The sequence below is a fragment of the Anaerosporobacter mobilis DSM 15930 genome, assembly GCF_900142955.1.
Classification (GTDB): Bacteria; Bacillota; Clostridia; order Lachnospirales; family Lachnospiraceae; genus Anaerosporobacter; species Anaerosporobacter mobilis.
The window spans coordinates 1-115343 of sequence record NZ_FRCP01000018.1; the positions used below are offsets into that span (position 1 = coordinate 1).

General features: G+C 34.3%; 106 protein-coding genes and 1 pseudogene (1 of these 107 running past the window's edge). 104 read left to right on the forward strand and 3 right to left on the reverse strand.

What is annotated here, in order from left to right; genetic code table 11:
- Nucleotides 1–208 precede the first annotated feature (208 nt).
- Nucleotides 209–745: a hypothetical protein gene (locus tag BUB90_RS16715; protein ID WP_073289593.1), complete on the forward strand. Its 537-nt coding sequence runs from the start codon at nucleotides 209–211 to the stop codon at nucleotides 743–745.
- A 135-nt stretch (nucleotides 746–880) separates the two neighbouring features.
- On the opposite strand, the gene BUB90_RS16720 is transcribed toward BUB90_RS16715, so the two are convergent.
- On the reverse strand, nucleotides 881–1126 hold the full coding sequence (locus BUB90_RS16720) for a hypothetical protein (protein WP_073289594.1): 246 nt from the start codon (nucleotides 1124–1126) through the stop codon (nucleotides 881–883).
- A 107-nt stretch (nucleotides 1127–1233) separates the two neighbouring features.
- Between BUB90_RS16720 and BUB90_RS16725 the strand changes: the two genes are divergently transcribed.
- From BUB90_RS16725 to BUB90_RS24435, 43 genes and pseudogenes are all read left to right on the forward strand, one after another.
- Nucleotides 1234–1458 carry a hypothetical protein gene (locus BUB90_RS16725; RefSeq protein ID WP_073289595.1) on the forward strand — a complete coding sequence of 75 codons (225 nt, stop codon included), beginning with the start codon at nucleotides 1234–1236 and terminating at the stop codon, nucleotides 1456–1458.
- An 11-nt stretch (nucleotides 1459–1469) separates the two neighbouring features.
- Nucleotides 1470–1952: a sigma factor-like helix-turn-helix DNA-binding protein gene (locus BUB90_RS16730; protein ID WP_084139333.1), complete on the forward strand. Its 483-nt coding sequence runs from the start codon at nucleotides 1470–1472 to the stop codon at nucleotides 1950–1952.
- A gap of 253 nt (nucleotides 1953–2205) precedes the next feature.
- A complete protein-coding gene (locus BUB90_RS16735) occupies nucleotides 2206–2721 on the forward strand; it encodes a DNA-packaging protein (RefSeq protein WP_073289596.1) in 516 nt (171 codons plus the stop codon).
- 17 nt (nucleotides 2722–2738) lie between these two features.
- Nucleotides 2739–4592 (forward strand): terminase gpA endonuclease subunit, encoded by a 1854-nt coding sequence (locus BUB90_RS16740; RefSeq protein WP_084139334.1) that lies wholly within the window; start codon nucleotides 2739–2741, stop codon nucleotides 4590–4592.
- Entirely contained in the window at nucleotides 4592–4810 is a 219-nt protein-coding gene (locus tag BUB90_RS16745) for a peptidylprolyl isomerase (protein WP_073289597.1), read from the forward strand. The genes BUB90_RS16740 and BUB90_RS16745 overlap by 1 nt, the downstream gene beginning before the upstream one ends.
- A 3-nt stretch (nucleotides 4811–4813) precedes the next feature.
- Nucleotides 4814–6286: a phage portal protein gene (locus BUB90_RS16750; RefSeq protein WP_073289598.1), complete on the forward strand. Its 1473-nt coding sequence runs from the start codon at nucleotides 4814–4816 to the stop codon at nucleotides 6284–6286.
- Nucleotides 6252–6860: an HK97 family phage prohead protease gene (locus BUB90_RS16755; protein ID WP_308743586.1), complete on the forward strand. Its 609-nt coding sequence runs from the start codon at nucleotides 6252–6254 to the stop codon at nucleotides 6858–6860. The genes BUB90_RS16750 and BUB90_RS16755 overlap by 35 nt, the downstream gene beginning before the upstream one ends.
- Before the next feature lie 11 nt (nucleotides 6861–6871).
- Nucleotides 6872–8380, forward strand: a complete 1509-nt coding sequence (locus tag BUB90_RS16760) for a phage major capsid protein (protein WP_073289599.1) — start codon at nucleotides 6872–6874, stop codon at nucleotides 8378–8380.
- A gap of 14 nt (nucleotides 8381–8394) precedes the next feature.
- Nucleotides 8395–8730 carry a DUF2190 family protein gene (locus BUB90_RS16765; protein ID WP_073289600.1) on the forward strand — a complete coding sequence of 112 codons (336 nt, stop codon included), beginning with the start codon at nucleotides 8395–8397 and terminating at the stop codon, nucleotides 8728–8730.
- A 9-nt stretch (nucleotides 8731–8739) separates the two neighbouring features.
- Nucleotides 8740–8988, forward strand: a complete 249-nt coding sequence (locus tag BUB90_RS16770; RefSeq protein ID WP_073289601.1) for a hypothetical protein — start codon at nucleotides 8740–8742, stop codon at nucleotides 8986–8988.
- Nucleotides 8960–9319, forward strand: coding sequence for a hypothetical protein (locus BUB90_RS16775; protein WP_242952564.1), 360 nt, complete (start codon nucleotides 8960–8962; stop codon nucleotides 9317–9319). The genes BUB90_RS16770 and BUB90_RS16775 overlap by 29 nt, the downstream gene beginning before the upstream one ends.
- Entirely contained in the window at nucleotides 9316–9948 is a 633-nt protein-coding gene (locus tag BUB90_RS16780; RefSeq protein WP_073289603.1) for a hypothetical protein, read from the forward strand. The genes BUB90_RS16775 and BUB90_RS16780 overlap by 4 nt, the downstream gene beginning before the upstream one ends.
- Nucleotides 9948–10457 (forward strand): hypothetical protein, encoded by a 510-nt coding sequence (locus BUB90_RS16785; protein WP_073289604.1) that lies wholly within the window; start codon nucleotides 9948–9950, stop codon nucleotides 10455–10457. Before BUB90_RS16780 ends, BUB90_RS16785 begins: the two co-directional genes overlap by 1 nt.
- Nucleotides 10454–10768, forward strand: coding sequence for a hypothetical protein (locus BUB90_RS16790; RefSeq protein WP_073289605.1), 315 nt, complete (start codon nucleotides 10454–10456; stop codon nucleotides 10766–10768). The genes BUB90_RS16785 and BUB90_RS16790 overlap by 4 nt, the downstream gene beginning before the upstream one ends.
- A 3-nt stretch (nucleotides 10769–10771) precedes the next feature.
- Entirely contained in the window at nucleotides 10772–12217 is a 1446-nt protein-coding gene (locus tag BUB90_RS16795; protein WP_073289606.1) for a phage tail sheath family protein, read from the forward strand.
- A 2-nt stretch (nucleotides 12218–12219) separates the two neighbouring features.
- Nucleotides 12220–12744, forward strand: coding sequence for a phage major tail tube protein (locus tag BUB90_RS16800; protein WP_073289607.1), 525 nt, complete (start codon nucleotides 12220–12222; stop codon nucleotides 12742–12744).
- A 14-nt stretch (nucleotides 12745–12758) separates the two neighbouring features.
- Entirely contained in the window at nucleotides 12759–13115 is a 357-nt protein-coding gene (locus BUB90_RS16805; RefSeq protein WP_073289608.1) for a phage tail assembly protein, read from the forward strand.
- Between the two features lie 132 nt (nucleotides 13116–13247).
- A complete protein-coding gene (locus BUB90_RS16810; RefSeq protein WP_073289609.1) occupies nucleotides 13248–16730 on the forward strand; it encodes a phage tail tape measure protein in 3483 nt (1160 codons plus the stop codon).
- An 8-nt stretch (nucleotides 16731–16738) separates the two neighbouring features.
- Nucleotides 16739–16930: a tail protein X gene (locus BUB90_RS16815; protein ID WP_073289610.1), complete on the forward strand. Its 192-nt coding sequence runs from the start codon at nucleotides 16739–16741 to the stop codon at nucleotides 16928–16930.
- 1 nt (nucleotide 16931) lies between these two features.
- Nucleotides 16932–18161 carry a LysM peptidoglycan-binding domain-containing protein gene (locus tag BUB90_RS16820; protein WP_073289611.1) on the forward strand — a complete coding sequence of 410 codons (1230 nt, stop codon included), beginning with the start codon at nucleotides 16932–16934 and terminating at the stop codon, nucleotides 18159–18161.
- On the forward strand, nucleotides 18161–18541 hold the full coding sequence (locus BUB90_RS16825) for a hypothetical protein (protein WP_073289612.1): 381 nt from the start codon (nucleotides 18161–18163) through the stop codon (nucleotides 18539–18541). The genes BUB90_RS16820 and BUB90_RS16825 overlap by 1 nt, the downstream gene beginning before the upstream one ends.
- Before the next feature lie 8 nt (nucleotides 18542–18549).
- Complete coding sequence (locus BUB90_RS16830) at nucleotides 18550–18948, forward strand: phage tail protein (RefSeq protein WP_073289613.1); 399 nt, start codon at nucleotides 18550–18552, stop codon at nucleotides 18946–18948.
- A complete protein-coding gene (locus BUB90_RS16835) occupies nucleotides 18945–19250 on the forward strand; it encodes a hypothetical protein (protein WP_084139336.1) in 306 nt (101 codons plus the stop codon). Before BUB90_RS16830 ends, BUB90_RS16835 begins: the two co-directional genes overlap by 4 nt.
- Nucleotides 19250–20401 carry a baseplate assembly protein gene (locus tag BUB90_RS16840; protein ID WP_073289614.1) on the forward strand — a complete coding sequence of 384 codons (1152 nt, stop codon included), beginning with the start codon at nucleotides 19250–19252 and terminating at the stop codon, nucleotides 20399–20401. The genes BUB90_RS16835 and BUB90_RS16840 overlap by 1 nt, the downstream gene beginning before the upstream one ends.
- Nucleotides 20394–20957, forward strand: coding sequence for a phage tail protein I (locus BUB90_RS16845; protein ID WP_073289615.1), 564 nt, complete (start codon nucleotides 20394–20396; stop codon nucleotides 20955–20957). Before BUB90_RS16840 ends, BUB90_RS16845 begins: the two co-directional genes overlap by 8 nt.
- Nucleotides 20948–21790 (forward strand): phage tail-collar fiber domain-containing protein, encoded by an 843-nt coding sequence (locus tag BUB90_RS16850; RefSeq protein ID WP_073289616.1) that lies wholly within the window; start codon nucleotides 20948–20950, stop codon nucleotides 21788–21790. Before BUB90_RS16845 ends, BUB90_RS16850 begins: the two co-directional genes overlap by 10 nt.
- Nucleotides 21791–21800: 10 nt before the next feature.
- Nucleotides 21801–22355 carry a hypothetical protein gene (locus BUB90_RS16855; protein WP_073289617.1) on the forward strand — a complete coding sequence of 185 codons (555 nt, stop codon included), beginning with the start codon at nucleotides 21801–21803 and terminating at the stop codon, nucleotides 22353–22355.
- Nucleotides 22356–22370: 15 nt separating this feature from the next.
- The gene (locus BUB90_RS16860; protein WP_073289618.1) at nucleotides 22371–22751 is read left to right on the forward strand and encodes a hypothetical protein; all 381 of its coding nucleotides are present in this window, start codon (nucleotides 22371–22373) and stop codon (nucleotides 22749–22751) included.
- Nucleotides 22744–22872 carry an XkdX family protein gene (locus BUB90_RS23305; RefSeq protein ID WP_139241791.1) on the forward strand — a complete coding sequence of 43 codons (129 nt, stop codon included), beginning with the start codon at nucleotides 22744–22746 and terminating at the stop codon, nucleotides 22870–22872. Before BUB90_RS16860 ends, BUB90_RS23305 begins: the two co-directional genes overlap by 8 nt.
- Nucleotides 22873–22904: 32 nt before the next feature.
- Nucleotides 22905–23219 (forward strand): hypothetical protein, encoded by a 315-nt coding sequence (locus BUB90_RS16865; protein WP_073289619.1) that lies wholly within the window; start codon nucleotides 22905–22907, stop codon nucleotides 23217–23219.
- Nucleotides 23220–23264: 45 nt separating this feature from the next.
- Nucleotides 23265–23591 carry a hypothetical protein gene (locus BUB90_RS16870; protein ID WP_073289620.1) on the forward strand — a complete coding sequence of 109 codons (327 nt, stop codon included), beginning with the start codon at nucleotides 23265–23267 and terminating at the stop codon, nucleotides 23589–23591.
- Nucleotides 23578–24231, forward strand: a complete 654-nt coding sequence (locus tag BUB90_RS16875) for a glycoside hydrolase family protein (RefSeq protein WP_073289621.1) — start codon at nucleotides 23578–23580, stop codon at nucleotides 24229–24231. The genes BUB90_RS16870 and BUB90_RS16875 overlap by 14 nt, the downstream gene beginning before the upstream one ends.
- A 774-nt stretch (nucleotides 24232–25005) precedes the next feature.
- The gene (locus tag BUB90_RS16880; RefSeq protein WP_170865523.1) at nucleotides 25006–26694 is read left to right on the forward strand and encodes a polymorphic toxin-type HINT domain-containing protein; all 1689 of its coding nucleotides are present in this window, start codon (nucleotides 25006–25008) and stop codon (nucleotides 26692–26694) included.
- A 15-nt stretch (nucleotides 26695–26709) separates the two neighbouring features.
- Nucleotides 26710–27030, forward strand: coding sequence for a DUF6572 domain-containing protein (locus tag BUB90_RS16885; protein WP_073289623.1), 321 nt, complete (start codon nucleotides 26710–26712; stop codon nucleotides 27028–27030).
- Between the two features lie 20 nt (nucleotides 27031–27050).
- Nucleotides 27051–27698, forward strand: a complete 648-nt coding sequence (locus BUB90_RS16890) for a hypothetical protein (RefSeq protein WP_073289624.1) — start codon at nucleotides 27051–27053, stop codon at nucleotides 27696–27698.
- A gap of 764 nt (nucleotides 27699–28462) precedes the next feature.
- Nucleotides 28463–29341, forward strand: coding sequence for a hypothetical protein (locus BUB90_RS24010; protein ID WP_073289625.1), 879 nt, complete (start codon nucleotides 28463–28465; stop codon nucleotides 29339–29341).
- Entirely contained in the window at nucleotides 29232–29537 is a 306-nt protein-coding gene (locus BUB90_RS24015; RefSeq protein ID WP_073289626.1) for a polymorphic toxin-type HINT domain-containing protein, read from the forward strand. The genes BUB90_RS24010 and BUB90_RS24015 overlap by 110 nt, the downstream gene beginning before the upstream one ends.
- A 6-nt stretch (nucleotides 29538–29543) precedes the next feature.
- The gene (locus BUB90_RS24020; RefSeq protein WP_242952565.1) at nucleotides 29544–29984 is read left to right on the forward strand and encodes a hypothetical protein; all 441 of its coding nucleotides are present in this window, start codon (nucleotides 29544–29546) and stop codon (nucleotides 29982–29984) included.
- 2 nt (nucleotides 29985–29986) lie between these two features.
- Nucleotides 29987–30478: an immunity 42 family protein gene (locus BUB90_RS16910; RefSeq protein ID WP_073289627.1), complete on the forward strand. Its 492-nt coding sequence runs from the start codon at nucleotides 29987–29989 to the stop codon at nucleotides 30476–30478.
- Between the two features lie 174 nt (nucleotides 30479–30652).
- Complete coding sequence (locus BUB90_RS16915) at nucleotides 30653–31030, forward strand: hypothetical protein (protein ID WP_073289628.1); 378 nt, start codon at nucleotides 30653–30655, stop codon at nucleotides 31028–31030.
- Between the two features lie 70 nt (nucleotides 31031–31100).
- The gene (locus BUB90_RS16920) at nucleotides 31101–31298 is read left to right on the forward strand and encodes a hypothetical protein (RefSeq protein WP_073289629.1); all 198 of its coding nucleotides are present in this window, start codon (nucleotides 31101–31103) and stop codon (nucleotides 31296–31298) included.
- Nucleotides 31299–31321: 23 nt separating this feature from the next.
- Nucleotides 31322–31405: pseudogene (locus tag BUB90_RS24430) on the forward strand (hypothetical protein); the annotation flags it as partial.
- A 15-nt stretch (nucleotides 31406–31420) separates the two neighbouring features.
- Nucleotides 31421–31678 carry a leucine-rich repeat protein gene (locus tag BUB90_RS24435; protein WP_408605954.1) on the forward strand — a complete coding sequence of 86 codons (258 nt, stop codon included), beginning with the start codon at nucleotides 31421–31423 and terminating at the stop codon, nucleotides 31676–31678.
- A 265-nt stretch (nucleotides 31679–31943) separates the two neighbouring features.
- Here BUB90_RS24435 and BUB90_RS16935 read toward each other — a convergent pair whose 3' ends face one another.
- Nucleotides 31944–32897: a helix-turn-helix transcriptional regulator gene (locus BUB90_RS16935; RefSeq protein WP_073289630.1), complete on the reverse strand. Its 954-nt coding sequence runs from the start codon at nucleotides 32895–32897 to the stop codon at nucleotides 31944–31946.
- Between the two features lie 292 nt (nucleotides 32898–33189).
- Here BUB90_RS16935 and BUB90_RS16940 point away from each other — a divergent pair, with 292 nt between their 5' ends.
- From BUB90_RS16940 to BUB90_RS17120, 38 genes are all read left to right on the forward strand, one after another.
- Nucleotides 33190–33396, forward strand: coding sequence for a hypothetical protein (locus BUB90_RS16940; RefSeq protein ID WP_073289631.1), 207 nt, complete (start codon nucleotides 33190–33192; stop codon nucleotides 33394–33396).
- Between the two features lie 86 nt (nucleotides 33397–33482).
- Entirely contained in the window at nucleotides 33483–35204 is a 1722-nt protein-coding gene (locus tag BUB90_RS16945; RefSeq protein ID WP_073289632.1) for an ABC transporter ATP-binding protein, read from the forward strand.
- A gap of 106 nt (nucleotides 35205–35310) precedes the next feature.
- The gene (locus BUB90_RS16950; RefSeq protein WP_170865524.1) at nucleotides 35311–36615 is read left to right on the forward strand and encodes a radical SAM/SPASM domain-containing protein; all 1305 of its coding nucleotides are present in this window, start codon (nucleotides 35311–35313) and stop codon (nucleotides 36613–36615) included.
- Nucleotides 36612–37649 (forward strand): TIGR04066 family peptide maturation system protein, encoded by a 1038-nt coding sequence (locus BUB90_RS16955; RefSeq protein ID WP_073289634.1) that lies wholly within the window; start codon nucleotides 36612–36614, stop codon nucleotides 37647–37649. Before BUB90_RS16950 ends, BUB90_RS16955 begins: the two co-directional genes overlap by 4 nt.
- Nucleotides 37650–37659: 10 nt before the next feature.
- Nucleotides 37660–37899 (forward strand): hypothetical protein, encoded by a 240-nt coding sequence (locus BUB90_RS16960; RefSeq protein WP_073289635.1) that lies wholly within the window; start codon nucleotides 37660–37662, stop codon nucleotides 37897–37899.
- Nucleotides 37900–38000: 101 nt separating this feature from the next.
- Nucleotides 38001–38147, forward strand: a complete 147-nt coding sequence (locus BUB90_RS23600) for a hypothetical protein (protein ID WP_170865525.1) — start codon at nucleotides 38001–38003, stop codon at nucleotides 38145–38147.
- A 374-nt stretch (nucleotides 38148–38521) separates the two neighbouring features.
- Complete coding sequence (locus BUB90_RS16965; RefSeq protein ID WP_073289636.1) at nucleotides 38522–39010, forward strand: RNA polymerase sigma factor; 489 nt, start codon at nucleotides 38522–38524, stop codon at nucleotides 39008–39010.
- Entirely contained in the window at nucleotides 39004–39306 is a 303-nt protein-coding gene (locus tag BUB90_RS16970) for a zf-HC2 domain-containing protein (RefSeq protein ID WP_073289637.1), read from the forward strand. The genes BUB90_RS16965 and BUB90_RS16970 overlap by 7 nt, the downstream gene beginning before the upstream one ends.
- Before the next feature lie 65 nt (nucleotides 39307–39371).
- Entirely contained in the window at nucleotides 39372–40070 is a 699-nt protein-coding gene (locus BUB90_RS16975) for an ABC transporter ATP-binding protein (RefSeq protein ID WP_073289638.1), read from the forward strand.
- Nucleotides 40071–40140: 70 nt separating this feature from the next.
- Nucleotides 40141–40851 carry an ABC transporter permease gene (locus tag BUB90_RS16980; RefSeq protein WP_139241792.1) on the forward strand — a complete coding sequence of 237 codons (711 nt, stop codon included), beginning with the start codon at nucleotides 40141–40143 and terminating at the stop codon, nucleotides 40849–40851.
- A gap of 25 nt (nucleotides 40852–40876) precedes the next feature.
- A complete protein-coding gene (locus tag BUB90_RS16985; protein WP_073289640.1) occupies nucleotides 40877–41500 on the forward strand; it encodes a sugar O-acetyltransferase in 624 nt (207 codons plus the stop codon).
- The gene (locus BUB90_RS16990) at nucleotides 41497–42612 is read left to right on the forward strand and encodes a peptidogalycan biosysnthesis protein (protein ID WP_073289641.1); all 1116 of its coding nucleotides are present in this window, start codon (nucleotides 41497–41499) and stop codon (nucleotides 42610–42612) included. Before BUB90_RS16985 ends, BUB90_RS16990 begins: the two co-directional genes overlap by 4 nt.
- 82 nt (nucleotides 42613–42694) lie before the next feature.
- Entirely contained in the window at nucleotides 42695–43918 is a 1224-nt protein-coding gene (locus tag BUB90_RS16995) for an aminotransferase class I/II-fold pyridoxal phosphate-dependent enzyme (RefSeq protein ID WP_073289642.1), read from the forward strand.
- Between the two features lie 118 nt (nucleotides 43919–44036).
- Nucleotides 44037–44681: a class I SAM-dependent methyltransferase gene (locus tag BUB90_RS17000; protein ID WP_073289643.1), complete on the forward strand. Its 645-nt coding sequence runs from the start codon at nucleotides 44037–44039 to the stop codon at nucleotides 44679–44681.
- 46 nt (nucleotides 44682–44727) lie between these two features.
- On the forward strand, nucleotides 44728–46650 hold the full coding sequence (locus BUB90_RS17005; RefSeq protein ID WP_073289644.1) for a B12-binding domain-containing radical SAM protein: 1923 nt from the start codon (nucleotides 44728–44730) through the stop codon (nucleotides 46648–46650).
- Nucleotides 46651–46750: 100 nt separating this feature from the next.
- The gene (locus BUB90_RS17010) at nucleotides 46751–47650 is read left to right on the forward strand and encodes a DegV family protein (protein WP_073289645.1); all 900 of its coding nucleotides are present in this window, start codon (nucleotides 46751–46753) and stop codon (nucleotides 47648–47650) included.
- Nucleotides 47643–49433 (forward strand): MutS family DNA mismatch repair protein, encoded by a 1791-nt coding sequence (locus BUB90_RS17015; RefSeq protein WP_073289646.1) that lies wholly within the window; start codon nucleotides 47643–47645, stop codon nucleotides 49431–49433. Before BUB90_RS17010 ends, BUB90_RS17015 begins: the two co-directional genes overlap by 8 nt.
- A gap of 38 nt (nucleotides 49434–49471) precedes the next feature.
- The gene (locus tag BUB90_RS17020; protein WP_073289647.1) at nucleotides 49472–50611 is read left to right on the forward strand and encodes a macrolide family glycosyltransferase; all 1140 of its coding nucleotides are present in this window, start codon (nucleotides 49472–49474) and stop codon (nucleotides 50609–50611) included.
- A 136-nt stretch (nucleotides 50612–50747) separates the two neighbouring features.
- On the forward strand, nucleotides 50748–52046 hold the full coding sequence (locus BUB90_RS17025; RefSeq protein ID WP_073289648.1) for a chloride channel protein: 1299 nt from the start codon (nucleotides 50748–50750) through the stop codon (nucleotides 52044–52046).
- Nucleotides 52047–52171: 125 nt separating this feature from the next.
- Nucleotides 52172–52402 (forward strand): 4Fe-4S binding protein, encoded by a 231-nt coding sequence (locus BUB90_RS17030; RefSeq protein ID WP_073289649.1) that lies wholly within the window; start codon nucleotides 52172–52174, stop codon nucleotides 52400–52402.
- Between the two features lies 1 nt (nucleotide 52403).
- Nucleotides 52404–52997 carry a 4Fe-4S binding protein gene (locus tag BUB90_RS17035; RefSeq protein WP_073289650.1) on the forward strand — a complete coding sequence of 198 codons (594 nt, stop codon included), beginning with the start codon at nucleotides 52404–52406 and terminating at the stop codon, nucleotides 52995–52997.
- Between the two features lie 620 nt (nucleotides 52998–53617).
- The gene (locus BUB90_RS17040; RefSeq protein WP_073289651.1) at nucleotides 53618–53848 is read left to right on the forward strand and encodes a sigma-70 family RNA polymerase sigma factor; all 231 of its coding nucleotides are present in this window, start codon (nucleotides 53618–53620) and stop codon (nucleotides 53846–53848) included.
- Nucleotides 53849–53970: 122 nt separating this feature from the next.
- Nucleotides 53971–54258 carry a sigma factor-like helix-turn-helix DNA-binding protein gene (locus BUB90_RS24440; RefSeq protein WP_073289652.1) on the forward strand — a complete coding sequence of 96 codons (288 nt, stop codon included), beginning with the start codon at nucleotides 53971–53973 and terminating at the stop codon, nucleotides 54256–54258.
- Nucleotides 54259–54849: 591 nt separating this feature from the next.
- A complete protein-coding gene (locus tag BUB90_RS17050; RefSeq protein WP_073289653.1) occupies nucleotides 54850–55173 on the forward strand; it encodes a hypothetical protein in 324 nt (107 codons plus the stop codon).
- Between the two features lie 194 nt (nucleotides 55174–55367).
- Nucleotides 55368–55973, forward strand: a complete 606-nt coding sequence (locus BUB90_RS17055) for a hypothetical protein (protein WP_073289654.1) — start codon at nucleotides 55368–55370, stop codon at nucleotides 55971–55973.
- A gap of 98 nt (nucleotides 55974–56071) precedes the next feature.
- Nucleotides 56072–57064, forward strand: a complete 993-nt coding sequence (locus BUB90_RS17060; RefSeq protein ID WP_073289655.1) for a site-specific integrase — start codon at nucleotides 56072–56074, stop codon at nucleotides 57062–57064.
- A gap of 417 nt (nucleotides 57065–57481) precedes the next feature.
- Nucleotides 57482–58216, forward strand: a complete 735-nt coding sequence (locus BUB90_RS17065) for a hypothetical protein (RefSeq protein WP_073289656.1) — start codon at nucleotides 57482–57484, stop codon at nucleotides 58214–58216.
- 250 nt (nucleotides 58217–58466) lie between these two features.
- Nucleotides 58467–60023 carry a response regulator transcription factor gene (locus tag BUB90_RS17070; protein ID WP_073289657.1) on the forward strand — a complete coding sequence of 519 codons (1557 nt, stop codon included), beginning with the start codon at nucleotides 58467–58469 and terminating at the stop codon, nucleotides 60021–60023.
- Between the two features lie 187 nt (nucleotides 60024–60210).
- Nucleotides 60211–64029, forward strand: a complete 3819-nt coding sequence (locus BUB90_RS17075; protein ID WP_073289658.1) for a discoidin domain-containing protein — start codon at nucleotides 60211–60213, stop codon at nucleotides 64027–64029.
- Nucleotides 64030–64155: 126 nt separating this feature from the next.
- A complete protein-coding gene (locus BUB90_RS17080) occupies nucleotides 64156–68826 on the forward strand; it encodes a discoidin domain-containing protein (protein WP_073289659.1) in 4671 nt (1556 codons plus the stop codon).
- 237 nt (nucleotides 68827–69063) lie between these two features.
- The gene (locus BUB90_RS17085; RefSeq protein ID WP_073289660.1) at nucleotides 69064–70089 is read left to right on the forward strand and encodes a LacI family DNA-binding transcriptional regulator; all 1026 of its coding nucleotides are present in this window, start codon (nucleotides 69064–69066) and stop codon (nucleotides 70087–70089) included.
- 103 nt (nucleotides 70090–70192) lie between these two features.
- Nucleotides 70193–71479, forward strand: coding sequence for a sugar ABC transporter substrate-binding protein (locus tag BUB90_RS17090; protein ID WP_073289661.1), 1287 nt, complete (start codon nucleotides 70193–70195; stop codon nucleotides 71477–71479).
- Nucleotides 71480–71621: 142 nt separating this feature from the next.
- Nucleotides 71622–72944 carry a carbohydrate ABC transporter permease gene (locus tag BUB90_RS17095; RefSeq protein ID WP_073289662.1) on the forward strand — a complete coding sequence of 441 codons (1323 nt, stop codon included), beginning with the start codon at nucleotides 71622–71624 and terminating at the stop codon, nucleotides 72942–72944.
- A gap of 1 nt (nucleotide 72945) precedes the next feature.
- Entirely contained in the window at nucleotides 72946–73785 is an 840-nt protein-coding gene (locus BUB90_RS17100) for a sugar ABC transporter permease (protein ID WP_073289663.1), read from the forward strand.
- A 13-nt stretch (nucleotides 73786–73798) separates the two neighbouring features.
- Complete coding sequence (gene galA / locus BUB90_RS17105) at nucleotides 73799–76573, forward strand: beta-galactosidase GalA (protein WP_073289664.1); 2775 nt, start codon at nucleotides 73799–73801, stop codon at nucleotides 76571–76573.
- Between the two features lie 367 nt (nucleotides 76574–76940).
- Entirely contained in the window at nucleotides 76941–80672 is a 3732-nt protein-coding gene (locus BUB90_RS24145) for a glycosyl hydrolase 53 family protein (RefSeq protein ID WP_073289665.1), read from the forward strand.
- 172 nt (nucleotides 80673–80844) lie between these two features.
- On the forward strand, nucleotides 80845–82119 hold the full coding sequence (locus BUB90_RS17115; protein ID WP_073289666.1) for an extracellular solute-binding protein: 1275 nt from the start codon (nucleotides 80845–80847) through the stop codon (nucleotides 82117–82119).
- A gap of 16 nt (nucleotides 82120–82135) precedes the next feature.
- A complete protein-coding gene (locus BUB90_RS17120; RefSeq protein WP_073289667.1) occupies nucleotides 82136–83875 on the forward strand; it encodes a methyl-accepting chemotaxis protein in 1740 nt (579 codons plus the stop codon).
- A 194-nt stretch (nucleotides 83876–84069) separates the two neighbouring features.
- On the opposite strand, the gene BUB90_RS17130 is transcribed toward BUB90_RS17120, so the two are convergent.
- Nucleotides 84070–85287: an FKBP-type peptidyl-prolyl cis-trans isomerase gene (locus BUB90_RS17130; RefSeq protein ID WP_073289669.1), complete on the reverse strand. Its 1218-nt coding sequence runs from the start codon at nucleotides 85285–85287 to the stop codon at nucleotides 84070–84072.
- A 629-nt stretch (nucleotides 85288–85916) separates the two neighbouring features.
- On the opposite strand from BUB90_RS17130, the gene BUB90_RS17135 reads away from it, so the two are divergent.
- From BUB90_RS17135 to BUB90_RS17240, 22 genes are all read left to right on the forward strand, one after another.
- Nucleotides 85917–86513 (forward strand): HAD family hydrolase, encoded by a 597-nt coding sequence (locus tag BUB90_RS17135; protein ID WP_073289670.1) that lies wholly within the window; start codon nucleotides 85917–85919, stop codon nucleotides 86511–86513.
- A gap of 231 nt (nucleotides 86514–86744) precedes the next feature.
- On the forward strand, nucleotides 86745–88067 hold the full coding sequence (gene glnA / locus BUB90_RS17140; protein ID WP_073289671.1) for a type I glutamate--ammonia ligase: 1323 nt from the start codon (nucleotides 86745–86747) through the stop codon (nucleotides 88065–88067).
- A gap of 65 nt (nucleotides 88068–88132) precedes the next feature.
- Nucleotides 88133–88675 (forward strand): ANTAR domain-containing response regulator, encoded by a 543-nt coding sequence (locus tag BUB90_RS17145; RefSeq protein WP_073289672.1) that lies wholly within the window; start codon nucleotides 88133–88135, stop codon nucleotides 88673–88675.
- A 248-nt stretch (nucleotides 88676–88923) separates the two neighbouring features.
- Complete coding sequence (locus BUB90_RS17150; protein ID WP_084139342.1) at nucleotides 88924–90708, forward strand: methyl-accepting chemotaxis protein; 1785 nt, start codon at nucleotides 88924–88926, stop codon at nucleotides 90706–90708.
- Between the two features lie 123 nt (nucleotides 90709–90831).
- Nucleotides 90832–92046, forward strand: coding sequence for an LL-diaminopimelate aminotransferase (locus BUB90_RS17155; RefSeq protein WP_073289674.1), 1215 nt, complete (start codon nucleotides 90832–90834; stop codon nucleotides 92044–92046).
- A 135-nt stretch (nucleotides 92047–92181) separates the two neighbouring features.
- Nucleotides 92182–92772 (forward strand): GNAT family N-acetyltransferase, encoded by a 591-nt coding sequence (locus BUB90_RS17160; RefSeq protein WP_073289675.1) that lies wholly within the window; start codon nucleotides 92182–92184, stop codon nucleotides 92770–92772.
- A 970-nt stretch (nucleotides 92773–93742) separates the two neighbouring features.
- Complete coding sequence (aspS, locus tag BUB90_RS17165; protein WP_073289676.1) at nucleotides 93743–95113, forward strand: aspartate--tRNA(Asn) ligase; 1371 nt, start codon at nucleotides 93743–93745, stop codon at nucleotides 95111–95113.
- Between the two features lie 553 nt (nucleotides 95114–95666).
- Nucleotides 95667–95954, forward strand: coding sequence for an Asp-tRNA(Asn)/Glu-tRNA(Gln) amidotransferase subunit GatC (gene gatC / locus BUB90_RS17170; RefSeq protein ID WP_073289677.1), 288 nt, complete (start codon nucleotides 95667–95669; stop codon nucleotides 95952–95954).
- 17 nt (nucleotides 95955–95971) lie between these two features.
- Nucleotides 95972–97432, forward strand: coding sequence for an Asp-tRNA(Asn)/Glu-tRNA(Gln) amidotransferase subunit GatA (gene gatA, locus BUB90_RS17175; protein ID WP_073289678.1), 1461 nt, complete (start codon nucleotides 95972–95974; stop codon nucleotides 97430–97432).
- Between the two features lie 378 nt (nucleotides 97433–97810).
- Nucleotides 97811–99247, forward strand: coding sequence for an Asp-tRNA(Asn)/Glu-tRNA(Gln) amidotransferase subunit GatB (gatB, locus tag BUB90_RS17180; RefSeq protein ID WP_073289679.1), 1437 nt, complete (start codon nucleotides 97811–97813; stop codon nucleotides 99245–99247).
- A 453-nt stretch (nucleotides 99248–99700) separates the two neighbouring features.
- A complete protein-coding gene (locus BUB90_RS17185) occupies nucleotides 99701–100606 on the forward strand; it encodes an ABC transporter ATP-binding protein (protein ID WP_073289680.1) in 906 nt (301 codons plus the stop codon).
- 4 nt (nucleotides 100607–100610) lie between these two features.
- Complete coding sequence (locus BUB90_RS17190) at nucleotides 100611–101786, forward strand: ABC transporter permease (protein ID WP_073289681.1); 1176 nt, start codon at nucleotides 100611–100613, stop codon at nucleotides 101784–101786.
- Nucleotides 101783–103351 carry an ABC transporter permease subunit gene (locus tag BUB90_RS17195; RefSeq protein WP_073289682.1) on the forward strand — a complete coding sequence of 523 codons (1569 nt, stop codon included), beginning with the start codon at nucleotides 101783–101785 and terminating at the stop codon, nucleotides 103349–103351. The genes BUB90_RS17190 and BUB90_RS17195 overlap by 4 nt, the downstream gene beginning before the upstream one ends.
- Nucleotides 103352–103389: 38 nt before the next feature.
- Nucleotides 103390–103740: a PilZ domain-containing protein gene (locus BUB90_RS17200; protein WP_073289683.1), complete on the forward strand. Its 351-nt coding sequence runs from the start codon at nucleotides 103390–103392 to the stop codon at nucleotides 103738–103740.
- Complete coding sequence (locus BUB90_RS17205) at nucleotides 103733–104317, forward strand: HD domain-containing protein (RefSeq protein ID WP_330393805.1); 585 nt, start codon at nucleotides 103733–103735, stop codon at nucleotides 104315–104317. The genes BUB90_RS17200 and BUB90_RS17205 overlap by 8 nt, the downstream gene beginning before the upstream one ends.
- Nucleotides 104318–104518: 201 nt before the next feature.
- The gene (locus BUB90_RS17210) at nucleotides 104519–106558 is read left to right on the forward strand and encodes an aminopeptidase (RefSeq protein WP_084139343.1); all 2040 of its coding nucleotides are present in this window, start codon (nucleotides 104519–104521) and stop codon (nucleotides 106556–106558) included.
- Nucleotides 106559–106792: 234 nt separating this feature from the next.
- A complete protein-coding gene (locus BUB90_RS17215) occupies nucleotides 106793–107812 on the forward strand; it encodes a LacI family DNA-binding transcriptional regulator (RefSeq protein ID WP_073289685.1) in 1020 nt (339 codons plus the stop codon).
- Nucleotides 107813–108055: 243 nt separating this feature from the next.
- Nucleotides 108056–109351, forward strand: a complete 1296-nt coding sequence (locus BUB90_RS17220; RefSeq protein WP_073289686.1) for an ABC transporter substrate-binding protein — start codon at nucleotides 108056–108058, stop codon at nucleotides 109349–109351.
- 225 nt (nucleotides 109352–109576) lie between these two features.
- Nucleotides 109577–110506, forward strand: coding sequence for a carbohydrate ABC transporter permease (locus BUB90_RS17225; RefSeq protein ID WP_073289687.1), 930 nt, complete (start codon nucleotides 109577–109579; stop codon nucleotides 110504–110506).
- An 11-nt stretch (nucleotides 110507–110517) separates the two neighbouring features.
- Nucleotides 110518–111363 carry a carbohydrate ABC transporter permease gene (locus BUB90_RS17230; RefSeq protein ID WP_073289688.1) on the forward strand — a complete coding sequence of 282 codons (846 nt, stop codon included), beginning with the start codon at nucleotides 110518–110520 and terminating at the stop codon, nucleotides 111361–111363.
- A gap of 87 nt (nucleotides 111364–111450) precedes the next feature.
- Nucleotides 111451–113679, forward strand: a complete 2229-nt coding sequence (locus tag BUB90_RS17235; RefSeq protein ID WP_073289689.1) for an amylo-alpha-1,6-glucosidase — start codon at nucleotides 111451–111453, stop codon at nucleotides 113677–113679.
- A protein-coding gene (locus BUB90_RS17240) for a glycoside hydrolase family 65 protein (protein WP_073289690.1) crosses the window boundary here: on the forward strand, nucleotides 113679–115343 show its 5' portion. The gene runs 693 nt beyond the window's last position; the window shows 1665 of its 2358 coding nt (coding positions 1–1665); it begins with the start codon at nucleotides 113679–113681; its stop codon lies beyond the right edge, outside the window. The genes BUB90_RS17235 and BUB90_RS17240 overlap by 1 nt, the downstream gene beginning before the upstream one ends.

A 115343-nucleotide genomic window follows, 5' to 3' on the forward strand; every position in this document is an offset into this window, starting at 1 on the left:
AGGTAAACTAAAATTTACAAACTTAAATATGATTTAGGAGTGATAGAGTGAAAAATAAAGTTATTACAGTTTGATGTTAGACGATGCATAAATTATTGAAATAGAGGAACAAACATTAAATAATATAGAAATATTGTACGTTGAGAATTGAATAGTGGTAGTTGGACGAGTATAATTATATATAATAATTTTACAAAGGAGTAGACCTATGGAAAAAACACTATTTAAGTTAGAAGAAGCAAAATTTTTCTTGCATAAGATCAGAGAAGAAAGAACAAATGAACCATTTTGTAGCTATTATTTTAATGCATTTTTAAGTTCTGCACGTTCAGTATTATGGGTCATGAGAGCAGAATATAGTAAAATCGAAGGCTGGGAAGAGTGGTATCAATGCAAAAAAGCAACTGAAGAAGAAGAAAAAATTATGCACAAAATAACTAAATACAGGAATTTATCACAAAAAGAAGGATCGTTACATACCTGTGATATATTGAAAATAGAAGATGATGGGTTTTCGTTTAAAATTGAATGTCCTACGGAGATGTTAGTGGATAATATGCATGGTAATAAAATGTTTTTATCATTTGGAATAGCCGACAAGGAACCTGATATTGAAATAGAAGGATTTGCTTCTTTAACTAAAGGAATAAAAGAAGATGATGAGTTTGATATATTACAATTATCTAACCAATATTATGAATGGCTAGAAAATGTAATACATGAGTGTGCCGAAAAGTTTTCATAATAAAAAACCAACCAACTATCAATATTCGATAGTTGGTTGGCTTTTTTATTGCTCAAAATCAAGAAATTTAATAAAAAGCTAGTTAAGTAAACGATGATTTAGAAAAGAAGAAAGAAATGTGAGATTGAGAGGGGATTAGTCAAGAAAATATTTTATGTAAACATTACAACCGTCACCTTCTGGGGGGTTATCTATTTCAACGAATCGGTATCCTTCAATTGATCTCATAGCATTACAGCAAGAAGGAAGGCGTTTGTAGAGATTTAAGGAGTTATGAATATCACCTGCTCTTAACGTGATTTCAGTCAATCCATTTAGTTTAGCCTCAATCAATAATTGATATATATATTTGCAAATTAAAGGTTTGATAATTTGACTCATATGTTCCACCCTTTTTTATTTAATTATACAAAATATGGGAGAAAAAATCAAGCAAATAGTAGGGTAGTAAGTGTAAAGAAAATAGATTTAGAGGGAGATGCGAATACATGGGAAGTAGAGGAAACAAAAAGAAGAACAGAGTTGAAATAAACAAAAAACAAGTTAATAACACGCTAGCGGTCTTTTCTACGACTGAAATTATTGATACAATGAACTATATGATTAGCGAACTGGGCAGCAGGGGGATACAAGTAAGAGACTTTGATAACAAACATAAGACTGTTAAGATGATTAAGATTATCGGTGGAAAACCGTATTTCTTATCTGAGTAAGGGGTGATACAGTGAGTAACGAAGAAATGGAAATAAGGATTAAGAAGTACTTAGGGAATTACTATAGGTGCAAGAAGAAGAAAGAACAGCTAGAAGAAAGACATAGACACATTAGGACAGATATAGACAGTCCGCTAGGAGGAAGAGCATACAAAGAGATACCGTCAGCTAATACACAGCATAAGAGTGATGGGTCAGCCAGTCTACTGTTACGACTATCGGAGATAGAAGATAGGATTGAGAAAGAGAAGAATAGAATGGCTCAAAGACTTCTAGAGATTATGGACGTACTAGACTATTTACAAGAAGAAAGTGATGAACGAATGATATTAGAACTAAGACATATCGATTGCTACGAATGGAAAGATATAGTGAAAGAGATGCACTTGTCGAGGACAAGCTGCAATACATATTATAACAAAGCAATAGCTAAACTATTAGAGTATAAGCGTGTACGTGTACTAATAGAAGCAGAAGAGATGAATGTAGCATAGTAAAGTCTGTACACCACTGTACATCGACATGTGATATTATGATAGAGTGATGAAAACCTCATAGAAAGAGATGCATTTAGAGATGAATGTGTCTCTTTTTTTGTCGAAAAAGCACACATGGATAATTCAAAGGTACTTCCTAGGGGGTATACGTACTACGGGTCGAGGAACGTCCGATATTTGGCTCTTTTTGAAAAATAAAAAATTAGTACTTCCTTCCTCTTTTGAGGATGACGAAAAGGGGTTAATGTAAATGATTGTTAATCAAAAACAACTAGCAAGTGTTCTTGGAATTTCATCTCGTCAAGTTCGCAATTTACAACATGATTTCGACTTTTTCACTAAGCAAGAAAATGGTCGTGGATATGATCTTGGAAAGTGTGTTCAGGAGTATATCGAGTATAAAGTAAAAGCGGAAATGCCTAAGGGTACATTAGTGAATATTGAGAAGGAAAAGGCGGAACATGAACGCATAAAAAAAACAATGTCTCAATTGAAACTTAGGAAGATGAAAAAAGAATTACATGAAGCTGGTGATATTGAATTGTTTTTAGGAGAAATGCTTTATAACTTTAAGAATAAATTACTGGCTACTCCAAGTAAGATTGCAACTCTGATCGTTGGAGAAAAAGATGTTAATCAAATTATTAATATCTTAACCAAAGAAATGAATGATCTTCTTGACGAACTATCAGATTTTAACCCAGATGAGTTTGCATCTGATGATTTCACAGAAAAAGGGGAAGATGATGAGGAAGATGATGATTAGATAAGTAGGTGTTAAAAGTGGGTAGTGAAAGAGCACGATCTAGAAAAAAGACAGAGAAATTATTCAGAGAAATAATTAAAAAAGCACTATCTAGACCAGAAGAGTTAACTGTAAGCGAGTGGGCGGAGAAGTACAGAATACTTGATGAATCAAGCAGCATACCAGGAAGATGGAGCAACGATGTAACACCGTATTTGGTCGAAATTATGGATTGCTTTAATGATCCTTACATACACAACATCAATTTTGTAAAACCGTCACAGGTTGGTGGTACCGAAGCCCTGATTAATATGCTTGGTTGGATAGTGACACAGAACCCTTCACCTGCAATGATGGTATATCCAAGTGATGATTTAGCAAAAGATATATCAAACGATAAATTAAAACCTGCTTTTCAAAAAAGTAAAGATATAAGAGATAGATTCTATCAAAATTCTTCAAAAGAACTCAAATTAAAGTTTAAAGGAATGACATTATACTTACGTGGTGCTGCATCTCCTTCCAAACTTGCATCAAAAGCTATAAGATATTTGTTCTTTGATGAGATAGATAAGATTGGCGGAGCATCAAAGAAAGAAGCATCACCTTACAATCTAGCATTAGAAAGAACTAAGACATTCAAGTATACAAGAAAGATATATACGTGTTCTACTCCAACACTTAAAACAAATTATGTTTGGTCATTGCACGAGGCAGCAGATGAAGTAAGACATTATGTTATGCCTTGCCCACACTGCGGAGAGTATATTGAGTTTAAATGGAAACAGGTTATATTCGATAAAGATAAAAGTCTTAGTGTTTTAGATAGAGCAAAGACAGCAAAGTATTTTTGCCAGGAATGTGCTTGTGAGATAGAGAATAATCAGAAACCTGCAATGCTAAGAACTGGTAAATGGAAAACGGTAACAAAGCGCAATATAGGAAAACCTGAAAGCGTTTCATTTTGGATAAATTCACTTTATAGTATCTTTGTCAACTGGGAAGATGCAGCAAAAGAATTTCTAGAGTCACAAGATGATCCAGAGAAATTACAAAACTTTGTCAACTCATGGTTAGGTGAACCTTGGGAAGATACTAAACTAAAGACGAGCGAGTCTCTTGTATTAGAGAGGCAAACAGATCATGAACAGTATGTGATACCAGAGTGGACAGAATTGTTAACTGGCGGTGTTGATGTTCAAGAGAATTGTTTGTATTGGACTATACGAGCATGGGGTAAGTATATAACAAGTCAAAATATAGCACATGGACAAGCTTTCACACTAAATGATATTGAAACGATTATGAATCTTCCTTTTAGGTCTCGAGATGGTACCGACTATATAGTAAATCTAACACTTCTTGATAGTGGGTATAACTCAGATGATATCTATGATTTCTGTGCGAATAATAGTGATTGGGCTTTACCTTGTAAGGGCACATCAAACCCTATGTTGTCAAATTATAAGTTATCCAATATCAATAAAGCCACTTCGAGAGCGCATGGTATGAATCTCGTGCTTGTAGATGGTGGTAAATACAAAGATATGATAGCAAGTAGATTGCTGAAAGAAAAAGGTAATGGAAGGTGGCTTGTATATAAAGATTGTGACGAAGAATATGCGAAACAAGTTACAAGTGAACATAAGGTCAATGAAAAAAGTGGTAATCGTACTATTCAGATATGGAAGAAAAAAACATCACATGCAGACAATCATTACCTCGACTGTGAAGTGTATGCATTTGCAGCAGCTGATATCTTAGGAGTAAGAACATTACATCTAACCCAAGAAGATAATAATGTGGTTGCTAATACAAATCAGAATGAGCAGGAGGCTAGCAGTGAAGAGAAGTGGATAAGTGAAAACGAAGGTTGGTTAGGAGGACAATAATGAGTAAAACAAGTGAAATGCTTGATAATGTTGAAAGCGCAATAGCAAATGTTCTTTCAGGAGGACAATCGTATAAAATCGGTTCGAGAACATTAACAAGAGCAGATCTTAACATGCTATATAAGATGCGTAATGATCTAAAAGCAGAGCAGAATCAAGAATTAGGTAATACAGGTCTACTAGATGATGCGTATGTTGTATTCTTTGACGGGAGGTAGATTATGAGCTGGTTAGATAGTGCAATACAATATGTATCTCCCAGATGGGGCTCGTTAAGAGAAGCATGGAGGCAGAATCTAGATGAACAAAAGAATTATGATGCTGCTAATTACAGTAGACTAAACTCTAATTGGAGAGCTGTAAACCAATCAGCAGAAGATACAGATAGAATGTCAAGAGATACAATTCGAGCAAGAGCAAGAGATCTTGAAAGAAATTCTGACATGATGAATTCTGTAACAGGTGCATTTAAACGGAATGTAATTGGTGGCGGATATACCATTCAAGTTAAGACAGATGATGAAAAGTTGAATAAACAGCTTTCGGAACTTTGGAAAGAATGGTGCGAAAAGAAGAATTGTGATGTGACTGAAACACAATCATTCAATCAAATTCTAAGAATGGCAGTTGTAAGAAAGAAGATAGATGGAGGAATCCTATTTGTTAAGAGATACACAGAGGGTGGATTGGTACCATTCAAATTACAGATGATTGAAGTAGATGAACTCGATAACAGTAGAATTATTACTAATCAATCTGGAAATACAATTGCAGGTGGAATTGAGTATAACAGCTATAACAAAGCGGTTGGATACTGGATTAAACAATATTCAATTGATGGTTATACACAATATGAGCCCATATATGTTTATGCTAAAGATGTAATCTTCTACTTTACTAAGCGAAGACCATCACAAGTAAGAGAAATATCAGATACTACGCAGACAATTACAAGAATTCGAGATGTTAACGAATTTATGGTAGCGGTGTCGGTAAAAGAGAGAATAGCAGCATGTTTATCAGTATTTATTAAAAGATGTATGCCAGCTGGTAGCGGTGGAGGTATCGGAAGAGGTACACAAAAGAGCGGGAAAATTGAATATGATGGTAAAACGCTTGCCCCAGGTATGATTAAAGAACTAAATGCAGGAGATGAAATACAGACTGTAGTTCCTAATGGACAGGCGGCAGATGCAACTAGCTACACTAAGTTACAACAACGGTTAATTGGAGCAGGACAAGGAATATCTTACGAAGCAACATCAAGAGATATGTCAGAAACAAATTATTCGTCGGCAAGGCAAGGATTAATTGAAGATGAACAGACATATCAAGAAGAGATTGAACTTCTAACTGATATTATGAGTGAGATTTACGAGACATTCGTTATCTCGTGCGTATTGGCTGGAATAGTAAATATAAAAGACTTTTGGAAAGATAAAAGAAGATACCTTAAGCATGAGTGGATTAAGGCACCACGCAAATGGATTGACCCAGTTAAGGAGGCAAATGCTAACAAAATTGCTATGTACACTGGTCAGAAGACTTACCAGCAAATTGCAGCAGAGAACGGTAAAGACTGGAAAGAGCAAATGAAAGAGATGGCCGATGTTTTAGAATATGGGAAAGAATTAGGAATTGAGATGGGAGGTGTAGTATTTGGGAAAGACTATGAAGAAAGTAAAGGAAACTGACAACCTAATTAGAGAGATTAGTGTAAACGCAATCAGGGCACTAGGGGAAGAAGAATCTTCAAGAAAATTTGAACTATCATTTTCAAGCGAAGAACCTTATGAACGATGGTTCGGTGTTGAAATCTTAGATCATAGTGATGGTTGCATTGATTTAACGAGATTAAGCGAAATTGGCTGTGTCCTATTCAATCATAATCGAGATGTCGTTATTGCTAAAATTAACAAAGTTTGGACTAAGGACAAACGAGGATATGCAGAGATAGAATTTGATACAGACGAGCAATCAGAAGTAATCTATCAAAAAGTTAAGAGCGGTACTCTCAAAGGAGTATCAATCGGATATAGAATATGTTCGACCGAAGAGGTAGCTGTAAATCAGGTATCACAAGATGCTAGATTCAAAGGACCATGTACTATCGCAAAACGATGGTTTCCTTATGAAATTTCAATTGTATCAGTACCAGCTGACTCTACCGTTGGTGTGGGCAGAGATCTGGAAGAAATAGAAGACACTGATAAACGTTCGCTAAGTTATTACGAGGCGATAGTACAAGTAAACAGTAACAGTATATAGGAGGAATGAAAATGAATTTAGAACAATTAAGAGCTGAAAAAGCTCAATTAGTACAACAACAGAAGCAATTAACAACAGCAGCTAAAGATGGTAAAAGAGATTTATCGTCAGAGGAACAGTCTCAATTTGACAATCTACAACGTGAGATTGATGAGGTTGACGGTCAAATTAAAGCACTTTTACCAGATCCAATCAAGCAACCAACAATTGAAGAAGAAAGAACTCGTATTGCAGAAATTACACAGATGTGTAGAGACTTTGATGTAGAAGATAAAGATTTACAGAGATATATCAATGACGGAACCGTTCAAGATCAAGTAAGAGCTGCTATATTAGAAAAAATGAAAGCAAACGGTCAACCACTTAATCAAAGAGGAATTGATGTAACAAAAGATTCAGAAGATAAGTTCAGAGAAGCGGCAGCAGATGCCCTTGTAATGCGTGGTGGTGTTGAAGTTGATAAACCTGCAGAGGGAGCTAGAGAACTTATGGGAATGAGTTTAAGAGATTTAGCAATTGAAACGATGGAAAAGGAAGGAAAGACAGGCCTACTAAGAATGTCTGCTGGAGATATCTTAAATGAATTGACGAGAGCATACTACAATCCTACAGCAGCGTTTCCTTCAATTCTTGATACAGCTATTAACAAATCATATGTTGAAGGACATAGAAAGGCAGCAGTTACTTTTGATCGTTGGACTAAAAAAGGCTCAAAGAAAGATTTCAAAGCAAGTGATAATAACTATATTGTTGGAACAGCAGGAGAATTTCTTGAAGTACCTGAGAATGGTGAAATCAAACATGATGCTCCAACAGATGAGAAACGTCCAACAAGTAAATTAAGAACATATGCAAGACAATTTACTATGACAAGACAGGCATTTATTAATGATGACATTGGATTTTTATCTACAATACCAGCAAGATATGCCGCAGCAGCTAGAAAAACACAGAACAAGCAAGTATATTCAGCATTAATTAACAATCCAGTAATCTATGATGGCACACCATTGTTCTCATCAGCACATAAAAACTTAATCGCGACTGGTACTGGTATAACATCAGATGCTATTCAGAAGATGTTCTTAGCATTACAAATGCAAACAGATACATTCGGAGATGCCATTATTATTAGACCTACATATTTTGTCGTACCAGTTGGTTATTCGTTTGCAGTATATGAAATCTTTAATAGTGCAACAATTAATACAACTTCAAATACTCAATCAGCAAATCCATTATATAGATACAGGGAATCATTAGAGGTTGTTGAAGATCCTACACTCAATGTATTAGCTGGTACAGGAGCAATTCCTTGGTTTATCGTAGGTGATAAATCTGATACAGATTCTATTCAAGTTGATTACTTGAATGGTAATGAAATTCCAACAATTAGACGTTCGGAAGTGGCTGGTACATTAGGTTTTGTATGGGATATTTATTTAGACTGGGCGGTAACTGTTATGGATTACCGAGGTATTGTTAAGAACCCAGGAACAAGTATTACGAGCCCATTCTAAGGAGGTAGAGAATTATGAATAAAGCAATATATTGGCAAAAAGGTGAACAGTTAGACTTAAAGAATGCTACAACAAATGCAATTGAGGCTAACACTGTAGTTGTAATTGGAACTAGAATTGGTATTGCGGGTAATACAATTAATCCAGGCGAAATAGGAAGCTTAGTAATGGAAGGTGTATTCGAACTAGTTAAGACTGGTACAAAAGAAATTACAGCAGGAACAGATGTATATTATGATGCCACCGCAGACGGTATTACGGACACAGCAACAAGTAACACTTTGGTTGGATATGCTGTACAAAAAGCAGCTGCAGCGGACACAACAATTTTTGTTAAATTGAAAGGTTAAGGTGTAACTATGCCAGGAAGAACAATAAATAAATCTAAAGATGAAAAGATAGTTAAAGTAGAAGTACAAGAAGAGCAAGTTCAAGAGGAACAATCCCAAGAAGAGCAGGAGTTAGAAGAAGAGAAAACAAAGAAACTCTTTGCACTCTATCCTATACTCTTTGAATCGCATCAGTACAAGATTGGTGAGCAACTTCCTACTCACAATATGGAGATGGTAGAAGCTTGGATTGAAGCAGAAGCAGCAATATGGAAGTGATGATATGAATACGTTCAAAGATATTATCAAACAAGATATTAAGAATACTTTCATTAATGATGATGAGTTCTCAGACAAGCATTATATCGACGGTAAAGAAATGAGTGTTATCACAGATGGCATTGAACTCTTAGAGCGAGAGAAGAAACTTAAAGATAAGACAGATGGGGTATTCTTGAAACAAAAACTAATCTATGTAGCAGCAGAGGACTTCGGTCCTTTGCCACGCATAGGAAGAATTATAAAATTAGACAAGTCTGATTATAGAGTAATCGATGCAATTGCAGAAAATGGTATGTATTCTTTGACACTGGAGGCATATAAAGGTTGATAAAATTTGAAGTCGATGAAAATGCTTTAAAGATGATTGAACTTAAACTTGATGGTATGAGTGCAAAGGCACCAGATGTATTAAAAAAAGCTATCAATGATACCGCTAAGAAATTAAAAAGTGATCTTAAGATTGAGGTTAAAAAGAATTATACCGCTAAGGTTGGAGGTATTAATAAAGCAATATCAATTAAAAAGGCAACTAATAAGCAGATAGTAGCGGTTGTTACAGCTACAGGAAGACCCATTCCGCTAGTACAATTTAAGAATGTAGCAGATGATTCTGTTAGAGCAAAAGCAATCAAGAAGAATAAACTAAAACCTTTAACATTAGCAGGTGCAGATCATAACGGAAAAGACCTTAAATCTTTCGTAGCAAAAATGAGCAATGGTCATGTCGGTATCTTTCAACGTACTCCAGGTAAGAGTATGAAAGGGAATGGAAGTAGAACGTTAAAAAATGGTAAAAAGACTAAGGGAAAAGATGCAATTAAGCAGTTTTACGGTAACTCCATTGTCAAGATGGTGGGGAATGAACATCTTGTATATCCGACTGTAGAAAGAAAAGCAAATGAATATCTAAAAGAATCTTTAAAAAAGCATATAGCAAAAGTACTGGAGGGTAACTAATGACATCAATTTTCTTGCAAGATGATCTAAAAGAAGAACTAGAAAAGATTTTAGGAGAAATGAGGTTAAAGGACCCAAACAAGCCAAAGGAACATACTAGTATTAAGGTATACGAGCAAGCAATACCTAAAATTAGGATAGACTATGGGAATTGTAATGAAGAAGAGGAAGAGGAAGAGGAAGAGGACCAATCAGAAGAACCATTCCCGTATATAATCATCAAGCTTGATTCAGGTAAAATTATGAATGAAGAGGAAGCTGCAAAGGTAGAGCTACTCATTGCTACATACGATGACGATTTAAAAAACCAAGGGCATAAAGATATACTCAACATAATTAATAAAATTTATGAAAGATTTTATAAGAATCCAATGTTAGCTAACAAATATTATCGTGTGAATGATATCGATTGGGTATTACAGGACGATGATATGTACCCTTATTTCTATGGAGCGATGGGTATGGAATTTAAGGTAAGAATGTTTAAGAAGGAGGATAGGTACGCATGACAGCAAAGAAAAATACAACAACAGAATCTAAAACGTTAGAAGAATCTACAAGTAATGAAAAAGTATCTAAGAAACAACCAAAACAAGTTGTTTATGTAGGTCCAACGATACCAGGAGTAATTAAGACAAATACGATCTTTAACAATGGTATTGATGAAAGAGTAGCAGAAAGAATCATGATCCAGCCAGAGCTTGGAGGACTTTTGATTGATATTAACAATCTGTCAGATGCACAAAGACAGATAGCACTTAAAAAGGGTGCTTACTACTCTCTATATAGCAAAGTAAAAAACAGTTTAAAGGAGGAATAGAGTATGTATCAACATGGAGTTAGAACGAAGGAAAACCCTACTAGTCTTAGTGCACCAATCGTAAGTAAGAATGGTCCACAAATTGTATTTGGTACAGCACCTATTAATTTGATTGTAGATCCATCAAGCGCAGTAAATAAATTAGTTATTGCCAATACGATGGAAGAGGCTAAGGGACAGTTAGGTTATTCTGATGATTTTGATAATTATACATTATGTCAAAGCATGAAAGCTACATTCGAAGTATTTAAAGTAGCACCTATCATATTCTGTAATGTATTAGATCCAGCAATACATAAGAAAGCCAACGAAGAAAAATCTGTACAGGTTAGCAATAACCAAGCTACATACGACGTTAAAGGTGTTTTATTAAGCACAGTTGTAGTTAAGAAAGATAGTACAGCATTAACAGTTAATATAGATTACATCTTAGAATTTGATGATAACGGATATGTTGTTATTACACTAGTAGCTGGAGGAGCAGGAGAATCAGCAACAACTCTTAAGGTAACAAGTGATAGTATTGATCCTAGCAAAGTAACTACAACGGATATTATAGGTGGATATGACTCAGAGACAGGTGTAGAAACAGGACTTGAATTAGTAAGACAAGTATATCCTAAGTTTAATCTTCCTCCTGGTTTAATTATTGCACCAGGTTGGTCTAAGAATAAGACAGTTGCAGCAGCAATGGTAGCAAAATGTACAGAGATTAATGGTGTATTCAATACAGAATGTATCATTGATTTTGATACAACAACAGTAAAAAAGTATACACAACTTGAAACAGCAAAGGAAACATTAGGTGTCGTAAGTAGCCATGCTATTCTTACATGGCCAATGCTTAAGATTGATGATGTGAAGTATAGCTTCTCAGCTTTGCTAGCAGCTTTAATTTATTATACTGATGCAAACAACTCTGATGTACCAAATCTATCACCTTCTAATAAATTGTTAGGTGTGTCAGCTACAGTATTAAACGATGGTACCGAAGTAATGCTAGACCAAGTACAAGCTAATGAAATTAATGCATTAGGAATCGTTACAGCATTGAATTTTGGCGGTTGGAAAAGCTGGGGTAATAACACAGCATGTTATCCAGACATTAAAGATCCTAAGGACCGATGGATTTGTTGCAGAAGATTCTTCTCTTGGTGGGGGAATAACTTCATCATTGATTTTGCAAATAAGGTAGATGAGTTAACTAATTTCCGTTTGATTGAATCAATCGTTGATGCAGAGAACATCAAAGGTAACAGCTATACAGCACAAAATATGTGTGCAGGAGCTAAGATTCAATACTTAACAACAGACAATCCAATTGAGAACATCTTAGACGGTAAGGTTGTATTCAGACAATACTTAGCACCTTATACACCAGCAGAGGATATTCTTAATATCTTAGAATTTGACCCATCAATGATTGAATCAGCGTTAGGAGGCGAATAAAGATGGATAAGAACAAAATACCAGAGGTTATTAATAATTTTAACGTCTATAAACAAGGTAATCAATTCGTAGGTATTTCTGGAGAAGTAACACTACCAGATCTTGAATCAATTACAGCTACTATTGAAGGTGCTGGAGTACTTGGACAGTATGAAACAGCAATTATCGGTATGTTCTCAAGTATGAAGATGGAAATTCCTTTCCGTATGCTTGAAGATGATGTATTTAGTGTGATGGATCCAACAGAGCTATTGGATCTAACATTAAGAGCATCACAGCAATATACAGCTAGAGATACATCAGCACTTGACTACATGGGTATGAGAGTAGTTGTAAGAGGTAAGAACGTATCATCTAAGTTTGGTAAGTTGAAAAAAGGCGAGCAGATGGACCCATCAGTTACAGTTGAAATACTTTATATCTTAATCGAGATTGATGGGGAAACAAAACTTGAACTTGATAAGCTCAACAGTAAATACATTGTTAATGGTAAAGATGTATTACAAAAAGTAAGAAATCAATGCTAGGGAGGGCATAAGACATGAAAAAAGATTTAGAGATTACAGAAAATACACAGGTTGAATCAGTAGAAGCTGAATTAGTAGATGATAACATGGTAATGGAATTAAGAAGACCTTATACGTTTGAAGGTAAAGAGTATAAAGAAATTGATTTATCTGGTCTTGATAACTTAACAGGTAAAGATATGATTGCAGCTCAAAAAGTACTTGATCGTAACGGTTCGTTCAGTTTTCTACCTGAAATGAGTTTGCAATATGCATGTGTACTTGCATCAAGAGCAAGTAAAATGCCAATTGAGTTTTTTGAAGGATTACACCCAAGAGAGGCATTAAGATTGAAAAACAAAGTAACGGGTTTTTTGTACGGTCAGGAATAAATGGTGATACAGGAAACCAAATTAGAAAATTAGTTATAAAGTTAACCAGGTTAACTATGACAAGTTTAGATTTTTATCTAGACTTGTCATTATATGAATTAAATAAAACGTGTGAGGAGGTGATTTCACAATATGGCAAGCAAAGAAAATGAGTTAGCGATTAAAATAGCTGGTAAAATCGAAAAATCCTTTTACAACAGTACTAAGTTAACTAAAAAAGAACTTGATAATATGGTGAAACACTCGAACACAGTATCGAAAGGCTTTAGACAGCAATTCAATGAGGGATTTGACCAAGTCAGTGCTGGATTCGATAGCATGAGCAAAAAGGCAAAGGTAGTCTTTAATGCAGTAGGTAAGGCAGCTAAACTAGCAGGAATAGCAGTAGCAGCAGTAACAGGAGCGTCTATCATGGTTGGTGCTAGCTTTGAAGAACAAATGTCAACTGTAAAGTCGATATCAGGAGCAACAGGTACAGAATTTAAAGCATTAACAGATAAAGCACAAGAGATGGGACAAAAGACTAAATTCAGCGCAACAGAAGCAGGACAAGCAATGGAATATATGGGTATGGCAGGCTGGAAAGCTTCAGATATGATCGATGGTGTTGGAGGTATCATGAATCTAGCAGCCGCTTCGGGTGAAGATTTAGCCATGGTTTCGGATATTGTTACCGATTCACTCACTGCATTCGGATTAAAAGCTAAAGATTCTGCTCATTTTGCTGATATATTAGCATCAGCAGCAACAAATTCTAATACTAACGTTGAGATGATGGGAGAAACATTTAAATATGCTGCACCAGTCGCAGGTGCATTAGGATATTCAGCAGAAGATACAGCTGTTGCAATTGGACTTATGGCTAATTCGGGTATTAAGGCAAGTCAGGCAGGTACATCATTAAGAAAAATTTTTACTGCGACAACAAGTGGTATTGAGGTTGCTGGTAAAGCATTTGCAGAAGCAGGAAAACAGACAGGTAAATTCCATGTAGAGACTGTTAATGCAGATGGAAGCATGAGAGAGTTAAACGAAATAATAGTTGACTTAAGAATAGCATTTTCAGAGTTAACAGAGAGTGAAAAAGCGCAAGAAGCAGAGGCTATAGCGGGTAAAACAGCAATGAGTGGATTGCTTGCCATAGTTAATGCCTCAGATAGTGATTATCAAAAGCTTACAGAATCAATCAATAATTGTACAGGAGCAGCCGAAGAGATGGCAGCAATACGGCTTGATAACTTAAAAGGTGATGCAGAGTTATTAACAAGTAATCTTGAATCAATGGGAATTGAGATCTATAAAGGACTAAATGAGCCATTACGTGAAGTTACTCAGAGCGCATCGGGTTTTATTGAAAAAATGACAACAAATATGCAACGAACAAACGTCGTTTCTGAGTTATCAAATTCTTTTGTGGCCAAATTACCAACAGCAAAAAGATATCTTAAAGAATTCAAAACAGAGTTCTTTGACTTTGCAGATCCATTCATGGATTTTGGTAAATGGTTAATCAAAAACCCTAACGTTGTTATATCAACATTAGCTGGTATTGGTTCAGTTATTGCTACTTATAAAGTTGCTAAAGGTGTTAAGTCAGTAGCTACATCATTCGCATCATTAGCAGGTATATTAACAAATCCATTTGCAGCATCAATTACAGCAGTAGGACTTGCTATAGGCGGAACGGTAGGTATTGCGACATACATTAAGAATCTTAATAATGAGTTAAAGAAAGAGAATCTAGCAGAACACTTTGGATCAATTTCGTTATCGATGGAAGATTTACAAGAGGCAGCAGCACATATCATAAACACAGGTGTACTTAGCAAGATGCAGGAGACACTAAGTGAATTTGATAAGAAAGATACATACTTTAACTCTATGAATGATGCAATTGCGGAGATCAATAAAGCAAATTGGAAAGTATCAATCGGTATGGAACTAACTGATGCAGAAAAAGAAAGTTATTTAGCTAATGTAACACAGTTCATTAGTGATACACAAAATACGCTTCTACAAGACCAATATTCTATGAAATTAGCAATGGATATCTATACACAGGATAATGCTGAGGGAGACAAAGTGAAAACAGCAATGAATGGATATTATTCTAAGCTAATAAATACTGTTCAAGAAGAAGGAAAAAAATTAGCAAAATATTCGGCAACAGCATTTGAAGATGGAATGTTAGATATAGACGAAGCTTCGGTAATCTCGGATTATATGCAAAAAATGGCTGATGTCACTAGTCAATTATCAAAGGCGCAATTTGATGCAAAGTTATCAGCAATACAATTAAATTACAGTGGAGATCTTACCGCAGAAAGTTTTCAGAATTTACAATCAGAAATAGCTAGTCAGGTAGAAGAAATGAAAAAAGTTGCACTTGAAACTTATACATCAACGACAACTAGTTATTTTAATGCGTTTAATGCAGGAGATATGAGCAAGGATTTATTAGATTCAGCAATAAGTCAAGCAAAAGAACAGTATCTTAATGATTTGAAAGATATAGAACTAAAGGCTACTGACTTTCAAACGGATACTATTGTACAACAATATGGTGAAGAGTTATCGGGTAAAATACCAGAGTTCCAAAAGCTTGTTGAAGATACAATGAATAGCGCACTTGAACGTGCTGAATTAACAGGTGAATCACTCGATGTTGCTTGGGACACGATTATAACAGATAGTTTGATGGCAGACTATGACGGTTTAGATAAATCGACACAAGCTGCAATATCGCAGCTATTCAATTTAATGAAGCCATCTGTAGAAAGTCTTGAGGCATTGAAGAATCAATACAGAGATGCAGGATTAGCTATACCAGATGAAATTAATAAAGCCTTATCAGATAGTACAATTCTCGGTGCTATTTCTAAGAATGAAGAAGGATTATGGGGATATATCGCAACTCAGGCAACAAAAAATCCAGAATATGCAAGAGTTATTACAACAATGCAACAAGGTGGAAGTGAAATACCTAAGAGTGTTGCTGATGCGGTTGAAAATAGTACTTATTTAACTACTAATGCGGTTAATGAGTTATATAAATCAGTTCAAAAGAATGCAAGCAGTATATTTAGTAAAGGAATTAATGTAAATTTACCATTGCAAATAAATGCAAATGTTACTGGTAATACACAGAATACTAATAATTCCAAATACGGAGACAAAGTATATGCAAATGCAAAAGGTAGCATTGTAATGAATCCGATACTTACCACTTTTGCAGAAGACGGTCCAGAGGCGGCTATTCCTCTTGATGGTTCACAAAATGCAATTAACCTATGGCAGACAGCTGGAAAAATGTTGGGTGTTTATGACGATAAGGTAAGTGCTTATTCGTTAGCTAATCAAAAATTAAACTCAAAGGATACATTTGGAGATTTATCTAATAACGTTGATCATGTTGCGAATGAAGAATCTAATTACAACAATAGCAATCAGATATTATATAGTCCTAATATGAACTTTAATTTCAATGGTGGAGCACCAAGTAAGGAAGATATTATAGCGGCTACACGTCAATCAGAACAAGATTTTGAGGAAAAGATGGATAGATACTTTGCTCAAAAGTCAAGAAAAGGTTTTAAGGACTTTTCTTTCAGTTAGGAGGAAATATGTATAAGACAGTACAAGGAGATACATGGGATCTAATAGCTAAAAAGGTTTATGATAATGAAATGTTAGCAGGGTTCCTTATGCAAACAAATTATAAGTATATTGACATAGTTGTTTTCTCAGCTGGTACCGAATTGAATACTCCTGAACATGAAGAAAAGGAAGACGACTTGCCAGAGTGGAGGGATTAATATGCAGGGTAGAAAAGCATCGGTAATCATAACGTACAATGGTAAGAATGCATCTACAAAACTGAATGAGTACTTACAGTCATTTACCTATACCGATGTTGCATCAGGAGAAAGTGACAGTATAGACATTGTACTAAGCAATATAGACAAGAAATGGCTGGGTTCTTGGTTCCCAGCCAAAGGAGATAAACTAACAGTATCTACTAAGCTTACAAATTGGTCAAAGACAGGAGATAAGAAATTTAAGTGTGGTGATTTTACATTAGATGAATTCTCTTTATCGGGGAGACCGCTTGAAGCAAATATTGGAGCATTAGCATTACCGGTCAAAGAAAGCTTTAAAACTACAGATCGTAACAAGACTTATAAGAAAGTAACAATTGAAGAGATAGCGAAAGAGATAGCCAAGAGGGCAAATGTAAAGCTTGTATATGATGCAGCACGTATTGATATTGAAACGATAGAACAGTCAGAGAATGATTGCGACTTTCTATTTGATCTATGCGAGAAGTATGGACTAGGAATGAAGGTATATTCATCAAAGATTATAATATTCGATGAAGCAGCATATGAGAAAAAACGATCTGTAGTTACTATTGATGAATCTGATATGAAAAGCTGGAGCTATGATACGACTACAAATAAGACTTATACAGCTGCTAAGATATCTTACACAAATCCTAAGACTAAGAAAGATGTGTCAATCACAGTAGGCGAAGGAAAGCATGTATTAAAGATAAGTGAAAAGGCAGACAGTAAAGCTGATGCAGAGAAGATAGCAAAAGCGAAGATTAATAATGCTAATAAGAAAATGACAACAATGCGAATCGTAATTATGGCAAATCCCAAAATTGTAGCAACATCAAATGTGACTATTACAGGACTTGGAAAACTGAATGGTAAGTATGCAGTAGATAAAGTAGTTCATTCTATCGGAAGTGGCTATACCATGACACTTACTCTCAGACTTATACAAAATAGGATAGGTGAAAAGACAAATAAAGTATATGCAAGTGGTAAGAATGCGAATTACATAGTAAAACAAGGTGATACGTTATGGGCAATTAGCAAAACGTTCTATGGTGCTTCAACCAAGTGGAAAAATATTTATGATGCTAATAAAGAAGTAATCGAAAATGCAGCTAAGAAACATGGTAAAGCAAATTCTAGCAATGGTAATTGGTTATGGCCAGGCATGGAACTTGTTATACCCAATGTGGAGGAGAGCTAATGAAAGACATTATTAGAACTGGAGAAGTATCTAGCATAGATTTTGAAAACGGAATGATTAAAGTAACATATCCTGATCGTGATAATGATGTTACAGATTCTATTCCTTATCTATCGCTAAATGGCGAATATAAAATGCCAAACATAGGCGATATGGTAGTTGTATTGCATCTCTCAAATGGAAGCTCATTTGGAATTGCATTAGGAACGTTTTGGAGTTACGGGAATAAGCCTTTTAAGACTGGAAAAGGTCTGTATAGGAAAGAGTTAAGCAATACACAAAATGAGGCTTATTTAGAGTATGACAGCTCTACAAAGACGTTAATTATTAAAGCTGATAATGTAGTATTTCAATCCAACAAAGGGACTACAAGCTTGTAGGAGGTATTATGGCGAAAGTAGGAAGCTTTGGAAAAGTAATAGTTTTTAAAACGAATGACAAAAGTATATTGACATTTAACGAGTTCAAACAAACTGTATCAGCTAGATGGGCTAAACATGAACGAATAGGAAAAAAGCCTAAGAGCGAATTCTTAGGTGCTGATCTGAGAGAAGTATCTTTTCAAATAGAACTTAATGCTTTGTTAGGTGTTAAACCTAGAAAGCAGTTAGAAAAGATTGAAAAAGCAATTGAAAGTGGTACGGTTGAAAACCTTGTGATTGGTGGTAAAAAAATAGGAAAAAACAAGTGGAAGATAATAAACATGAGCGAATCATGGAACTATATCATGTCTAAAGGTGAATTAGTACAAGCAAGTGGACAGATCACGATGGAGGAATACGTATGATGGAAGAAGCAAAGATTATAATTGAATCATCTAGTAGTGAAGATGATGAAATAATACAAGGGTTAACAACTCTATATACAACTCCAGAAGGTACAATACCACTTGATAGGGAGTTCGGTATTAATCAGGACTTCATAGGATATCCAACAGAATTAGCAAAGAATATGTATGCGTTAGAGATTATTAATAAGACTGAAATTTATGAGCCAAGGGTAGAAGTAGATGTGAGCTTTGAGGATAGCGAAGATGGAATGATTACACCAGTAATTAAGATAAGCAAAGAGGAAGGAGATGAAGAATAGTGCCAGGTACTTTAGATGAGTTAGTTAATCTGCCAGAGGTAAGTTTTATAGATAATATAACTATAGATGAACTGCTAGAAAGCTTCATAGCTGATTTTAACGACATGAATAGTCAGTTAGAAGGTAAGGCTACAGTATTATCGCAAACAAGTCCGTTTCGGTTATTAATCAATGCTACAACGTCTATTCTTTATCAGATTCTTGTAAAAGTAGATGCAACAGGAAAGAGAAATACAATTAAGTATTCATATTCGGAGTTCTTAGATATGTTAGCATCATTTAAGAAGTGTGTAAGAAAAGAAGCACAGAAAGCATATTGTACAGAAAGATTTTATCTTGATGAGAGTAAAGAATTTGCAATAACTATTCCGCAAGGAACAAGAGTAACGCAAGGAAGTATTTTCTTTGAAACAACAGAAGCAGCAGAGATAGCAGCAGGTGATACGTATGTAGATGTAACGGTATATTGTACAGAACCAGGAGAGAATGGAAACAATATATATGCTGGAGAGATAAGCACACTTGTAGATCCAATCCCTTATATAGCAAAGGTTGACAACCAAACAGCTACTAGTGGAGGAAGTGATAAAGAAAGTGATGATAGTTTGGCAGACAGAACATTTATGGCGCCTTCTACATATAGTGTTGCTGGCTCTGTTGATTCGTATGAAGCTAACGCAAAAGCATTCAGTGAAGACGTTATTGATGTTAAAGTAGATACACCAAGTGCTGGTACTGTTGATATTAGAATTCTCCTTAGTGGGGGCGAAATACCAGATACAAATGTCATATCAAAAATGCAAGATTATTTAAGTGCAGATGATAAGAGACCGCTTACTGATAACGTAATTGTAGCAGCACCAGATCAAGTTGAGTATAGCATTGATGTTAAGTATTGGATTAGAAAGAGTGATTCAAACAAAGCAGTTAAGATACAGCAAGATGTTGAAACAGCAGTTGAAAATTTTGTTACATGGCAAAAGTCTAAGATAGGACGGGACATTACAGATTCAGAATTAATCAAGTTAATTATGGCAGCAGGGGCAAAACGATGTGTAATTACGAGTCCAGCCTATAAGGTTATAGAGGATAATCAAATAGCAAAGCTCACTACAAAAAATGTTGTATATGGAGGGCTTGAAAATGATTAAACTTTATGATGTAGAGATTACTGATCTACTCCCCGAAAACTTAAAAAGTAATGAAGTAATTGCTTACAGTTATGCATTTAAAAAAGCTTGTAGATATGTATTAGATAGAGTGGATCGCATTGAACTATATACAAACATAGATAAGCTACCTGAGAACATCTTAGATTACTTAGCACTCGAACTAAGGACACAATACTATGATGAAGACCTTAATATTACAGTTAAGAGAGAGCTAATAAAGAATACTTTACCTTGGTACATGAAAGCTGGTACTGCGGTAGCAGTTAGCGAGTTATTAACAACAGTAATCGGAAGTGGTAGTGTTCAAGAGTGGTTTGAATATGGTGGAGACCCTTATATGTTCAAGATAACTACACGGGAACAATTAACAAGAGAGAATATAGAAAAGTTTGCTGCAATTATAGATAATGTAAAGAATGCAAGATCAAAACTTGATGGTTTTGACAAAGAAGAACTTATAACAATGAATGCTAACATCGGGTGTGGTTTATGTATTAACAAATTTATACGTGTAGGAGGGGAACTATGTTTGTAAAACCAATAATTACAAATAAGGGATTAGCACTGCTTGCAAAAGTAACTACGAATACTTTAACAATATCTAATATGGGATTGGGAGATGGAGATAAAGAAGTCGTTGGAAATGTTACAAGTCTAAGCAATGAAATATTAAAAAAGCAAATTGAATCTATAGAAAAGAATGAAAATTCTATTGTTGCAAGAACCACATTCACAAATGAAAATCTACAAGATGGATTTTATATAAGAGAAATAGGAATATATGCAATAGATCCAGACGAAGGTGAGATTTTGTATGCGTATACAAATGTAAAAGGAACAGATGCGGATTACTTTAGTCCTGGTAATGGCACTGTTATCCTAAGAGAATTTATTGAAATGGTAATCGGTTTCGGAAATGCTAGTAAAGTAGAACTTACTATTGATCCAACTTCTGTACTCGTAACAGCTAGTGAATTAAAAAAGTTAGAAGATGAGGTAGAAAGGAAAGCAAACAAAGAAGATATACCTACTAGCTTACCTGCCAACGGAGGGAATGCTGTCACTGTTGGAGGTAAATTACCAAGTGCCTTTGCTCCTGCAAGTCATACACATTCTAAGTCTGATCTTGGTCTTGGTAATGTGGACAATACGGCTGACTCTAATAAAAGTGTAAAGTATGCGACTAGCGCAGGAAGTGCAGTATCAGCGACAACTGCAGATACCTGTACTGGAAATGCTGCGAGTTCAAATTATGCTACGAGTGCTAACTATGCAAATGGAGCTGGTGTATCTAATACTACAAGTCAATTATCTGTTACAAGTGCTGCTCCTGCTAGTCCGTTTGCTGGGCAGCTATGGATATGGTAGGTGTATAGTTATGATAAAAAGATATGATGGAAGTAATAATATTGATATTGAAAGTCTAAAAAGATTTGACAGCATTAATTATGTTGATGCAGAAAGTGCTAAACGTTTTGACGGCTTAAATTGGGTGGATTGTTGGAAATCAAGTATTTATGTAACATTTATGTATCATGCACCCTATCCTGAAGACACAATGTTTGAAAATCTAATTTGTGAACCCATTAATGATTCAACTCAATTTCAACATTCAATATATTTTAACACAACAGGTAGTATGTATTGTTTGTTTACCTTTAAATCACTATCATTAAATATAGGTGATACTGTAACAGTTACATTTAAAACAACGTTACTAAGTGGAAATAATTCGCAAAATATCTATTGGGGTGAAATCACTGATAATATACGTCCGAATAGTAATGGTACTACTACATTTACTGTAAAAAATGCAGGAGTTCCTTATATTAAAATTTACAGAACAGGGACATCAAACGTTGTATATGAGATTACAAGTTTAATAATTAATTCAAAAACATATAAAGTTAAATTTAATATGAATAAAAATTAATAAGGAGAATAGCGCATGAAAAAAATAATAATCAATGGAACAGATTTAACAGTAGAACAAGTATATCCATACCGATACGATTTTGGAAAAGGAAAAGAAGTATTGCGGGTTGAAATCTTAGAATCTAATCATAATTTTGATGATGTTAAAGTACTAGCAAATATATACAACCAAGCAATTGAGTATTGGGAAGATGAAGAGAAGAAAAATGAATACATAGGGTATTGCAAAGACTTCTCATGTAACTATCAAGACGGTAAGTATTCAATCGAAATTTCAAGAATTTCAGAGTCGGATTTAAAGATTGCTGAGTTAGAAAGAAAGCTTGCAGAGAACACAGAAGTAATTAATGCTATGTTACTATCAGACCTAGAAGGAGGTGTAGCAAATGTATAATAGATTACTTACGTTATACAAAGATGGCTTGTTAAGTGAAGAAGGATTAACTAACGCAGTGAAGAAAGACTTGATCAAGGAAGATCAAAAACAACAGATTATTAGATCTCTTATAGCTTAGCTAGTTTGGCTTTATCGGAAGGAGAACAAATAATGAAGATTGATTTATCAACAACCATTTCCATTTTGGCTATATGTATTTCTTTCGCTTTTGGATATGCGACATTTAAACGTAATAGGTCAACGGATGATAAAACCGATGCAAGCGAAATGACCACAGTCATAGTTAAGTTAGAAAATATTGATATTGGAGTTAGAGAAATTAAGTCGGATATGAGAGCAATCCAGAATGATGTAAAAGCACAAAATGACGCAATTATAAGGTTAGAAGAAAGTCTTAAGTCAGCATGGAAACGCATAACCTTTTTAGAAAGTAGGCGCACTTTAAACAATGAAGAAGATACATAAATAGTAAAAAATATTATTCAATAGTGTAATATAGGAGGAATTATTATGGAAATTAATATAACAACAATACTTATGGCAATAGCACTACTAGCATTTGTAGTGAGCGTATTTACGGAAGTAACAAAGAATATTAGTATATTCAAAAAGATACCAACAGATATGCAAGTACTAACTGTATCAGTCTTGCTTACAGTAATATCTTATTTCGCTTATGTATCATATAGCAGTGCAAAAGTTATTTGGTATTATGTAATTGGTTCAATAATAATTGGACTGTTTGTGGCATTTGTAGCAATGTATGGCTGGGATAAATTTAGTCAATTATGGGACAGGTTCAAATCAACTGGAGGTGGAAATAATGAAAACAAGTGAAAAGGGAATAAATTTAATTAAAGAATTTGAAGGGTGCAGACTTAAAGCTTATAAGTGCCCAGCTGGTGTATGGACTATAGGATATGGTCATACATTAGGAGTTAAACAGGGACAAACTATAACTAATAATCAAGCTATTGATTACCTAAAGAATGATCTTATTAAATTTGAAAAGATTGTTACAAATATGGTAAAAGTACAAATAACACAAAATATGTTTGATGCGCTAGTAAGTTGGGCATATAATGTAGGTAATAGATCAACTAGCACATTAGTAAAACTGTTAAACAAACAGGATTATAAAGGTGCAGCAAGTCAACTTCTGCTATGGAATAAAGCAAATAATAAGGAACTTGCAGGACTTACGAGACGGAGAAAAGAGGAGAAAAAACTTTTCGAAACTGATATGTATATAGTTCCTAGTAAGAAGGTAAATAAAGATTCGTGTAAGTTAGAGATTATGTGGCTACAAAAAAGTTTAAATGAGGTATGTAATGCTAGACTAGTTGTAGATGGTAATTATGGAGAATTAACTAAACAAGCAGTAATAAACTATTGGAAGGCACTAGGTTGGAATAAGGACGGTAAATCGAGCGGTTGGACTGCTGGAGAAAAGACTATTGCAAAGTTAGTCGCATAAATAAATAGCTCCATTTATGGTGTGTTAATAAGTTTAATATAACTATAGAGTGTCACCGATTTGTCACCCGAAAGTAAAAAATCATAAAACATAACACGACACAATAAAACATAATAAGGATTATGTTATCTGTGTTATTGCCCTAATTTAAAGCATTATTTGAAATGATATGGCATGAGAAGAAATCATAAGAAGAGAAATATTAGATTTGGTAACAACCCAATGGTTGGTATGACAGTTGCTGTTGCTGTTTCTATTCAGGAAGCTGCTGACGCAGGTAAGTTCTAAGAAGCTTTAAAATCAAGGGCATGTCAAGTCACGAGATGATTTAACATGCTCTTTTTTTATTCTAAGTAAAGGATATACTTAATATAATAGATGTATAATAAGAAGCACATAATAAGAAACACGTTATATTGCCAAAAGACAGTATGACGTGTTTTTTGACGTGTATTCAGAATAGTTACTAAAACATAGTACATAATGTAAAGCATAATTATAAGCAATGGACATACAATATTGAAATATACAAATTATTATAAAGTAATCTCTTCTGTTAATCTTTCGGTAACTCTCTTGACTTAAACTTAATAATTACATATAATGGCAATAAAAGGCAATATACAAAACATACTAAAACATGACAAAATAAGGGGAAGCGTAATATTCTAAAAGAGGTAACTACTATTCCATTTAAATAGAGAATACAGCAGAGTTTTATTTAATGGATTAGGAGGAATAGAAAGTAAAAAAATGAATAAAAGGAGTGGATATATGGCGACGATTGCGTTATACTCAAATAAAATAGCACAAATGTCGGGGCTACTTGGGGAGACAAAGAAAACAGTTAGTGATTACAAATCAGAATTATTTTCACTAAAAACAAAGGCCTTGGCGATCAAGCAATCCATATGTAATATGGAAGATGTTATAGGCTCCATACAGGCATCTACAAGTGTACAGGAAGAGAAAGTTGACTCTCTAGAACAGGTTAGAGGAAGCAGCGAACAGTTTATAGAGGATACCTATCGCATTGACGGTAATGTAGCGGATCTTGTGAATAAAAGGAAAGATGATTTCTACGATCAATACAAGTATTTAAAACCAGAGTGTGAAAAGAATGGTTGGGAAAAGTTCAAAGATGGCTGCGAGAAAGTTGGAGAATGGTGTAAAGAACATTGGAAAATTATAGTGACTGTTGTTCTAGTGATTGCTGCAATTGTGTTAATTGTGGTGACAGGCGGATTGGTATTAGGACCGATTCTTACAATATTAGTAGAAGCAGCAAAAGGACTAATAGCGGGAGCAATTATCGGCGGTATAATAGGTGGATTATCCAGTGTAGCTGCAGGAGGCTCTTTCTTTGAAGGGTTTGAAGAAGGAGCATTCTCAGGAGCTTGTATAGGGGCATTGTTTGGAGGAATTGGTGGCATAGGACAAGTGCTTGGAAAATCATGCAAAGTGCTGGAACACCTTGGTAAAATAGCAAAGATAGTTCCAACAGTTTCAAAAGTATCTGGTGGAATATCACTTGGAATGGCAGGATTTGACTTACTATCTTTGGGCGTTAGTCTATTTGATCCTAAAAGTCCCTTGGTACAGTTTAATAAAAAGCTTCATTCAAGTAGTTTATACAATGGATTCCAAATAACTGTAAGTACATTGGCAATATTCACGGCGGGTTTTACTAAGGGAATGAAGAACCCAATATGTTTTGTAGCAGGAACGATGGTATTAACCGCGATGGGATTGAAAGCGATTGAAACCATTCAAGCTGGAGATCAAGTAATAGCAACGAATCCAGATACATTCCAGACAGAGGGAAAAAAGGTAGTTGAAACATACATAAATAAGACAACATGTATCGTAAAGATTATCATTCAGAATGAAGAGATATACACAACAATGAATCATCCATTTTATGTGAAAGGACAAGGATTTGTAGCAGCTGGTAAACTTTCAATGGGTGATAAGATTATGAATGCATACGGTGGTAGTTACCCTGTAGAATTTGTTGAACTGGAAGAAAGACAAGAAGTCGTGTATAATTTCCAAGTAGAAGATTATCATACGTATTATGTTGGAGAAGGTAGTGTACTGGTTCATAATGATTGTGATACTTTAGCACATAATAGAGCTCAAGGAAAGGCGTTTGAAGAACAAGAATTCCCCAAATTTGATAATAAAACAGTTAATGCACAAGAACAAATAACTATTAAAACCAGTGATGGAACTAAAATTCGTGTTGATGCTATTGGTGAAGACCCAGTAACTGGTAATGTTGTTATTAATGAATTTAAATCATCACAAACAGCACCGTTAACATCGAATCAAAAAATAGGATTCCCTGAATTGGAAATAGGTGGAGGAACGGTAGTTGGTAAAGGAAAAGGCACATTCACAGGTGGATATGATATTCCTGCAGGAACTAAGGTGGAAATAGTTAGGCCACCATTGGAATGATAGATAGGAGGAAAAATGTCAGTTATTGAAAAAGATAAAATTGATGGGATAGGAAAAAGCAAAAGTAATAAAGAATTGTTATTTTTAATTACAGACCATCTTGATTGGTCTGACGAACGTTACCATTTGGTTACATTGCAGGATAAGATTAATTCCTATGTTTTATATATTGAAACTGAACAGTTCAAGGAAATTTATACTGATGATGAATTTGATTTTTTTACTATTGAAATCCATTTTAAATATCCAATCATAGAGAAATGCTCTCAATTTCTAGATGTAGTTGCTAAGCAGCTTGGACAATATGATATTAAAATATCAGCTCAAACCAATTGATTTATAGAAAGGATTGGACAATGAAGAAGGAGCAAAAAAGTGAAATTAAGATACTTGAGAAAAGTTTAGCTAAAACCTTGCGTATGGTAACATCACAATATAATTATAAAATAGTCGCTAATTGTATTTATAAGGGACTAGGTGAATTCTTTACGCATGCCGTATTTTTTGTACGAGTGGTTGATGGAGACTTTAAGTTAGTTGTCCGGCATTATATTAAGACCTACGAAGAGGATAATTTATTTTGGACTATTTTTAATATGCCAGATAATATAAATCAAAGAGAGAGTTTGAGAGCTAATGGTGCGTTTGTAGTCCAATCAATACAATTAGCTGAAAGTCAATATACGATTATGATAAATAGTGATTTAGAATCAATATCTAAAACTGTATTAGAAGAATTTGAGATAAAAGTAGGAAAATTTCTTGAGTCAATAAACTTGAGTCATGAAGAATATTATCAATATATTCTTCATCAAGCGAACTTTTTAAGTGAAAAGCTCAAAAAAATGTTGGCATATATCCTGCTTAATGAATCAGATAAGGCTTTATGTTTAGCAAAGGCTGAGATCGAAAAAGGGAACCGTGGGGGATATCAAAATGATGGAAAAGATATTTATCAGTATATTGTAGATTATTGTAAAAATCATAGTCTTAAGATGTCCTAATATTTTAAAAAACGCTCTAAGTAATACCCACGTAATACACACCGTGCTTAAATATATAGCAAATTCAGATACTTGCAGCTTCTTTACAAGAAGCTGCTGACGCTGGTAAGTTCTAAGAAAATCAATAAAATCAATAAAATCAATAAAATCAAGGGAAAGTCAAGTCACGAGATGATTTGACTTTCTCTTTTTTTATTCTAAGTAAAAGATCAAAACTTAGTATAATAAATGTATAATAAGAAACACGTTATATTGCCAAAAGACAGTATGACGTGTTTTTTGGCGTGCATTCAGAATAGTTACTAAAACATAGTACATAATGTAAAGCATAATTATAAGCAATGGACATACAATATTGAAATAGTTGTAAATTAATAAGTTATTTACAAAGTAATCTCTTCTGTTAATCTTTCAGTAACTCTCTTGACTTAAACTTAATAATTACATATAGTGGCAATAAAAGGTAATATACAAAACATACTAAAACATGACAAAATAAGGGGAAATGTAATATTCTAAAAGATGTACCTACTATTCCATTTTAATAGAGAATACAGCAGAGTTTTATCTAATGGATTAGGAGGAATAGAAAGTAAAAAAATGAATAAAAGGAGTGGATATATGGCGATGATTGCGTTATACTCAAATAAAATAGCACAAATGTCGGGGCTACTGGGGAGACAAAGAAAACAGTTAGTGATTACAAATCAGAATTATTTTCACTAAAAACAAAGGCATTAGCAATCAAACAATCCATATGTAATATGGAAGAGGTTATAGGCTCCATACAGGCATCTACAAGTTTACAGGAAGAGAAAGTTGACTCTCTAGAACAGGTTAGAGGAAGCAGCGAACAGTTTATAGAGGATACCTATCGCATTGACGGTAATGTAGCGGATCTTGTGAATAAACGGAAAGATGATTTCTACGATCAATACAAGTATTTAAAACCAGAGTGTGAAAAGAATGGTTGGGAAAAGTTCAAAGATGGCTGCAAGAAAGTAGGAGAATGGTGTAAAGAACATTGGAAAATTATAGTGACTGTTGTTCTGTTGATTGCAGCAATTGTGGTAATTGTGTTGACAGCTGGAGCAACATTACCGATTCTTATTATATTAGGTGAAGTTGCAAAAGGACTAGTAATGGGAGCAGTTTTCGGTGGTCTAATCGGTGGATTATCCAGTGTAGCTACAGGAGGCTCTTTCTTTGACGGCTTTGAAGAAGGAGCATTCTCAGGAGCATTAATAGGGGCAGTGTTTGGAGGAATTGGTGGCATAGGACAAGTGCTTGGACAATCATGCAAAGTGCTGCAACATCTTGGTAAAATAGCAAAGATAATTCCAACAGTTTCAAAAATATCTGTTGGAATATCACTTGGAATGGCAGGCTTTGACTTACTATCTTTGGGCGTTAGCCTTTTTGATCCTAAAAGTCCCTTGGTACAGTTTAATAAAAAGCTTCATTCAAGTAGTTTATACAATGGATTCCAAATAACTGTAAGTACAGAACCCAATATGTTTTGTAGCAGGAACGATGATATTAACTACGATGGGATTGAAAGCAATCGAAACCATTCAAGCAGGAGATCAAGTAATAGCAGCGAATCTAGATACATTCCAGACAGAAGAAAAAAAGGTAGTTGAAACATACATAAATAAGACAACATGTATTGTAAAGATTATCATTCAGAATGAAGTGATATACACAACCATGAATCATCCAGTTTATGCGAAAGGACAAGGATTTGTATCAGCAGGGAAACTTTCAATGGGTGATGAGATTATGAATGCATCCGGTGGTAGTTATCCTGTAGAATGTATTGAACTGGAAGAAGGATAAGAAGTCGTGTATAATTTCCAAGTAGAAGATTATCATACGTATTATGTTGGAGAAAATAGTATACTGGTACATAATGATTGTCCGGAGAGTGGCAGTAATGCCCAAGGGAATGGTGTTCCTGTAAAAGAAAAAACTACTGCATCAAATGGACTAGATTATCAATCAAATCCAAAGCATTCACCAGGTCAACCTGGGAATAGACCAAATGCAGGAGTAGAACCGAGAAATTCTTTAGATTTATTTGATAAATCTGTTTCTTCTAAATCAAAACCTAATCAAAGATTTACTTTTGATACAGAAACAAATACGGTACATCGTTTTTATAATGATGGAAATGGTGTTTGGCATTGGAGTGGTTCTACAAACCAAGGAGCAAATTCTTTAACGGGAATCCAAGTTCCTAATGATACAAAAAACATATTAAACCTACCAAAGAAAGGATGGTAATTATGATACTGGGGAATCCATATAATTTTGCAATTTTTACTAAAACAATAAAAGAGTGGAATATGGACAACGAATTTTACAACGGTGTTTTATTCTTTTGTATCGATGGAAAATTTTTTCCAAAAAATATTGTTACTGCAACTCTTAACTATGAAATACAACAGTTAAAAGAAAAACTGAAGAACCTTGTTGACGATGAAGTATTATACAATATGCAAAAGGATAAAGCTTTTAGTATAATATATAATATGACATTTCCGGAGAATACAGATATTGATAATGACTATAGATTTGATATATCGCCAGAATCGTTTGCTGATGTAAACTGTTATATTTTTGCAGTTGGCAACGGCAAACAGATACGTATTATGGCTACTGAATTGTATTATAATAAAGAAGAAGCTAGACATGATCTTAGTGATATTAAGATAAGTGAAACGTTTATTGCAAATAATGATTTAAATGAGATGATTACTAAATTAGATAGCTATTAAGTTATGATTCATTTAAAAATAAGAATATTGTCTGGTTTTGATGAGCTATGTTAATATCTGCCATATTAATAAATCGAAGGAAAATAATTAATACAGAATTAGTCTCATGGCTGAAGATAAAACTTCCCCAATAATATCTATATATGGCGTAGATACTATTAGGAAAGTTTTTAAATGAAAATACTAATCCCCCAGCTATGCTGGGGAGAATGGAATTGGACAATGAAGAAAGAGCAAAAAAGTGAAATTAAGATACTTGAGAAAAGTTTAGCTAAAACCTTGCGTATGGTAACATCACAATATAATTATAAAATAGTCGCTAATTGTATTTATAAGGGACTAGGTGAATTCTTTACGCATGCTGTATTTTTTGTACGAGTGGTTGATGGAGACTTTAAGTTAGTTGTCCGGCATTACATTAAGACCTACGATGAGGATAATTTATTTTGGACTATTTTTAAAATGCCAGATAATATAAAACAAAGAGAGAGTTTGAGAGCTAATGGAATACATATATGGGAGCGAAAGAAAATACGGAGCTTGGAAAACTAGCGATGCAAGTGGATGTAAAAGAAATGAAAGATTTGATGGAATCATGGAAAGCAAAGGAGGAGGGAAAGTAATGCTGAATAGATCTAGTATGCTAAAAAAGATTGTAGTATTTATTGGTTTTATGACAATATCCACGATATTAATGATGAATTACAATATCACAGCGAAATCAAAACCAACCAAAGGAATAGATACTAATGGAAATACGTGGACATATAATAAGTTAGTAGAGCTGCCTTTAGCGAATGTACGAAACTTAAAACGGTAAAGCTTCCGGAGGACCTTAAAGTTGTTAGTGAGCATTTATTTTATCTTTGTATAAACTTAACAGATGTTAAAATACCAGATTCTGTTACAACAATATATGCAGGTGCATTCCAAGAAACGGGAATCAAACAGATTGTAATACCTAAGAATGTAAAATACATAAAAAAAGGAGATCAGGGCAATGGAGTATTTGCAGATTGCAAAAACTTAAAAACAATAGAGATAAAATCTAAGAAAATAGAGAGTTGCTTTAAGGGTGCATTTGATGGAGTGAATACAAATGTCGTTATTAAAGTCCCAAAGTCTAAACTGAAGGAATATAAAGCTATGTTTCAAAAGAGTGGATTGAGTAAGAAGGTGAAGATTAAGGGGGTATCTTAACCGAAAATAGTAAGGCATAGCGTCATCCTGAACACCTATAATTAGCCCTAAGTATTTTCCACGTAATACACAACTGATACATTAACTCAGTTAAGTCGATACCTCACAGCATCTATTCAAGAAGCAGCTGACGCTGGTAAGTTCTAGTATTAATTGGAATATAAGATTTTATGAAAAGGACACGTTATACTGTTAATTGATGTATAGCGTGTCTTTTGTCGTTTACAGTTAATAGATTTTCAAAAAAATAGTATTAAGATTGAAATTAATTAGAACTACTTTCAATGCATTTTAATTTAGGATATTCAGTATCAATAATGGAAATAAAATAATTATAATCTTTCATATTATTTTGCAATAAGTAAAGGTTGACACATAGATTAAATGCAGTTTTAGCTTCAATATAGTCATCTAGCAAATACAATAATTTAAATTTAATTTGAAACAAATCTGCTAAATCAAATAAATAATTATGTTTTAATGAAAATTGAATTCCTTTATTTATGTAGTATAGAGAATCAATATACTGTTTTTCACGTTTTAGGTTCACACTTAAATTATAGGTTGTAATCTGGTAGAGTTTTTTTTCAAAATCGATTGACTGATAGTAGTGTAAATCTTTAAAAATTTTATTATCTATTATTTCTATTAAATTCCTAAAAATACTATTTGCAAGTTGTTTCTTCTCTATTTTATTATAATTACATGCGAGACAATTTAATAAACTCAATCCGACATTCGAAAAGATACTTAAACTTTGGCATGTGATGGAATAATTCTCATCTTCTTCTTTAAGACCTTCTAGACATAATTTAATTGATTGGTTAAAGTCCATTTTATATTTAGAAAAATAGATTGCTTTATAATATAAAATAGTCTGTTTATTTTCACCATTTTGAAATTCATGAAAAGAATCTATCTCTTTAAGTAAAGCATAAAGATTGGTCCAGTCTTTTTGAACGAGATATGTTTCAGCTCTTTCCTTATATAACCAAGCATGTTCAGAAAGATCACAAATAAACATTTTGTAATAAGCCTGGAAATCATAATTAAATCGGTTAGATAATTTATTAATGTTATAAATTGATGGTTCGATTTCATTCTTTTCCCACCGTATATATGTTCTTCTATCACATATACCTTTACATGCTTCTCTTTGAGACAACCCTTTTTTTAATCGTATAGTTTTTATAATATCCCCTAGTTTTTTCTGAATCATTATATCCCCCCATAATAATATAAAGATTGATATCTAAACAAAATATATAAAGCTTATATCTAGTTTAAGTATAGCATACAATGAATATTATTTTAAGTTCAATATGTATAAAGTTGAGCATATATGTTACAATTTGTAATTTTTGTTTTGATTCTATTAGTAAAGACTAATTTTATTAAACATTTATACGAGCTTTTAGATTGAATAAAGCAGTATGTGGCGTAAATGTCACTGGTTTTATAATACAAATAATCCTATAATATAGTAAAAATAGATATTGGAGGACAAATTAATGAAGAAATTGTTTATTACTATGACTGTATTAAGTTTATTTTACCTAGCTAATACTCAATATTTTACCTCGTTAAACACAAAGAACATTAAGGCGCAAAATTTTAATCTTTATGTTGAAGAGGATAAGATGATACTCAGGCCTCGAGCTATTATTATTAAGACTTCCTTAGCTTATATATATGAAAACGGAGATAATTCAATCTAAAGAAATAAAGGTTATAGTCGGTAAGAATTGATTAGTTGTAAGTATATTCTTTTAATACAGCAGTTGTGCATATGAGGAGTAAAAATATGATAAAAAAACATAATATTTATAATATTTTTAATATATTAAGACCATATAAGCGTAATATTACTTGGATCAGTATATTAATGTTGATAACTGCAATAGGTAGTTTTTTAACTCCGTGGTTAACGAAATCTCTTATTGATGAAGGAATAATTAATAAGGAATATAGAAAAGTAATATTCTATGTAGGAGTGATAATTGCAGTATTTTTTATACAACAAATATTTGAGATATTACAGTTTCATCTTTACTCAAAAATATGTATACGAATACCGTATGACTTAAATATAAAAGCATGTAAACAAGTGCTAACAGTAAAAATAAAGTATTTTAAAGAAAGAAATTTTTCAGAGGTTCTATCAGAGATATTTCAAGATATTGCAACTATATCATCGATTGCAGATAGTCAATTTCTAGCTTCCGTAGTTAATTTAATCAAAATTTTAGCTGGAATAATAGCATTATTTTTAATTAGTTGGAAGCTAACCATTTTATTGCTTTTGGTTATACCCATAAGGGTGTTAATAAGTCGTTTTATGTATATATCACAAAGAAATAAGTTCAAAGAGTTAATGGATAATCAATCTAAATTTTCTTCTTGGTTAGGAGACGGAATAAGTGGAATTGTGGAAATTAAACTATGGGGAATGATTAAGGAAAAGATGATTGAAGTTGAGAAAATATTGACAAAATTTAGTATTACAAAAAAACGACTATTATTTTTAGGGCAAATAGACAAAATATCAAATGGATTTTTATCTATAGGGTTTAATTGCCTAATATACTTAGTTGGAGCATCATTAATTATTAAGAATGAAATGACATTAGGGGGATTATTTTCGTTTGTGTCATATTCGGCATTAGTGATGGAACCTATAACAATTATGTCATACATATCAACACAGCTATCGTCTATAATTCCAGCATACGAACGATTTTCTACATTCTTACAGACAGATAAGGAGGAGGATAATGAATTTGCTATTGAGTTCAAAGACACTCAAGTATACAAGATGTCATTTGAGAATATATCATTAGCATATAGTAATGAATACGTCCTTAGTGATATTTCGTTTGATATATTCAAAGGAGAGAAAGTAGCTATTATTGGTGCAAATGGAAGTGGAAAAACTTCTTTGATCAATTTATTATTAAGATTCTATGCACCAACTACAGGAACTATAAAGATAAATGATAAGAAAATAGAAGAGTTTACTTTAGAATCGTATCGCAAACTTTTTAATTTGATGGCACAAAGTAATTACCTTTTTAATGATTCTATATACAACAACATTAATTTAACTGGAGAATTAAGCTGGGAAGAGATTAAGGCTGCGTGCGTGGAAGCGGAAGCTTATGATTTTATTAATAACTTACCTGAGAATTTCAATGCAAGAGTTGGATATAATGGAGCAAAATTATCTGGAGGAGAAAAGCAAAAGATAGCACTTGCACGAACCTTAGCAAAAAGAAATTCAAGGATTTTGATTTTGGATGAGGCTACATCGAATTATGACTATAAATCTGAAGCTGAGTTCAATGACAAGGTTATGCTATCTAAACAATATGATATCATAATAATGATCACACATAGGCCAGAAATTCTAAAGAAAATCAATAAAATAATTTACCTTGATAAGGGTAAGGTTATAGCAGTAGGAAATTATGACTCTTTATATAGAGATTATGAGAGTTTCAGAAATACTATTTTAAAGGAGAATTAAGATGGCATTTATTACATATACAACTAAGCCCGAAAATTATTATGTTTACGACGCTAATTGTAATAGTGTACTTCGAATAAAAAAAGAGCATTATGAAGCACTTAGTATGAAAAATGGCAAGGACACTTATCAGGTAACAGTAGAGGACTTTCAGAAGAAAGGTTTCTTAATGAGTAGTGGCATAAAAAAAATAGAACACCCCGCAATTAACATGTTGAAGTATCAATTAGGTAGTTGTATTAACTCAATCACATTTCAAATGACTCAGAACTGTAATTTGAGGTGCAGCTATTGTCCGTATTCTAACGACCAAATTTATAAGCAAAGGCATCATAATACAGGTATGATAAGTTGGGAGATTATTAAGAAGGGAATTGATTTCTTGAAAGAACACTCCAAAGATGCAGAAACTATTTATGTTGCATTTTATGGAGGAGAGCCATTACTGAATAAAAAACTAATCATTGATGCAATGGATTATACAATGTTAAACATTAAAGAGAAAAAAATTTCCTTTGGCATGACTACTAATGCAACATTACTAAATGATGCGACTCTTAGCGAACTTGATAAGTATGACATATCAATTATGGTAAGTTTAGATGGGGGAAGGAAAGAGCATAATCAGAATAGAAAGTTTGCAAATGGAGAAGGATCTTTTGATATAGTTGAGAGAAATGTAAAAAATATAAAGGAAAACTACCCTAAACTTTTTTCTAAATTAAAGTTTAATACTGTTATTGCACCCGGAAGTAATTATTCTAGTATTTGGGATTTTTTTAAAGATGAAAATAATATATTTGATTTTAATAAAGTTAACTTTAATACTTTATCACGTAACTATACAGACGAAGATATACAATATGATGCTGCATTTTTTGAAGAACGCAATTATGAAACTTTAAAGGCTTATCTCATGCTACTAGGAAAATTTGATAAACAAAACATTTCAGAACATAAAAGTGATATTGAACATATCTTTTCTTTTAAAGAGATGTTTATACCAAGAAAAGAAGTTCCAGAAATTGCACATCCAAGAGGTACTTGTATTCCAGGTGTAAAGAAGTTGTTTGTTGATATTTATGGGAATTTTTATCCATGTGAACGTGTGGATGAGAATTCAGAAATAATGAGAATTGGTAACCTAGAAAATGGTTTTGATATAGAGAGAGTTACTAGGCTTTTAAGTATTGGAACAACAACGGAAAAAATTTGTAAGGAGTGTTGGGCTTTTAACTGTTGTACCATTTGTCCTGCATCGGCAGACGATGGTAAAAGTTTAGAATACTCGGCGGATTTTAAACTAAAAAAATGTCATGGAGTTAAGGAAAATGCATTAGAAAATATTAAGGACTATACTATGTTAAAAGAATTTGGATTTGAATTTCGAATGGAGGAGTTATTAAAGTGAAAGAAAAAATAGCAATATTTCCCTATGATCAAGATGTTTCTTATATTTTAGAATCTTTAAATACGTCGTTGTATGACATTAGACATGTAATTAATTTGGAAAATGATATAAGTAAGCTAGAAAATAGTGACTTATTATGTAGTGAGAATGAGTTTATGGATAATAACTTTATTAATAATATCGATTCAATCATTCTTAATAACTCAAAAAAATTTAGTGATAAACAGATATTTATAGATATCATAAATGTAGCAATAAGTAAGGGAAAAAGTATTAGGCTACTTGAAGATTTAAGTAAAGAATATAATAACCTATCCTATGACTTGTTAGAAGAACAGCAGGCAGTTATACGTGAAAGTTATGAAATAGGAATTCCAGTCATTATGGTTTCTGGTTTAGGTGAAAATTGTGAAAAAATGAATATTCAAGTAGATTTGCAAAAATTCTTCAATAATAAGGGATATAAGACAAGTTGGATAGCTAGTAATAATGCCGGAAGTATTATCGGTGCTAATGTTATTCCTGGTTTTATTTATGACGATGAGTTTGATTTTAATGAAAAAGTATATAAATTTCAGCAATACGCAAAAGAGGTAGTAAAAAAAGGAGAAGCAGATGTATTAATTATTGGAATACCGGGAGCACCGATGATCTTTAATAAGTTTATTCATAACAACTACGGATATTTGCATTATTTATTAACCAGCGCAGTAACTCCGGATATTTGTATACTAAGTCTTTATGCAGGAAAATATAGCAACGAGTACTTACAAGAATTAAAGAAAACATATTACTATAAATTTGGTATGCGAGTTAATTATTTCAACATATGCAAAAAAGTATGTCAATATAGCCCTGAGAGTAAGGGGTTAGAGTTCTACAATGTGGATCGCGAGTTTCTTTTAAATAATTGTGTGGATTACAGTGAAAATGAGGAGGATTCATTTGTTTTTTCTATGGAGGATGCTAGGGGAAAGGACCAAGTATTACATTCAATCTTAAATGAATTACAAAATAATATAGCACTAGTATAGGAGGTTAAAAGTGAAAGATAATAATCAGCTGTATAGTGAAATAAAAAAAATTATGAATAGGTTTGTGGAAGGCGATTTCGGCGATGATGAAAATTTATTGGGTATTACATCCGTAAGAAATATAATTTACATACTAGATAATCTAGAAAGTAGGTATGGCCTTAAAATCAATGAAGATACAGTTGCAAAATTAAAAGAGTTTACGTTATGTAATTTAACAAAAATGATTTATTCTAATTCTAACTTATAGCTAAAATGGTATCGGAATAAGACGATATTCAATGCCTTTATAGAATCTAACAATAATAGAAAGTATACATAAAATTATAAATAAGAAAGGAGGGGATAATTTTGAATAGTTTAAATAAAAGTGCATCTGGTCAGATGGTTCAAAGTATTTCAACATATAGTACTTGTTGGTGTGTATGCGTATGCCTTATCTTTACAGAAAAAAGACACAGTGATTTATTAGATGCAGGACATGCTGTAGCAAAATAATTGATATAAATTAGTTTCTAGTAAAGCATTGAATATTGTCTTATTCCGATAATTGAAGATAGGCAAATGTGTAGAGAAAGCAACAAATTGACTTACTATTCGCTCGAATAAAGCTTGGAAACAAAGTTCCGAATTAATGAAGTTTACAGGTAGGGTGGAACAGAAGATTGTAATATTCTTTTGTTTCACCGAAAAGATACATTGCTTTTCATAATAAAAACTATGAATTAATTTAAATTATTTTTAAGAAATAAATTTATACAAAGAACTTTATTTCTTAAAAATAATTTAAATACCTTTAGTGTGACCAAATAATAAAAAAGAAAAAAATTGTAACAAAATTTAACTAAGATGGTCATATATAAGGAGGTGAAATGGTGGGTAAGTCCATTGATTATAATGACTTTGAAACAATATATAGAAAATACTTTAAAGATGTATATAAGTACTTATTAACATTATGTAGAAATGAGAATGTGGCTGAAGAAATTGCACAAGAAACATTTTTTAAAGCAATGAAAGCAATTAATTTATTTGAGGAAAGGTGTAGCATTTTTGTATGGTTATGCCAAATAGCGAAAAACACTTATTTTAATTACTGTAAAAAGAATCAAAATTATCAATATAAAACGGAAGTTCAAGATGATGATATTGTTATAAAATTAGAAGATCGTGAAGAAGCAAAACAAATACATGTGTTATTACACAAGCTTCAGGAGCCCTATAAAGAAGTTTTTATGTTGAGAATATTTGGAGAATTATCTTTTGCGCAGATAGCTGAATTGTTTGATAAATCGGAAAGTTGGGCTAGAGTAACATTCTATCGAGCGAAAGGAAAATTAAAGGAGGATTTAAGATGTTAGTGGAGTGCGAAGTAATTAGAGATTTGTTACCACTCTATATAGATGGTGTGTGTAGTAATAAAAGTCGTAATCTAATTGAAGAACATCTACAAGGCTGTAACTGCTGTAAAAAGGATTATGAGAACATGATCGTTCCATTAGATTCAATAGAAAAAGAGAATGAAGAGGTTAAAGTATTGAAAGGAATAACCAGAAAATTGAAACAAGATAGGATTAAGAATGTAGTTAAAGGATTTATATTAGCCATGATTCTTGGGCTAATTATATATTGTTTTATTGGGATAAAGCCATTTTAAACAATGTAATGATTAAATTGATCATACTTTAAATTGAGTTTGCTTAATTGAAAGGAATAGTTTCTATGGACAATATGGTTGTTTTGAAGAATATAAGTAAATCATACAAAAAAAATGTAATTCTTAATCATATAAACGTAAATATAAAAAAAGGTTCTATTTATGGGTTAATTGGTGAAAATGGAGCAGGAAAGACTACATTAATTAAAGTATTGACAGGGATTTTGAGTCCCGATGGAGGAACCATAAATTTCGTTGAAGAAAAACGTAATCATTTACCTAGAATTTCGGCTGTTGTAGATGAACCTGCATTTTTTAATAGTTTAACCGTAGAACAAAATCTTATAGAACACTGCAAATTGCTAGGTATTTTAGAAAAAGAGAAAATAGCTGCTATAGTATTAACTTTAGGTTTGGAAAAGCATAAGGATAAATTAGCGAAGAATTTATCGCTGGGGTTAAAACAACGTTTAGCCATTGCATTAGCATTAATAGGTGAACCCGATTTAGTAGTGCTTGATGAACCTTTAAATGGGTTAGATCCAGAAGGAATAATGGACTTACGTAACTTAATTTTTAAATTGCATAAAGAGAAAATTACAGTTTTAGTATCTAGTCATATATTAAGTGAATTAGAGCAAATAGCAACAGACTTTGGAATACTAAAAGACGGACGTATGATAAAAGAATTTTCTAAAGCTGAAATAATAGATTCTGGAATAAAATTAGAAGATTATTATTTGAAAATAAAAGGAGGCAAGTAGCATGCTTACTCTGCTAAACTGCGATTTTTATAGATTTAAAAAGAATAGATCATTTAGGAGTTTATACATTTTGATAAGTTTATTGGGATTAGTATTAGTTTTACTACTAAAAAATGATATAAAGCTTGGAATATCTATTATTGGAAGTCTTACACTATTCACCAGTCCGCAAGAGGTTTTTATGGCTGGGCTTGATTTTAGAAAAGGATTGGGAATGATAGTTGCCATTATGGTTACTTTATTTATTAGTGAAGAATTTAGTTGTAAAACTATGAAATTAAAATTAATTGTTAAAAAGAGTAAGTATAAAATTTATTTCTCTAAATTAATAGAAGCTATTTCTATAGCAATATCGATTGTATTAGTTTATGAAATTGTGGTTATTATAGGGGGATTGTTGGGTTTTTATAATATTGAAGAATTAGTAAATATAGGTAATATTGGAAGATTAATTATAGGAATTCTAATATACGCATCTATTGGAGCTATCATATGCTTTATTAATATGTTTTTTCAAAATATGTTTACTTCTATAATAGTAAGTTTGGCTTATATTATATTGAATGATACTTTTAGTTCAATAATAAAAATTATTTTTACTAGAGTGAATATGGAAAGTTTGGGAATTATGAAATTATTATTAAATACACAGACCAACAATTTATATTTTGAGATAAAAGTTATAAATTGCTTTCAGAGTTTTCTTTCTTTCTTGCTATTAACGTCAGTTATAGTTATTGTGGGTGGTAAAATTTTCGAATCGACAGATATTAATAGCTAAATATATTATAAAAGGAGTTTAATGTATGACTGAAAAAGATTTAATGCTTAGGGGAGAGCTTTATTACTTTTATGATCAAGAACTTAATCAAGAATCTAGGAGATGTAAAAATTTAATAAGAAAATTAAATAATACAACAGAAAATCAGGTAGAAGATCGAGTTCAAATAATAAAAGAATTATTCGGTAATGTAGGAGAATTATGTTGGATAGAACCACCATTTCAGTGTGATTATGGGAGTAACATTCAAGTGGGGAATGTAGTGTTTTTTAACTATGATTGCATAGTATTGGACACATGTAAAGTAAGCATAGGGAATAATGTGATTATAGGACCTAGGGTTTGCATTTATACGGCTAGTCATCCTATCTGTGCTGAGATTAGAGGTGAAGGATTTAATATAGGCAAACCAATAACGATAGGAAATGATGTTTGGATTGGAGGCAATTCTGTAATTAATCCTGGTGTAACAATTGGGAGTAATGTTGTTATAGGTGCAGGTTCCGTTGTAGTAAAAAACATCCCTGATAATGTTATAGCTGTAGGAAACCCCTGTAAAGTATTACGATCTATAACAGCAGAAGATAATGAATATTGGAATAAAATGAAAGAAAAATATGAAATGCAGATGGGAAGTAAGGAAGAATGAAGGTAAATATTTTCAGGACTTTGAAAGACATCGATAAAGAACTGTGGAATTCTATAATTAAAAAAAACAATATATCAAAAAGCTATGATTTTTTGCTAAGTGTTGAGCAGTCTCTAAATATTGAGAATGAATATTGGTATGTGATGTTTTGGAAAAATCAAGAACTAGTTGCCCATACTTGTATATTTACCCATTACACAAAGTTAGAAGAAGTAACCGATGTGTTCATATCAATTGGTCTTCTAAATAAAATAAGGAAATATCATAAAAATTTTTTGAAATTAAAATTGTTGGGATGTGGAACGCCTGTGGCTACTTGCTCAAACGTACTGACGATAAAGGAAGAAGGATTTATAGAAGAAGTTCTATCTGAGCTGAATATGATTTTATTGGACATAGGTAAGAAACAGAAGGTAGCATCTATTATGATTAGGGATTTTATCGGAAATCATCATAAAATCGGTAAACAATTTTTACATTATGGTTATAAGGAAATAGAATCACTACCAACTTCTTTTGTGAAAATTAAGTGGGATAATTTTGAAGATTATATAAATAGCTTTAAAAGTAAAACAAAAGTAAAAATGAGAAGAAATATTAAAAGGTTCCATAGTGATGAGTTAGAAGCTAAATTAATTGAAGATTTTTCTCCTTATGTAGAAGCTATGAATAAATTATATAAGAACGTTTATAAGAAGGCTGAAAATAAATTTGAAAAGTTGAATGAAGATTTTTTCACACAGATTAATAATAATTTAGACAATACGAGTAAGGCAATACTTGTTTTTAAAGGAGAGGAGATTGTTGGAATTGAGTTAATAGTAGAGGACGAGGATTACTTACGTCCGTTATATGTAGGACTTGACTATGATTTTAACGAACAGTATAGATTGTATTTTAATATGATTTATCTGATTGTAAAAACTGGAATCGAGCGAAAGAAAGATTATGTTGAACTAGGTCAGACCTGTTATTTACCGAAGATAAAGGCTGGTGCATATGTGGAAAAAATGTATATGTATATTAGGTTCCGTAACAATTTAGTTAACAAATTATTTGGAAATTCATTTTATAAGATGTTTAAAAACTTTGCCTATGAGAGTGCTGAATAAAGAAGAGATGATGGTTTTGACTTAAATTAAAGAGTCATAATAAATTAATACAAATACAAATAAAGAAAAAGGAGAAATTACAATGGATAAGGATAATATTTATGAAAGCATAGGCGGCGTCAAAGAGTTATGGGAACGTACGTCATTAAATAAGAGCAATGGGGATTATCACTATTTAAAGGAAATTAATAATCTTGAAGGGCCATGGGTATATGTTGAAAATCAAAAAATGCTCATGTTCGCGACATATAATTATTTAGGATTATTAGATGACGAAAGAATAAAACAAGAATCAATAAAAGCAATTGAAAAGTACGGAACGGGGACACATGGAGTTAGGAATTTTGGAGGTTCACTTGATATTCATGGGAAATTAGAAAAAAGAATAGCAGATTTTGTAGGTAGAAAATATTCAATTGCATATAGTACCGGTTATATGACAAATTTATCGACAATCAATGCAATTGTGGGAAGAAAAGATTGGATATTGTCAGATAAATTAAATCATGCAAGTATAGTTGACGGATGTTTGATTTCAGGTGCTGTACATAAGAGATTTCAACATAATGATATGAGTCATCTTGAAAGTCTATTATCAAAGGCTCCAGAGAATGTTACAAAGTTGGTAGTTGCAGATGCAGTTTTCAGTATGGATGGTGATATTTTTAATTTGCCCGATGCGGTTGAGCTATGCAATAAATACAATGCATTACTGATGATTGATGAGGCACATAGTCTTGGTATACTGGGTCAAAACGGTAGAGGAATCGAAGAACATTTTAATATGAAAGACAGCATTGATATAAAAATGGGAACTTTAAGTAAAGCGATACCAGCTATTGGAGGATATATTGCTTGTAATAATGAAAAATTAATTACTTACCTTAAACATTTGTCAAGAGGATTTATCTTTAGTGCAGCTATACCACCGGCTATAGCAGCTGCCGCATACAAAACACTTGAGATTTTAGAAACTGAAGGTGCTGCAAAAAGAGATAAGCTGAAAAATAATGTTGATTTATTACTAAAGTATTTACATAATGCAGGTTTTAACACAGGAAATACTGAAACTCCAATAATCCCTATTATGTTGGGTGCTGATGAAAATGCAATTAAAATGACAACATATTGTCAAAATAACAATATTTTTGTGCTTCCAGTTATATCCCCAGCTGTCCCAGTAGGACAGGCTAGGTTAAGAGTTAATGTAACGGCAGCACATACTAGTGAAGACATAAAAACTGTAGCAGATATAATAATTAAAGGAGGAAAGAAATTTGGTTTTATAGATTACGCGAGTAATTAAAAATATAATGATTTATGGAAAATAGTATTGTGATTACGTATAGTAAGTATATAGAAAGGCTGTATATCATTTCTTCTTCAAAAGAAGTTGATAATAAATAATACAGAATAAAAAATCGATGCAGAAAAAAAATACAAATTATAATAAAATGGCACCTTTTTACAATGTAATAACAAATCTAATATCAGAAGGTGGAAATATAAGATCTCAAAGGTATTTCCTTCCATATATAAATGAGAATGATAAAGTATTAAATATAGGTTGCGGTTCGGTACAATTTAATGTAGATATCGCTAAGAAAAGCAAAAACGTTACGTCAATTGATATTGCATCAAAAATGATTGATATTGCAAAAAAAAATGTGACCAAAAAAAACTTAGATCATAGAGTTAAATTCATTTGTAATGATATTATGAAGCATACCGTTGAGAAAAAGTATGATGTGATATTAGTTAATTTTATGCTTAACACATTTGAATGGGAATATGCAAAGGAAGTATTAGCGTATATATGTGGGTTATTGCAAGAAGAGGGGATTTTATGTATTGCAGATGAACATGTAGCAACGAAACCATTACATAAGTTATTTCAAAACTTATTTAGACCTTCGATTTCATGGATTCATCATATTTGGGCGGGGCATCCAATCCATAATATTTATGATTATTACCCGGTAATGAAAACATATGGTTATGATAGGGTGAAGTATAAGATAGATAAGAGTAATGTAATTAGTTCCTCTATTTTTAAAAAAATAAAATAAATATTATTGTCAATATTACCTTAATAATTATAAAGGAGAAATTGAATTGAGAAAAATAGCGATTATTAATAATTTTGGAATGTTTCCTTCTAATCCACCAAATTCAACCTCAAAAGTATGTAGTTTACTAAAAAGAGAAACTAATATTGATGTAAAACATATTGATTTAAATCTGTTAATATGGAAAAAAATATTAAGCAAAGATTTTTTGAATAAATGTGAAATACATGAAGAAAGGTTAACACATTCTAATGTATCTTTTTGTGAGAAGTTGACTAAAAAAACATTTTCAGCTATAAAAAGTAATGTATTGGAGAATATAGAAGAAGCGATAAATGTTTTTAAGGATAAAAAACTTTTTGCTGATACGAATACACTATCTTGGGCAGTTAACATTGTTACTCAGGCGCAACAGATTATATACAATACATATGGTACATTGATACATAATAAGATGATCTTTTGGCCTGAAATAGGGTCTGATACAAATGATTTAGATAAAGTTTTTAAGTATAGTATGGATAGAGAGCATAATCCTTTAATTGATTTAATGGAGAGTACTATAATGCAATATTTAATCGAATTGAATCCTGAAGTTGTAGGTATTGATATTGTATTTCCATGGGAAATTGTTCAGGTTGTAACTCTTAATAAATTAATTAAAAAACATTTACCAAATACACATATTAACTTTTTAGGATATGGTTTTGATGAATTTTGTTACTCTAGAGTTGTTGATAATCTGATTATAAATGAAAAACTTATGTTAGAATTCGATAGTATATTCTTAGTTAGAAACGACAATTCTTTATCTGAACTGTATAAGAATCCAAATGTAGATTTATCTTCTCTGGAAAGTCTTGCTTATTATACAGAAGATAAAAAAATAGAAGTAAAAGGACCACTTTATGAGAATGTTATTGATCATTCAATAATTCCTGATTATAGTGATTTGAATTTAGAAGAGTATTTCTCTCCAGAAATTGTATTTACGGATAAACTATCTAATAAGTGTTTTTGGAGTAAGTGTACTTTCTGTAATATTAATAAATTTAAATCGCAAAGATATGAATTAAATATAGAATCTTATCTTAATGTTGTAAAACATTATATAGAAAAGTACAATTGTGAGAATTTATTTTTACTTGATGAAGCTGCAAGTCCTATGCTTGTAGAAAAATTTTCAAAAGGGCTTATAAAAAATGAGATACGTATTCATTGGTCAATTAGAACAAGAATAGATTCGGGATTTGATGAAAGATTAATTTCACTAATGCATGAAGCTGGTTGTAGGGAGATGTGGATTGGATTTGAGGCGGCATCACCTAGAATATTAAAGAATATGAATAAAACAAATAATCCAAATGAATATGTCAACATAGCAAACAATGAAATGAAATGGTGCAAAAAGTATGGAATTGGCTTACACTTCTGCCTGATACTGGGGTTCCCTAATGAACTTGAGCTAGATCGAGAAGAATTAAAGAAATTTTTCATTAGTACAGAAGATCATATTTCTAAAGTACCATTTTTCGTTACATTTAATTGCTTTAATTTAAATAGTGAGACATATATTTACGATCACTATAAAGAATTTGGAATAGAAAGGATAGATTACAATGTAAATAGTTTTAATATGATAAATATACCATTTATTAGAGAAGATACAGGTAAATCGCAATCAGAAATGGAACTTGCACTGGAACCATTTTGTGATGAACTAGTTGATATTTTTGTGAAAAATGTATCGAATAAATTGTTGTGGTTTACGATTGCAGATAGTTGTTGGGAAATGTTATTTAAAAAGTATAATAGTAATGGTAATCCATTTCAAGAAAAACCCAATGTAGTTTCCAAGGTAATTATTAAATTATATTTGCATCTATCAAAAAATTCATTTCTATTAAAAATGTTCAATAAACTTTTGAATAATAAAGTTATCAATTCTAAGTCAACCTTATACCATTGATTCTTATGAAAAAAATAGTCAACATGATTGAGTTACCAAATTGAATATTTAAGTAATTAGCTAGGGACTTGATGTTTATTATAAAACTGAGGAGAAAAATATGGGATATGTAATTATAAGTGATGGTGGTTGTGATCTGGAACAGAAATATTTGTTAGATAATAATTTAGTAATAGTACCATGTTATGTTTCTTTCGATGGGAATACATATCTGAGAAATTATGTTGATATTTCTGTAGAGGAGTTTTATAACAAGATAAAGGAAGAAAATATATTTCCTAGGACTTCGTTACCGGCTGTTCATGATTATTATGTTGTGTTTGAACAGTTGGCAAAGACAGGAGATAAGGTACTGTGCATTTGTATGACTTCAAACCTTAGTGGCTCTTATCAAAGTGCAATAAATGCAAAAGATATGATTCTAGAAAAATATCAAGACGCGATTATACACATTATAGATTCAAGGGTAAACACTGTCTTACAAGGATTGCTTATACAAGAATGTGTACGTTTAAAAAAATCAGGAATGGAAATAGAAACATTAATACAATACATCGAAGGTGTAAAGAATACCGGAAGAATATACTTTGCAATAGGAAATATGAAGTTATTATCTAAAGGAGGAAGAACTCAGAATTTAGCAAGATTGGTAAATATTAAAGTAGGCATAAAACCTGTCTTAATGCTGCGTGATGGAGAACACCACTTTGTTGGAATGACAAGAAATAGGCAAAAATCCATTATAAAATTATTGGATGCAGTGTGTGATTATTTCAAAAATACAAAAAAAAGCCCTAAAGAATATTTATGGGTGGTGGGATATGGTTTAGATATTGAAGAAGCCAATATATTGAAGGAAAAGCTCGAAGAAATGTTGGATATTAAATCTATAGTGAAAATACAAAGAATAGGAGTAATCATTGCTTCACATACTGGACCACATCCAATTGGTGTAGCCTTTATGAAAAAGTCAGATATGCTAGGAGGTAACAATGAGTAAATATGAGAAAGATCTTAGAAATATTAATTCAGAATACCACTCGATTAGTAGTAAATGCAACATGCTGTCTAATTTAAGACTGCTCTGTGCCCTTATTGGTATCGTATCTTTTATTGTAAGCGTTGTTGATAAAAGGAAGGATACTTTTTTCGTATTCATTTTTTTGTCCATACTATTTTTTTTATTGTTACTTTTTCATGAAAGTATAAAGGAGAAGAAAGATTATATATTTGCAAAACAAAAAGTGCTCCAAAAAAGAGATAACAGATTACAAGATTTATGGTCTGAATTTGAGGATAAAGGAAATGATTTTATTACGAAAGAGTCAAGTGTTGAAATTGATCTTGATATATTTGGAGAAAACTCGTTATATCAGTATTTATGTGTAGCTAATACATATGAAGGGAGAAAGATCCTTGCCTCTTATTTACAAAATACTAATTTTGATAAGAAAACTTTATGTAAGCGTCAAAAAGCAGTACAGGAATTAATTGAAAGAGAAGATTTGTCACTTGAAATTGAAACATTGAGTACAAAAATTGCATTAAATAGTAGAAGTTATGTAAAAGAATGGTACAATTCGTTTATAAAATATTTAAATAAAAAAGACCGTCTAATTAGCTATTTTATAAGTATAGGAGCTGTTATTCTTACTTGTTTCATGTTAATTTTATTAGCATTACAGATATGTGGATATCAAGTATTGAATATAATAGGAGTTTTAGGAGTGTTTCAATTGATATGTGCGTATTATGTTAGTTATAAAAGTAAGAAGGTAACACAGAATATTTATAATTTTTGTTTAAATATTAATGGTTATTATAATTTGATTAAATGTATCGGAAATGCTAATTTTAAGTCGGAATATCTAAAAGTACTCAACAATAAATTAAAAGGAAAGAATAAGACGGTAGTAGGAATCAAGAAACTCAATTATGTAAATGATGCGTTTTCATTGCAGACAAATCCGTATATTCATATATTCTTACAGCTGTTTTTTTTATATGATATTCATTGTATATCCTATCTTGAACGTTGGAAAAGGAAATTTGGTGAGAATATGACGGATTTATTTGAAATAATTGGTGAAGTAGAAGCATTATTAAGCTTGTCCGTTCTTGCAAATAATCAATCTATTACTTTCCCTGAATTTGTAGAAAGTGGTAATGTAATTTTTGAAGTGGATCTAATTACACATCCATTGATTTCTTTACGAGATGTTGTTTCAAATTCATTTTATACAAAAAAAGGAATTAGCATTATTACTGGTTCCAATATGTCGGGAAAAACAACGTTTATGAGGACAGTAGGTGTTAACGCAATCTTAGCATATGCTGGAGCACCTGTATGTGCTAAAAGTATGCGTATTTCTTTCATGAAAATATTTACGTCTATGAGAGTGCAGGATGATGTTTCTAAAGGTCTATCTTCTTTCTATGCAGAGGTTCTGCGAATTAAGGAAGTGGTTGAAAATCTGGAAAAGAAAACCCCCATGCTTGTCTTAATTGATGAAATATTCAAAGGAACGAATTCTACTGACCGTATAGTAGGTGCAAAAGAAATTATTAAAACTTTGAATAAGGATTATGTAATTACTTTAGTATCAACACATGATTTCGAATTATGTAGTTTGGTTGAGCAACGTGAAATAATGGGCTTAAACTATCATTTCGAGGAGTATTATAAAAATGATAAAATCTATTTTGATTATAAAATAAAAGAAGGTAAATGCAGAACCAAGAATGCAGTACATATATTAAAAATGGCAGGTTTAATGAAATAAGTAAATCTATTATTACTTGACGAAGGAGTGATAGGAAAATGGTGAGAATTCTTATGGCAAATCTTCCGTATGCAGGACATGTAACCCCAACCTTGGGTTTGATTGATGAGTTTATCAAAAGAGGGCATGAAGTAGGGTATGTGTTATCAGGTGAATGGAGAGAAGAAATCGAGAAAAGGGGTGCTAAGTTCATCGAATATCAAGGATACAAAGGGAACCCTATGGTACTTAATAATTGCTATTATGCACTCTACAATACCATAAAATCAGTTGCGGATGAGTATGATTGCATCATATATGAAATGTTTTTTATTCTTGGAAAAAGATTGGCAGATAAACTTAATAAACCATCAATAAGAGTATTTTCAACCTTTGCATTAAACAAGACAGTAATAAATGAACTTATTAGTAAAAAAGGTAGTATGTTGACTATATTCAAAAATAAATTAATACGGAAATTTGAAACTAAGTATCAAGTTCGTAAGTTAGATTTAGAAGTAAAAGATTTTTTTGAAGAAATATCAAATACGAAACAAGATGTAAATATTGTTTATACATCAAAAGCTTTTCAGGTACATAACGAAGATTTTAGCAATAAAAATTTTTTTTTCGTAGGTTCTCCAACAAAATATATATGTGAAGAAAAAATTGTAAGTCAGCACCCTATTATATACATTTCTCTTGGAACTATATTTAATAATAATTTAAAATTTTATAAAAAATGTATTAATGCTTTTCGTAATGAGAACGTTACTATTTATATGTCTATTGGTAAATCAATCGACAAAAAAGTATTCAAAAATGTCAGTGAAAATATACATATTTTTAATTATGCTCCTCAAGTCGAAATACTAAACAATGCCAGTCTATTTTTGACTCATGGAGGCATGAATAGTGTAAATGAGGCTATCAAGTTTGGAGTTCCTATGGTTGTTTTTCCGATGGCAGCAGATCAGCCTTATGTAGGAGCAAGAGTTCAGGAATTAGAAATAGGAAAATGCTGTAGTTTGAAATCGCTTACGGTAGATAAAATTCGAGAAGTATCCTATGAAGTTATGAGTGATCAAACAATAAATGAAAATATCAAGTTCCTAAAGAAAGATATGCTGGAGTATGATGGAAATGAAAAAGCGGTTGAAATAATATTGGAGTACTTAGAATTGGAAAGTAAATTTTAGTATTGGATTCCAATCTAGGTATCTAAAGAATATAGGTTTTGAAATAGGAATAACCGGTTCCGGGTTGAATTATTATGTAGATTCGGTATACTTATTATAACAACATAAATTACATAATAGGTGGCGAATTACTTAAATGAAAGTTTTAGAATGGTGTAAAAAAGAAATCGAACAATTAACTCAAAAGTCAAAAACAGTAGGATTACAATGTATTATGTTTGCAAAATGGATTGTTCTGGCTGTCGTGGTCGGATTATTAGTAGGAGCCTTTGGCTCCTTATTTGGCGTTTGTATGGAGTTTGCAACAGAAACAAGATTCAGGTATGCGTGGTTAATATTCCTGCTGCCAGTTGTTGGTCTTATAATTGTAGCATTATATCGTAGTTGTAGTATTACAAAGGATGGTGGAACAGATATTGTAATAGATACGATACATAATAGCGGGGCGGTACCTTTTCGGGTAGCACCTTTGATCTTTATCGCAACGGTGCTTACCCATCTAGTGGGAGGTTCAGCAGGAAGGGAAGGTGCAGCGCTACAGATAGGTGGAAGTTTCGGTGACAAAATTGGCCGTGTGCTTAAGCTCGATCTGATGGATCGAAAAGTATTGATTATGTGCGGTATGAGTGCTGCCTTTTCAGCATTATTTGGGACACCGATGGCTGCTGCTGTGTTTGCGATGGAAGTAATTACGGTGGGAGTCATGTATTATGCAGCATTTTTACCTTGTGTAGTGGCTTCTTTAGTGGCTGCTCATTTTGCCTCTGAAATTATAGGAATAAGTCCGGAATCCTTTCATATAATCAATGTACCTGATTTAAATCTGGAGATGATTGCTGTCGTAGTTCTAATAAGTATAATTGGTGCGGGGGTAAGCTCTATCTTTTGTCTGATTTTGCATAAAACGTCTAGAGGATTAGAAAAACTAGTTAAAAATTCATATATACGTGTAGCTATAGCAGGTGTGGCAATCATTTGCCTTACCTTTATAGTTGGTAGTCGCGATTACAACGGAGCAGGTATTGATGTGATTAAAAGAGCTTTCCTTGGAGATGTTGTTCCATATGCATTCTTACTTAAGATGCTATTTACCGCAATTACCCTTGGTGGTGGTTTTAAAGGTGGAGAAATTGTTCCTACATTTTTCGTGGGTGCTACGTTAGGTTCGGCAATTGGAATTGCTCTTGGAGTTTCGCCTTCCCTGTGTGCTGGTATCGGTATGGCGGTGCTTTTTTGTGGAGTAACAAATTGTCCGCTTGCCACTTTGTTTATTAGTTTTGAATTGTTTAATTATAAAGCAGTACCGTATTTTCTATTGGCGATTGCGATTAGTTATGTGTTATCGGGATATTCAGGATTATATGGAGAGCAAAAAATCATGTATTCTAAATATAAAGCAAGGTATATTAATAGAAATGTAAAGGATGGGGATTAAAATTTATTGGAATACGTGAGGTATTGCGAATCAGCATGATTATCCTTTAATCCCCTATGTGTGATTTAGTTACAGATATAACCCCTTTCTATTTGTTATACTCTATAAAAAATAGGGAGGTAGTTATGACAGTACGAAGAAGATTTGCTTCTGTGAACGAAGCACAATGTGTGGCTTGTGGTAGTTGTATCAAGGTCTGTCCAAAGGAGGCAATACATGTACCCAATGGCGTCTCTGCCATAGTTGATTTACTAAAATGTGTAGGATGTGGTTTATGTGCGAAAGAATGTCCGGCCTCTGTAATTGAAATTAAGGTTCATCAAGAAGAATCTATGAAAGAGCAGGTGAAAGGATAAGATGAAAAACAAGAAGAAGAGATGGTATGAATACCTTTGGATTATATCTGCTGCATATCTAGTATTAGGTTTCTTTAATATCCTGTTTGCTTGGATAGGCTTGATTTGCTTTGTGGTACCACTACTAATATCCATAGGAAAGGGAAATAAAGCATACTGTAATCGCTACTGTGGAAGAGGACAATTATTTGATCTACTGGGTAATAAGTTGGGCTTATCAAGAAAAAAGGATATCCCTGCATTCATTCGTAGCAGTTGGTTTCGCTATGGATTCTTGCTGTTCTTCTTAACCATGTTTGGAAATATGTTATTCACTACGTATCTTGTGTTTAGCGAAGTTCATGGTTTAAGAGAAATAGTTAAAATCTTATGGACCTTCAAAGTTCCATGGAGTTTTGCGTATCATGGAACAGCGATAGCACCATGGATGGTACAATTCGCATTTGGTTTTTATAGTGTTATGTTGACTTCAACAATATTAGGTTTAATAACTATGATTTTATATAAGCCAAGATCATGGTGTGTATATTGTCCTATGGGGACAATGACACAAGGGATATGTAAATTAAAAAATCCTTGTAAAATCAATAAATAACTGATAATATAAGGACTTTAAAATTGATAATGGTACTAAAATGGTACTATTTATTTCAAACTATTAAGTTGTTCAGCCATTTGACCATGTTTATTAGGGTACAGATGGCTGTATGTGTTTAGGGTAGTTTGTATATCATCATGACCAAGTCTTTCAGATATAGAGGATTAAAGCCTTGTTCAATCAGTAAGCTTGCATGTGAATGGCGAATTTCATGGATCTTTATTTTCTTAAGTCCATATTTAACACTGATACTCTCTATCTGTCTTTTAACTGAAACCTTATTAAACATATACAGTCATTCATTTTGTTAAGGCAAGCGAAGTTATGAAGAGAGCATCAAGCAATTCAGATGGTGAGGAATATCAAAGATATCTTCACTAGGTATCAAGGGGGATGTCAAATGAGTAATGAGGAACTAGTAGCATTAATCTGCAAGGAGATAAATCCTTCAGATAACATGGGTAAACTCTATTAACAGAATAAGGGCATGATCTGTAAGATAGCCAGAAAGTACACTTCACGAGTAGATATAAGCGTATTTCGGCCTGTATGAAGCCGTCAAGTATTATAATAGTGCTGCAGAAGTGAAGTTCATTACTTACGCAATATATTGGATAATGCAGTCTATACAACGGTATGTTGAAAATAACTCTTCATCAATTCGAATACCAGCTTATACACAGCAATTGTACAATAAGTACAGTAAGATTATTAAAAGCTTCGAAGAAGAGTATAAACGTAAGCCAACGGATCGTGAAGCTAGTTGTTTACTTGATACGAGTATTACGGATATTCAGTCTATGAGGAAAGCATTGTATGAAGTGGGTAACATGGATAGCCTGGATTAATCCATTGGTGGCGAGAATGATGATATTCTTCTATCTGATTCTGTAATCGGCTTAAATGGGATTGAAAATGATATACTTGAAAAATAATCGAAAAGGACAAGAAAGGCTCTCTATGGGGCATTGTGGCAGAGAATACAAGCGATTTGGAGAACCAAGTTATAGTTAGTTGGTATAGAAAAGATCTAACGCTTGAAACTACTGGCAAAGAGATTGGAGTATCCAGGGAACGTGTTAGGCAGATGGAAAGTAAAGCACTAAGAAAGCTAAGAACATCAAGAGTTAAGCGAACTATTGCAGAACGATACGAAATAGCTATTGTAGAGGCGTACAGGGGTAGTGTAGGAAGTTTTAATCATACATGGACCAGTGCAACGGAGAGAGCTTCTTTGAAGTTAGGAGAAAAGAGGTAAGGCATCTATTACAAACCCTGAAAGAAGCATATAAAAAGTAAGTATCACCAATAGGTAATAAGGATAGGTGATACTTACTTTTTTATGTACTTTTATAAATGATTTAATTTATAAAATTTTAATAATTAGGGAATTTACTTAGCTAAATTATTATTTAGTGAATCACTATGTTAAACCTTATTCTATATGGAGAATTTTAATGAATAGTAGTTAAAGTGATGCGCCCTATTCCTGGTATATAAGCTAAACCAAAATTTAGTGAACAAAGACTTGGTGGAATGGCTGTTTGAGGGGATTTACAGATTAGAATTTATATGTTAATTTGAATTTAACAAAGCGCTTTGTTAAATTCAAGTAGGTGGAGGTAGACAAAAAATAAATATTGACAATAGTGTACGAATTAAACGATGATTAATTTGTTAACAAAATTACCTTGTGATCTAAACATAGAGGTGGTTAAATAAAATAACGGAATGCCCGTCCGTCGAAAGTTGAGCAATCCGTTATTGGTATAGAAGTTTCCTTCTGTGAAATCATTGTATCATGGTTAGGAACTTCTTTCAAGAATAGGAAAATTGAAAGGAGATTTATATGCAAAACAAAAGTATAAATGAAAAAAATGTAGTATCAGTAGAATGGAATGATAAAAAATTTATCACGACAGCGCATATTAATGTAAAACAGAGGTTAGAGGATACCTTTACATACCAATATCCTATCCCAGCAGCTACATTTGAGAGTGTGGCATCTTTAGGAAGATTAATTGAACGTATTATGAAAGCGGAAGGTGCTTGTCCGTATGAAATAGCCAAAGTACTAAAAGCTATTTTTTTACAGGCAGGAATCAAAGTGCAGGACAGCTTTGTTAAAACACCAGTATATGAGCAATTGACATTGAAGAGTATTCAGAAGTGAGGATGCAATACAGTAGTGCAATGATGATTAGAGTTATTCTTCATCAATGATGAATGGTAAGGAAGATAAGGACATCTATCATAGTGGTAGGTGTCTTTTATTGTTGACATTAATAATAATTAGTAATAATATGTAAAATAAAAAGAATTTACTTGTGTTTATGTATATGAGATGGGGGAGGAGGGAGATGTATTATGAAAAAGAATAATGGGTTAGATTATAAGGAGTTTTGGAAAGATAAAATAGATTATGATTATGAAACTGAAATAGTTATTTATGCGTATGTATGTCGAACAAGTAAAAGCTTACCTAAAAAGTTATATAATATTGATAAAAGCTATCAGTTTGACAGTTATATTGAATGGCAGTACCATGTTAAAGGGCTTATTTCAAATAAACAAGTTGATCTTAAGGAATTTAAGCGATATTTGATAAATGAAGAAAGAAAGAGAAGTTCTTTTTCTGGTATGACCAATAGTATAGTAATACCAATAATTATTTATATATTAGGTCTATTGATAAGTGCTTTTATGGATTTTTATACTGGAACTATTTTGCAGCCTACAGTAGATCGTCAGATTAGTTTATTGCAAAATATACTAACATATTTAGTTGTTATGGTACCAGTAGTTGCAGTATCAATGACTGTATATATAGCACTTTTTTATAAGATATTCAAAATAGTTGGGGGATTTAGCAATAAAGATAAATTAGATAAATCATTTTATGAAGATTACATAGAAATTGTAGAAAGTGAAATTATTAAATCTACTATAATAGAGCGACATGACGGAGACTAATAGATAATATGAAAGGCATCGTATGGATACGGTGTCTTTTTATGTTGTAAGAACAAAATGGTTAGTGTATAATTATGGTAAATAAAAAGGGGGATTTTATGATAAGAGAATTAAAAGATAGATTTTTAAATGAAAATCCAGGATATATTAATGATATAAATAATTTTATTAACTACATTGAAACACAAATAGAACAAGCCTCATTTTATAATGAATTTACTTTACGTGGTATGACGGTAAAAGGAATTTTAAATAGCTTAGAGTATCTAGTAAATATAGAACAAATTCAAAAAAAGGAACCAGCTAAAAAATACATAAGCGCAGTAGGTCAGTTATTTGCTTATATTTTTGATAATTCAGAAATACAGAATATCAGCTTGAAAAGTCAATTGGATTTGCCACAGAAGAGAAAGGGCTCTTACCTTAAGGTGTGCTATGATTTTATAAGTAAAAGCGAAGTATTACAAGACAAAGAATCGTATAAGGCATTAGATGATGCTACAGTGAACAAATTAATTATATGGTGTGATAACAAAATTGATAAAGCAATAGATCAGAATAGCAATAATATTAAAGATATAAATTTTAAACATATGGTGGCTGCACTGTGTATAAAGTTAATATTACTTACTGGTTGTACTTATAGGGTTGTAAGAGCTATAAAAATTTCGGATTTAGATACTGAGCTGAGTTTGATTACAGTAAATGGATATGATATAAGATTACCATTGGGTTTGTCTAGGCAATTTAAATATTATAAACAGATATACATAGATAAGAAATTCAATTATCTTGAAGGCTTCTTATTCGTTGGGACAGATGGAAAGCAATGGGGTTCTGGTACATCTTCATCCGGAATCACTAATTATTTAAAAACAGAAATTGAAAAAACTGATATAACTGGAATCATAAAATACGGGATAACACAGCTTATGTTGCAGGATGTTAATGACAGCGTTATTATTCGATTAACCGGAGCAAATAAAGATATAATAGAAGATTGTTTACCACAGGATAGTAAAAAAGAAATTGAATGGTTTTCTTATATCAATTCAAAAATTGTTAAAACAGGGATATATAAAGAACTATAAAATATATTTGTTAAATTTCATGACTACATTAATAGGGAGTTTTTTGCTGTAAAATTATTGTGAAAAGTGACGTACATACACTAGAATCAATCATGGGGACCATTTGGGGAGTAAAGCACCTATAATAGTCCCTTTTTTTATACACAACGCGGTACTAATTTGGTACTAAAAAAATCAATAACCATTTAGATATGCTATAAAATAATAAAATAAATACAATGATTCAACGATTTTGAGCCATTTATAATACTTAAAATCGTCCTTGCGTCCTATGGGAACAATGACACAAGGGATCTGTAAAGTGAAGAATAATAACACAAATAGAAGAAGTTAGAACATTAACTTATGGAAATATTTAACTTTATTTGATATAATAGTGACTGACTTTATTGATTTAATTAAGAGGTGCGGTGCTTTATGAAGAAAAATTTAGTGTTTTTTATTTGTTTTATTCAAGTGATGTTACTTATCGGATGTTCATTTAACAATCAAAATGAACCTTCCCAAGAAGAAACTGTAAGTAATGAAAATGATACCTTTATCTATAAAGATCCCTCTCAAGATTTAACCAATGGCTCTCAAGGGATAACATATTGCTCAGATTTTAAAGAATATACGCTTCTTGATATGAGCTTAGATAAAAGTTATCATAAAATAATTAAGAAATTTGGAGAACCTCTAGAACAAGGCTATGATGTAGTCGGTACTTTTCATATTACCGACCAGAGCCTATATACCTATATGTACTATTCAAATATGCTTATAATAACGCGTGATTTTTTTGATGAGAACGATACAAAAGAAAATTCTATTATAGAAATAGACATTAATGGCGGTGACTATGAAACACTAAAAGGTGTTAAAATTGGTGATTCGCTTGATACAGTTAGCAAGTTATATGATATTAATTTTATTTTCCCATATGAAAAAGAATCTAGCAATGAAATAGTTAACATGATATATAATAGAATAAATGGAGCAGAATATTATACAAATCGATTTATGTTCTATGATTATGGTACAGTTGATAAAATAGCATATATAATTTCTGACATAAAAGACGAAGAACACAATAGCATTCCTGCACTTATTTTTTTATTCAATAATGATAAAGTTACTCATATCATTTTGTACAACACTTTGGCTTTATAAAAACACTCCCCCTAAATTCACAAATTTAGGGGGAGTGTTTTTGTTTTATTTTATATACAATTAATAAAGAACAGTATAAGGACTAAGCACTTCTAGTAGAAGAAAGTATGTAGTACTTATTGCCTAAGACATTTTTATAGTGCAGAAAAATATTAAAATATTGCATGTTTTATGAAAATAAAGCACCTTAATTACACTTACTTATTTTGTATAATAAAAGAAACAACTAGTGTTTTGGGGGTGGCGTATTTTGAATATTCTGATCGTGGATGATGAAGAAGTTACCATAATGGGAATTAAGAAATTGGTCAAGTGGGAGCAAATAGGGGTTGCAAAAGTTATGGATGCTTCAAGTGGGGAAGAAGCATTGATAAAGAGTGAGACAGAGAGAGTAGACATAATAATTTCTGATATTCGTATGACTGGAATGACAGGGATTGAGTTAGCAAGATGTATTAGAGTACAATATCCGTTTTGCCAGATAATTTTTATCAGCGGATATGTAGAGAACGAGTATTTGAAAGAGGCAATCGATTTAGAAGTAGTAGGTTTTATAGAAAAACCAATTCATGTTAAAGCGATTGAGGGAGCAGTGCAAAAAGCAATAACGAAGTTAGAATCAATACAATTCCATATGGAAGTTAGACATCTAATGAACTTGGAAAATAAGCAATATCTAATGCATAAGCTAGGCAAAGAATTGATAGAACCAGTAGCTAATAGAGAAGAAATTCAAAAGACTATGAATTGGTTAGGAATTGACTGGAAAGATAAAGAATATATATGTGCAGCAATCTTTACTGTGAAAACGGAGGAAAACAAGAATATAGAAAAGGTTTTGCGTTCTTTAGATTATTGTTTTTCGGAGATTGAACATATACATTATTTAAAAGATACTACTCACATCATATTTTTCATTGCCTATCAAAGTTATGAAGAAGAGGCATTAAGAGAAGTCGTGAAAAAAAGTCGAAATTTTGTGAGCACGGAAAAAACATATCAGATTTGTGGTGTGTTCGGGTTAGCTACTAACGATATTTATCAAGCATACAGATCGTATGAATCGGCGGTTATTTATCTTCAAAAATTTTTTTATTTTGGATATCATCAAGTTCGATGTTGTATAAAAGAAGAAGAAAAAAAGTTGGTTTTTGATGAAACACTTATGGAGTCGTTTACAGATTCTTTAAAGGAATTCAAACGAGAACAAACCTATGCTTGTATGGAACAGATTTATAATCAATTGCGTTCACAACACACGGTATTAGTGAGCAGTATTAAGGGGATTTACTTCAAATTATTGGATTATTTATATGAAGAAGTGGATCGTTCTTTTTATTGTGAATATGATTGTGAAAATGTGAGGAGAGGAATATTACTCGAAAAAATTCACTCCATAGACACTCTTACTGAGTGCAGTGAGTACTTATACGAACAAGTAGAAGAATATTATCAGAGTGCAAAGAATCTTGCAGTTAACAACAAAAGTATCATTGAGATTATGGAATTTATCAATAAATCATATGATAATGCGGATCTATCAGTAGGTGAAATAGCAAATCAAGTATTTCTAACGCCAAATTATATGATGATGCTGTTTAAGAAAAAGATGGGAAAGACAGTATTGCAATATTTAACAGAAGTACGTATGGAAGTCGCAAAAGAATTATTAGTAGATGGGCGAGTGAAATTATCGGAAGTAGCTCTTAAGGTGGGATTTCGTGATTCCGGATATTTCTCAAAAGTTTTTCATCGATATGTTGGGGTTTCACCAAGCATATATAGAGAAAAAAACTATTTCAGGTAAAATACTACGCCATTCGAGTTTTTCCATTGCGTAGAAAAAAAGCATATCATAGGATAAGGGTGTAAGACGTATGCAGAGTTATCTGCATGTTAAGTTTTGGTTGAAGGCAAATGCCGACCAGCAAATTTGTGTTTGCACTACGACAGCAAATTTGTACAACAAAAAGTAGTGCAGAAAAGAGGGTAAAATGAGAAGGTTGGGAAAAAGAATTTCATCTGTAGTACTAATGATAGCGATGTTATTGTCGTCTATGTCACTGGATTCATTCGGTGTACAAGCTGCAACTGTCTCAAAGGATTATACAACGGATTTGTTTGGTCCAAATGTATATGTATTTGATGAAAACGATGCAGATAGTGATGTTCAGGCAGTTATTGATGAAGTCTATGGTACACAAGAAACAAATCAGTTCGGAAAAGAGAGATATGCAGTGTTGTTTAAGCCAGGAAGCTATGAGAAGGTTCGTGTAAAGGTAGGTTTTTATACGCAAGTAGCTGGACTTGGCGGTTTACCTACGGATACAGTTGTAAACGAACTTGACTGTAATGCGGATTGGATGGGAGCAAACTCTACTTGTAATTTTTGGAGAAGTGCTACTAATTTTACAGTTAAGCAGACTGCAACGTGGGCAGCAGCTCAAGCAACTTCATTAAGAAGAATGAATTTTGAGCAGTGGCTTGCTCTTGACCAATGGGGACAAGGCTGGGCTAGTGGTGGCTTTGTAGCGGATACCGTAGTAAAAGGTTCCGCAGTGGCATGGTCACAACAACAGTACTTATCTAGAAATAGTGAGTATGGTGCATGGGCTGGTGGTGTATGGAATGCAGTGTTTGTAGGTATGAATAGAGACCTGGCCGTACAAGATTCCGGTGCCAAGGTTGAAAGTAACTGGGAACAGGAACCAGGGTATCAGTATTTCACTAGTGTTGTTAAAGCACCAGTTATTAGAGAAACACCATATCTTACAGTAGATGGAAACAATCAATACAGTGTTTTTGTACCAAGTGTGAAGGAAAATTCTAATGGAGTATCTTGGGCTAATGGTAAAGAAGCCGGAACATCAATTGGTATTGATAAGTTCTATATTGCAAAGCCAGATAGAGATACAGCAGATTCTATTAATGCAGCTTTAGAACAAGGAAAGAATTTGATCTTTACACCAGGTATTTATCGTTTGAATAAAGCGATACAAGTAAAGAAAGCGAATACAGTTGTATTAGGTTTGGGTTATGCAACTTTAACACCAACTGGAAACAATGCTTGTATGGAAGTTGCTGATGTTGATGGTGTGAGTGTATCTGGGTTGCTATTTGATGCAGGTCCTGCGTACACAGAAACACTTCTAAAAGTTGGTGAGGATAATGCGGCAAAAAGACATGTAGATAATCCTACTTTATTAAGTGATTTATTCTTCCGTGTGGGTGGTGCAACCTCTGAAGTTACACAGTCAAAAACTTGTGTTATTATTAACAGCCAAGATGTAATCGGTGATAATTTCTGGGTATGGCGAGCTGACCATGGTGATGGAGTAGCTTGGGATAAGAACAAATCAGAGAATGGAATTATAGTAAATGGTGACTGTGTGACCATGTATGGATTGTTTGTAGAACATTTCCATGAGTATCAAACGATATGGAATGGTAATTATGGCCGCTTGTATTTCTACCAGAGTGAAATTCCATATGACGTTCCAAATCAAGCAAGTTGGAAGAGTCACGATGGAACAGTAAATGGATATGCGTCTTACAAGGTAGCAGATGATGTCACTTCTCATGAAGCATATGGTTTAGGCATCTACTCATTTCATAGAGATGCAACGATTGACCTTGCAAATGCTGCAGAAGTACCAGACGCTGATAATGTGAGTATACATAATATCTGTTCGGTTATGCTTGCTGGTAATCCAGGCATCTCCCATGTTATTAATGGTAAGGGAAATGCAGTGAAGATTGCAGGGGAGAGACAACAAGTCGTATCGTATGGACAAGGTAAAGTGGTGATTCCAGATGATACAGAGAATCAGGGAGAGCCGGAAGTTGCTACTGGTCCATATGCTGATTGGAAAAATACTGCTGTTACCTATCCTAAGATGGGACAGCTTGTGCCAGCTGGTACAATTTCTGTGACTTGGAAGGCATTAGGGGAACAAGTAGATAGTTATGATATTTATGTGGATGAAGTGAAAGTTGGAAGTATGAAAGCGAATGGATCGAATACTTATGAGTATGAACTCTATTCCACCAAAGTTAGCTCTCATAAATTAAAAATAGTTGCTGTATTAAAGGGCGAAGGAAAAACAGTAACTGCTAATATACGAACATTTTTCACATCTAAAAAGGGAATGGGGATATGGCAAAACCGTAGTGATATGATTGATAAAACGAATCTATCTTGGTATTATAATTGGTCACCATTTGAATTAGAGGGAGTAAATGATGCAGTTGAATTCGTACCAATGATTTGGGGGGATGATACGGGAAGCGGTGACCGCGCAAAGGAATGGAATTGGTTACGAACAGGGAAATATAAGGATTACAAAACCTTATTAACATTCAATGAACCTGATTATCCAGATCAATCCAATATGACTGCAAATCGTGCAGCAGAACTTTGGACAACACTAGAAGATACTGGATTACGTCTAAGTTCTCCTGCAACTGGAAACCCAGCATACTTTATGCAAGGTGGCGAAGGAGACTGGTTCGGCCCATTCATGGAGGCATTGGAAGCAAAGGGAGAAAGTTTTGATTTTACTGCTGTACATTATTATCAAGATTATCCATTAGTTGATTTGTTTGTAGAAACCTTAGAAAAAACACATGAAATGACAGGTAAACCAATCTGGATTACAGAGTGGGGTGTTGCACAATGGACTAAGGTACAGGATTTCTACTGGACTGGTGGAGATGATAATTGGCAAAGAGATAGAATTGTTGCATTCATGGAAGAAATCATTCCTATCCTTGATGAACTAGATTATGTAGAGAGATATGCATGGTTCCCATTTGATGGTGCTAATACGGAGAATTTCGGTAATGGTGCAGGTGGTCTTTTCTATGATACTGGTGCGAAAGCTGGTCAGCTTACTACAGTAGGTGAAACCTATAAAGCATTAGGAAATCCTAAGGGATACAATCCGAATCGTCCTGTTTATGATACCGTTGTTAAGGATGAAGAGGTGGGAGAACCAGAAGCAGTGATCACAAACCTTGCAATTGGAAAAACTGCTATAGCTTCTTCAAGTATGGGAAATAACAGTGCTGGTATGGCCATTGATGGTGATGTCAATACACGTTGGGAATCTGAGTTTTCTGATCCTCAATGGATTTATGTTGATTTAGGAAAATCGTATCCTGTAACTGGAGCCAAATTAATCTGGGAAACGGCAGCAGGTAAAGACTATGAGATTCAAATTTCAGAAGATGGGTCAAATTGGACTACCGTATATAAAAAGGTGAACGGGGCAGGTGGAACTGAAGACATTACATTTGATAAAGTATCCGCTCGTTACGTTAGACTGTATGGAACTGCAAGAACGACAGGTTATGGTTTCTCCTTATGGGAGTTTGCAGTGTTGGGAATCGATAACAGCACAGGTCCAGTTATACCAGAAGAGCCAAGTGGCAATGTTAATCTAGCGAAAGGGAAAGTAGTAACCACCTCTTCGTGGGAAGGGCCATTCGTAGGAAGTAATGCTATAGATGGTATAGCAGATACTAGATGGGCTTCAATACAATCTGATGTGGAGTGGTTATGTGTAGATCTTGGAACGGCTCAGAATATCTCCAAAGTGGTGCTTTCGTGGGAAGCAGCTTATGGAAAATCTTATGAAATTCAAGTTTCACAAGATGGAAAAAACTTTACGACTGTTGCAACGAATACGAATGGAAAAGGTGGGACTGAAGAACTTAAATTTAGTAAAATAAATGCTCGTTATATTCGATTTCAAGGAATCAGTAGAGCAACAGGATATGGATATTCTTTGTGGGAGTTTGAAGTTTATTAAGAACCTTACAGAGTGTTAGTACGATTATAATTGAATAAAAACTATGTAGACAAGTTATTGAATGGGCATTAAAAATTGAGGTAAATCAATTTTAATGCCCATTGTCGTACAGAAAGGAAGGTATTTATGAGATATAGTAAAAAGATTCTTGCAGGGATAGTAGCACTATCTATGTTAGGTGGTTTCATACCAGCGAACACAGTAGTGGGCGCAACCACACCATGGCTGTTATCGAAGGGAAGGCCCGCATACGCTTCTTCTGTCAATGGGGGAGATGTTGCTAGTTTTTCAACAGATGGTAAAATCGGAACACAGTGGGGAGCAGAACCAGATAAAGCAGATCAATGGATTGATATAGATTTAGGATCAGAGGCTGATATTTCTAAGGTCGTTATAAGCTGGCAAAATAATGCTAGTTTTGGCGTTAACTATGAAATTCTAGTATCCTCTAATGAAATTAATTGGTCTAGTATCTATCATCAAGAAAACGGTAAGGGTGGAGACGTAGCATATGTATATAAAGCAGACGGTAGTATTGACTATAGCTATTATAGAGAAACTATTGCCGATTTAAAAGGTAAGGGGCGTTATATTAGATTATTAGTTCATTATAGTAAGTCACAAGAAAATGATGGTAACCGTAGAGGATGGGGGCCATCGGTTCGTGAATTTGATGTTTATGGCGTAGGAGGAGTGAATAAACCACAATCAAATGCAGCAGATCTAGCAGCAGGTAAGACGGTATCCACCTCTTCTGTATTGACACCATGGTGGGCATCTACGCCACTAGAAGGTAGCAAAGGTGTAGATGGGGATTATGAATCCTACTGGTTATCCAATCCTACAGATAACGAATGGTTTCAAGTTGATCTTGGGAAAGTCTATACCATTGGACGAGTGGTAATTCAGTGGCAAGTGGAGTTTGGACGCGTGTTTGAAATCCAGACATCAAAGGATGGACAAAACTGGACAACGGTATATCGTGAACTTAAGGGGAATGGAGAAGATGAAGAGGTATCTATGTATCAGGAAGCACGATATGTTAGAATGCAAGGAATTGCCATGGGAAGAGGTTCCGGCTACTCCATTCGTGAGATGAATGTATTGGAATATCAAGAAGGTGATTCAAAAGTAAATCCGGTAGTGCCAGAGCTTCCAAACAAGCAAACCATCGCAGTGGGTTCAGGAAGTTATGCCATTGACGACGTTACTTTTCGTCAACCAAGAGAACCGAAGTATATAACAGCAAACATTAAAACACCAATCCCATCCAATGACTGGTGGACTTCCGTTGTTTATACAAGATTAAGCGACACAATGCCAGCACTTCCTTTCGTTTTAAAATACAAGGAAGTTGGTCTAGGATTATACAATGCGGATGGTATATATACTAGAGAGAATAATGGAGGTATGGGAGCGGAAAGTAAATATTATGATTTAACAATCAATACTTCAGCAATTAAGAATACAGCCGCGGCAAAACTTGATGGGTATGGTGACTGGTCAGTGGATATGGTATTCAGTGATGATGATACGCCAAAGATGAGAACTACGGTAGTGAAAGGTTCTCCATTTATCTATAACACATTTACCGAGCCAGATAAGGTTGAAGTTACGGTAAATGACTTAGTCAAATTCTTTAATGATAAGCAAGAAGAAATCTTATTAAAAGATGGCGAAAGTATTGTAACAGACCATATTGGTGTTAAAGCACACAATATTAGTGAGGCACCAGGTGAAGGGGATAAGAATCAGTATCACTATTATGGAATCTTCTGTCCTGAGAAAACCACTTTTACCCGTGTGGGAAGTAAAATTAAGATTCAATTGGGCAACCAAGATAATTACATGTCGGTTGCAACACTTCCTATGGCAGATTCTTTAGATTACTTCTACTCCTATGCATACGCTTTTGTTACCGATACGGTGGTAGATTATGAGTATAACGATACCACAGCGACAATGAAAACCACCTACAACTGTGTCATTGATAACAAGAGAAGTGGTTTCAGTGGTGAAACTTTAATGTGTATGATGCCACACCAATGGAAATACACGAGCGATAAACTTACCGATTATACCTATGAATCCATTCGTGGTACGTTAAAAGTACAGGAAGGGAATCAGTTTTCCTATACTGTGCCATTCCACGGAATTACGCCAAGCTTTAGTGAACCAGTAGAATCTGATTCTTATGACAGAGAGTTAATGGTGGCATATCTGAAAGAGTTTACAGAGAACACAGTAAAAGATTACTGGGTGGCAGATCCGTATTGGCAAGGGAAGAAGACACATCCGATTACCATGGGTGTATTAAGTGCGCAACAATTAGGGGAATATGAAATCAGGGATCAATTATTATCTGTCTTAAAGAAGATCTTAGTAAACTGGTTAACATATAGTGGTGAAGAGGAATATCCATACTACATGTACTATTCAACAAGTTGGGGCGCTTTAAATGGTGATGGTGGTGATCATGGTATGGCAAATAATTTATCCGATCATCATTTCTTATGGGCGTATTTCATATACCCTGCAGCTGTTTTGGCATCCTATGATTCTTCCTTTGTTACGGAATATGGGGATATGTTAGAGATGTTAATCAGAGATTGTATGAACCCTGACAAAGAGGATGCGTTATTCCCATTCATGAGAAACTTTGATCCATATGAAGGTCATTCCTGGGCCGGTGGATACGGAGATAATAATAGTGGTAATAACCAAGAATCAGCCTCTGAAGCAACATTTGCCTGGGCTGGGTTATATCTATGGGGGTTAGTTACAGAAAATGATGAATACCGTGATGCAGGTATATGGGGCTTTACTTCGGAAGTAAATGCGATTGAACAATACTGGTTTAATTATGATAAGGATAACTGGGATTCTGAATATACCTCCGGCTGTGTAGGAATGGTGTGGGGCTTAGGATATACCAATGGAACTTACTTCTCAGGTAATCCAAGCTGTATATATGGAATTCATATGTTACCAGTAACACCATCGCTAACCTATATGGGGTATAACAAGGAAGCAGCAGCCACCATATATGAAGCCTATGAAAAGGACCAAGTAAAGTACCAAGATAAGGTAGCATCAGAGGGTAATTCTGACCCAGAAGGTTGGTTTCATATTCTATGGCCATATCTGTCTTTGAGTGATCCAAAAAGAGCAGCACAGAAGTGGCAAGACAATGCAGAAGCGTATGGACTTCCAAGGGATGAGATGTTTAATTCTTATTGGTTTATCCAGAATATGAACGCAAAAGGAAATGTAGCAACAGATATTTGGTCTTCTAATTATACAAGTTATCAAGTATTTAAGAAAGATGGAGTTTATACGGCTACGGTATGGAATCCTTCTAATTCTGCGATTATGGTGGAGTTTTGTAATAAGGACGGAAAAATCGGAAGTACTAAAGTAGCGCCACTAGCTACGGTTAGTGTAAATCCATTTGAGAATACCGATTATAGCATGCAAGAGATACCAAAAGCTGCTATCAAGGATAAGGTAACAGAATTACCAGGAAGAATAGCAACACAGGATTATTATACTAACTTTGGTTGTATGTTAGATAATAACGATCAAGAAGGAAAATATATCGGCTGGATTGATGATGGGGATTCCTTAGTTTACAAAGTGAATGTAAAAACGGCAGGAACATACCTGATATCTTACCGCGTACAGGCTATTAATGATAATAAAACAGGCGTCATCGCTTTAAAATCCAATCGTTCTGATGGTTATCTAGCAACTACTACAGTAAAACAGGATAAACAATGGACTACGATTACAGATTCTGTATATCTAAACGAAGGAGAACATACACTTACAGTGCTGTTTAAAGTAGGAGGGTTTAATTTCGGAAGAATGATAGTTGGTGAGGATAATGGTGAGGGACCAACAGAACCATTTCCAGAGGAAAAATATCCTATGAAGTTGACAGAAGCGGATTTAGCTGAATATGATTTAATCTCTAAGGATAAAGCTGTTACAGCTTCAACTGAATTCGGTGGCAACTCGGCGAAAATGGCGGTTGATGGAGCGTATAATAGTAGATGGGAATCTGAACAGGGAATTGATAAGCAATGGTTAGCAGTGGATCTAGGAGATACTAAAAGTATCAAAGGTGTTAAGATACACTGGGAAACTGCAGCAGCTAAGGAGTATCTATTACAGGTATCAGAGGACGGTGACAACTGGACAGATGTATACGCACGAACAAATGGTAACGGAGGAGTAGAAACGCTAGTTGCAAAAGAGAATATCACAGCACGTTATGTGAGAGTTTATGGAACGGCAAGGACAACTGGCTATGGATATTCCATATGGGAATTGGAAGTATATGGAACTACAGCAGAAGCGCCAATAGAAACAAAGGTGATTTCAAGTGGAAAGAACGTGTCTGCATCAAGTGTAATGGGGTGGAATTATGCAACCAATGTAACGGATGGTAACTATAATACAAGATGGGAATCCATACATGGAGTTGACCCTCAATGGATTACAATTGACCTAGAGAATACCAGTACAGTAGTAGGAGTAAATCTATATTGGGAAACGGCTGCAGCAAAAGACTATGAAATCTTGCTTTCTGTTGATGGTAACAGATGGGAAAGTGTATACACTAAGACAAACGGAACTGGTGGATTGGGGAATGGATACGCAGACAGACCAAATGGATTAGAAAGTATTAAATTCAGCCAATCCTATCAAGCAAGGTATGTAAAAATCTATACAACCCAAAGAACAACTGGTTATGGATATTCTTTGTGGGAAGTTGAATTACTAGGTTATTAAAACGATATAGACTTAAATAAATAACTAAAGTAGTCGTCCTAAACTTTATCAGAGAGCAGGACGGCTATTTTTGCGCTTGCTTGAGTGTTGCGCACTGTTGCGCTAAAATAATATAAAACATAGTCTATTTGCACAAAAATTATATATTAAAAAGATAAAAATCGGTGGATTGACTAAAAATATACCTAATGATAAGATATTATTATAAAACAACCGATTGCGCAAAGGGGTGTTATTATGAATGAGAGGAATTGGGGTAAAGAGAATAACAACAAAATAACAATTGATGATATTGCTAAAGAACTTGGGGTATCAAAAACAACGATTTCAAGAGCTATCTCAGGAAAAGGTAGAATTAGTGCAACAACACGCAAAAGAGTATTAAGTTTCTGCGAGGAATGTGGCTATAAGCCTAATATGATAGCAAGAGGATTAGCAGAATCGAAGACCTACAATATTGGAGTTGTATTACCGAATGACTCTGATTTGAATGAGATACCATTCTTTCAGGTTTGTCTGCTAGGAATAATTGAAATGGCAACAAGTTATGAATATGATGTAGTTGTCTCTACTGTGGGAGCAGATGATATTACAAAACTAGTCAGACTTGTAGAAAACCAAAAGGTTGATGGATTCATCTTAACAAGAACGCGAATTCATGATGCACAGGTTGAATATCTAAGTAAGCACAAGGTACCGTTTGTAGTAGTTGGTACGTCTGAAAGTAGTGGAGTAATCCAGATAGATAATCATCATGTGGAAGCATGTAGAGAGATGACATCGCTGCTCATCATGCAGAAGATGAAACGCTTATCATTTATAGGGAATAATTCAACTCACATAGTGAGCCGTATGCGTTATCAAGGTTTCATAGAAGGATGTGAACTGAACCAAATTTCACCGAGAAGTGATTGTATCTACTTAGATTGCAATACGAGGTTGATGGTGGAACAAGCTGTAGATGATATCTTACATAAAAGAATTGATTGCATTGTATGCATGGATGACAAGATCTGTAGCCAAGTGCTATTAAAGCTTGCTACCGAACATGTGAAGATACCAAGGGATATGAAAGTAGCATCATTTTATGGTAGCTTATTCTTAGCAAGTCACAACCCACCAATTACAACATTAGAGTTTGATGTAAAAGCACTAGGCAATGCAGCATGTAAAGTATTAATTGATGCATTATCAGGGGTGGAAGTACAGCAAAAAACATTACTAGGTTACGATATTAATTTTAAAGCTTCGACAAAGAAGTGAAGAAAACAGATTAATTAAAGAAGATAGATTGAAAATTATAGTTTCAATTATTTTTAACTGATTAGTACAAAACATTCAGATGTCGAGAGGAGATCGGTATAGTATGAAAAAAAGAGGAATTGTATCTGTATTATTAGCAACAACAATGGTAGCAAGTTTATTAACTGGTTGTGGAAGTAAGAATGCAGGAAACAAAAACAATGGGGATGATAAAACAACACAAACTACAGAATCACAAGAAACAAGTGAGGAAGAAGCGGGTAACGGTGGTTTGACAACGGATAAGATCACATTAAAAGTGTGGGAGTCTTCAGGACAAACAGAAGACTTTATAAAACAAGCTGGGGAAGCCTTCACAGCAAAATACCCTAATATTACAATCGAATATGAAAACGTAGAAGTTGGTGATGCCAATACACAGATAGCTCTCGATGGCCCTGGTGGGGTTGGAGCAGACGTATTCGCTACACCAAGTAATACAATTGGAGGTTTAGTTTCCGGTGGTCATATCTTACCAGTGGAAAATGAATCGGATATAGTAGGAAAAGTAGCAGCTTCTTGTGAAAGTGCAGTACAATACAACGGAAACTATTATGGTTATCCAGTAGCTGATGAAACTTACGCATTATTTTATAATAAAGACTTAATCCCAGAAGCTAACGTACCAACTACATGGGAAGACGTAGAGAAGTTCTCTCAAGAATTCAACTCACCTGGTAAATACGGAATCATCTGGAATGTTGCAGATGCATATTATTCACCAATCTTTACGGGTAAGGGTGGAAACAAATTATTCGGTGAAGCAGGAACCGATGGATCAAACAGCTATATGAATAGTGCAGAAGCTGTAGAAGGAATGAAATATTTCCAATCCTTCAGACAATATCTTGACGTACCATCAGCAGACGTATCCGATAACTCTGTTTGTTTAGCAGCATTTACAAGTGGTAATGCAGCTATGTATATTACAGGTCCTTGGAATGTAGCTTCTTGTGAAGAATCAGGAATGAACTTTGGTGTAACTGCTTTACCTGCGTTACCAGGAGATGATCACCCAGCAGCTTCTTTCTCAGGTGCACGTACGATGCAAGTATCCGCTTATACGGATTACCCGAAAGAAGCACACGCATTTGCCAAATTCTTAATCTCTGATGAGATGCAACATTTACGTTATGACTTAACTGGAGCTATTCCTTCTACTTCAATAACAGTAGACAGTGAATATATTACTGGCTTCCAAAAACAATTAGAGTATGCTTACCCAATGCCATCCATTCCAGAAATCGATAACTTCTGGGATCCAATGAAGAGTGCATGTTCTAATATCTGGGACGGTGCAGATGTACAAACAGAATTAGAATCTTGTAATACAGCAATATTGGCAAAATAAATCGTAGAATTAATGGGTCGTTTACTGAATAGGGAACGACCCATATTTATAACGAGGAATCGTGTAACTAACTTTAAAAGTTGGAAGAACAAAATAGATAGGTAGGAACAATCTAGCAAGTCAGCAATGGAGGAGATTCGAGATGAATACCACGTTAAAGCCAGATGGCTCATCAAAAGCAAAAGTTTTGATAACATCAATCATATTCATGGGACTTAGCCACATTTTATATTTCAAGCAATACGTAAAGGGCTTACTCTTTAGTTTAGTTGAAATCATTGGAATATGTTTAACCCCATTCTTTATACACAAGATATATAACTTAATAACACTTGGATTTCCACAACCAGATTTACCAGTAAAACAACGTAGTAATTCTATATTCATGTTAATTGACGGTATTATGATATTAGCAGTTATAGCGATTTTTATAGTAATCTACATAGTATCTGTACGTAATGCCATGGACGAGTATAAAGATTTTTGTTTAACAGGTGTGCTCAGAGAAAAAAAGGGTGCAATGAGATCGGTAAAGGGAAAAACATTTCCTTTGCTTGCGCTATCACCAGCAGTACTATTAGTTCTGTTTTTCGTTGTGGTACCACTTGTATTCTCGGCATGTGTAGCATTCACCAATTATGCAGCACCAGATCATATACCACCGAATAATACCGTTGACTGGGTAGGACTTGAGAATTTTACCACAATGTTTGGCGGAGAAACAACCTGGACTAGTGCCTTTGGACGTGTTGCAGTATGGACCATCATCTGGGGGTTCTTAGCTACGATTACCTGTTATGCAGGCGGGCTTATTATGGCTGTAGTTTTACATGAAAGTAAGATTAAGATTAAACCAGTATTTCGCTCTATCTTCATCTTACCATATGCTATTCCAACAGTTGTAAGTATGTTAGTATGGAAGAACTTGTTGAACGGCTCCTTTGGTATTGTAAATCGTACCTTAATGGAATTGGGACTTATTGAGAAAACAATTCCTTGGTTGAGTGATTTGTGGTTGGCTAGATTTGTCTGTGTAATGATTAATCTTTGGGCAGGATTTTCCTACTTCATGTTATTGATTATGGGTAATATGACTGCAATCTCACCTGATATCTATGAAGCAGCTAAGATTGATGGAGCGAACAAATTCTACATGTTTAGAAAGATTACCCTTCCATTGGTATTATTCCAAACAACACCTCTGATCATAATGTCGCTAACACACAACATCAACAACTTTGGTGCAATTTATTTCTTAACAGGTGGTCTTCCAAAAGTAGCAGACAGTACATTGACTTCCGCAGGAGGTACCGATATCTTGGTAACGTGGATTTATCAGTTGACGGTAACGCTTATGAAATACAATTATGCATCTGTATTAGCGGTAGTTATCTTCATCGTACTTGCACCATTAGCAATTTGGAGCTTTAGAAATACTAAGTCATTTAAGGAAGGAGAGGTGTAACATGGCAAAGAAAACGGCACAATTTATTAATAAGTTTGTAGTATGGTTCTTTTTAATTGGTACTAGTTTATTCGTACTCTATCCTTTGGTATATGTAGTAAGTGCAGCATTTTCGAGTCAACAGAATATTGCAGCGTTAAGTGTCGTACCATTTGGTGATGGAATCGCTCTTTCTAATTTTGAGTTCTTGTTTAAGAAGACAGATTATTTGATCTGGTTTAAAAACACATTATTTGTAGCTATATCTACAATGTTACTAACCATCCTTGTATGTGCACTTAACGCATATGTATTCTCAAGATTTACTTTCCGCTTGAAGAAGGGAATGATGATGGCATTATTAATTCTTCAGATATTTCCTTCCTTTGTAGGTATGGTAGCAATCTATGTTATTCTTCTTCGCATCGGCGGATTAGATACCCTTTGGGGACTTGTGCTTGTTTATGTGGCTGGAAACATTCCTTATAATACTTGGTTAGTAAAGAGTTATATGGATACCCTTCCAAAGAGTCTTGATGAAGCGGCAAGGATAGATGGTGCGAGCCACTTTAAGATCTTCTATAAGATTATTCTACCGATTGCTAAGCCAATTGTTATCTTTTTAGGAATCACAAGTTTTACAGCACCATGGATGGATTTCATCTTTCCAAAGATGGTTCTTCGTTCCTCAAAGGTACAAACAGTTGCACTGGGACTATATAGTTTTGTTACTGATAAGAAAAATATGTTTTCAACCTTCGCAGCAGGTTCATTGCTCATTGCAATACCATTTGTTATATTCTTCGTAATTACACAGAAGATGTTAATCACCTCACTAGGTGGTGCGGCGGTTAAGGAATAGACAGGAGTAGACAATGAAGAGATACAAAAAAGGACAGCAAGTCTATAGTTTAAATCATGGTTGGCGTTTTGTGGAGAAAGATATTTCGGTATTACCACCTACGAAACAACATGATGATGTATATGGGTTTTCAAAGGCAGGAGCTTATCGCGGCCCTGCTGATGCAAACTATGATGATGCGGATTGGGAGATCGTTAATTTGCCTCATGACTGGGTTACTAAGCATGATTTTGTAGAAGAGGGTTCTCCGAACCAAGGATATAAAGAACGTGGTATCGGTTGGTATCGCATGCGATTTGAACTATCAGAAGAAGATCGAAACAAGCAAATTCTATTAGAATTTGAGGGAATGTCATGTGATTCTCAGGTTTATGTAAATGGTTCCATCTTAAAACACAATTATTCCGGATATAACAGTTTTTGCGTGGATATGACGGATATGGCCAACTTTGGAGTAATTCCCAATACACTGGCGGTTCGAATTGATGCATCTGCCTGGGAAGGCTGGTGGTATGAAGGAGCTGGAATCTATAGAAATGTATGGTTAGTTAAGAAATCAGAAGTACATCTAGCTCATGATGGGATATTCATAATGCCGGAATTAGAAGATAACACTACTTGGAAAGTTCATGTATCAGCAGAAATCGAAAACAGTTTTGAATACGAGCATATGGTTGAAGTTATTACCTGTTTGTATGATCAAGAAGGTAATTTGGTCGGTGAAGCTGCGTTAACAGGAAAAGATATTGTTTGTGGATATGAAACAGCCACGGTCACTGGTGAAATCTATGTAAATAATCCTATACTTTGGAGTGTGAAACAGCCATATCTATACAAGGCAGTAACTAAGCTATATAAAGGAAACGATTGTATCGATGAAGTTGAAGAGAAGATTGGTTTTCGTACGATTTCTATAGATGCAAAAGATGGATTTTGGCTTAATGGCGAGAATATCAAGTTATTAGGATTTTGTAATCATCAAGACCATGCAGGTATCGGGGTTGCAGTACCATACTCCATCAAAGAATATCGAGTACGTCTATTACAAGAATTAGGAGCCAATGCATATCGATGTGCGCATAATCCAGACCCAGAAATCTTAGATATCTGCGATGAACTGGGAGTAATGGTTATGGTAGAGAATAGAACCTATTCGTCTTCTGAGGAAACACTTAGGGAGGTGGAAGGAATTGTAAGACAATCTAGAAACCATCCTTGTGTAATCCTATATTCTGTATTCAATGAAGAACCGTTACAAGGTACGCATAAAGGTAGACGTATGGCAGGCGCATTACAAGCTGCGGTTAGACGTATCGATGATACAAGACCAGTAATGGGAGCCTTCAATGGTGGTTATATGGAAGAAGAAGGTGCTTCTACAATCCTAGATGTAACTGGAATTAATTATAACCCTGGTAGGTATGATGAATTCCACAAAAAATATCCTGATACACCACTTATAGGAACCGAAACTGCAAGTGCCTTCATGGTACGTGGAGAATATGAAACAGATTATAGTAAAAACTTAATTAACTCGTATGATGATGAATGTGCTTTGTGGGGGAATACCATCAGTGAAGCGTGGAAGATGGTGGTAGAACGACCTTTTGTAGCAGGAGCTTTCGTATGGACTGGGTTTGACTACCGAGGAGAACCAACTCCTTTCACTTGGCCAAGTGTTGGTACGTTCTTTGGAACATATGATAGTTGCGGATTTGAAAAAGATGCTTGTTACTTCTATAAGGCGTATTGGAAACAGGAACCAATCGTACACATTATCTCGCCATGGTCAGAAGGACATGAAACAGGTACACAGATTCGTATTAAGGTAGTAACAAATTGTGAGGAAGTTGCCCTACTAGTTAATGATAGAATAATTGATAGAAAGCCAGCTGACCCGATTAATCATGTAGAATTCACTGCTTCCTATGAAGAGGGAGAGATAAAGGCAATTGGATATCGTAATGGTGAGATTGTAGCGAATGACTATCAATTAACAGCTGGGAAACCAGCAAGTCTTGAAGTAAGTTTGAGCAAAGAAACTCTAGTAACAGATGGTTTTGATGCAGTAGCGGTTAATGTTACTCTTATTGATCAAAACGGTACAGCAATTCCGAACGCGGATCATACACTTACGTTTGAGGTAGGAAATGGAACTATATTAGGAGTGGGAAATGGTGATCCGAACTCTCATGAGGACGATGTAACGAATAAGAGAAAATTATTCCACGGTAAGGCGCAAGCAATTATTGCACCAATTGATAAAGGTTCTGTAGTTGTCAAGGTTAGTGCTAATGAGTTGGATCTACAGACGGAAGTTATGATTCCGGTTAGGGAAGTGGAGTCCTTCTCTTATGTAGAACCAGTAGAAGAGCGAGTGATTGATAATTGGCGTATGTATTATCAATTATTTGATGAGATGCCTAACCCAAATCCTAAGGTTGATAAGAATGATATGAATAGCTTTGAACCAATTGCATTTAATGGAGCACCTCAAACGCAATTAACAGATCAATTACACAAATACGCCTTGTATCGTTGTGTAGCGAACCTTGGAGAAGCAAAGGAAAATCGATATCTATATATTAGTGATATTAAAGGATATGCGTGGATTTATCTGAATGGTGAATTGTTAGCTTCAAGAACAGACTCCTTTGGTGGGCATATGATTATTGATTTGCCAAAGGAAGTGAAGGGAAATCAAGTGTTAACAATCATAATTCATAATGAAAACGAAGAATGGCCACAAGCGGGAATCTGTTCACCGGTGGTAATGAAAGAATTATAATCTCGAACTTCGCACTTGAAGATTTCGAAGAGTAGCTAACTGCTATATTCAACGCAAAACCCGCTCCCACTTAGCCTCACACGTAGCAGTACAGTACTGACGTATTCAGATAGTTTTTTTTATGAATATAGCAATTACCTACTTTAAATGAAGTTTTATGTGCGAAGTTTGAGTTAATATCTAGTTTGTAGAATGCTGGCTAAGTTAGGGAATAGACAAATGATAAAGAACTAGGAGTTACATTATGACTCCTAGTTTTTTCTGAATAGGGGATCAAATCCCTATGTCAGATAATTTTATAGGATCATGCAATATAGAAAAATATAATGCTAATATGGGGTAAAATTAGCAAGAAAGAGGGTATTACATGGGAAAAAAGCAATTATGGAAGAAGATAAGTTTGGTATTGGTAGTGATACTTATGGTAGGACAGATTCTGGGAGTGGATACTTTTAGGTTACAGGCCTGTGCAGAAGAGATAAGTAATAATGTAACCGATTACAACAATCAGCCATATGAAATAACACTACAAAACGGAGGCTTTGAAACTGGAGATCTGACAGGGTGGACACTTAGTATGGCGACCACAGATCAAGCTGGATACATAGTTAAAGCAGATGAATGGAGCAGTAATACAACAAAATTCCTTAACATCTGGAATAATGGAACAGATGCAGTTTCCTTTGATCTAAAGAAAGATATAACAGGGTTAGAAATAGGAGAATATAAGATAAGTTTCAAGGTAGATGGTAAAGAAGGTGCAGATACTATTGGTTATGAGTCTGGATTAGCATTACTGATTAATGGACAACCTACCAATATTACGAATGTAACCACTACTGGTTGGAATCAGTGGAAAACATATGAAACTGAAAGTTTTACATTGGATACAGAGGACAGGGTAACTCTAGAATTACAGGGAGACTTTGCGGGTGAAGGATATTGGTGTGATCTCGATGATTTCAAACTCTATAAACTAGATGGAAAACCATCTAGTGAGGTAGATCCTGTAGATGCAGACATTTTCGTAACAAGAGTAACTGGAATGAATGAGGATTTTATCAAAGGTGTAGATGTTTCTTCTTACCTAAGTGAAATCGAAAGTGGAGTACAGTACAAGGATTTTGAGGGGAATATAGTAGATAAATCGGGTTTCTTTAAACTATTAAAGGAAGCAGGCGTTAATTATGTACGTGTGCGTGTATGGAATGATCCATATCAAACAATTGATGGTCAAAAGTATGGTTATGGTGGTGGTAATAACGATGTTACAAAGGCAGCAGAAATCGGAAAACTTGCAGCAGAGGCAGGTCTAAAGACTTTATTAGACTTCCATTATTCCGATTTTTGGGCAGACCCTGCAAAACAAAAAGCACCAAAGGCATGGACTAGTTATACGTTAGAAGGGAAAAAACAAGCGGTTGAAGAATTTACAACAGCTAGCTTGAATACCATAATTGATGCAGGTGCTGATGTTGGTATGGTACAAGTAGGTAATGAGACCAACAATGGTGTAGCAGGGGAAACTTCCTGGTCAAATATGTGTGAAATCTTCAATGCCGGTAGCAAGGCAGTGCGTGAGGTTAGTAATATAAGATATGGATCTGATGAAAGTATTAAAGTAGCCCTACATTTTACAGATATTCAGAAGGCAGGTAACTATACTAATATTGCAAAGACCTTGAATGAGAATGGAGTAGATTACGATGTATTCGCAAGTTCTTATTATCCATTCTGGCATGGAACAACTTCTAACTTAACAAGTGTGCTATCGAATATTGCTTCTACTTATGGGAAAGAAGTAATGGTAGCAGAAACTTCATACGGATACACCTATGCAGATGGAGATGGGCATGGCAATACATTAGAAGAAGGGAAAGAAAGCCTTGCAATTACATATCCAATTAGTGTACAGGGACAGGCAACGCAGGTTCGTGATGTTATACAAGCGGTAGCGGATATCGGAACTGCAGGAATTGGTGTATTCTATTGGGAACCCGCGTGGATTCCTGTTAACGTATATGATAAAACGGTAGAGAATGCACAATCGGTGTTAGAGTCCAATAAACAAGCGTGGGAAACCAATGGCTCCGGATGGGCTTCAAGTTATGCAGGTGAATACGATCCACAGGATGCAGGTGTATGGTATGGTGGAAGTTCATGGGATAATCAAGCCATGTTTGATTTCTATGGGAATCCATTGTCTTCACTAAATGTGTTTAAATATGTGGATACGGGTGCCACAGCAGGAGAGATCAAGGTTGAAGCTATATCGGATATTAGTGCAGTGTTTGTTCTTGGTGACACCATAGAGCTCCCAAGTGTAGTTTCTGCGGTATATAATGATGGTTCTATTAAAGACGTAGCTGTTACGTGGAGTGAACAAGATATGCAAGCGATAAATGCAGTTGGAAATTATATCATTCATGGTACTGTAACAGAAGGAGATAAGGTACTAACAGTAAAGTGCAAAGTTGAGATAAAGGCCAAATCACTAATCGAGAATGGTGGATTTGAGGACGGTTTATCGGATTGGAATTTCACAGGAAGTGGTTATGATCATGGAAGCTCTGATGTTAAGGAAGGTAATTACTGTTTACATTACTATAATGCTAGTGGTGTAGCGTTCACAGTAGAAAAAGAAGTTACACTAGATGCAGGCATTTATGCATTCTCCGCTTTTGTACAAGGTGGTAATATGGGAGCGAAAGAGAATATTACACTATATGTTAAATCAAATGATAATGAATACTCAAAAGTTTCTGAGTCCCTAAGTGGTTGGAGGGAATGGAAAGAAACTACGATATCGGAAATCAAAGTAGAGGAGAATAATACTAAAGTCACAGTCGGATTATCTGTAAAAGGTGGCGCAGGTAGTTGGGGGACCATTGATGAACTGTATCTAAGAAAGATAAAGGATATCGATACGGATAGTAACTCCGGATCAGGCAATGGTAACAATGGTAGTAATGGAAGTGGATCTTCTAGCAGTGGAACTAGTGGAGAAAGCGCCCACAAAGATCCTTCAATAGTAAATCAAAATGGCGCAACAGGCTGGCAGGCAATTAAAGAAACACTGGAATCAATCGTGAAAGGATTAGATAAAGAAAGCACAGAAGTAAAAGTAGTAGAAATTAATCTAAATGACACTACAACAGTTCCATATAATGTGTTTGAAGTGATAGCAGGTACGCAAATAAAATTAGCCTTTACTATGAATGGCTACAGGTGGAATATTGATGGCAATACAGTGAAGGAAGATATACTAGAAGAACTAAAGAGGTTTGGGACGAATATTAACTTAGGTTTAAATGCGATAACAGAGAGTAAAGAAAAGCAAGAGATTGACAGCTGGATTAAGAATACCTTAGATAATAACAAAGATACACGCACCATCACAGGAGCTACTTACTTTGAATTAGCACATAATGGTGTATTTCCATTCGAGGCGAAATTAACATTCCTTACTGGCAAAGAGTATGCAGGTAAGTCAATTTTCATATGTTATGTGAATGAACAAGATAAACAAGTAGAACCACAATGCTATGTTAGGGTGATGGATAATGGTGAAGTAACACTTACTATGTCCCATGCATCAAAGTATGTTGCTACACTTGAGAATCCAGTATTACCAACCTTAGTTACCAGTAAGACTCTTTATACGGATACTACCTATACATTAGGAAAGAAAGTAAAGAATTCTCTACCGGGTGATGCAGCTACCTATTACTCAAGTAAGAAATCAGTGGTATCCGTTAGTAAGACTGGAAAACTTACGGCTAAAAAGGCTGGTACAGCCACTATTACAACGAGATATGTACAAAACGGTAAAGTATATGTATTCAAAACAAAAGTTACGGTTAAGAAAACTTATATTAAACTAGATGCAGTGCCAAAAAAACTTAAGATTTCGAAATCATTTACATGTAAGGCAACAGCTTACGGAACCAAGACTTCCGTTATATGGTCGGTTTCAGATTCTAAAATTGCAACAATTGATAAGGATACAGGTAAGCTAACGGCTAAGAAGGTTGGGAATGTAGTAGTAACAGCTAAAACTGGGAAGGTAGTAAAGAAATTCACTGTTAAATGTTATTAGGCTTTTATCTAGGAGGCGATATGACTCCACCTCTATTGGTGACGAGTAAGTAACCGTTCGATCTTAGAGAGCGATTTATCTCTCTCTAAGATAAAGCCTCTAGCGGATTGTAAGGACGAATCTGACTTGATTTACGCATACAAGGATAAACAGCGAAAGGAATGATTACATAATGAAAAAAAGATTAGTAAGTTTGCTGTGGTGTATTCTCGCAGTAAGCTTTGCTTTATCAGGCTGCGCCCGTAATGAAGAAAAAACAACACAACCAAGTATTAATAATGAGAAGTCTAGTGAAGAAATACAAACAGATGCAGTAACTTTACTGGTGTGGTGCGGTAGTGAGGAAGAGAAAGTATTGTTAGAAGAAATGTTAGATGCATTTAAAAAACAAAATAACGAAATCAAATTCAACATTACGGTTGCTATTGAAAGTGAAGCATCCTGTAAGGATACTTTACTTGGTGATGTGAAAAATGGTGCAGATGTTTTTGCATTCCCTGACGATCAATTAATGGCTATGATTGCAGCAGGTGTATTAGAACCGTTGGTTGATGGGGATAAGATTAAAGAAGCCAACTTAGAAGGATCCGTAGAAGCAGCATCGTATGATGGGAAGATATATGCGTATCCTATGACAGCGGATAATGGATATTTTATGTATTATAACAAAAAATATTTTACCGATGAGGATGTGAATACTCTTGACCAAATGCTAGGAGTGGCAGCTAAAGCTGGCAAAAAGGTTATGATGGATTGGACCTCCGGTTGGTATATATATTCCTTCTTTGGTGGGGCAGGCCTAGAACTTGGATTAAATGATGATGGTATCACGAACTACTGTAATTGGAATGGGAAAGATGGAAAAACAAAAGGTGTTGATATAGCCAAAGCAATGCTTTCTATAGCCAATAACCCAGGTTTTATTAGTAGCAATGATGATGATTTTATTAAAGGTGTAAAAGAGGGGAGAATTATTGCTGGAATAAATGGTGTATGGAATGCTACTGTATTGCAAGAAGTATGGGGAGAAGATTATGGTGCAGTAAAATTGCCTACGTATACATGTAATGAGAATCAAGTTCAGATGTCCTCTTTTGCCGGTTATAAAATGGTGGGGGTTAATGCATATTCTCAATATAAAGATTGGGCAAATAAATTAGCTGATTGGATAACCAATGAAGAAAATCAAACATTGCGATTTGAAAGAAGGAAACAGGGGCCATCAAATAACAATGCAGCATTATCGGAAGAAGTGGTAAAATCACCTGCAATACAAGCGTTGATACAACAATCGGAATTCGCTAAATTACAAAGAGTTGGCGCAAATTATTGGGATCCAGTAGCGGAGTATGGGCAAGCATTGGCAAAAGGTAATGTAAATCCTAATAAATTGCAATCCTTGCTAGATACTTTGGTTGAAGGGATTACAGCCACCCAAATAAAGTAGCGAAGGAGATAAGAGGATGAAAACTAAGAAAAAAAATCTGTTTAATGTAAAGCTATTAATTTTGTTTCCAATTGTCTTGTTAGGGATTGTAACTATAGTATCGAATTCTGCGGCAATTATGAATCTAAAGAACGTTAATAAGAATGCAGTTACCATTACAGATTATCATATGGAAAGCAAAGATTGTTTGTCGATAATACAAGAAGAGGTACAGATTATACATAAATTAGGATTATCACATATTATAGCAACCGAGTTTAATAAGAAGATAGAAATTGTGGAATCTATAAAACAACATCAGGCGATTACCGAAGATAGGATACAGATATACGAAATGTATGTTGGTGAGTCAGAAAGAGATGCCTATGAATCGTTAGTAAATAATTATTATACCCTAGGTGACACTATAGCCAATCTCTTAGCCTATAGTGCGGCTAATAAAACAATGGAAGCATATGCATATGCCAATACGGAGGTAGCTAGTAGTGGTGAAGCAGTTAAATCAAACATTGAAGAATTATCTGCGGAAACTGATGAGGCGATTGATGCAGCTAGGGTTACACTAGAAAAAGTTTATAACGAATCAATTGCTATCAATAGTATTATTATTGGAATTAGTATGATTACGATTTTGTTTGCTGTTATAGTAGTTATTAGGAGAATTATCAACCCAATTAATGAAATTGAAAAAGAATTAGCTAACATCATCACAGGAATAGAACATAAAGAGGGAGATTTGACACAAAGAGTACCGGTTAAATACAAAGATGAGATAGCATTACTTGGTGATGGGATTAATCTCTTTATGGAAAAATTACAAAATATTTTCCGAATGATAAACAGTAATAGTAATAGGGTGGATACCATCGTAAATGAAGTATTATTGAGTGTTAATGATTCCAATGATAATGTAAATAGCCTATCGGCTTTACTTGAAGAACTTTCTGCTGCCATGTTTGAGATTTCTTCTAATGCAGAGATCATTAATGCGAATGCAAGTGAGGTAAAAGAAGAAGTTAATTTATTTGCAGTGAGATCAAAAGAAATTAATGAATATTCCCAATCGATGAAAGACGAAGCAGACCGCATGGAATCCACTGCGAGAAGAAATGTAGAGAAAACAGATGAAAAAGTCAGTGTTATGTTGGAAGTATTAAATAAAGCAATTGAAGAGAGCAATAATGTTAATCAGATCAATAATTTAACAAATGAAATATTAGATATCTCAAATCAAACAACATTACTTGCACTTAATGCTTCGATTGAGGCGGCTAGAGCGGGAGAGTCTGGTAGAGGATTTGCAGTTGTAGCCAGTGAAATAAGTAACTTGGCTAATTCAAGTCATAACACGGCTAGCCGTATTCAAGATGTTAATACTATAGTAAGAAATTCTGTGCAAAATTTGGCTGAAAATGCAAGAAACCTAATTGAGTTTCTTACTGAGTCTATTCTACCTGATTTTAATGCATTCTTAGAAACTGGTAGCAAATATAATCAAGATGCAACGTATATTCAAGGTACAATGAATGATTTTTCGGCAAAAACGGTAGAAATTAAGAAAGTCACAGAAGATATTGCTAAATCAATAGCCACTATATCGAGTGCAATTGCAGATAGCTTAGAGGGTGTTAATGGTGTTAGTGAAAGTGCCCAGGAGTTAGTGAAAGATATTGATAAAATAACTGGACGCATGAGTGAAAATCAGAAAGTTACAAATGAATTAAAACAAGAAATGAAGGTATTTAAGAGAATATAGATGATAGCAAATGCTATTCTATTGTCAAAAAAATAAGGCTGTTGCAAAAGTTATATTTTCAAATATATTTCGGGTGGAATATTTCCACTCACCAGCAAAAAAACAATCTTCACGTATTATCTGTCTAGGAGTAGACACTACGCGTCTACTCCTGCTAGATAATTTGTTGAAGATTGTTTTTGATGTTGTATTTTTTATTGAATAGTTACAAGTTCCTTAACGATTTCAAGAGCTTTGATTTGTACCATTCTTTGTACTAAGTATCCTGTACCATATTGTTCTAACTGAGTTTTGATTTGATCTTCAGTAGAACCATTATCTAATAGATAAGCTTTACATTCATCAAGTGTAACAGAAACACCTTCATTCTCAAGAATTGCTTGGTAGATAAGGTTAGCTTTCGCATTTTCTTTCGCTGTCGTCTTTAACTTTTTATCGTAGGCTGCTTCAGACATACCCATGTAATCTTCGAAAGAACTGTTAGCATAATCTGCACTGTAGTTAGCAAAATATGCTTTCATTGATTCATAGTAGCTATAATCTGAATTCTTCATAGTAGCTGCTAGATGTGAAGTATATTCTTTTGGATAAGAATTTACTGTAGTTTCTTTTACTAAATAATCAGAAATCCATTTTTCAAGATTTGTGTTGTAGTTTGTATCTTTTAAGTAAGTTCTATATTCATCTGTTGTGCTAGCGTAATCCGATAATTTCTCTTTCACGAATGCATCAGTGAATTCAGGAGTTACATAGATACCATTAACAGTTACTTGGAATACCGCATCTTTACCTGCTAAATCTGGATTTTGTGAGTAGTCTGCAGGGAAAGTAACTTCTACTGTGACATTATCACCAACTTTGTGTCCGATTAATTGTTGTTCAAAGTCATCTATAAAACTACCACTACCAATTTCTAAATCGGAACCTTCACCGTTCGAGTTACCACCTTCGAACTCAACACCGTCTACAGAACCTACATAATCAATATTTACTTTATCACCATCAGCAATAGCAGCTGTAGCTTTTTTATCAAGTGTTTTGTTTTCTTCTAATTTTTTTTGAATATCAGCTTCTACAGATTCGTCTGAGTATTCTATTTCACTTAGTGGAACTGTGATGTTTTTATAATCAGCTAATTTAATTGCTGATGTAGCAGTAACGCCATCGATAAAACCATTATCTGCGATATATTTGCTATAATCATCACTTGCGACGATTTTCGTTGCCTTTCTATACACTTTGTAACCAACATAAGAACCAATACCAACAATAATCGCTACAATTACCAATATACCAATAATTTTATTGATTTTGTCTTGACGTTTTTTCTGTTGGATCTCCTTTTGTCTTTGCAATTTCCTTTGTTTACTTAAGCTCATAGAAGAATCATTTGTTTGTTTCTCTTGTTTCATGTTAACCTCTTTCTGTTCATGATGAACTTATTTGTTTACTATTCTAATGATTGAACTAAATGAACTTGTCCAACTTGGTACTTTGATACAATGTTGATATCAATCAACAATATGTAATCCTAGGACTGAATAGTGTTCTACTTCTATTTTAAATAAGTTACTTAATATTGTAAACAACAATTATGTTTAATTTGTGAAAAATAACGGAATTAATAAAGTAATAGAAGAATAAATTGAAAAAATAGTGTTATAAAGCATACATATTACTATTATGAACTAGTATTTACTTCTATTATTATTTATTAAGAGTTATTGATTGGATTAATGTATTATAGAAATTGAAATACTTAACATATTTTTTAACTTTTCTATGGTTTGAGGAATAGGGATATGCTATAATTTGATTAATATGTTCAAAAATCTTGTTAAAAAAGAAAGTATATTTGTAAAATGTAATAAAGTTTTGTGTAATCTACTCAATGCGAATAGCATTGAGTGATAAATAGAATAACACTAACAGAAGAAATTGAGGTGACATTAGAATGAAGAGTATTTAACTAAAAAATTAATTGTTGCTAGATATATATAATTTCATCATAACATCATAACCAGAAGAAAGGACGAGAAGCATGATACATAACATCATATTTGACATCGGAAACGTGTTGTTATCTTTTTGTTGGGAGAAACATTTTGCAAGTTTTGGATTTAGTGATGAAGTGTTTAGTAGAGTAGCAAAAGCTACTGTATTAAGCCCAACATGGGATGCCTTTGATCAAGGAGTGTTGACTCCAGAGCAGTTACTTGAAGTGTTTATTAAGAATGACCCATCTGTAGAGAATGAGATTCGTCAGATGTATGCGAATATTAGCGGGACAGTTGAGCTTTATCCATATACACTGTCTTGGATAGAAGATTTGAAGAAGAGGGGATTTAACGTCTATGTGCTTTCGAACTTTAGTGAGAAGCTACATAATGAATGTGGGGACAAGGTTGACTTCTTGAAAGACATAGATGGATACATATTATCATACCAAGATAAGCTTATTAAACCAGATGATCGAATCTATCAACTTTTGATACACAGATATGGTTTGGTGCCAGATGATTGTGTGTTTATTGATGATAAGATGATCAACATAGAGGCAGCTAGAAGGAACGGAATGCATGGCATCGTATTTACTTCCTATGAGGAAACCGTTTATTTGTTAGACAAGATGCTATAGATTTGTTCCTAGTAGAATAAGAATCTAATAATTGGGTACTACTACCTATTAACCCATTGACAAATATTTTATCGCTTGTTATTATTAACTTAATCAGGGCAAAGGTGTTCTTATATGAATTCCTATGCCCTATTTTTGTAAGAAAAGAATGGATAACCTGTTGTATAGGTTGTACAGATAACTGATTTGCTGACAGGGATTGATACATAGAATGGAAGAGAGGGTGTTAGAATGAGCAAATATACAAAACATGATATTATTGAATTAGTGGACGAAGAAGATGTAGAGTTTATACGTCTCCAATTTACAGACATCTATGGAACGTTAAAGAACATGGCGGTTACGACTAGCCAGTTAGAGAAGGTCTTGAACAATCAATGTAAGTTCGATGGGGCTGCAATCGAAGGATTTACAAGCAATGATAAATCAGATTTGTTTCTTCATCCGGTACTTGATACATTCGAGATTTTCCCATGGAGACCACAACAAGGAAAAGTAGCTAGATTCTTATGCGATGTCTATCACAAAGATGGCACTCCGTTTGAAGGAGATAGCCGTTATATTCTTAAGGAAACAATTAACCAAGCCGCAGAGATGGGGTATTCCTTTGAGATTGGTTCAGAATGTGAATTTTATCTATTCCAAGCAGATGATAATGGAATTCCGTCTACACAGACAGAGGAAAAAGGTGGTTTCTTCGATATTGGACCAATTGATTTAGGTGAGAATGTACGTAGAGAGATTGTTTTAACCTTAGAGGATATGGGATTTGAGGTAGAAGCCTCGTACCATGAAGCAGGTGCATCACAACACCAAATCGATTTTCAATATGATGAGGCTCTTAATGCCGCAGATAATATCATGACATTTCGTATGGTTGTAAGAATTATTGCGAAACGTCATGGTTTACATGCCACATTTATGCCAAAACCAGTGAATGGTTCAATGGGGTCAGGGATGAATATCTTATTATCTATTTTAAAGGACGGTAAGAATATATTTAGCAATGCGGAAGATAATAATAAATTATGTGATGAAGCAAAATGGTTTATTGCAGGTATATTAAAGCACAATGCTGCAATTACAGCGATAGCAAATCCAATCATTAATTCTTATAAACGTTTGGTACCAAGTTACAATGTACCTGCTTATAACGGTTGGTCTGTTCATAATAGAAATGCAAGCATACGTGTGCCGAATGATATCGATGCCGATAGTAGGATTGAACTTCGTTCACCGGACTCGTCAGCAAATCCATATCTAACAATCGCACTTTATCTTGCTGCTGGATTAGAAGGTATTCGTAACCAAGAAGAGTTACCAGAAGCATTACCTAATGATACGATGAAACAGGAAGAGTATAACCATGAGATTAAGCGTCTTCCTAAGACTTTAATTGATAGTATTGAGGAATTAGAGAAGGATGAATTCATTAGGAGTGTATTAGGGAATCAGTTTGCTAAGAACTTCATTAGTGCTAAGAAGAAAGAATGGAGCGATTATTGTTCCCAAGTAACAGCATGGGAGGTTGAGCAGTATTTATACCGCTTCTAATCATGCAACCGGGTTCTATAGTGGCTATATATACCGGTTGTATAGGGTGGAGGTGAGACAAACAGATGCTTAATATAATAATTGCATTTCCTAAAATAGATGATGCGAAGGTAATAAAGAATGTTTTAGTACGTAATGGATATGAGGTAGATGCAACATGTACAACAGGCGCACAAGTAATCGCGACTGCCAACAATTTAGATGGTGGTATTGTGATTAGTGCGTATCGCTTTACAGATATGTTTTATAGCGATTTACATAATTATCTACCTAAAGGTTTTGAGATGTTATTAGTTGCTTCTCCTACTAAGTTTGAAGATTGCATCAATAATGATATTGTTTGTCTTGGAAAACCGATTAAGACACAGGATTTGTTAAATACCCTTGAGATGATGACGTATAATTATACGAGACGAAGAAGAAAACTAAGAGAGAAACCGAAGCAAAGAACAGAAGAGGAAAAGGAAGTTATTGTGAAAGCAAAACGTATTCTCATGGATAGAAACAATATGACGGAGGAAGAAGCGCATCGTTATATACAAAAGACTAGTATGGACAGTGGAACTAATATAGTGGAAACAGCACAGATGATTTTGTGTTTGATGTAACTATGAATATAGCAATTACCTACACAAATGATGTTTTTATGTGCGAAGTTTAAGTAAAGAATTTAATAGAACTCTAGGTATAAATAGTAGCTTATAAAGCAATATTTATACCTAGAGTTTTCTTATGGTAAATTAGAATGATTGCTATAAATAATGTTAGATGATAAAATTAAATGGTAAGTATTAATACTGTACAACATTAAAAAGTAATTAAGACCAGTACATATTGATAAAGAGGAGGAGTTATTATGAAGAATTTAAAGGTGAGAACAAAAGTTGTCATGCTGGCAGTTGGATTAATCTGTATAGCAATCTTTATGTGTATGTTATCAATAACAAAACTGACAGATGAGATGAATCAATCTCTTGATACTCTGGAAGCTAGATTGAATGAAGATTATGATACGAATATTAAGGAACAAGTAGGTACAACAATTAAGATGATTGAAGCAATCTATCAGAAATCACAACAAGGTGTGTATTCCTTAGAAGAATCAAAGCAGTTAGCAGCAGAAATTGTACGAAGTTTGCGTTATGGTGAAAGCGGTTATTTTTGGGTAGATACATATGAAGGGGATAATGTTGTATTGCTTGGCAGTGAAACAGAGGGAACAAATCGTCTAGACACTGTCGATGTGAATGGGTTTAGAATGGTTGCGAATATTATTGAAGTAGGCAAGCAACCAGATGGTGGATTTACAGAATATTGGTTTCCTAAAGAAGGTGAAGAAGAGGCCTCCCCAAAACGTTCTTATAGTAAAGCATTCGAACCATATCAATGGGTAGTAGGAACTGGAAATTATACAGATTACATAGATAATGAAATTGCGACATTACGAGCAGAAAAAGTAACGGAAGTTAATAAGGTTATTATGGAGATGGCGATAATACTAATTGTTGTTTTGTGTATTAGTATGTTCATAACTGGATTATTCTCAAGACAATTAGGATCCGCATTCAATAGTATTTGTAGTTATTTACGACAAGTAGCAAGTGGTGATTTTACTGCTAAATTACCGAAGAATATTGCAAATCGTAAGGATGATTTCGGAACGCTAATTACGGAACTGGAGAATATGAAGTCTTCCGTAAGCGGTTTGATTAAACAGACCAATATAGAAGCAGATAAGATTCTTGAAGTGGTAAGTCAAGTAACGCTTGGAGTGAACGAGCTGAATAGTAACTTAGAAGACGTATCTGCGACGACGGAAGAACTAGCAGCTGGTATGGAGGAGACCTCTGCTGCATCTCAAGAGATGTTGACGGCATCTCAAGAAATTGATATGGCAACTAAAGTAATTGCAGAGAAATCCTCTCAAGGAGCTGAATTGGCAAGCGAGATTTATAAGAGAGCTGATGTTACGAAATCCGAGGTGGATATGGCACAGCAAGTAGCTGGAGCAATGAGACAAGAGATAGAAGAAAAATTACAAGAAGCGTTAGAGAATGTAAAAATAGTTGAACAGATACACGTTTTGTCGGAATCTATTATGACCATAACAGGGCAGACGAATCTGCTAGCTTTGAATGCGGCTATTGAAGCGGCAAGAGCTGGAGAAGCCGGAAGAGGATTCTCTGTTGTAGCAGATGAGATTCGAGATTTGGCAGAACAATCAAAGAATACGGTTGTGAAGATTCAAGAAGTAACGGAACAAGTAACGGAATCGGTTAACAATCTATCAGATAGTGCAACCAAACTACTAGATTTTGTTTCAACTAAGGTAAATCAAGACTATGATCGATTCGGTGACGTAGCAGAAGAATATCATAAAGATGCAAATTACATTAATGATTTAATACAAGATTTCAGCGAGACAGCAGAAGGATTAAAGAAATCGATAGGTAGTGTCATGACCGCTATTAATGAAGTTTCTCAGGCTTCCGAACAAGGAGCTATTGGAACAAGTGATATAGCAGAAAAGGTTATGGGAGTTACGAATAAATCTATGTATGTAGCGGATCAGGTAAGTATATCAAAAGAAAGTAGTATACATTTGCATGAGGAGATTGGTAAATTCCGATTAGAGGATTAAGAACAATGCGATTTGCGAATGGTAACTATTCATTTTCATAAATAATGTTGCGTAAATGTATGTTATGGGGTAAAATAACACAAAGTTAAAAATATGAATCGATAAAAATAAGGAGGCTTCATAATGTACAAGATTAACGAGAATTATCTAAAATTACCTGGTAGTTATTTGTTTTCAACAATTGGTAAAAAAGTAAACGAATTCACAGCGGCAAATCCAGAGAAGAAGATTATTCGTCTTGGTATTGGTGATGTAACATTACCTTTAGCACCAGCTGTTATTGATAGAATGCACAAAGCAGTTGACGAGATGTCAAGTCCAGAAACTTTCAAAGGTTATGCACCTGACCTTGGCTATGAATTCTTAAGAGAAGCTATCGCAGTGAATGATTTCAAAACTCGTGGAGTTGATATCGCATTAGATGAAATCTTCATCAGTGACGGAGCGAAGAGTGACTCTGGTAATATCGGTGATATCTTCGATATTGATAACAAGATTGCAGTTTGTGATCCTGTATACCCAGTATATGTAGATACGAATGCAATGTCAGGAAGAACAGGAGAGTACTTACCTGAACTTGGTAAATGGAGTAATGTTATCTACATGCCTTGTACAGCAGAGACGAATTTTGCCCCAGAATTACCAAAAGAAAGACCGGACATTATCTATCTTTGTTTTCCAAACAATCCAACTGGTTCTACAATTAACAAAGATGAGTTACAAAAATGGGTTGATTACGCGCTCAAAGTTGGAGCAGTAATAATCTATGATGCTGCTTATGAAGCGTACATCTCTGAAGAAGATGTTCCTCATACAATCTATGAATGTGAAGGCGCAAAAGCTTGTGCAATCGAACTTAGAAGTTTCTCTAAGAACGCTGGTTTTACAGGTACAAGACTTGGTTTCACTGTTATTCCAAAAGAATTAAAATGTGGTGATGTAACACTTAACAGCTTATGGGCAAGACGCCATGGTACCAAGTTCAATGGTGCTCCTTATATTATCCAAGCTGCAGGTGCTGCGGTATATACAGAAGAAGGAAAGAAACAAACACAGGAACAAATTGCTTACTACATGAATAACGCGAAAGTAATTCGCGATGGTCTTGCAAGTGCTGGATACACAGTATCTGGTGGAGTGAATGCACCTTACATCTGGTTAAAGACTCCAGAGAAGATGACTTCATGGGATTTCTTTGATTATTTATTACAAGATGCAAACGTTGTTGGTACTCCAGGTTCAGGTTTTGGGCCAAGTGGAGAAGGATACTTCCGACTCACTGCATTCGGTTCTTATGAGAATACAGTGGAAGCAATTGAAAGAATTAAGAAATTATAAGATAATGATAGAACAGATACGAATGGACTACAATTCGTATCTGTTTTTTGAGTTAATCGGAAAACAGTGATATAATGTTTGTATGATACTGATAGTGAATAATTATGTAAATACAAGACTAAGAAGGATGAGACCATGAGTAATAGAATAAGTGATAAAAACAGTGATATAATAAGTAATAAAATAACGTTGAGAGCTGCTACTACAAAAGATGCTGAAGGGATACTTGCCGTATACATTCCTTATATTCTTAACACAACAATAACCTATGAATATGAGATACCTATAGTTGAAGAATTCCGAGAGAGGATCCGTAAAGTAACCAAATTCTATCCTTATCTTGTATGTGAAGAGGAAGGGGAAATCGTAGGGTATGCATATGCGTCACAGCATTTAGAACGCGCTGCATTTCAGTGGGGGGCAGAGATTTCAATCTATATCAAAGAAAGTTATCATGGAAATGGTATCGCAGCTAGATTATATGATCAAATTATTGATATTCTATATAAACAAGGTGTTTATAAGGTTTATGCATTAATTGATTCGCCCAATGAAAAGAGCGAGAACTTCCATATAAAACGTGGCTTTAAGGAGATCGGCTGCCTACCAAATACGGCATTCAAATTAGGCAAGTGGTGTAATCTGAAATACTACGAGAAAGAATTACGTGAATGTGAAGGAACACCAGTGGAGTTGATAGCTGCCAAGTTTATAGAATTAAGCTGAATTTAATATATTCCATTAATATGTGTGGTACAGTTACCTCAAAAAAGTCGTGTGATCTGGAGGCTTTTAATTGTACCACAGTGTAATCTCATCCGATTGCCTTTAACAGAAGACTACTCGGATTATTACAGAATGATTGGTTCATGCACAAGGATTTGGAACTATGAATGAATCATAGTCAAATTGAACATAATATCAAGATACTTTTGGATGTAAGACAATGTATGAATATGCATAGGTTGTGTTTATATATGTAAGAGAAACATTAGATAACTATCTCCAATATACCAATAAACTTTTTAATATAAAGTTTTTTAAATTTTACTTGCGTTTATAAAAACACTGTGCTAAGATGAAACACAACAAAAGTAACGATATAAAAGTTTGCTAACAATACAGTTACTTTTAGAAATTGTAAAAGCGTTGAAAGAGACTTTGACTTACCGAGAGCATTTATAGACAGGAATATAGTGTCACCGACTGAGAGCACTATTTTGATGATAAGCAAGCCATGGAACACTCTGGAGCTGGTGGATTGAACAAGTATGTGTCATAGGTTTCAAAAAACATTCATGTAGGACTTTCGTACATTTTAGTACGTATGACTAGTTTAGAGAAATTGCAGACATAGAAAAGTAGGTTCACACGTTGCACGCGTTAAGTGTTTAAGCGGAGAAATTACACATTTCTCAATGCGGGTGGTACCGCGGGAAAATAGCTTATCCCGTCCCGGAATATATTCGATTCCAGGGGCTTTTTTTATACCCATTTTTAGGGCTGCTTATAATTATAGCATGCCGATACATTCCGTAACCTTTTTTATTGGTAGGAGATAATCGATGTGGTAAAAGTCCAAAGTTGAATCGAATATGCTGGAGTCGCTCTAATGTAGATATTCATGTTATACATTAGGTTCCAGTCAAAAAGCTTAGATATTACATCAATATTTAATATTTAAGGAGGGATTTCAATGGAATTTATTTCAGGAATCAAAGAAAAGGAAACAGTAAGCATTTATGACATCATCTTAGGTGGTGATGCAGTTGGTAACAGGGAAACAGGTATTGCAATGGAAAGCGAAACGGTCCGTTTGAACGGAGCTATTCATACCATTCGAGATATGAGTGAGTTTGCATTCATTGTCTTACGAAAGCAAGAAGGTGTAGTACAGTGTGTATTCACTGAAGGAAGCGTATCCTTTGACCTAAAATCTTTGAAAGAAGGTGCAACGGTTGAGGTTCAAGGTGTGGTAGCGAAAGAGGATAGAGCACCTAATGGATTCGAGATTCGTTTGACAGACATTAAAGTATTGTCAATGCCATCTTATGATACGATGTTACCAATCCCAATTAGTAAATGGAAGTTAAAGACTTCGCTTGAAACCAAATTATCGCTGCGACCAATTTCTCTTCGTAACATTAGGGAAAGAGCAATCTTTAAGATACAAGAAGGTATCGTTCGTGGTTTTCGTGATTTTATGTTTGAACAAAAGTTCACAGAAGTTCGTACACCAAAAATCGTTGCAGGTAATGCAGAAGGTGGAGCTAACGTATTCAAGCTAGAGTATTTCGGTAAGAAAGCATTCTTAGCACAAAGCCCACAGTTCTACAAACAAACAATGGTTGGTGTTTATGATAGAGTTTTCGAAGTAGCTCCAGTATTTCGTGCGGAGAAGCACAATACTACAAGACATCTGAATGAGTATACAAGTATGGATTTTGAAATGGGATATATCGATGGATTCGAAGATATCATGGAGATGGAACAATCTATGCTTGACCATACATTTAAATTTCTTGAGAAAGAATACAGCAAAGAGTTACAGATATTAGGTGTTAAATTGCCAGATGTTTCAAAAATCCCAACAGTACGTTTTGATGAAGCAAAACAGTTAGTATCAGAGAAATATGATCGTAAAATAAAAAATCCATACGATTTAGAACCAGAAGAAGAAATCTTAATTGGCAAATACTTCAGTGAAGAGTGTGGTAGTGATTTTGTTTTCGTTACACATTACCCATCGAAGAAGAGACCGTTTTATGCAATGGATGATCCTACGGATTCCAAATTCACTTTAAGCTTTGACTTGTTATTCAAAGGTATGGAAATCACCACAGGTGGGCAAAGAATTCATAACTATGATGAGCAAGTAGCAAAGATGGTAGAACGTGGTATGGACCCAGAAGACTTCACAGACTATCTAATGATTCACAAATATGGTATGCCACCTCACGGTGGACTTGGTATTGGTTTAGAACGTTTGACGATGCGTCTTCTTGATGAACAAAACGTAAGGGAGACTACATTATTCCCAAGAGATGTATCTCGTTTAGAGCCTTAGGGGTTTCACTACTTCCGTTGTAAAAGGACGCAAAACTCTCGAAGTTTATATAAAGCTCCTTAGTTACCGTACCATAACACGAAACACGCTGCACACCTTAGTACTTCTAGGTGTGTACGGTGAGTTTGAGTAATGGATACGGAAACGCCTTCGATTCGCCATCCTGGCGAACTCAGGCTGGCTCGGCTTCCTTGCCTCGCCTTCCTAGGTGGTCAAGTACACACCAAGAAGTACTAGAGGTGTTACGCTATCGTTTCTTAGTTATGGTACGGCAGCTAAGAAGCGTATGGAAGGTAATGAGAGTTTTGCTGGTTGTTCAAAGGGGAGTAAGTTAGTGAAAGCTGGTAGTGAGTATTTTAGTATATAAGTGATTTATATGTGGTTGAATAAACACTAATAAGTTTAAGCTTTTGTATAGGTATAGAAGATATGACAAGTATTGAAGAAAAGTTGAAAGAATTAAAATATTATGAAGGGAGCCATGCGTTGCTTTCTTTCAACTTAATTATATAGGCAGTGTCGCAAGTTAGCTTGTGATAGGCATGGATGGAAAATGAAGATTACAGACGAAACAATTACGTATGTTGCGGCCTTAGCGAAGTTGGAGCTTTCCGATGATGAGAAAGATCGTGCCAAGACAGACTTAGAGAATATTATTAGTTACATGGATACGATGAATGAGATTGATACAAGTAATGTGGAACCTATGTCACATGCATTCCCAATGAAGAATGTATTCAGAGAAGATGTTGTAACTAACGGTGATGAACGTGATAATTTATTAAGTAACGCACCAGTTAAGAAGGACGGTTGTTTTATCGTACCTAAGACAGTGGAATAAGAAGGGAGGACATGGCTATGGCAGAGATTAAATTGCAAGATACAACTCCTATGACAGCCCTTGAATTAAGCACTAAGATGAAAGCGGGCGAGGTTTCTGTTGAAGAAGTTGTTAAGAAACAATTAGAGATTATTAAGAGCGAAGATGAGAAATATAATTGTTACATTACGGTATGGGAAGAAGCTGCAATTGCTCGTGCGAAGGAAGTACAGAAGCTAATTGATGAAGGCAAATTAGCAGATTCATCACTTGCAGGTGTGCCAATTGCAATCAAAGATAATATCTGTACGAAAGGTGAGCTGACAACTTGTGCATCTAAGATGTTATCAAACTTCAAGCCACCATACAATGCAGAAGTAATTGAACGATTAGAAGCGGCAGGAGCTATTATAATAGGCAAGGCAAATATGGATGAGTTCGCAATGGGAAGTACAACAGAGACTTCTTACTACGGACCAACTAAAAATCCAAGAGGTGTAGAATATGTACCAGGTGGTTCTAGCGGTGGAGCGGCTGCTGCCGTTGCAGCTAGAGAAGCAGTGATAGCGCTTGGTTCCGATACGGGTGGTTCCGTTCGTCAACCATGTTCTTTCTGTGGTGTGACTGGCATTAAACCGACATACGGCACAGTATCGCGTTACGGTTTGATTGCATACGCTTCCTCTCTAGATCAAATTGGACCAATTGCAAATAACGTAGCAGATTGTGCTAGTGTACTTGAAGTAATAGCAGGACATGATGCCAAAGATTCAACTTCCGTTCCTACACAGAGTTACCAATATACGAAAGCGCTAGTGGATGACGTGAAAGGTAAGAAAATCGGTATACCAAGAGGCTATATTGGCAAAGGACTAGATGAAGAAGTGAAAGCTTCTATCTTGGCAGCGGCGAAAGTATTAGAAGAAAAAGGTGCAACTGTTGAAGAATTTGACCTTGATATCGTGGATTTAGCAATTCCCGCTTACTACGTCTTAGCATCTGCGGAAGCAAGTTCGAACTTATCTCGTTACGATGGTGTGAAGTACGGCTACCGTACTTCAGATTTCGAGGGCCTTGGCGATTTATATAAGAAGACAAGAAGCGAAGGATTTGGCCAAGAAGTAAAGCGTAGAATGATGATCGGTGCATTTGTTCTTAGCTCAGGTTATTATGATGCCTACTACAACAAAGCGTTGCGGGTGAAAGCCTTAATCAAAGAAGGATTTGATAAAGCTTTCGAAAAGTATGATGTAATTCTCGGACCAACAGCACCAACTACAGCATTGAAAATCGGAGAGAACTTGTCTGATCCGCTTAAGATGTATCTAGGTGATATCTACACCGTATCCGTAAACCTAGCAGGCCTACCGGCCATCAGTTTACCATGTGGAGAAGATTCAAAAGGAATGCCAATTGGTTTACAATTAATCGGAAAACCATTCAAAGAAGCAGATATCATTCAGGTAGCATATAGCTATGAACAAGCACGTATTAAATAAATCGATGTTAAATGATAGCTAAATAAGAGAGAGAAGAATAATCGTGTAGGTAGATAGAAAATACGTAGTTATAATTATCAAATAATTCAATCGATATAAATTGTGATTGTCTAATTAGTAACGTTATTTAAGAGTATTGTGACTAAAATTATTGAAACTAATAATAGTAACGACTCAGAATGAATTGTTTACAATAGCTAGCTACCCACAGATGAAAACAGCGAAACTCATCAATACCGAGACAATATGCTCGAAAGAGCACACACAATCTGTAAGAAGCGTATTTCGTCAGATTGTGTGTGAGATATAGAGCATATTCAATGAACCCCACCGAGTTTCGCGTACCTCCACCCATAACCGTAGAAAGGAAGGAACCACATGAAATCATATGAAACTGTCATAGGTCTAGAAGTCCATGTAGAGTTGGCGACAAAGACAAAAATCTTCTGTGGGTGTACAACAGCGTTTGGTGGATCACCAAATACACACTGTTGTCCAGTCTGTACAGGAATGCCTGGAACACTCCCAGTTTTGAATAAACAAGTAGTAGAATTCGCGATAGCAGCAGGTCTTGCAACGAATTGTACAATTACACAGAATTGTAAGTTTGACCGTAAGAATTATTTCTATCCAGATTTACCAAAAGCATACCAAGTATCTCAATTATATTTACCAATCTGTAGAGATGGTGGAATTGAGATTGAAGTTGGTGGTGTGAAGAAAACGATTGGAATCCATGAGATTCATATGGAAGAAGATGCAGGAAAGTTAGTACATGACGAATGGGATGATTGTACATTAGTTGATTACAACCGCTGTGGTGTACCGTTAATAGAAATCGTAAGTGATCCAGATATGCGTTCAGCTGATGAAGTAATTGCGTATCTAGAGAAGCTAAAATTAATCTTACAATACCTTGGGGTATCAGACTGTAAGATGCAAGAAGGTTCACTCCGTGCAGATATTAACTTATCAATTCGCGAGGTGGGTGCACCCGAATTCGGAACGAGAACAGAGATGAAGAACATGAACTCTTTCAAGGCAATTGCTAGAGCAATTGAGGGAGAGAGAAAACGTCAAATCGAAGTACTTGAATATGGTAAGAAAGTAAACCAAGAAACAAGAAGATGGGATGATAACAAAGATACAAGTTTTGCTATGCGTTCCAAAGAGGATGCACAAGATTATCGTTATTTTCCAGAACCTGACCTAGTACCGATTGAAATCAGTGATGAATGGTTAGATACGGTTAAGAAACGACAACCAGAACTTAGAGATGAGAAGATGGTTCGTTATGAAACACAATATGATATTCCAGAATACGATGCCTCATTAATTACAAGCTCTAAGAAACTTGCAGATATCTTCGAAGCAACGGTCGCTATCTGTAACAAACCAAAAGAAGTATCAAACTGGTTAATGGTTGAGACAATGCGTCTATTGAAAGAGCATGAGATGGAGCCAGAGAATATTGCATTTACTCCAGAAAACCTTGCGAAATTAATTGGATTAATTGATGCAGGCTCTATTAACCGTACAGTGGCAAAAGAGGTATTCGAAGTTGTATTTGCTGAGAATGTAGATCCAGAAAGCTATGTTAAGGAAAAGGGCTTACTTATCGTTAATGATGAAGGAGAACTTCGTAAGACAATTGATGAAATTATTGCAAGTAATCCTCAGTCGGTTGAAGATTATCACAATGGTAAGACGAAAGCTATGGGATTCTTAGTTGGTCAGACCATGAAAGCCATGAAAGGGAAAGCTGATCCAGGAATGATTAATACTATTGTACTCGAATTATTACAGAAACAATAAATAGGATTCATATCAATTAATGCGAAAGGGAGAATACTTAAAAGCTAAGTATTCTCTCTTTTGTATATAACAAGGAATCTCTAATTCTATATAATATATATTTTATTAAATTAATCAAGGTCTTAAGGTAAAATAATTATGAAAGCACGAAAATACATATTTAGGGAAAAATAAAGAGAAAATACATTGTTTTCAGATATAAAAGCATTTATAATTTAATAGATTGTCAAAATTTCTTGTTGTAGTAGGAATCCGTAAGCCGAATAGCAACGGAAAAACATTTACAATTTCATAACAACATGATTAGAAGTTGATATTGTTGAAGAAGTAATATCTATCTTAGAAGGGGTGACTTACCTTTCAGGTAAGAAGTCTAAAGCAGACGCGTGGGTTGCATCAAGAACTGCACCCCGTTTTAAGTTAAATGAATTAGATCGAGAAGGAGAAAGTTGAATGAACACGTTAGAAATTAAGAATCTATCAAAGAGTTTTGGAAAAACTCGTATAATTAAAGATGTATCCCTCCACGTTTCAGAAGGTGAAATTGTGGCTTTTGTAGGACCTAACGGTGCAGGTAAGACAACAACCTTGAAGATGATTACTAATTTGATATGGCCAGATAGTGGTAGTATAACAATTGCCGGGTATGATTTATTCAAACAAAGGGAGATGGCACTTGCTAATATGGCAGGTATCATTGAGAACCCAGGTTTGTATACGAATCTTACTGGATTAGAAAACTTACAGTTTATACAGAAGTTAAGAGGTGTATCAAAAGCAAGATTACAAGAAGTCATTGAATTAATTGGCCTTAATGATAAGGAGAAGTTACATCGCAAGGTAAGAAGATATTCTCTTGGTATGAAACAAAGATTAGCACTAGGAATGTGTTTACTTACGAAACCCAAATTTCTTATCTTGGACGAGCCAACCAATGGTCTTGATCCTACAGGCGTAATTGAGCTTCGACAATTAATTGAGAAGATGGTTAAGGAAGAGAATGTATCCGTTTTATTTTCATCTCATATGTTAGGTGAAGTTGAAAAATTAGCCGATCGAATCGTATATATTAAGGAAGGAAGCATAATAACAGAGCGAATTCAACAAAAAGAGGATAGCAATATCTATAACATACATTTAGAAAACCAAGAAGAGAAGGCTGCCCAGATTCTTAGAAAACTTTCTTGTTGCAAACAAGTTGAGTTACAGGTAGATGGAATCTTACATATTGAAGCAGAAGTTGGTAATTTGAATTTGATACTGAAAACGTTAGGTGAGAATGCTATTACAATTATAGATATTGAGAAAGAAAAACAGAGTTTAGAAGATATCTATCGCTCTATATTTACGGAGGACTGATACTATGGGTAAATTATTCCGATTTGAATGGCTGAAAAATCGTAAGAATATCAAGAATATTGTAATGCTAAGTTTATTCCTAATCATTCTTATAGGATATATTATTCTAAATGGAGTATTAGCACAGAAATATAAGATTGACGAGCGTGTTAATTATACAAGTGATAAGTGGTATAGTGTTATGAAGATGAATGAGCTACTGGCTCTATCTGACGAGAAAGATATGTCTAAGGATATGAAAACAGAGATAGATTTTTGGAGGCAAGTATATCAATATGCAGTATCTCAAGATGTCTATAAACATTGGCGCGGAGAAGACAAATGGAGAGATGTTGTAAGAGAAACCATTGAAAAGAATGAGTACTTACTAAAGGGAAAGGAAGAAGGAATCACTTCCTATAATCGTATATCGGATCAGGAATTACGCAATGAAATCAAAAAGAATCAAGTGTTCTTAGAGGAAGATATTAAGCCTCTTGACAGCGAATATCAGATGACATCCTTACATTTCTTATATCGCTTATTAGATCAATTATTCCCTTATCTAATTGTAGTGGTAGTCCTAATAGTTTGTGCAGATACCATGTCCAGTGAATTTGATACTGGTAGTTACAAATTCTTAATGCTACAACCGTATAAGCGAGGAAAGATTATACACATCAAATCAATTGCAACAATCTGCTATGTAATGATTTCAGTACTTGGTATTATTGCAGGGGTATTCTTGGTAAATGGATGTATTAATGGTTTTGGAAATCCAAGTTATCCAGTAGCTATCGATGGGAGCCGATTTAGCAGACTTATATCGGATACGTATAAGACGAGTGCTGTAGAATATATTGGAATCGGTAAATTTCTTCTGTATGTAATACCGATTGCCATCTTGTATCTATTATTTACTGCGGTTTTTGCACTAATCCTCTCCACATTAGCTGCTAATAGCATAGCTTCCTTATCCATGTCAGTAGGAATAATGCTAGCGGCTATCATGTTACAACCTTATGTAGTTAGTTACAAGACATTGTCTTTGGTTTATCCGGTTAGTTACTGTAATCCAGTAGAAGTGCTGTCTGGTGGAACTTATGGAACTGCATTAATGGCTATCCTAGTACTTGCTTTTTTAAGTATTGTAATCTACCTAGTGAATGTATTGATATTTAAGAAGAGGGATCTATTATGAGAAAATTAATATATTTTGAGTGGAAAAAGATTTTCGGAAGCAAAAGAAATATTGCTGTTATCGCTATTGTTTTCCTAGTTCTACTTGTGTTCCTATCATCGAATATAGAGAGGGATAAGCAGGATAGAGAGGATAGCGCAAAACAAGCAGATTTTCTTGCAGATTGGTATAATAAAGAGAATGTCTCCTATGAAAAAAGCTATAGCAAAACAAACATGTACATATGCAAATTATATAGTGATGTGGCAAAAAAACGAAGCGAGTATTTTACGGAAAAGGCTAGAACAATTCGTACCAATGACAAGGAAGCAGAGTTACAAGCGGATAGAAGCTATTATGAAACCCAACTTCGATATTATGTAGAAGGTGCATTATATATAGGAGCTTCTATGGAAGAAACGGCAATACGGAATGCCATCTATTCGAACAAGGAAGTATTTCTTGATATGTTGAATTATCAGTATCAACAAAAGGGAAATATCTCAGAGTTATATGGCGATTATTTGATGATGCCGAGTATGCTATTTGGTACAAGTAATCAAATTGCAGAGACATTGACATATTACCGTGAAAAGCTAGTTTTTACAAACAAGTTATTAGAAGACAATGCTGAAATATTACGTGTAAATGAAATGAAAGGATATAATTTTCTCTTTCTTACATTCAAAGAAATCTTTCCTTATGTAGCTTTGCTAGTGGTGCTTCTAATATTGGCTGATATTATGTCAACGGAAAGAGACTATGGTACTTATAAATTCTTGTTATTGCAACCATTTTCCAGAGGTAAGATAGTATTAGCTAAGGGAATAGCGGCAATTACTAGTGCTTGGGTAGTTATTTTAATACCGATATTCATCTGTTTCTTAGCAGTTGGAGTGATCAATGGTTTTGGATCGCCTAGTTATCCAGTAATAAAAAGTGTAGAAACGTATACAACAACAGAGCCATTAGTAACAGATATTGAATATACAAGAGGTACGGCTTATGTTGGTGACTTCTTTAGTGAATTTAGTGGTAATATAGATAATGGATATCGATTGTATGAATATCGTAATGGTGGCTTATATATGGGTATTAGTGAATACGCGTCGACCTATAATTTCAGCTATTTTGCAGTACCAAATGGGGATTATTTTGAGGAGAACAAAATAGTAGTCTATAATCCAGATTATTATGGAATACCGGATAAAGTGGCTAGTACAATCATGAACCCATATTTTTCATATATCAATATCAGCAGCTTCTTACTACAGATGTTGCCAGGAGTGTTGTTATACCTAATGTTCGGTGCGTTACTTGGACTGTGTATATCAACGACAACGCAACATAGCTTGATATCTTTTGTTTTATGTATCTTAATTGGCGGTGGTGGAAGTCTTCTTTTATCGAATATTAATGGAAAATTAGGAAAATTGCTACCATTCTCCTATGGAAATGTTGTGAATTGTATGCAAGGGTTGTATAATAGAACAATGTTACAAGGGGTGACTGTATTAGTCAGTGTCAACCTGATTTTGTTCATTATAAGTTATATAACTTTTAGGAAACGAGATATTATTTGTTAAATACGTACGAATAACTACGTGAAAGGGGTATTGTAACGTTGGAAAAAAGAAGAAGTAAAAGAATACCGGTTCATCTACATTTAGAGATATCATCTTTGTTTAATCAGGATAATGGTTTAGTTACAATTGCGAATACACCAATTGAAGTGATTAACATATCAAGAACAGGGATTGGTTTTATCACAGAAAGTATGTTACCAACAGGATTTTATTTTAATGCATGTTTACAATTTAATAGTGAAGATTCCAAGTTATACTGTGTTGTTAAGATTTTGAGGTCTGAGTTTGCTGGTGGAAATTCTACTATCTATGGTTGTGAGTTTGTCGGTATAGCACCTGTGTTTTCGTACATATTTGATCAATTAGAAGAGGAGTATGAAGGTGAATAGGTTAGACCAACAGATGAACTTCATTATGGAAGTGGACAAGTTAAAGGAGATAACAAGACAGACATATATATCTAGTGGAAAACGACTTGAAAATGATGCAGAGCATTCTTATAGTTTAGCGCTTATGGTTGCCTTGTTGAGTGAACATGCAGAAGAGAAGATTGATGTTGCGAAGACAATGTTAATGGTATTGATTCATGATATTGTAGAAATTGATGCTGGAGATACCTATGCATATGATGATGTTTTAAATCAAACAAAGAGGGAACGTGAAGTTTTGGCAGCAGATAGAATATTCAATCTATTACCAGAGGATCAGGCCGTATATATACGTTCGTTATGGGAAGAGTTTGAGGAAGGACAGACACCTGAAGCAAAGTTCGCATTAACAGTTGATAAGATTCAACCACTGACTTTGAATGATCATACAAAAGGTAGAGCCTGGAGAGAACATGAGGTTCACCTAGACAAAGTGATGAAGAGAAATGAGCACACACCCGATGGTTCTCAAGTTCTGTGGGAGTTTGCGAAGAGTATCATTGATAAAAACGTTGCAAATGGTAATATTAAAAGCTAGTGGAAGTTAACTAATTGCAAAACTCAATTTGTTTTTTCAAAGTTCTTGGCTAATATATAACACAAAACACGTTACACACAAAGAACTACTATAGGTATTTCACTAGTATTACTTAGTTATACTAAATTAACCAAAAAACAATTGGATTTTGTGAGTTTGCAATTACTATTAAAATTATAGAATATAGAAGGAGAGTAGAATATGGATTATAGAGTAAAATTAAAAGATGAAAACGAATTAATGAGAGAACGATTTGATTTAGCAGCTGAAAGAATTAGTCAAATCCCATCTGAGAGTACAGTAAAGGAGCCATATCTTGATTATTTTCATAAAGTAGCTATGTATATTATTGAGATGAAAGATACGTTCTTGTCGATAGAAGATGGTAGTTATGCGAATAAATCGCTTGAAGAGCTACAAACCATGAATCAAGATCTATATGAGGATATTCTTGAAGAAAATTATGAGACAAGTTACGCAAATCCAGAGTATGCATGTAAGATGTTAGGTGAGGATTATGGTAAGGTATTAACTTGTCTGTATGCTAGATTGCGTTCCTGTTTAGCAGGTGCTTTTGAATATCGTTTATTCGATATGACCATTAATATGGAGTTATTCATTGAAATCTACAATCTTTTTGAAGAGGAAGATGAAACAACATACAAAGAAGTAAAGTCAGCATTATATTACACGGCAACCGATTATAGTGAGGAAGTATGCTATTATCGTACGAGAGAGTTATTAGATCCAGAATTATCTTTCTTAACTGATATTATTATGGACTCTGATCTGACAGATTTACGTTATCTATATCAATATGGGGAACATATTACGGAGAACGAAATTAAAACAGCCGAATACATGAATAGTTTAAGTCAAGAGAAGATTGATGCAATGGCATTTACTTATACAGAAGGGTATCGAATTGGATTTATCTATGCAAACATTGACCTTTCGAAAAAGGGCATCGTTAATATTCGTTATGAAAAAGGATTTGAGCGTATGGTACGTGCCGCAATCAAACAATTTGAAAAGTTAGGTTTGAAACCTTCTATCAGAAGAAGTGGTGCAAACAAATTTAATAAGCAATATGATTATGACCATCGTTTTGATTATGCATTATTCTTCGATAAAGCTTATGTAGAGAAGAGACTAGCGCATCTAAGAAAAGCATATGAAGCATTCAAAAAACAAGCTTCCTTGTTTGCAGGACCAGCAGTAATCGAAACATTTGGTGAGAAGCCATTCACACCAGTAAGTAAATCAGCTAGCAACAAATTAAGTGAAAAACAACAAAAACTTGATGTTGAATTCAGTCGTGACTCTCGTTTACTTATGAATGAGTATATCAAGGGTGATGAAAGAAGCTTTACTATAATTGCATATCCAGTGCCTGAAATCGGCGAGAAATTCGAAGAAATCTTTGATGAAACGGTGAAAGTGAATACACTTGATTATAATCTATACAAAGAGATACAACAAAAGTTAATTGATACCTTAGATCAAGGGGAATATGTTCATATTCTAGGAACCGGAGTAAACAAAACAGATCTTAAAGTGAGTTTACATCAAATTAATGATCCGGCAAAGCAAACAGGCTTTGAGAACTGTCTTGCGGATGTTAATATCCCTGTGGGTGAAGTGTTCACATCACCAAAACTTACTGGAACAGATGGCGTTTTACATGTAAGTGAAGTGTACTTGAATGACTACAAATACATGGATTTAGCATTAACTTTAAAGGATGGTAAGATTGTAGAATATACTTGTAAGAACTTTGAAGAGGAAGAAGAGAATAAGAAATTCATTAAAGAAAACCTTTTATTCAACCATGATACCTTACCAATGGGCGAGTTCGCAATTGGAACCAATACAACGGCTTATGTAATGGGAAGAAAGTATAATATTCAAGATAAATTACCGATTCTTATTGCTGAAAAGACAGGACCTCACTTTGCTATGGGTGATACTTGCTTTAGTATGAGTGAAGAAGTAATTACTCGTAATCCGGATGGGAAAGAGATGATTGCTAAGGATAATGAATGCTCTATTTTACGTAAAACAGATATTACAAAGGCATATTATAATTGCCACACGGATATTACAATTCCTTATGATGAACTAGGGGAGATTGCAGTATATAAAAAAGATGGTGAGAAGATAGTTATTATCGAAAATGGTAGATTTGTTTTAGCTGGTACAGAAGAGCTTAATAAACCTCTTGATGAAATGAACGTTTAATAGTAAATATATATAGATATATGAGAAAGGGCTAACTTCACATTACGTGAAGTTAGTCCTTTCTTGTTAGGCTTCAGCTTGTTGTTCATTGTGGAGTTTCTCAACAGAGAAACAGATGCAAGAGGGTGCACATAAGAAAAGTAAGGGAAGCAATACATTGGAAGAATTTGTTGACATAATAAACAATTGAGGATATTATGTATTAGTAAAAACGTTTTCGCTAGGGGGAAAAGGATGAAAGTGACAATAAGAGATGTCGCAAATGCGGCAGGTGTTTCAGTGGGTACTGTTTCAAGGGCATTTAATGGATATCAGGATATTAATGTAGAGACAAAGAAAAAAGTTTTTGAGGCAGCAAAAAAATTGGGATATGCACCTAATGTTAATGCAAGAAGTTTGTCAGCAAAAGTTTCTAAGAATATGGGACTGATTGTATCCGGTTTTTTACAAAGTGATAGAAGAGATGGATTTGTTCATATGCTATTAAAAGGAACATATCGATATGCATTTGAACATTATCTTGAGGTAGCTTTATATACCTTGGATTCTGAAAATCAGAGTGAGAAAACATATGCCAGATTTTGTGCAGAACATAGTATTTTTGGGGCTATTTTAAGTGGTGTAGCTACGACGGATCCTTATTTTAAAGAGCTAATGAATGCAGGTATGCCTTGTGTGTTAATAGACGTAGACATACAAGCGAAAGGAGTTGGATCCATATCGGTAGATAATGTTAAGGCGGCTATGGAAATTACGGAGTATCTTTTGAATGCGAATCATGAAAAGATAGTTGTTGTTCAAGGTAAAGAAGATGCTGCAGTTAATAACTACAGAATGACCGGAATTGTGGAAACTCTCAGTAAAAGAGGAATAGAGTTAACGAGTGATCAGATATTAACCTGTAACTTTAGTGAGACATTAACTTACAATAAAGTAAAGGAATATATCTTAAAGAATGGTAAGGAAAGTGTAACAGCATTTCTTTGTTTAAGTGATATTATGGCACTGGGAGTAATGAAAGCAGTGCGTGAATTAGGATATTCCATACCCGAGGATTTCTCAGTAATTGGGTTTGATGGAATACCGATTACAGCTTATACCACTCCTGGACTTACGACAATTGAACAAGATGTAGAAGAGATGGGGTATCAAGCGGGAGCATTATTGCAAGAATTAATGAAAAATCCCAATATGTCAAAGAAAGTATATGTACCATACACCTTTAAAGAGCGTGGTAGTGTAAAAAAACTATAGCGATTTCAATGTGTTTTATAACAAAGTGACGATGATTTTACAATGTATTAATGAAATATAGCAAAACAGATAAAAAAGAACCAAAAAAAATTAAAACATTGTTGACATCGTCTATAGTTAGTGTTATTATAATATTACAAAAACGTTTACGGAAATAAGCAGGTATTATAAATACCATTGCTTATATTTTTTACTGGCAACCAAAAACGTTTACGGTAAATTATAACATTGGAGGTTTTATGTATGTGGAAAAAATTTATAGCTTTATCTATGGGTTTAGTTCTTTGCGCATCCTTATTAGCTGGATGTGGTAAAAAGGACAACGCAAATTCAGGTGGAAGTACTACAGAGGGTTCAACTAACCAAGATAGTGGTAAGAAAGTTGACATTCGTGTAACTAGATGGGGAGATACGGAGAACAAAGCTGAAAAGCAATTAATTGATGAATTTAATGCGAACAATGATAAGAACATTAATATCATCTATGATGTTGTACCAGGTGATGGATATGGTGATAGATTAACAACATCTTTCTCATCAGGGGATGGATACGATGTATTCCTATCTGGTGAAGGTGATTTCTTCAAATGGGTTGATAAAGGCTTAACATACCCAATGGATGAATTGATGGCAAATGATACAAGCTTTGCTGGTACAATTTCTGAATCCTTAATGCAAATGGGAAATATCAATGGTAAGCAAAACTACATCGTAGCAGACCAGAATCCAATCTGTTTATACTATAACAGAGATATGTTCGATGCAGCAGGAATTGAGTATCCAAACGATGATTGGACTTGGGATGATTTAATCGCAGCAGCAGAAAAACTTACTGTAAAGAATGCCGATGGTTCCTACGAATCATATGGTTTTAATGCTCAAAGTTGGGGATATGCAGTAATGACTTACTTAGAATCCTTAGGTTTAGAGTTCATGAATGAAGATGGAACAGTTGCTGATGGATATTTAAATAACCCAGAAGTAGCGAAAGCTCTTGAACAATACTTCGCTATGGCAGAGGAACCAAACAAAGTTTCACCAGCAAGTGCCGACCTTGATACTTTTGGTAGTGCTACATCCATGATGGTTAACAACAAATTAGGTATGTTTATCAGCGGTGGTTGGGATGTAATTCCATTACGAGAGGCTGGTATTAATTATGGTACTGCTTTAATTCCTGGTAACCACAAATCATATGTATGTGCTGGAGGTTATGCAATCGGCGCTAACACTAAGAATCCAGAAGCAGCTTGGGAAGTAGTAAAATTATTAACTAGCCCTGAGGCATCAGAATTAAGACAAGAATTAGAAGGTATATTACCAACTTCGAAAGAAGGTATGGAAGAATTCTTGAAAACTGCAGATGAAAGAGATCATGCATTAATTAGAACTTTAGATTATGGTGTACAACCAATTGGTATGCGTTCTGAATTAGGTAGCAAGATTAACGAAAAGACAAGCGAAATATTTGAAAGAATAATCTACAAAGACGGAACAGCACAAGAAATTTTAGATGAAACATTAGCTAGTCTTAAATAATTTATGTAGCGACTAGACGGTAATTAATCTGTCTGGCATAGAGAGATTCTTTGAGTTATTACATTGTGATAGAGACTTTATTAAATGTGATTAAAGATTAAGAATCTCTCTATTTTTATAAACTAAGTTAGATACAATCATAATTTATTGATTTAGTTTGGCTTAAACTTAAGGTTTAGAACTAAGTTCTTTCAATTTTAAGATCAAAAGAAAAGAGGTTTGTTTATGAAGAAGAATAAAACAGCCCAAAAAAGTAAGAGAACAATTGCTCAAAAACGTGAAAATCGTTATGGATATGCATTTGTTATGCCTTGGATTTTAGGACTATTTATCTTTACTTTAGTACCAATGATATTCTCAGCAGTATTATCTGTATGCGAATGGGATATTGTAACTGGATTAAAAACAATTAAATTTGTTGGACTTGACAACTTTAAACGATTGACTGTGGACCCCGATTTTAAAAAGTCACTTATTGTAACTTTTAAATTCTGTCTGATTTCCATACCATTTTATCAGATTATTTCATTAGGAATTGCCTTACTGTTAAATATGCGTGTGAAATTCATGAAATCATTCCGTTTGATTTATTTTTTACCTTCTATCATCCCAGTTATTGCTTCTACCATGATTTGGACTCAGATCTTTGGTGAACAAGGCTTGTTAAATCAAGCACTTAAAATCTTCGGAATCAAAGGACCTGCGTGGCTCAACAATCCGAAGACAGCACTTTATGCTTTAATTATCATGGGTGTTTGGGGTGTTGGTAATACCATGATTATCTATTTATCTGGTTTGCAAGGTGTTAGTGCGGAATTAAAAGAAGCAGCTGCAATAGATGGAGCCAACAGTTTTGTGACATTCTTTAAAATCGTAGTTCCTATGATTTCACCTACGATCTTCTTTAATGTAGTTATGGCTGTCATTAGTTCCTTCCAATACTTCACACAGGCATTCGTTATGACAGAAGGTGGTCCTTTAAAATCCACTCTTTTCTATAATCTATACTTATATACAACGGCTTATAAGAACTATGAGATGGGTTACGCAGCAGCATTAGCATGGGTTATGTTTGCAATAATCATGGTATTTACGTTATTGGTAATAAAGAGTTCAAGTTTTTGGGTTTATTACCAAAACGATGATAAGATATAGGAGGTGCTCAGATGATAAGTAAGAGAAATAATATATTGTCAGGTGTAGCAAGAGTAGTTTCGATGATACTTTTGTTAGTAGGTGCAGTTCTCATTTTGACTCCTCTATTATGGACTATCTCTATGGCACTAAAACCAGATTCCGAGATTTATAGTAGCAATTTCTTCCCAAAGGTTTTAAAGTGGAGCAACTTTCCTAAAGCATTATCCTCCATTGATTTCTTCTTATATTTGAAGAATACCTTAGTAATTTTAGTTCCAAACCTAATTGGTACGGTATTTTCCTCTGCGCTTGTAGCATATGGCTTCTCCAGATTTAATTTTAAATGGAAGAGAGGATGGTTCCTGATTCTGTTAGCAACTATGATGTTACCAGGTCAGATTACGATGATACCACAATTCTTAATCTTCCGTCAAATGGGTTGGGTAAACACTCCACTTCCTTTAATAGTTCCTGCATTTTTCGGTGGTGGTGCATTTAATATTTTCTTATTAAGACAGTATATGTCTGGTATACCAAAGGATTTTGATGAAGCGGCTAGAATTGATGGAGCTGGTCCTGGTAGGGTATTTTGGAAACTTATGTTACCAATGTGTAAGCCTGTACTAACTGCTATCACTATCTTTACTTTCATGGGTGTTTGGAATGACTTCAATGGTCCTTTAATCTACTTATATGATAGTAAGAAGTTTACATTATCCATCGGTCTTTCCTTCTTTAAGGGACTTTATACAAGTAAATGGAACTTACTAATGGCAGCAACAATCATTGTTATGATACCAATTTTAATACTATTCTTTGTTGCTCAAGAGTATATCATTGACGGTATCTCTATTTCATCTGGTACGAAAGGTTAATGCCTGTATACAAGCAATATTTTATGAGAGTTCTAGTTAGAAGAACTAATATTAATCTTAGATAAGTAAAGGAGCATGGATTTAATAATGAATACAACAACGAAATGCACAAGACCACAGTACGCGTGTACGAATGAGAAACTAAAATTAATCGGATCCATCGACGGGTACTTCCCAGACTTTGGACATCACCTAGAAAATGAAATGGGTGGTTTATGGCTATATCCAATTAAAGTGCTAGATGGCTTTTGGATGCACTTTATCGATCATACGGCGAAAACAGTATCCTGCTATATGCAAGCCGATGAATTTAAGAACTTTCCACATAAGAATGAATTCTATTATAACCATGGGTTGGGTCACACTACCGTTGTTGCGAAAAGAACACAAATTGCTCCCGAAGGATCTTTGGGTGTTGTAGTTACTTACGAATTTAAGAATGAAGGCAAAGAAGCTTGTGAGTGCTCTACTGCATTTTTGGCAAGGGTGAATCTTCGTCCTTTATGGCTTGCAGAAGAGATTAATGTATTTGATGGAACAGAGGATGAAATCAAATACTTTGAAAATGAAAATATGTTTGTTGCTAAAGATAATCGTAATCCGTGGTATGCTGCACTTTCCTGTTCAGTGGCGCCAGATGATACAAGAATGGGACAGTTTTATGGACCTGAAAATACAACTGGTAATGGTGTGAGCTGTGAATATACACATCATTTTACGTTACAACCAGGAGAAGGTAAAACACTTAAATTCTATATTGCGGGTTCTTTCCGCAAGGAAGAAAAGGCAGTAAGTGAATGTAAGAAGTTACAGCAGGAGAAGGACTTCGAACAGGAAAAAGAGAAGAAATATGAAGATTTATATAAAGTAGCAAATTTGGAAATTGAAGATAAAAACTTTGAAAATATATATAAATGGGTAAAAGTAAATACAGATTGGCTTACTCTTGATATTGAGGAATATGGTAGAGGAATTATTGCTGGATTACCTGAATATCCATGGTGGTTTGGATGTGATAGTTTCTATACGCTTCAAGGTGTACTTTGCATGGGAGATTACAAATTATGTAGAGATACGTTATCCTTAATCCATGATTATTCTGTAAAATACAATGGTAACGGAAGAATCGTTCATGAGATATTACCGAATGGACATTGTCCAAACTATGGAAACACACAAGAGACAGCTCATTTTGTGACAATGGTATGGAAGTATTACGAGTGGACTAAAGATCAGTCACTACTAGATGAAACACTACCATACATTAAAAAGTGTATTACATGGTTACAAGAACAAGATGATGATAATGATTACTTCCCTAGTGGTTATGGAATCATTGAAATTGCAGGTCTTAACATGGAGATGATTGATACTGCTGTTTACACATGCGAAGCATACGATTGCTATAGTAAGATTTGTACACTTTATGGTGAGACAGAGGAGTCTGAAAAATTTGCAAAACTTTCTGAAGATTCTAAAGAACAAATCAACAAAGAGTTATGGGATGATAGAGCAGGTCTTTACTGTGATGCCTTCGCTTCTTATGAGACAATAGAGAAGAAGAAAGATGTAATTGATGGTATGCTTAAGGAGGCAAAATGCGATCATGTCAGAGAATACATGCAACTTCTTCTTGATGAGAGAAAAGAAGATGGAAACAAAGAAAGAGGCTGGCTTTTAAATCGTAACTGGGTAATTAATACGCCGATGGAGATTGGAATAGCACCTATTGATAAGGCAAATCGTGCACTTGAGATTATGAGTACGGACGAGTTTATCGGAGAATATGGAATGTATCTGAATTCACTAAGTCAATTTGCAACTATGACAATCTCAACGGGTGTAATGGCTGTTTCACAGGCAATGTATGGATTTTCCGATGAAGCATTACGTTTAATAAAGAAAATATTTAAGACATTTGGAATGGCAACACCAGGATCCATCTCAGAAATGTCTCCGGATTATGGATGCTTTACACAAGCTTGGACAACATATTCGGTTATGCTCCCTATCGTTAGATTCTTCTTTGGTATTTGCCCAAGTGCAGTTGAGAATAAAATTTATTTAAATCCTTGTATGCCATCAGAATGGACAAAGGCAAGTCTAGGAGATGTGAAAGTGCTTGATGGTAGTATAAGCATTTCTTATGAACGTGAAGGTAGCCAAGTAAAACTTAATATAAAGAACAATACAGATTATCCAATCGTATTAAAAGGACGTAACAACATCATAGTAAACGGACAGGAATTTAATGAACAAGAAATATCACAATCTGAGGTTGAGATTGTGTACGACATAAAGGAGAGCAGTAAGTAATGAGTATTATGCAGTATAGTAAAGGAACAGGAGTTAACGAAAACTGGTTAGTAGAAGAATCAGCATTTGATTCCAGATATCTTGGAAAATGTGAAGCTATTTTCTGCCAAGGTAATGGCTATATGGGTGTTAGAGCGGCCCTAGAAGAAGAATATGTGTCAGAGACTCGTAATATGTTTGTGACTGGTACATTCAATAAATTCCATGATACAGAAGTTACAGAGTTACCTAACTTTCCCGATGTAACTAAGATTATCTTCCAAATTAATGGAAAAGTATTCTCTCTTGATCAGGGTACCATACATCACTACGAAAGAGTACTAAATATAAAGAATGGTGAAGTTACTCGTATCGTTGACTGGGAAAGTAAAGATGGAGAGCGTATTGAATTCAAGTTCCTTCGTACCGTTTCTATGAAGGATGAACATGTGATTGCATCTAAAGTAGAATTAAAGCCAATATCAGGTGATATTGCTTTAAAAATAATAAGTGGAATTGATGGAACTGTTTCAAACAGTGGTTCACAGCATTTTGCTGAGGGAAGCAAACGTCTTTATGATTTCACATATTTAGAAATGGTATCTGAAACAATTGAATCAAAAGTTACAGCAGCGATTCATACTGCACATCGTTTCTACTTAAATGGTGAAGAAGTAAAGGTAACTACACTTCCTGTAATTGGTCGTAGAGAAATCAAAATCAATGCTTCTATCGAACTTAAGAAAGATCAAGTTCTAGTTTTAGAAAAAATCTCAACCGTTCATACAACAAGAGATTTAGTATATGATGGAATGGAAGCAGAAAAATCGATTAAATCAGTGAAAGTAGATGGTAAGAAAAACATAGAAGAAGCATTTGCTCTTGGTTATGACAAGATTTTATGTGAAAGTGCACAGGCTTGGGAAGAAATTTGGAATCAAGAGGATATTCAAATTGATTCTGTAAATCCTTTTGATCAATTAGCGATGCGATTTGGGATTTACCATCTAAATATCATGGTTAAGAAAGATGATAACCGCGTTGGAATTGGCGCAAAAGCCCTAAGTGGCGAAGGATATAAAGGACACTCTTTCTGGGATACGGAAGTATTCATTCTTCCTTACTACCTAATGACTCAGCCTAAAACAGCACGTACCTTATTAGAATATCGCTATAAGAACTTATATGGTGCAAGACTTAAGGCTAAAGAACAAGGTTATGAGGGCGCAATGTATCCTTGGGAATCTGCTTGGATTGATGATGGTGAAGTAACTCCATTATGGGGTGCAGCTGACGTTGTTACAGGCGAAACTCTAAAAATCCTAACAGGAATTATTGAACAACATATTACAGCAGATATTGCATTTGCAGTATGGCAGTACTACATCGTAACACGCGATGAAGAATTCATGAACTTATATGGTTATGAAATGATTATGGATACTGCAAGATTTTGGGCTAGCCGTTTAGAATGGAATGAAGCGAAGAATCAGTATGAAATCAATGATGTAATTGGACCAGATGAATACAAAGAACATGTTAACAACAACGTTTATACCAATTATCTAGCCTATTACAACATGAATCTAGCTCTTGAATTAATCGGTAAGATTAGAGAAAACAATACGGAAGTATATGATAGAATCAACGGTTTATTCTCTCTTACTAAACTAGAAGAGGATTTA

Bases quoted from the DNA above. Each gene is read 5' to 3' on its own strand.
- BUB90_RS17150 (WP_084139342.1), top strand. From the start codon at position 88,924: ATGAAGAATTTAAAGGTGAGAACAAAAGTTGTCATGCTGGCAGTTGGA.
- gatA (WP_073289678.1), top strand. From the start codon at position 95,972: ATGGCAGAGATTAAATTGCAAGATACAACTCCTATGACAGCCCTTGAA.
- BUB90_RS16805 (WP_073289608.1), top strand. From the start codon at position 12,759: ATGAAAAAAGATTTAGAGATTACAGAAAATACACAGGTTGAATCAGTA.
- BUB90_RS17185 (WP_073289680.1), top strand. From the start codon at position 99,701: ATGAACACGTTAGAAATTAAGAATCTATCAAAGAGTTTTGGAAAAACT.
- BUB90_RS16975 (WP_073289638.1), top strand. From the start codon at position 39,372: ATGGACAATATGGTTGTTTTGAAGAATATAAGTAAATCATACAAAAAA.
- BUB90_RS16870 (WP_073289620.1), top strand. From the start codon at position 23,265: ATGGAAATTAATATAACAACAATACTTATGGCAATAGCACTACTAGCA.
- BUB90_RS16965 (WP_073289636.1), top strand. From the start codon at position 38,522: ATGGTGGGTAAGTCCATTGATTATAATGACTTTGAAACAATATATAGA.
- BUB90_RS16810 (WP_073289609.1), top strand. From the start codon at position 13,248: ATGGCAAGCAAAGAAAATGAGTTAGCGATTAAAATAGCTGGTAAAATC.
- BUB90_RS17020 (WP_073289647.1), top strand. From the start codon at position 49,472: ATGGTGAGAATTCTTATGGCAAATCTTCCGTATGCAGGACATGTAACC.
- BUB90_RS16760 (WP_073289599.1), top strand. From the start codon at position 6,872: ATGAATTTAGAACAATTAAGAGCTGAAAAAGCTCAATTAGTACAACAA.
- BUB90_RS17050 (WP_073289653.1), top strand. From the start codon at position 54,850: ATGCAAAACAAAAGTATAAATGAAAAAAATGTAGTATCAGTAGAATGG.
- gatB (WP_073289679.1), top strand. From the start codon at position 97,811: ATGAAATCATATGAAACTGTCATAGGTCTAGAAGTCCATGTAGAGTTG.
- gatC (WP_073289677.1), top strand. From the start codon at position 95,667: ATGAAGATTACAGACGAAACAATTACGTATGTTGCGGCCTTAGCGAAG.
- BUB90_RS17080 (WP_073289659.1), top strand. From the start codon at position 64,156: ATGAGATATAGTAAAAAGATTCTTGCAGGGATAGTAGCACTATCTATG.
- BUB90_RS17085 (WP_073289660.1), top strand. From the start codon at position 69,064: ATGAATGAGAGGAATTGGGGTAAAGAGAATAACAACAAAATAACAATT.
- BUB90_RS16865 (WP_073289619.1), top strand. From the start codon at position 22,905: ATGAAGATTGATTTATCAACAACCATTTCCATTTTGGCTATATGTATT.
- BUB90_RS16735 (WP_073289596.1), top strand. From the start codon at position 2,206: ATGATTGTTAATCAAAAACAACTAGCAAGTGTTCTTGGAATTTCATCT.
- BUB90_RS17040 (WP_073289651.1), top strand. From the start codon at position 53,618: ATGCAGTCTATACAACGGTATGTTGAAAATAACTCTTCATCAATTCGA.
- BUB90_RS23305 (WP_139241791.1), top strand. From the start codon at position 22,744: ATGTATAATAGATTACTTACGTTATACAAAGATGGCTTGTTAAGTGAA.
- BUB90_RS16885 (WP_073289623.1), top strand. From the start codon at position 26,710: ATGTCAGTTATTGAAAAAGATAAAATTGATGGGATAGGAAAAAGCAAA.
- BUB90_RS24015 (WP_073289626.1), top strand. From the start codon at position 29,232: ATGATATTAACTACGATGGGATTGAAAGCAATCGAAACCATTCAAGCA.
- BUB90_RS17215 (WP_073289685.1), top strand. From the start codon at position 106,793: ATGAAAGTGACAATAAGAGATGTCGCAAATGCGGCAGGTGTTTCAGTG.
- BUB90_RS17160 (WP_073289675.1), top strand. From the start codon at position 92,182: ATGAGTAATAGAATAAGTGATAAAAACAGTGATATAATAAGTAATAAA.
- BUB90_RS17035 (WP_073289650.1), top strand. From the start codon at position 52,404: ATGAAAAACAAGAAGAAGAGATGGTATGAATACCTTTGGATTATATCT.
- BUB90_RS17220 (WP_073289686.1), top strand. From the start codon at position 108,056: ATGTGGAAAAAATTTATAGCTTTATCTATGGGTTTAGTTCTTTGCGCA.
- BUB90_RS16920 (WP_073289629.1), top strand. From the start codon at position 31,101: ATGCTGAATAGATCTAGTATGCTAAAAAAGATTGTAGTATTTATTGGT.
- BUB90_RS16845 (WP_073289615.1), top strand. From the start codon at position 20,394: ATGATTAAACTTTATGATGTAGAGATTACTGATCTACTCCCCGAAAAC.
- BUB90_RS17145 (WP_073289672.1), top strand. From the start codon at position 88,133: ATGCTTAATATAATAATTGCATTTCCTAAAATAGATGATGCGAAGGTA.
- BUB90_RS17100 (WP_073289663.1), top strand. From the start codon at position 72,946: ATGGCAAAGAAAACGGCACAATTTATTAATAAGTTTGTAGTATGGTTC.
- BUB90_RS24010 (WP_073289625.1), top strand. From the start codon at position 28,463: ATGGAAGAGGTTATAGGCTCCATACAGGCATCTACAAGTTTACAGGAA.
- BUB90_RS16915 (WP_073289628.1), top strand. From the start codon at position 30,653: ATGAAAATACTAATCCCCCAGCTATGCTGGGGAGAATGGAATTGGACA.
- BUB90_RS16815 (WP_073289610.1), top strand. From the start codon at position 16,739: ATGTATAAGACAGTACAAGGAGATACATGGGATCTAATAGCTAAAAAG.
- BUB90_RS16880 (WP_170865523.1), top strand. From the start codon at position 25,006: ATGGCGACGATTGCGTTATACTCAAATAAAATAGCACAAATGTCGGGG.
- BUB90_RS17095 (WP_073289662.1), top strand. From the start codon at position 71,622: ATGAATACCACGTTAAAGCCAGATGGCTCATCAAAAGCAAAAGTTTTG.
- BUB90_RS16795 (WP_073289606.1), top strand. From the start codon at position 10,772: ATGTATCAACATGGAGTTAGAACGAAGGAAAACCCTACTAGTCTTAGT.
- BUB90_RS24145 (WP_073289665.1), top strand. From the start codon at position 76,941: ATGGGAAAAAAGCAATTATGGAAGAAGATAAGTTTGGTATTGGTAGTG.
- galA (WP_073289664.1), top strand. From the start codon at position 73,799: ATGAAGAGATACAAAAAAGGACAGCAAGTCTATAGTTTAAATCATGGT.
- BUB90_RS17060 (WP_073289655.1), top strand. From the start codon at position 56,072: ATGATAAGAGAATTAAAAGATAGATTTTTAAATGAAAATCCAGGATAT.
- BUB90_RS16855 (WP_073289617.1), top strand. From the start codon at position 21,801: ATGATAAAAAGATATGATGGAAGTAATAATATTGATATTGAAAGTCTA.
- BUB90_RS16785 (WP_073289604.1), top strand. From the start codon at position 9,948: ATGACATCAATTTTCTTGCAAGATGATCTAAAAGAAGAACTAGAAAAG.
- BUB90_RS16940 (WP_073289631.1), top strand. From the start codon at position 33,190: ATGAAGAAATTGTTTATTACTATGACTGTATTAAGTTTATTTTACCTA.
- BUB90_RS16820 (WP_073289611.1), top strand. From the start codon at position 16,932: ATGCAGGGTAGAAAAGCATCGGTAATCATAACGTACAATGGTAAGAAT.
- BUB90_RS17055 (WP_073289654.1), top strand. From the start codon at position 55,368: ATGAAAAAGAATAATGGGTTAGATTATAAGGAGTTTTGGAAAGATAAA.
- BUB90_RS16910 (WP_073289627.1), top strand. From the start codon at position 29,987: ATGATACTGGGGAATCCATATAATTTTGCAATTTTTACTAAAACAATA.
- glnA (WP_073289671.1), top strand. From the start codon at position 86,745: ATGAGCAAATATACAAAACATGATATTATTGAATTAGTGGACGAAGAA.
- BUB90_RS17230 (WP_073289688.1), top strand. From the start codon at position 110,518: ATGATAAGTAAGAGAAATAATATATTGTCAGGTGTAGCAAGAGTAGTT.
- BUB90_RS16995 (WP_073289642.1), top strand. From the start codon at position 42,695: ATGGATAAGGATAATATTTATGAAAGCATAGGCGGCGTCAAAGAGTTA.
- BUB90_RS16765 (WP_073289600.1), top strand. From the start codon at position 8,395: ATGAATAAAGCAATATATTGGCAAAAAGGTGAACAGTTAGACTTAAAG.
- BUB90_RS16935 (WP_073289630.1), bottom strand. From the start codon at position 32,897: ATGATTCAGAAAAAACTAGGGGATATTATAAAAACTATACGATTAAAA.
- BUB90_RS17155 (WP_073289674.1), top strand. From the start codon at position 90,832: ATGTACAAGATTAACGAGAATTATCTAAAATTACCTGGTAGTTATTTG.
- BUB90_RS16725 (WP_073289595.1), top strand. From the start codon at position 1,234: ATGGGAAGTAGAGGAAACAAAAAGAAGAACAGAGTTGAAATAAACAAA.
- BUB90_RS17195 (WP_073289682.1), top strand. From the start codon at position 101,783: ATGAGAAAATTAATATATTTTGAGTGGAAAAAGATTTTCGGAAGCAAA.
- BUB90_RS17030 (WP_073289649.1), top strand. From the start codon at position 52,172: ATGACAGTACGAAGAAGATTTGCTTCTGTGAACGAAGCACAATGTGTG.
- BUB90_RS17065 (WP_073289656.1), top strand. From the start codon at position 57,482: ATGAAGAAAAATTTAGTGTTTTTTATTTGTTTTATTCAAGTGATGTTA.
- BUB90_RS17120 (WP_073289667.1), top strand. From the start codon at position 82,136: ATGAAAACTAAGAAAAAAAATCTGTTTAATGTAAAGCTATTAATTTTG.
- BUB90_RS17190 (WP_073289681.1), top strand. From the start codon at position 100,611: ATGGGTAAATTATTCCGATTTGAATGGCTGAAAAATCGTAAGAATATC.
- BUB90_RS17075 (WP_073289658.1), top strand. From the start codon at position 60,211: ATGAGAAGGTTGGGAAAAAGAATTTCATCTGTAGTACTAATGATAGCG.
- aspS (WP_073289676.1), top strand. From the start codon at position 93,743: ATGGAATTTATTTCAGGAATCAAAGAAAAGGAAACAGTAAGCATTTAT.
- BUB90_RS16985 (WP_073289640.1), top strand. From the start codon at position 40,877: ATGACTGAAAAAGATTTAATGCTTAGGGGAGAGCTTTATTACTTTTAT.
- BUB90_RS17135 (WP_073289670.1), top strand. From the start codon at position 85,917: ATGATACATAACATCATATTTGACATCGGAAACGTGTTGTTATCTTTT.
- BUB90_RS17210 (WP_084139343.1), top strand. From the start codon at position 104,519: ATGGATTATAGAGTAAAATTAAAAGATGAAAACGAATTAATGAGAGAA.
- BUB90_RS17000 (WP_073289643.1), top strand. From the start codon at position 44,037: ATGCAGAAAAAAAATACAAATTATAATAAAATGGCACCTTTTTACAAT.
- BUB90_RS16715 (WP_073289593.1), top strand. From the start codon at position 209: ATGGAAAAAACACTATTTAAGTTAGAAGAAGCAAAATTTTTCTTGCAT.
- BUB90_RS17235 (WP_073289689.1), top strand. From the start codon at position 111,451: ATGAATACAACAACGAAATGCACAAGACCACAGTACGCGTGTACGAAT.
- BUB90_RS17015 (WP_073289646.1), top strand. From the start codon at position 47,643: ATGAGTAAATATGAGAAAGATCTTAGAAATATTAATTCAGAATACCAC.
- BUB90_RS17010 (WP_073289645.1), top strand. From the start codon at position 46,751: ATGGGATATGTAATTATAAGTGATGGTGGTTGTGATCTGGAACAGAAA.
- BUB90_RS16825 (WP_073289612.1), top strand. From the start codon at position 18,161: ATGAAAGACATTATTAGAACTGGAGAAGTATCTAGCATAGATTTTGAA.
- BUB90_RS16835 (WP_084139336.1), top strand. From the start codon at position 18,945: ATGATGGAAGAAGCAAAGATTATAATTGAATCATCTAGTAGTGAAGAT.
- BUB90_RS16750 (WP_073289598.1), top strand. From the start codon at position 4,814: ATGAGCTGGTTAGATAGTGCAATACAATATGTATCTCCCAGATGGGGC.
- BUB90_RS16745 (WP_073289597.1), top strand. From the start codon at position 4,592: ATGAGTAAAACAAGTGAAATGCTTGATAATGTTGAAAGCGCAATAGCA.
- BUB90_RS16830 (WP_073289613.1), top strand. From the start codon at position 18,550: ATGGCGAAAGTAGGAAGCTTTGGAAAAGTAATAGTTTTTAAAACGAAT.
- BUB90_RS16970 (WP_073289637.1), top strand. From the start codon at position 39,004: ATGTTAGTGGAGTGCGAAGTAATTAGAGATTTGTTACCACTCTATATA.
- BUB90_RS17130 (WP_073289669.1), bottom strand. From the start codon at position 85,287: ATGAAACAAGAGAAACAAACAAATGATTCTTCTATGAGCTTAAGTAAA.
- BUB90_RS16850 (WP_073289616.1), top strand. From the start codon at position 20,948: ATGTTTGTAAAACCAATAATTACAAATAAGGGATTAGCACTGCTTGCA.
- BUB90_RS17225 (WP_073289687.1), top strand. From the start codon at position 109,577: ATGAAGAAGAATAAAACAGCCCAAAAAAGTAAGAGAACAATTGCTCAA.
- BUB90_RS16770 (WP_073289601.1), top strand. From the start codon at position 8,740: ATGCCAGGAAGAACAATAAATAAATCTAAAGATGAAAAGATAGTTAAA.
- BUB90_RS16950 (WP_170865524.1), top strand. From the start codon at position 35,311: ATGAAAAATGGCAAGGACACTTATCAGGTAACAGTAGAGGACTTTCAG.
- BUB90_RS17115 (WP_073289666.1), top strand. From the start codon at position 80,845: ATGAAAAAAAGATTAGTAAGTTTGCTGTGGTGTATTCTCGCAGTAAGC.
- BUB90_RS16800 (WP_073289607.1), top strand. From the start codon at position 12,220: ATGGATAAGAACAAAATACCAGAGGTTATTAATAATTTTAACGTCTAT.
- BUB90_RS16890 (WP_073289624.1), top strand. From the start codon at position 27,051: ATGAAGAAGGAGCAAAAAAGTGAAATTAAGATACTTGAGAAAAGTTTA.
- BUB90_RS16945 (WP_073289632.1), top strand. From the start codon at position 33,483: ATGATAAAAAAACATAATATTTATAATATTTTTAATATATTAAGACCA.
- BUB90_RS17090 (WP_073289661.1), top strand. From the start codon at position 70,193: ATGAAAAAAAGAGGAATTGTATCTGTATTATTAGCAACAACAATGGTA.
- BUB90_RS16790 (WP_073289605.1), top strand. From the start codon at position 10,454: ATGACAGCAAAGAAAAATACAACAACAGAATCTAAAACGTTAGAAGAA.
- BUB90_RS17025 (WP_073289648.1), top strand. From the start codon at position 50,748: ATGAAAGTTTTAGAATGGTGTAAAAAAGAAATCGAACAATTAACTCAA.
- BUB90_RS16990 (WP_073289641.1), top strand. From the start codon at position 41,497: ATGAAGGTAAATATTTTCAGGACTTTGAAAGACATCGATAAAGAACTG.
- BUB90_RS16875 (WP_073289621.1), top strand. From the start codon at position 23,578: ATGAAAACAAGTGAAAAGGGAATAAATTTAATTAAAGAATTTGAAGGG.
- BUB90_RS16720 (WP_073289594.1), bottom strand. From the start codon at position 1,126: ATGAGTCAAATTATCAAACCTTTAATTTGCAAATATATATATCAATTA.
- BUB90_RS16860 (WP_073289618.1), top strand. From the start codon at position 22,371: ATGAAAAAAATAATAATCAATGGAACAGATTTAACAGTAGAACAAGTA.